This window comes from Blautia segnis, from assembly GCF_014287535.1.
Taxonomy (GTDB): Bacteria; Bacillota; Clostridia; order Lachnospirales; family Lachnospiraceae; genus Blautia_A; species Blautia_A acetigignens.
Genome location: NZ_JACOOT010000033.1, coordinates 1 through 115,343, shown reverse-complemented (window position 1 = coordinate 115,343; position 115,343 = coordinate 1). Strand labels below are relative to the sequence as shown.

Sequence of the window (115,343 nt, the reverse complement as noted above, 5' to 3'; positions counted from 1 at the left end):
ATTTCCTGACATGGCAAGCTCGATCAGCTCGTCCGCCTTATTGATTCCATCGGAAACCTGGCGCTGAATCACCTTCTTGCCGTCAAAACGATCCATGGGAACCTGGGCGTCTGCGGCCACAATGATGCAGTCTGCATCCTGAATCTCCTGGGCAGTAAGCACGTTCTTGGCACCGCCGGATCCTCTTGTCTCAATCTTCACGAAGCATTTCTTCGCCTTGGCAGCCTTCTCAATTCCCTCTGCTGCCATGTAAGTGTGGGCGATTCCGGTAGGGCAGGAAGTAACAGCCAGGATCTTAAACTGATCCTCAGAAGCCTCTCCCATGTCTTCCAGACGTTCATCCACACTCTTCTTCTCTTCATCTGCCTGATCAATGATCTGAAGAAATTCCTCCGGTGTCTTCGCAGCGCGAAGGTTGGCAGTAAACTCCTCATCCATCAGCATCATGGAAAGCTTGCTGAGCACATCCAGATGTACATTGTCCTCTGTATTAGGCGCAGCGATCAAAAACAACAGTGTAACAGGCTCTCCGTCCAGGGAATCAAAATCAACTCCACCCGGAATGACCATGGCTGCAAGCCCCGGCTTATCTACTGCATCACATTTGCCATGAGGAATGGCAATTCCCTCACCGATTCCTGTAGTACTCTCTTCCTCTCTTGCATAAACCTGCTTCCGGTAAGCTGCCTCATCATTAATCTTACCGCTTCTGGTCATAAGTGCCACCGCAGCATCCAGGGTCTGGGATTTGTCTGCGGGAGCAGCATCCAGTGAAATACTTCTCACATCCAGTAAGTCTGTAATTCTCATTTCTACCTTTCCTCCTGATTCTATCCGATGATCTGCTGATAGACAGCCTCAATCTCTTCTCTGGTGGCAAGATTCTCAGAAAATGCGCTGGCACTTCCGGCTGCAATTCCCATGTGGAATGCATACTGATAATCCTGCTTCTCCATGTAGCCTGCCATAAATCCGGCTACCATAGAATCACCGGCTCCGACACCATTGATCAGCTTGCCCTTAGGTGCAGGTTCCTCATAAACCCTTCCATTCTCATCAATCAGAACAGCACCCTCTCCTGCCATGGAAATCAGCACATTCACAGCACCCATCTCCTGAAGCTTCTTCCCGTAAGGAATCACGGACTGGCGGGTATCCAGCTTCACGCCAAAGATTTCTCCAAGCTCATGGTTATTAGGTTTAATAAGAAATGGGTGGTAGGGAAGAACCTTCATGAGAAGATCCCTGGTGGCATCCACCACGATCCGAACTCCTCTGCCGTCCAGCATGGCCATAATCTTCTGGTATGCATCGTCCGGCATGGAGGATGGAATGCTGCCGGAAAGGAAAAGCACATCGCCCTCTCCAAGCTTTCCTAACTGCTTCATCAGCATGTCCACCTTGTCTGTGCCGATTCTTGGTCCCTGACCATTGATCTCAGTACCATCAATGCTCTTCAGCTTCAGGTTAATTCTGGATAACCCTTCTCCAACCTGGATAAAACCATTCTTCACGCCCATGTCCTCAAGTCTGCGTGTGATCTCATCTCCGGTAAATCCTGCGGTAAAACCAAGGGCTGTACTCTCAATTCCCAGATTCATAAGAACTGTAGATACGTTAATTCCCTTGCCTCCCGGCAGAAGCATCTCCGAACTGGTACGATTGGTAAGTCCAAGCCGGAAGTCCTCTACCGACACAATATAATCCAGTGACGGATTAAAAGTCACAGTGTAAATCATCTCTGCCTCCTGCTTACTTTTGCCTGTTTTTGATTTGTTGTGCTTATTATACTTTCCGATACGGTCAAAGTCAATCAATCTTTTTCACAAGATTTGACCGTTTGATTTATCACATTTGCACAATTATGAATTATTTTGACTGAATTTGATTTTTCTATGGAATATCATCCAAACGTGAGCAGATACATTTTCCCTGTTCTTTATAGTAGTATCCACAAATCTTTCTTTTTACTCTCAAGTCAGCAAAATCTTTCCCCGGCCAAACACAGGATTGCCCAGAATTTCGGGCGCAAAAAAAACACAGGAACCAGAATTTTTTCTGATTTCTGCGCTTTTTTATAAAAACTGTCATCTCTGTTTTTTAATCTGTTCGAAGCGCTGTCACCGGATCGCTCTTCGCCGCTTTTCGTGACGGAATCAGACCGCCCAGCAAAGTAAGCACCACGCTTAATCCCACAAGCACCAGCGCTGCCACAGGCGGAAGGGATGCCTTCACGTTCACACCGTCCGCCAAGGAACGGATTAGGCTGTTGGCTGGAATAAGAAGCAGCAGGGTGATTCCGATTCCCATTGCCCCTGCGCAAAAGCCGATAATAAAGGTTTCCGCATTGAACACCTGAGACACATTGTGTTTGGAGGCACCAATTGCTCTTAGAATACCGATCTCTTTTTTCCGCTCCAGAACACTGATGTAGGTGATAACACCGATCATAATGGAGGAAACCACAAGGGAAATAGCCACAAAAGCAACCAGCACGTAGCTGATAATATTCACAATATCCGTCACAGAGGACATCAAGGTTCCCACAAGGTCCGTATAGGTGATCACCTTCTCATCCTCTCCTGCTGCCTCCATATCTGCATTATACTGATCCAAGATGTTCACGATCTGGGATTTGCACTCGAAATCTTTTGGATAAATATTGATTCCACCTGGAACATTCAGGTCTGCGTATCCAAGCTTTTTCAGATTTCCGTCATAGGAAGCATTTTCATGTGACATCAAAGACATCATCAGCTCGGAAAGGTCATCCTCATTCATATTCATCTGGATGGCATTTGCAAAAGCCTCTGGATCAATGGCAAAGGCATTTTCCATACTGCTTCCCATCTGTCCCATTGCCTGGCTCATGGCTGTGGTAATGCTGGAGGTCACGCTTGTCATCACAGACTGAAGCGCACCCTGCATACTGTCGCTGATGGAGCCCATCATCTGCTCCATGGCAGTCTGGATTCCCTGTGTGAGCTGTGTTTCCACCTGGCTCATCACATCCGTGAATTTCGACTCAATGGCTTTGGTGATGGCATCGGAAAAAGCAGTCATCATATTTGTCATGTAGGTTTCCATTGCAGAGGAAAACTGCTTCTCCGCCTCACTGGTGTCGATCATGGAGGTCAGCCCCTTCATCAGACGGTTCTGTCCATCCTCAGACTGCATATATTCCACAAAATAGGTTCCAAGATTGGCCGGGTCCGGAAGCTGGTTAGCTTTGGCATATTCCGGATAGGCCTGGATCACATCTTTCATAAGAAGCTCTTTGATCTGGTCTGCTGTGATCGTCACCGTCACGCTTCCCTGAATCAGCTCATTGGCCTCCTGCCGGATCTGCTGCTGGATGTCGCTCTGGCTAAGAAATCCCAGAATGCTGGCAGCATCTGCTTTTTCTATTCCATTGGCCCTGGCATATTCCTGGTACTGATTCATCAGCTTCACTGCAGCGGCGATCATTTTTTCTGTGGAAACGTCCACCTTGATATTGTCATTCACCAGCTGCTCAATGTCTGCAGACAGCCTGTCATTTACTTCACTGGAACTAAGAAACTGCTGAATGGCCGACTGCATTTTTGACAGATCCGCCTCCGGCTTATCCTGAATGCTCTCCTGGTATCCTTCCAGAACATCCTTCAGAAGCGCAGTGGCTTTTTCCTCTGTAAAATCAAACTTCACAGACTTCAATGCCTCACTCATATCCGGAACCTGATCTGCTGAAAGTTCCTTCAAAATCTCTTCCGGGTCAATGGCATCGGATAGATCCAGATTCAAGTCTCCAAAGCTGATCAAACTGGAAAAATCAGGCATGCTGCTTTCGGACAAATCCGGCATATCCATGCTCATTCCCGAGAGAGCCATGCTGGAAAGATCCATATTAAAAGCACTTTCATCGATCTGAAAGGCCTCCTTCAGGGCATCCTCATTGATGCCAAAAAGAGATTCCATATTAAATTTGCTTTCCTCCTGGTCTTCCTTCCCAAACGCCTCCCCTGTAAAAACATTGATTTTTTCATTTTCCAGCTGCTGCTTTACAATGTCACTGGACGCTGCCTTTTGGATCACATGTCTGGTAAGTGCCGGCGTATAGCCAATTCCTGCTGTGAGCATAGATGCTGTGGCACCTTCTGCAGGCTGTACGATTCCTACAATAGTAAGGTCCTCCCCATCTGCCACCAGTTTTTTCATGTAAGCACTGTTGTCAGATTTGTCCTTCCAGACCTTGTATTCTGAATCATATTCGTAATAATCCGTACTGTTTACAAGCTTGAAGCTGGTTCCGAGAATCTGATCATAGGAATAGGCTTCTCCATTCTCTGGCATCTCAACTGCTTCCTCTGCCATAAATTTCTGCACCATATCATCCAGCTCTTTACTGTCCCGAAGACCCAGTGTGTACTGGAGAAAATCGCTGATATCTCCATGAGAGGTAAGCACCAGCACACATTCCTGGTAATTTTCCGGCCATCTGCCGGCTTTCACATCATACTGATTTTTGTACAATTCTTCATTCTCCGGCATTTCGTAGAACACATCTGTACTCATGGTAGAAGACATAATGCTGTTGGAGGAACCGGAGCCAAGACCCATGGAGGAAAAGGATTTGTCCGGATTTACCTGGCGGATGCCGTTTTTTTCCTGACGGAAAATCTGCGGGGAAACTAAATAGCTGTATTCCACAGAATTGGCATACTGGTCCACCTGACTTTCATCACTGTCCAGAAAAGTTTTCAGAGATTCCAAATCATTGGAATTCATCTTGGAAAACATATTGGTGACCATCTGCGCCACCCCTACCTCTCCTTCCTTTTTCTCACTCTGGGCAGACGCTGCGCCCATCATCATGGAAGTCAGGTCCACCCCTGTGCTCTGAATCTGCAGAGGATACTCGGAAAGGGTCTCCTCCTCCATGTCTGTGATGTATTTGTCTACGCCATTAGATATGGAAAGAATCAGGGCAATTCCGATGATGCCGATAGAACCGGCAAAGGAAGTGAGAAGGGTTCTTGCCTTTTTTGTCTTCAGGTTCTGAAAGCTAAGAGACAATGCAGTGAAAAAAGACATGGAGGATTTTCCCATGTTCTTGTGAACAGGTGCTGCCATCTGCTTTGTATCCACCTCAAAGGGATCTGTGTCTGACAGGATTTTTCCATCCTTCACAGTCACGATTCTGGTTGCGTAAAGCTGGGCAAGCTCCGGATTGTGTGTTACCATTACCACAAGGCGCTCCTTTGCAACCTCTTTCAGAAGCTCCATAACCTGAACGCTGGTATCAGAGTCCAGGGCCCCGGTTGGTTCATCCGCGAGAAGAATCTCCGGGTCATTGACCAGGGCACGGGCAATGGCTACTCGCTGCATCTGTCCGCCGGACATCTGACTGGGACGCTTGTGAAGCTGGGCGCCAAGCCCCACTTTCTCAAGAGCTTCTTTGGCCCTGCGCCGTCTCTCGTTTTTGGAAACACCGGAAATGGTCAGAGCAAGCTCCACATTGGCCAGCACAGTCTGATGGGGAATCAGGTTATAGCTTTGAAAAACAAAGCCAATGGTGTGATTTCTGTAGGAATCCCAATCCCTGTCCTTATATTTCCTGGTGGAAATTCCATTGATGATCAGGTCTCCGCTGTCGTAACGGTCCAGGCCACCGATAATATTCAAAAGGGTGGTCTTGCCAGAACCGCTTGGACCTAAAATTGCCACAAATTCATTGTCCCGAAGGCTAAGACTCACTCCGTCCAGGGCTCTTTGCACCAGATTTCCGGTTCTGTATTCTTTATGTATGTCTTTAATTTGAAGCACTTGCAAATTCCTTTCTGCTATTTATATAATGAAGTTAGGGGCAAAAGGTTTTTTGCCCCTAACTTGATATCTACGAATTGCTTCGCAGCAAAGCTGCTCCCGCAATTCTCGAACATTCGGAATCCGCTGATTTACTGCGTAAATCGCTACTTCCTCATGTTCGGCGGGTCCCAAGTTCAAAAGCCTTATCGTGCAAGCACGAACGGCTTTTTGACCTTTTGACCCTGATATCATTTAATTTTTCTATTATATCCTGTAAATGTGAATATACTGTGTCTTGAAATTAAACCACTCCTATCGTATAATAAAGAAATATATTAACGCTTTAGCGAGATGAAAGGATGAAAGAACATGAAGGTTTTACTTTTAAACGGCAGCCCGCGTAAGGAAGGCTGTACCTTCACTGCACTTAGTGAGGTTGCAAAAACTCTGAATCAGAACGGAATTGATACCGAGATTTTCCAGGCAGGAGATCCTGATAAAGATAACGTAAAAGCGGCGGCGGCGAAATTAAAGGAGGCAGATGCTCTGGTTGTAGGTTCCCCGGTATACTGGGCTTCCCCCACAGGACAGATTATTGAGTTCATGGATAAGCTCTGCTCCATGGCAGGCAAGGACATGCTTCACAAACCGGCTGCAGCAGTTGCTTCTGCAAGAAGAGCCGGAACTACTGCTACCCTGGATGTGCTTCAGAAATATTTCAGCTATCACGAGATGCCGGTTGTATCTGCAAACTACTGGAACATGGTACACGGCAATACTCCGGCAGAGGTACAGCAGGATGAAGAGGGATTACAGATCATGCGCACCCTGGGAAGCAATATGGCATGGCTTCTGAAATGTATCGAAGCAGGTAAAGCGGCGGGAATTACCACTCCACAGGCGGAGGATAAGATCAAAACAAACTTTATCCGATAAAAAACTTAAGAGAGGTATTCTATGCTGCAGATTATCGAAACCATTAATACAGCTGTCAATAATTTTATCTGGGGAGTTCCTGCAATGGTCTGTATTTTCGGCGTCGGACTTTACCTTAGCATCCGCACCGGTTTTCTTCAGATCCGCAAATTCCCCTATGCGATCCGCACTACTCTTGGACGTATTTTCCGCAAGCGCAGCGCTTCCGACGGCGCTATCACTCCTTTCCAGGCTGTGTGTACGGCTCTTGCCGCCACAGTAGGTACCGGAAATATTGCCGGCGTGGCAGGTGCCATTGCCATCGGCGGACCCGGTGCTATTTTCTGGATGTGGGTCTCCGCACTTTTCGGAATGTGTACCAAATTCGCAGAGGTTACCCTTGCTGTTCATTTCCGTGAAATCAATGCAAACGGAGAACTGGTAGGAGGACCGATGTACTACATCAAAAACGGTCTTGGCAAAAAATGGAACTGGCTGGCTTATCTGTTCGCGGCCTTCGGTGTTCTCACCGTATTCGGAACAGGCAATGCCACACAGGTAAATACCATTACCACAGCTATTAACTCCGCACTTTTAAATTATAACATTATTAGCAAAAGCGCAGTTTCCACATCTAATCTGATCATTGGTATTGTGATTGCCATCCTGATTGCCATGATCCTTCTTGGTGGAATCAAGCGTATCGGCCAGGTAACAGAAAAGCTTGTTCCGTTTATGGCGCTGCTTTACATTCTCCTTGGACTTGGAGTAATTCTTCTGAACATCCAGAATATTCCGTCCGTATTTGTTTCTATTTTTAAGGGAGCTTTCCAGCCCTCCGCTGTAACCGGCGGTATTATCGGAAGCATGTTCCTTAGTATAAAAAAGGGTGTTTCCCGTGGTATCTTTTCCAATGAAGCCGGTCTTGGTACCGGATCCATTGCACATGCATGTGCAGATACCAAGAAGCCGGTAAAGCAAGGTATGTTCGGAATTTTTGAAGTATTTACAGATACCATCGTCATCTGTACTCTGACCGCACTTGTTATTCTGTGCAGCGGCGTTCCCATCACTTACGGAGAAGCCGCAGGTGCTGAGCTGACCATCCTTGGATTTACTTCTACATATGGAAACTGGGTATCCATTTTCACTGCAGTTGCAATGTGCTGCTTCGCTTTTTCCACAGCACTTGGATGGGGCCTTTACGGTGCACGCTGTATCGAATTCCTGTTTTCCGAAAAAGTAATCAAACCATTTATGGTTGTCTATGCTCTGGTTGCTATCCTTGGTGCCACTGCAAATCTTGGACTGATGTGGAATATTGCCGAAACCTTTAACGGTCTTATGGCAATCCCCAACCTGATTGCATTATTCCTGCTCTCCGGAACAGTTGTAAGACTGACAAAGGAATACTTTGCAGGAGAGGGAAAAGAAAATTAAAACAGATATATAAAAAGACAGGCTTCCCGGAATCAATATCATTTAACAGAAATGATATTGCCCGGGGCCTGTCTTTTTATAAGAAATATTGTAAGGGTTTACTTGTTAGCTGTGAAAATCAGTTTTTGGAATCCTCTGCTTCTTTTGCTTCAGCATCTGCTGTCTCGCTGTCATCCTCACCGATCACTACTGCGTTTTTCTCTTCCTCAGTCTGCTCTTTTGCATCTTTTACGCTGACCTTATGATCATACCATTTACCCTTTTTGCCAAGGATGGCAAGGTCAAACTCTTCGTCCAGCTTCTCAACCGGAACATTGAAGCCGTAAACCTCCTCTGACATTCCGTCACTGTAGGTAACAGTATCTGTAGTAGGCTGGATCAGTTCAGCTCCATCCTTCTGTGCGTCCTCAGCTGTTCCAAGGAAAAGATTTACGATATTCTTGGAGACAAGTGTAATATGAACGGTCATTTTGCCATCCTTCACTGTAAGAACTGCTCTTCCATTGCATGCCTCATTTACATGGAACATGCCGCTGTCTGTGTCAAACTCCACACCGTATACGCCGTCTTCAAGCTCAGCTTCTGCGGCGTCCTCTGCTTTGGCAGCTTCTGTCTGTGCCGCTTCAGCCCAAACAGGCGCAACGCTTCCTGCTGTCATGGTGGAAATACTTACTGCTGATAATAAAATGACTAATGAACGTTTCATAATAACTTTTCTCCTTACTTTTTGATGAATTAAAGATAAAACATCAACAGATTATTTTGCAATAGAATCAATTGCTGCCTGAATATGCTCTACATAAAGCTGCTCAACTGCATCAATTCTTCCAAGTCCTTCGATCTGGCAATCGATCTCATCGAAATCTCCGGAAGCCTCGAACATGCTCTTCCAGGAATCCTCATCATCACCAGCCATATCGTTGTTTGCATGGTCACCTGCAACAACCATAAGCGGACGAAGAACAACCTTCTTGAAGCCTGCATCTTTTACTTTGTCGATTACAACATCGCAAGCGGTATCTTCCGGCTCACCCTCTACAGTACCGATGAATGCGTTTGTAAATCCAAGCTTCTCCATCTGTGTCTGCATCTGGTTGTATGTAACATTTGCTGTGTGAGAGGTTCCGTGTCCCATGAATACGAATGCGGTTCCATCCTCAGCAGCAGCTTCCATGCTGTCATATCCTGCGCTCTTTACAGCTGCATCTGTAACTGCCTGTGCAACAGCAGCCTTGTCTTCGTTGATAGCAGTAGCGTCTGATCCAACCTCACCAAGCATTGGCTCAGCGATTGCTACAGACTCAAATTTATCTTTGTACTCATCGATCGCTTCTACCATCTCATCGTACTCTGCACCGTGCATAAGGTGTGTAGGCTGAACAACCAGATTCTTAACACCGTTTGCTACTGCACGGTCAAGTGCCTGCTGCATGTTGTCGATGTGCTCATCATCTCTTGCCTGTACATGGTTGATGATAATCTGAGCGGTAAATGCTCTTCTTACAGCCCAGTCCGGGAAAGCTTCTGCAAGAGCATCCTCGATTCCCTTGATATCCTCAACACGGCTGTCGTTGAAGGAAGTACCAAAGCTTACCACAAGAAGCTCGTTCTCACCGATCTCATCCTGGTTACGAGGATCATCCTTGGAAGCATCTCCTGTATCGCGTCCGAAATATTCCGGGCTTGCTTCTTCTCCCTCTACCAGCTCTTTCTGAGCGTCTGTCAGAGCATCCCATGCTTCCTTAGCTTCCTTGCACTGTGCATCTGTGTCGTCTGTTCTCTCCTGAACATAGATTGCATCGATAAGTGCTGCAACTTTATCAGCTGCCTCCTGATCTGCGTCAGATGCCTCTGCATCGTCTGCTGCCTCAGTGTCATCTGCTGCCTCAGCGTCATCTGCTGCTTCTGCATCGTCTGCGTCATCTGCTGCTTCGTCAGTTGTCTCCTCTGTTGCTTCCTCTGCAAATGCAACAGTTCCTGTTGCTGCAGTCATGCTTGCTGCCATGGATGCTGCAAGAAGCAGTGCTAATAAAGATTTTCTTTTCATTTCTTTTTCCTCTTTTTTCCTGTATTTCCGGATTGAATTATGTATAAGGACACGGCCCGGCAGGGCTTTTTCTACGGCAGGAAGCTTCTGTGATTCCTGCTTTGTAAAAAAGCAGCTGCAAACTCTGCAGCTGCACTTTCCTCATAAACACATTTCCTCCAAACAGGATTACAATGATATGAGTATCAAAATATCTTTTGACACTGGTATCATTCCTATATATTGCTATGAGAATAAGGTTCTGTGTACCGCAGATCCACAATTCTACGCCAAGGCAGTTCTCCTGACTTCGTTCAACACTGCTTCCCCTTCCCGGTTACCCAGTGGGCTCTGAAGCAGCTCCCTTACACAGTGACGGCATCGTTCCGGATTCTCACCGGATTCTCTTTTATGCATCATGTTCATGATGCGACCTTTGCGTTATATCATTATACATATTCGACTCGGATATCTAATAGATACCATAATTTTATGTATTTTTTATGAATGTATTATGGATATTTTATGAATATACAATCTATATCAATGGACTTTCAGACAGATATATTTTAACCTGCTGTAACTCCACAATGAAACAAAAAAAGCCCTTGACAAATACCCTCAGGGGGTATATATTAAGTGCATAAGCAAGATACCCCCAAAGGGTATTTGAAAGTTAAAACGCCGGTTCGCAGTTTCCGGCCAATCATTTGTTTAATAAGAAAGGAGCCTGCCTATGACAGCTGATCATAAATCCGAAACCTGCTGCAGCCACACTGCAGCCGATACTGAACCCCTTTCCAGCCAGGAACCTGCACAGAAGGTCTGTTCCTGCTGCGCCAAGCACACCTTGCGTTCCGAAGCGGAGCGAAGAAAGCTGGTCAACCGTCTGAAGCGTATTGAAGGCCAGATCCGGGGCATTATAGGAATGCTGGAGAACGATGCCTACTGCAATGACATCCTGATCCAGTCCGCCGCTGTAAATGCCGCTGTGAATGCTTTTAATAAAGAGCTTCTTGCCAACCATATCCGAACCTGCGTGGCAAGAGATATCCGGGAGGGTAAGGATGAGACCATTGATGAGCTTGTTGCAACACTACAGAAGCTTATGAAATAAATGCGGATATCAGGGTCCCAAGTTCAAAAGCCGTTCATGCTTGCATGATAAGGCTTTTGAACTTGGGACCCGCCGAACATGAGGAAGTAGCGATTTACGCAGTAAATCAGCGAATTCCGAATGTTCGAGAATTGCGGGAACAGCTTTGCTGCGGAGCAATTCGCAGATATCAAGTTAGAGTCAAAAGGTCAAACAGCCGTTCATGCTTGCATGATAAGGCGCATCCCGTATAAGGAGGAATTTTATTATGGAACAATACAATGTCACCGGCATGAGCTGTGCAGCCTGCAGTGCCCGTGTGGAAAAAGCAGTCAGCAAGGTTCCGGGAGTTACAGCCTGCTCAGTGAGCCTGCTTACCAATTCCATGGGCGTTAAAGGCACCGCCACAGCCTCAGCCATTATTTCAGCTGTAGAGCAAGCCGGGTACGGCTGCTCTTCTAAGAGTCAATCCAGTCAGAAGGAATCTCTTTCCGATGCGGAGAAGGCCCTGGAGGATCACGAAACCCCAATCCTGAAGAAGCGTCTCATCGCATCTGTAGGATTTCTTCTGGTCTTGATGTACTTCTCCATGGGACACATGATGTGGGGCTGGCCGCTGCCTGCATGGTTTGACGGCAACCACGTAGCCATGGGACTTGTTCAGCTGCTTCTGGCCGGAATCATCATGGTAATCAATCAGAAGTTTTTCATCAGCGGCTTTAAGAGCCTGTGGCACCGCTCTCCCAACATGGACACCCTGGTAGCACTTGGCTCCATGGCATCCTTTGTGTGGAGCGTCTATGCACTGTTTGCCATGACTCGTGCACAGGTAGACGGTAATTCTGAGCTTGTAATGCACTACATGATGGAGTTTTACTTTGAATCCGCTGCCATGATCCTGACCCTGATCACAGTGGGAAAAATGCTGGAAGCTCGCTCCAAGGGCAAGACAACCGACGCCCTGAAGGGTCTAATGAACCTTGCTCCCAAGACTGCCGTTGTCATCCGAAATGGCCAGGAAATCACCGTTCCCATTGACCAGGTGGTAAAAGGCGATGTGTTTGTTGTACGTCCCGGCGAAAGCATTCCCGTTGACGGCGTGATCCTGGAAGGCTCCAGTGCAGTAAACGAGGCCGCCCTTACAGGAGAAAGCATCCCGGTAGATAAAGCAGCAGGAGACCGGATTTCTGCTGCCACTGTAAACCAGTCCGGTTTCATCAAATGTAAGGCAACCCGCGTAGGGGAAGATACTACCCTCTCCCAGATCATCAAAATGGTCAGCGACGCAGCGGCCACCAAGGCTCCTATTGCCAAAATCGCAGACCGGGTTTCCGGTGTTTTCGTACCTGCTGTTATCACCATTTCCATTATCACCACCATGATCTGGCTGCTTACCGGACATGAATTTGGCTACGCTCTTGCAAGAGGAATCTCCGTGCTTGTGATCAGCTGCCCCTGTGCCCTTGGCCTTGCCACCCCGGTTGCCATTATGGTTGGAAACGGAATGGGTGCCAAAAACGGCATTCTTTTCAAAACTGCTGTTTCTCTTGAGGAGGCTGGAAAGATCCAGATTGTTGCCCTTGACAAAACCGGAACCATCACAAGCGGACAGCCTGAGGTGACGGACATTCTCCCAGCAGAAGGCATCACCGAAAAGGAGCTTCTCACCCTTGCCTATGCTCTTGAGAAAAAAAGCGAGCATCCTCTTGCAAAGGCCGTTCTTGAAAAAGCCTTTGCACTTGGCCTTACTGCCCCGGAGGTTACAGATTTCCAGGCCCTTACCGGAAACGGACTTTCTGCCGCACTTGGTTCTGATAAGCTGATTGGCGGAAGCATGAAATACATCAGCACACTGGTTCCAGTCTCCAAAGCTCTTATGTCTCAGGCAGAAAAGCTTGCTGAGGCGGGCAAAACTCCCCTGCTTTTTGCCCGTAATAACCAGCTTCTTGGAATCATTGCTGTAGCAGACGTAATCAAGCCAGACAGCCCACAGTCTGTAAAAGAGCTTCAGAGCATGGGCATTCATGTGGTTATGCTTACCGGAGACAATGAGCGCACTGCCAGGGCGATCGGTGCACAGGCAGGGGTAGATCAGGTAATCGCAGGGGTTCTTCCTGATGGAAAAGAAAGCGTGATCCGCTCCCTGAAGGAAAAAGGCAAGGTTGCCATGGTTGGGGACGGAATCAATGACGCTCCGGCACTTACCCGTGCTGACATTGGTATTGCCATCGGTGCAGGTACCGATGTGGCTATTGATGCAGCGGATGTGGTTCTTATGAAGAGCCAGCTTTCCGATGTGCCAGCAGCCATCCGTCTTAGCCGTGCCACCCTTCGGAATATCCATGAAAACCTTTTCTGGGCATTCTTCTACAACGTAATCGGCATTCCACTGGCAGCCGGCGTATGGATCCCCATCTTCGGCTGGACCCTGAACCCAATGTTCGGTGCCGCTGCCATGAGCCTTTCCAGCTTCTGCGTGGTAACCAATGCCCTGCGACTGAATCTGTTTAAGGTTCATAATGTAAGCAGCAATATTAATAATCATACTGTAAGCAACAATATTAATAATACAAGCAAAAAGGAGAACACTACTATGATCAAAGTAACAGTTAACGTAACAGGAATGATGTGCGGACATTGCGAGGCACACGTAAACAAAGCCGTTGAGGCTGCATTTGGCGTACAAAATGTTGTTTCCTCCCATGAGGCAGGAACCACAGTCTTCACAGCTCCGGAAAAAGTAGATGAAGCTAAGCTTCGCCAGGTAATCACAGATGCAGGATATGAAGTAACCGGAATTACACAGGAGTAAGCTTCCTATTTCTTATTTAAACTGCAGCACTCTCCCGGGAAATGATTGTTTCCCGGGAGAGCTTTTATTTGCCGGTACATCTTACAGAAAGCCTTTTTCAAACACGCTTTAATGTTCTTTTTTTCATATTTCTCATCAATTTTCCCGGAACAATGTTATTTTTTCACGAATCTTAAACCATGGATTGAAATTCCTGTTTTTTTTCAGTATAATAAAGCCGATATGGGTTTCGCCATGAGACTCTGACGAGACAACGTTGTCTCAACCATTTAAAGGAGGAATTATATTATGGCAACATGGAAAAATCTTGACACACTGGCTTCTTTTGACAAGCTTTGCAGTCTTAAGAATCATGTGGACATTGCAGCTGCTCTGTCCGGTGAAGAGGGTGGCAAGCGTGTAGCTGATTATAGTACACCAATGGCAGCTGGGCTGAATTACAACTATGCAGCCAAGGAAGTAGACGAGACTGTTTTATCCGCTCTTGCACAGCTTGCTGACGAGGCACAGCTGATTGACAAATTTGAGGAATTATATAATGGAGCTGTGATTAATACAGGTGAGAACCGTATGGTCCTTCATCACCTGGCACGCAGACAGCTGGGCAATCCGGTTGTTGTAGATGGTGTAGACAAGCGTGAATTCTACGTTGCACAGCAGAAGAAGGCTGCTGATTTTGCAAACAAGGTTCATGCCGGTGAGATCACAAACGAGGCTAGGGAGAAGTTCACCACTGTTGTTCAGATCGGTATCGGCGGAAGTGACCTTGGTCCTCGTGCTCTTTACATTGCACTTGAGAACTGGGCTAAGGCAAACAACACATTCAAGATGGAAGCCAGATTCATCAGCAACGTAGATCCTGATGATGCAGCTGCTGTTCTTGCTTCTGTTGACCTTGCACATTCCTTATTTATCGTTGTATCCAAATCCGGTACAACTCTTGAGACTCTGACTAACGAAGCATTTGTTAAGGATGCCCTGACTAAGGCAGGTCTGAATCCTTCCAAGCATATGCTTGCAGTTACAAGCGAGACCTCTCCTCTTGCAAAGAGTGAGGATTACCTTACCGCAATCTTTATGGATGATTACATCGGCGGACGTTACTCTTCTGTTTCAGCCGTAGGCGGTGCAATCCTTTCCCTTGCATTCGGACCGGAGGTATTTGCACAGCTTCTGGACGGTGCTGCAGCTGAGGATCAGCTTGCAACTAACCGTGACCTTATGAAGAACCCGGATATGCTGGACGCTCTGATCGGCATCTACGAGAGAAATGTTCAGGGATATCCTTCCACAGCTGTTCTTCCATATTCACAGGCATTAAGCCGTTTCCCTGCACATCTTCAGCAGTGTGATATGGAGTCCAATGGTAAAACCGTAAACCGCTTCAGTGAGCCGGTAAACTATGTAACCGGCCCAGTTATCTTCGGTGAGCCAGGAACCAACGGACAGCATTCCTTCTATCAGCTGCTCCACCAGGGCTCTGATATCATTCCGCTTCAGTTCATCGGCTTTAAGAAGAGCCAGCTTGGAGTAGATGTTGACATTGAGAACAGCACCAGCCAGCAGAAGCTTTGCGCCAATGTTGCTGCTCAGATCATTGCATTTGCCTGCGGCAAAGAAGATGAGAACCTGAATAAGAACTTCAAGGGCAAACGTCCATCCAGCATTATCATCGGTGATGAGCTTACACCTGCCTCCCTTGGTGCTCTTCTTGCTCACTTTGAGAATAAGATCATGTTCCAGGGCTTTGTATGGAACCTGAACAGCTTTGACCAGGAGGGTGTTCAGCTTGGTAAGGTTCTCGCTAAGCGTGTCCTTGCGCATAATACAGATGGTGCCCTTAAGGTATTCAGTGATCTGTTGAATATTTAATAGTCATAGAGTTAGAGTTTTTGGAAATGACAAGAAAAGGATTGATCAGTTTTTTGACTGACCAATCCTTTTTTACAATAGCCTGCTGCTCCTTTATATTTTGTTGTCTTTTTTCGGAGATAGCTTAGGCAGCTCACAGCAATAGGCAATTCCAAGAGGCGTAACAAGAAGTGGATGCACCGGCTGATAAACGGGAAGCTTCAGATGCTTCTCAAATACGGATGTAAATTCCCGGAACATGGAAGAGCCGCCTACAACGTAAATAGCCGGAACCTCATATCCTTTGAGGAATTTTTCTGTGATCAGAGCCATCTTCTCCACCGTAGCTTTAATTACAGGGAAAATTTCATCCTGCTTATCCGGCTGTCTTTTTAGCAGCTCCGCTTCTTCATAGGAAATACGATAATGTCCTGCAACCGTCATCGTCATATGGGTTCCACCAGTGGCCTCATCATCTGTATAAATGACTTTCCCATCCTTCAGAATGCTGATTCCTGTTGTACCGCCGCCAACATCCACAACCGCTCCGTCACGAATCTTAAGTACAGCCGCTGCGGCAGTTGGTTCATCTACAATATTAGTCACCTCAAAGCCGGCGCCCTCCAGCACATAGCCTATGCTCTTAACGCTCCCCTCTGATACACCGGGAGGAATTGCGGCAGCTGCATAAGTAAGCTCTGTGCCAAGCCGCTCCTCCAGTGTCTCCTTCAGCCTGGTTACCAGCTGTACACATTCATAATAGTTTACGATCACTCCGTCCTGAATGGCATGGGAGGGTGCAGAAATTCCAGCTATCGGGCGGTTTGAAGTATCTACAACAGCCAGAACTGTATTGGCAGTTCCAAGGTCCACACCAACCTTTAATCTTCCTTTGAAATTTTTACACTCACCTGTTTCCACAAGCTCTGCAAAATTTGAAAGTGTTCTGTTTTTTAAATCCATTTTCCAGCTCCGTTTTCCTTTTTCCTTATTTATTCTACTTATGATTGTAAAAGAATACAGGGGAAAATGCAATAAAAACATATCCGTTTGTTTATTTTACTATCACCTTATGCAATCTGTACGCCCCATCTTTTTTCCGGGGAAGCTGCTCTTCCGGCTTTCTCCGGAGCATAGATCCGGCCGCATCTCCAGCTTCCGGCACCATTGTCCATGTAGCTGATTTCTGCTCCGCCGGCAACCTTGCGTACCTGAATCTTCATTTCCAGCGGAAGTACCCGGCCAAACTGCAGGCTTATTTTTATCATGTCATCCAGCTCTTCTTCCAGCTGTTTCCGGTCAATCTGGACGTATATTTTCTCATCTGTAACCTTCGCTTCAAGCCACTCCTGACCAACGGTGAAGTATTTCTGTCTTGCTTTTACAAACTCATCTATATAAGTATTGATCTCTGTTTTCTGTATTTTTGCCAATGCCTTTTTCATAACAAAAGCCTCCTTAACTAACATCCACATTTCTCTTTGTTCTTGTAAATAATTATAGAAGCTTATGTTAAATTTTATGTATTACCAATGTTAAACATCGTTAAAACTTTTGTTAGTAAAGCGGACATTCGCAATCCGATTCGCTACTTGCTCATGAACGCAGTCTGATTTTAATCCCATTCCTAGTGTGCCGACAAGTTGATTTCTAGAACAATCTTGCGTCTAAATTTCTTATTTCTGCGTTGTCGTCGGTCGCCGTAGCCACCGCTACGCCTCCTTCCTCCGCCTTGAAATAAAAAATTTATCCTGCAAGATTGTTACAAGAATCAACTTGTCGACACACTAGTCATGGAACGGACTGGTTGGAATTTCATCTACTTCTGAAACAAATCCGTAATCCACCATGTCTTCTTTCTCCAAGGTGGTTCCATCGAAGAAGGCTGCAGGTGTCTCTCTAAAATCTGATGGCTGAATTACATCGGTGCTCTGCAGCATATCTGCATTCTGCGCAGTGTCGGCGTCCTGCACTATGTCAGCATTCTGCGCAGTGTCGGCAGCCTGCACTATGTCGGCGTTCTGCACTGTGTCCGTAGTGCTGTCATTTCCTATTTTAGCTGAATGTATGATATCAATCCGGGATTCCTGGTACTGGTATTTTGCGCAAACAGTTTGAAGCTTGCAGGTAAAAAATATGCCAGCTCCCATTGCCAGAAGAAAAGCTGCGCATGGTACCTGCCGTTTTACAAAGTAAAATTTTTTCACGGGTTTTACCTTACTGTTTCTCAATCCTTCTGCTCCATATTCACATTGATCCTGATAAAGTCCTCCGTGTCCATAGGTTCCCACTGGCAGGCATCCTCCCACGAAACCATCAATCGGTATTCATGCTCTGTGGGGCAGCCTTCTGGAAGCAGCATTTTATCTGTCTGAAAAATGTGGGTTTTCTCCTGGGGGCTTTCCTGAAATGATGCTATTTCCTTCCAGCTTCCTTCCCATTCACTTTCTTCCAAAAGAGTGCAGCACAGAGGGAGCGTCCCTGCGGTAACAACCTCTATACTATAAGTCTGGCTGGTCTGGCTGATGCCATTGGTGCTTTGATTGGATACCAGAATGGAATATATGGCCTGGCTGCCAGGTGCCCATGTCTCTGGAAGCTCTCCTTCCGGGCAGATGGACACCTTATGCTCAAATCCTGCCACCTTCATGTTGGAATCCTCAACAGCCAGCAAAATGTATTTGGCGTAAATATCTGTGGGAAGCGCCACCAGCAAAAGCATAATAGACAGAAGCGCCATAAGTGGCAGCGTCAGTGACGGAAGCCGTATTATACGTGGCAGTGACAATGTCAGCCGCAAAAAGCCAGCTATATCCAGACGCAGTTTTCTTTTTTTGTGATTATTGTTATTGTTTTCTATCATAGCTGCGCCTCTTTCGAAACCATATAAGGATTATGCACATGGTGATAACAGGTGCGGTAAATACTAATGCTGTAAGCCAGCTTCCAGGTGACATGTGATCTGCTGTTTTCACAGAATTCCTGTGTTCGGTTTGTTCACTGTTCTCGCTGCTTTTCTTTTCAGGCTCCCCTTCTCCTGTATTGCCGGAAATGCTCTGGGCGGCTTCTGTATGGATTACAATGGTATGAAGGGTGTCCTCTGCTTTGTTTCCAAAGAAGGTGTCCTCTTCATCTTTCCCGCGCTCGTAAGCCCATCGCCAGTAAAGGATGTATTTCTTCTTTTCTCCGGAAAGAAGAGAGCCTTCCTGAAGAACTCTGTCCATCTGCTCCGGACTGCTCCACCCATCCTGACTTCCCAAAAGCCATCCCCTTTCCCCAGACAGCCTTAGTTCAAGGGGACTTTTAAGTGCTTCCATGTCCCAACCGGCTTTCAGCCAAACCTTATAATCCATTTTTGTTTTTCCCGTGTTTTGAAGAAAAAAGGTGTAGGCTCCGCTGGTTCCGGGGGCAATTACCTTGTCCTGGCTTTCGCTTTGCACGGTAAGCTCCCCTGCCTGGTTTTTGTCTTCAGTCTGAAAGATCCGAACAGCAGTATCTGTTGTCCAGATCTGCCGTTCATCCCAGGTCTGAAGCCCTTCTGCAGCCTTTGCACTCCCATCTTCCTTTACCGTCTCACTGTTTTCAAGAATGCCCTCCCTGACTGCAGATTTGCTCCTTGCATTTATGTTTTTTCCTTCTGTAAGGCAGATAACATTCCCATGACGCATATTTTCTCTGGGATTTTTATTCCACCAGGGAAGCAGAAGAAGCATGCACAACAGGAGCAGGAATTTTCGTTTAGTCAATCTGAGTTACCGTTGTTTTCATGCTCAGTTCCACTGTGGAGGCTTTGTTCGCTGCTGCCTGATTGCCGAGATATGTATCCTTCTCATCGCTGTTTCCGTTGTATGCCCACTCCCAGGAGACATTCACATAATCTGGGGCAACCAACGCCAAATCTGTGTTTGCAGCATAATTTTTAGAATATGCCCTGATTGCATTTTCCACAGCAGTTTTAAGGGCTTCCACATTAGCACTTCCATTTGTAATCTTAGCCCCCGTTGAATCCTTCATTCCTGTAATGCCGTATTTTTTATCCCCAACCTTGAAAATAATTGGAAAATATTCCGACGATGCACTCCCCTCATCTGTATACTCCCACCCATTTAAAGTCAGTGTGGGCTCATAGGATACCTTCACCGCAACCTCCGGCTTTCCGGTAATCGTGGCATTCAGCAGTTCCCCTTTGGTCCCCGGTGCAACTACGTGGTCATCCTCTCCGCCACTACTTATAACTGATTTCGCAATAGTTCCAACTGCCTCATCATCAGTTGCATACTCACTTGCAAACATCGTCCCGTTTGCAGTGACAGTCACTCCGAATTTCGCCGCTCTGGCACTATCTGTGCCGGTTCCGCTTGTAATATACTTGGCAAACGATCCTGAAATCACGCTCATGGTCAATAAAGTGGTCACACCGGCTCCTGCTGCAATCCGCATTGCTTTGTTTTTCATCATAATTTGCATTCTCCCTTCAATCCTGACTTTTCTTCTCGTTCTGCCCGCAGGACATCCAGTTCTGCCAGCAATGCTTCTGTACTTTTTTCCTTCTCTTTTTTCTGTCTCAAATCACAGCTTTTGTCATAAGCTGCCATCAAAAGCAAAGGACAAACCACACATAACAGTATTCCCTTTGTTCTCTGCATAAACATTGCCGTATTTCCAAGTCCGGGAAGCCGCCAGCAGTAAATCCCTGCCAGATTTTCGCTTCTTACCGGCTTTTCATCTTCTGTATTGTTGGCGTCGCCTTTTGTTTTCCAGGCAAGGGCGCCTGTCTCATCTGTAATGATTTCTGTCACTCTGTGTGTAACGGTAGCCGTCCCGTTTCCCTCAGGGTCATAGAAACAGATTACATCCCCTGTCTTTATATTTTTGGCATTTACTTTGCGGCAGATCACCAGATCTCCGGAAGCCAGCTGGGGATTCATACTATCTGTCAGGATAACCATGGGAAATATTCCGCCAATATCCGGCACCTCATTTTTGTTTGTAATGCTTTTGATAATAAGGGTACAGTTGATAAGCAGAAGTGGAATCAGAATGAAACAGAAGAGGGATCCGACCAGAGTGCAGATCCGATGAACAACAGAAGTTCTCTTTTTTCTCATTTTTCCCTCCAGATTTGTGACAAGCTTTATTATAACAGGACAAAGCCAAAATAGGACGGATTTGCACATTCCTCAGCTTTTTAATCACAAAGCGCATTTTGGGCAAAAAAAGCCCCGGATATTCGGGGACTTCCATGCTTTTTCGACATTTCGTCCTCCCATCCGGGGATGTTTAAAGCGGACATTCCAGGTCCGCTTCGCTACTTGCTCATAAACGCAGTCGCTTCGCGATCTGTCAGTGGGAGCTTTCGCTTCTATATCAGCTAAATTTTTTAATCTTATTTAGCAAGCTCTTTTTACCTGTAGCCAAAAGAAGCTGTAAATAAATCTGAAAAATCTCCTGATCCGGCGCATAAAGCTCACCGGCTTCCAGATATTTCTTCATTATTTTGTCATAGTCCTTCAATTCCTCTGACAGCCTGGGGTAATCCCTGTTTTCCATAAGGTTGAGAAGATATTCCTTTTTTCGCGTGTAAACCTCTGCCAGATTCACCCCTTCGCCCTTCAGCTTCACATAATTCCAGGACCAGTCCAGATATTCACGGGATTTTCGCCCTTTTCTATCCTTGTTGTATTGATCCCTTCTTTCCTTTACAAGGGTCTTAACCTGCCCGGAATACTTGGCAAGAAACTCCTGGCAGGGAATATTGGTGCTTGTGATAACTGTCATAGAGGGAATATAGGGCTCCGTCAGCTTATTCATGTAGCCCTTTCCAAACCAGATTTTCAGATAGGGATCCACTGCATCAGGCACATTTAAGGATACTCCCTCCAGCTCTACTCTTCTGGTTTTTTCAAATATTTTTTTCGGGTAATACAAGGTAGCGCCCTTGAGACGGACTACGTAGTCTTTTCCCTTACATTCCTTCTGGTTTTCATAAAGCTTTTGGTACAGATATTTGGAAAGCCTGTCTCTTCCGCCAACCATAAGAATTGCCACAGGAAGCTTGCACAGCTTCTCCTTCCAGGTAAATTTCTGGGAACGCCCGTCGCAGAACTGGATCCAGCCCATTTCCAGGCAGCGCAGCCACAAATGGAGCTTCCTGGAGCTTTCCTTTCCTCTAAGGGGATAAATGTCGATCCCGATTCCCGGATATTCGTAATTTCGTCCCTCGTCCATTCGAAAGCACAGGGAATTTTTGTCCTCATACCGAAGGAAAAATCCGGGAAAGCGCTTATTCTCATACATGGATTCCAGGGCTCTGTCCTTCCTTTCTTCCTTAAGGTATGCAAGGCGAAACCGCTCCATATCAGACAGCTTCATCAAAATTCCTCCTGCCAGAGGGCTTTTTGGCATCTCGTCCCCATACACTGCGTGTACCGCCAGACGTGGTGCCAGATAGTATTCAATTTTATTTTTCGTGCAAAGCCTGTCCACTTCTTCAAGAAGAGAAAGCAGCACCTGCTGTTCTTTGTTCAATGTACCTGTTTTCCTTTCCTCAGACAATCGCCTTTAACAGTTCTTTAATTTCCTCCAGGCTTTCGTATTTGCCAAGCCATGCATCCAGAAATTCCGTGAGGTCCTGCTTTCTTCCAAAGGAGCGGATATAGCTGCTTCCGTCCTTCAAATCCTTCAGTACCCTGTCTGCTCCTTCTATGCGGACATATTCAGGGGCGTCTTTTTTCAGTGCCTTTCTGTAATAAGAAAAGGCCTCACAGGTTTTTCCCTGTTTGTAAAGAATATCTCCTGCTATAAGAAAAGCTGCAGGCTTACATTCCTCTTTACTTGCCTGCTCCAGGGCTTGAGAAAGAAGCTCTTCCAGCTTCTGCATATCCTCTGTATAAAGCAGTTCTGTACCAAGCTTAGCCAGTTTTCTGGAAAATCCAAGCTTTTCTGCTCCGTATGCGCATATATCCAGGTAAACCATATTTTCGATTTTAAGCTTTCCTGTTTTTTCTGATTTTCCCTGCAAAAGCTTTTCTTTTATATCTTTCAGGAATTCCCGGATTTCCTCCGGTCTGTTCAGGCCTTCCAGCTTCATCAGGCAGAAATATCCGTCAATGCTCTCATCCTCCGGCAAAAGCTGCTTCCACAATGCGGCAAGCTCCACTGCTTCTTGTACGTTTCCCTTTTCTACCAGGCTTTTGCAGGTTCCCATAGCAGACATTTTATGTTCTTTCAGGAATTTATCCAGCTCCAGCTGAGTCATTCCGTTGGTGGTTTTGCTTCTCACAGCCACATACACATCAAGTGCCTCACGGCATTTTCCCTGCAGCCACAGCAGGTCTCCCTTGTATTTCAGGAAATATCCATCCTCAGGAAACAGCTCCAGACAATGGGAAAGAAATTCTTCCGCTTCTTCTGAAGGCTTCTCTTTCTTTGCCCTTTCCATCAGAAAGCGGATCTTAAACTTCAGAAAGGAAGGATTGTCCGGATATTTTTCCAGAAGCTGATCCATTTCCCACTCTGCTGGTCTGTTTTCACCAAATTCGTAATGGCAGGCCGCACTTCTGAAGGTAAGAATATCCTGTAAAAGTGCCTCCATGGCAGGAGAAAGCCCCTGCAGCTTTTCCCGGACTCTGAGCATTCTGTATGCTTTGGACACCTTCTCGGAATAAAGAAGGGTCAGCATAGCTGCCATAAAAACCTCTTCCTTTATATCAATCAGAACCGGATGATAGAAATTATAAATATGCACAAATTCTTCTCTTCCGATAAAATCTGCGCTAAGCTGCACCCGGAAGTAATCTCCGAAAATCTGGTTCAGAGTATGGAAATCTCTTTTTTCCAGAAGAGCTTCCAGAGAAACCTTCTTTTGCTCCAGCCTGTTCATCAGATCCTGGGCAGTAGCCTCCCCTAACAGCTCCTGTCTTTTGCGTATGAGCCTGTGGGAGCGTTTTGCAGTGGCCATGTAGTAAAGCTTGCGGAACACCGCATCTTTTCGCAGACGGAAGGTATCCAGCTTAGGCATATATTCTTTTCGGAATTCCTCATAATTCATATGGTGACATTCCACTGCGTCATGAGATTCTCTTTCCCCGTGAGGGGGAATGTAGGACCATTCATCCCCGTAATGCCAGATCAGGTAATCACTGACTTTATTGGGGATCATTACATCTACGCCCTCAAATCTGCCGTATTTAACAGGGAACATCATGTCCTTATCAAACAGGAAGGGGCAGCCGCCCCAGCGCATTGCATAGCGGCTGCATTCCTCTTCTTTGTACGAAAACATGATTTTCTCCAGCTTTTTCAAGGTTCTCTCTTTTCCAAGGAAGAGATAGGAAAAAAGATATTTCAGATACAGATGAACCGGTACCTCGTAACGGTTTCCGTACACCACTGCTATGTTGATCAGATCTGAATAGATCATCAGGTGTGTTCTGTATTTTTCGTATTCCCTGTCGTCATCCGGAATAGGGTCCAGAGTCAGTACGTCAATGATCTCTCCTGCCTTGTCCTTTCCGATAATCTGGTGTCTGTGAATGGCACAGGTGTCTGTAGAGGCATACCTTGGGAACGTGTTGGTATAGTTTCTGTCCACGTCCACACACTGGAACGCACGGTTTGGAGGAAGCACCTGGTCGGATAGCTCCACCAGCTTGTCCCAGTCATCTCTTGGCATATAGATATCCACATCGTCATCCCAGGGGATAAAGCCTTCGTTTCGCGCCACACCGATGAGACTGCCTCCGGCCATTACATATCTCAGGTTATGCTTTTTACACATTTCGTCAATCTCCCGAAACAATTTCAGAAGATATTGCTGTTTTTCAGTCATTTACTTTCCTCTCATAATAAAGTTTGAAAATCATTCTGCAGAAGGGTTTCAAACAGCTCCAGGGATTTTCGGTTGTTTTCCCTGCAATCAATCTTTGGTGCCTTGCATTCTCCCCTTTCAAAGGCCTCCATACCTTTCAAAACACCCAAGACAGAGGGCTCTGTCAGCATTCCGCCATAGTCCTCACAAAAGCAGCGTGCTCCCGGGACATTTGTTGCCACAAAGGGAACCCCCAGTACTGCTGCCTCAAACAGGACTACAGGAAGGCCTTCATAATCTGAGGATAAAACCAGCAGATCACTTGCCTTCAATATGGGCATAGGATTTCGTATACTTCGAATCAGAATAATATGGCTGCCGGCAGCGCTGTTTTTCGCCAGCTGGCAGGTCTGTTCATAGAGATTTCCCGCTCCGCCGATTATAATCAGCCATGTATTTTTGTTTTTCTTCCAGAAAAGCTCAAAGGCCTGGATCAGACGGCTGTGCTGCTTTTCCTGGGAAAAGCGTCCGATATTGATAAATTTTTGGTCGCTGCCATTTAGCACCTCCTGAAGCTTCTTAAGGGAAACGGTACATTTGGTTTCCTGGTCAAAGCAGATGGCTTCCCCGGACCGCCTTTTGATTCCTTCGTAATCCTGGCAGTTGGGAATGACGGTAATGTTATCCCTTCGCCCGCCAATGGCTTCCACAGCCTTTGTAAGATCACGGCTTACTGCTGCCACATGATCATAGGAGGCATAAGCGTCATGAAGTACATATTTATTTGGGTTTTTCTTTCTCTCTATTTCTTTTTCCATGTCATTGTGCACCCAGATGGTTCTGGAAAAGGGTGCCTGCTCAAACATGGAAATTATATAATTTTCGTAACCATTAAAGTGAAGAACTGCCTGAAACCTGGAATTGCCGAAATGCTTTTTCCATTCTCTTGCATAGGCATGTGTAAGTCTTTTTGTGCGGATTCCCAGCTTCATGTAAAGTCCCTGACAGATAGCAGTAATCACATCCATATTCATTTCGCTTCCAAGAGGATACACATTAGCCTGATGAGGCAGGCAATCTAGCCGCCAGGGTGCTTCCTTAAGGGAATTCATGCGGTAGGAAACAAAATAGTTGTATTTTTCCTGATCAAGCTCCTTCATCAAATTTAAAAAGGAGGTGGTGATTCCATTCTGTTGGAAATCTCCTGCATAGATCAGTACGTTTTTCTTTTGATTTCCACTGGCAGAGGCAGTGTGGCAGAGGTTTTCTCCAAGGATCACATGATGGCAGAGGTTTCGGATTCCGCTTCCCTGTTCATAGGTTCCGTACTTCTTCCGGAAGGCTTCATCAAGCTCTTTGACAGGTGTTTTTAACAGGTCTGCCACCTCTTTTGGCGTGCGCACCAAAGGAAAAGGATAGGTCCTGATGTCCTCGTACATGCCCCTGCTTCCTGCATAATCCTCAATATCATAAGCAAACAGGATAATCTTTTTACCGGAGTTGGCAAAGTCATACATAACACTGGAATAATCGGTGATCAGCACATCACACATATTCAGAACCTCATAGGTATCATAGCCCTCCGGAAATTTCTGAATGTGCTGATAACCGGACAGGTTCAGCCCATTTCCCACAAAGGGGTGAAGCTTAACAAGAAGCAGCTGATCTTCATCCAGACACCGGTCAAGAACATCCAGATAGCCCTGCATTTCCTTTACAGAATCCTTACTATCAACTGCATCTGCCTTTCCCCGGAAGGTGGGCATGTAGACAGATACCTGCAGGTTCCCGAAGCCGAATTTCTTTTTCAGGGCTTCTCCCTTATCCGGATGGAAAAAGATCTCATTTCTTGGGTAGCATTCATGAATAAACTGCCCCTGATACAGATTATCCAGCATGTAGGCTCCCCGCATTTTTTCCTCCATAAACACATTGGAAAAAAGCAGGTAATCGGACATCAGAAGATTTCGCATAACATTTCCCATGCTGTAGCGCTCCTCCAGGTTGTCTCTTCCCATGCATTTCAGAGGAGTTCCGTGCCACACATTCAGATAGATCTGTCCATCCTTTTTAATAAAGCGTCCCGGAAACGTAGAGTCATTGATGAGAAATCTGGCTTTGGAAAGCATTCGATAATAAAAAATGCTTCCAAACTTCACCAGATGATCTACCCTTAATCCATAGTGCTGCAGCTTTTTTTCCACAGAATCTCTGTAGTCGCTGCGGCAGGCCAAAGCAATGGTATAGTTCTTATATTCTTCCCGGTTCAGCTCCCGCAGAATTGCAAAAATATTGCTTTCCATGCCTCTGCCGCTTCTCGATTCCAGCAAAATCAGGTGTGGATCGATCCTGGTTTTCTCATAAAAGGTATTGTAAAAGGGATACCAGGTGCCGCTTTTTAGTTTTTTCTTTATTTTAGTCCATGCCGACATGCTTTTTTACCTCATCACAGATATTTTTCATACAGGGCTGTTGGATCTCATTGAAAAACAGATTGCATTTTTGCCGCTCCTGCTGATAGCGGTCTCTTCCATGACAGATCTCTGCTATGGCATCTATAAATTTTTGCTGGCTGTCCGGCTTTGCGCCAGGTGTCACCTTATCGTACTCAAAGTTCATTCCACGGCCCTTTAAATACTGCTCCTTGTCATAGGGAAGGAAAATCAGCGGCCTGTCAAGAAGCAGATAGTCAATGTAAATGCTGGAATAATCGGTAATCAGAATATCAAACATATCGGCTATATCCATAATGTCTTCAGCCTGTTCATTGCCCAGATATCTTACCCGGTCAGATAGATAGGGGCCTGCATTTCCCTGCTCGCTGATGTGAGTGCGAAGGAAAATAACGGCGTCCTCCTTTTCCAAAAATGCATCCAGTGCTTTTTTGTCATAATCTTTGAAAGGAAACAGGCTTGTCACACCGTAGTCCCGGAAAGTTGGAGCATAGAGGATAGCCTTTTTGCAGGATGGAAGATCAGGATATATGCTTCCCAATACCTTCTCTTTATCTGTCTTTGTAAAGAGCACATCATTTCTTGGCTGTCCCCAGACCTTTATCTTGTCCGGTGAAATCTGAAAGCTTTCTGCCATCACAGGAATCAGCCGGCTTGAGCAGGTCAGCACAAAGGTATAATTTTCTGTAAAAATTTTCTTAAAATAGATTCTGGCAAGGCGGGAAAGATTAGGGTCCATCAATGCGATTTTTTTCAGAGGGATCCCGTGCCACAGGTTTACAATTGTCCTGTTTTTCCCAAGGCCTGTGCCGTAAACAGGAAGTCCTGCTGAGGTAAACCATACGCCTGCTGACAGAGCCTTTTTCATACCCTCAATGGAGCAAGTCTCTATAAAATATTGTTTGCCGTACTTATCACCAAGCTTTTTTCTTAGCTTCTCATCATTGATCACAAAATAGGGTGTAATCTCCGGAAGGTTATCCTTTACATATTCAAACAGATAGCGGGAATTGTAATTGTAATGTGCGTTGTCTGTAGATGAAAAAATCCAGATTCCCGGGTCTGGCTTTTTCGTAACCCTATGACTGACCAGCTCTGCCTTCAAAAGGCTTTTCAGTTTCCCCATGTATGCTTCCTCTTTTAGTTTTTTTCTTAAATTTCCCTGTAAGCCATGGAAAATATTGATTGATAATGGAAACTACACCGCATTCTATGAGCATCAGCTCTGCCAGAATGCCGGTACATTCCAGATAATATCTTGGTCCTGCAGTCTCTGACAGGGTGTAGATTGCCTTCCATCCTTTGATCACAAGGACTTTGAAGCCCAGGGTTCCATGGGTTGCCATAATGATCAGGGAATTTTTTCCCGCAAATTCCAGATAAGTCATCTTCCACCATTTCTCCAGATATTCCAGAACCAGAATGGTTCCCATGGAGCCAAGAATTCCGTTTATGTAAAACATCAGATGACTGTCTCCGATTCGAAGCAGGTTGATGTCTACATGAAGGTTTCTCTGCGACAGGAAAATAGTGGCCACGAACATCACCGCACCGATGACAAATCGCAGATTTCTCTCTTTGATTTTGCTAAAAAGCATAAAGCAGAGATACCCTGCCCCGATAAACCAGAATCCCAGAATTCCCTTACTCACTGCCAGGATGGGAAATGACACGATTTTGTACTGTCTTTCGGTGAGCATGGCCTTCAGCATTGGAAGCAGAGTGTCTGAAGTGTACACCGTGATAACCACAGACAGGATTCCGCTGGCGATCCGCACAAGATTGCTCTTTGCTTTCATTACCAGGATAAAGATCACCTGCGCAAAAAACAAAGCCGGCAGGAACCACAGAGCACTGATTCCTCTCAGGCTCAGTGTGGTGTAGGCCTGGTACACAAATTTCGAATACATCTGTGCGCGTCCGGTGCCTTTCATAAGGCAAACCAGCATATTATACAGCATTACAATGGCACTGTATCCAAAATATGGAATCATAAGACTTTTGAAATGCTTCCATATATACTGGCTGGCACTCATCTTGCGAAATGACTGGCGCATGCAGAGCAGGTAGCCGGAAACAATGAAAAATATGGGGATTTTGTATGCTGCAAACCATAGGTCTATGGGATTTCCCAGAGAAGTAATATGCCCAAACACCACCATTGTGATTCCCCAGCCTTTTGCTGCATCCAGATATTTCTTTCGCTCTTTTGAGCTGTTTGGTAATTCGCTCATTTCTTTTCCTTTCCCTCAGCAGCCTCTGGACTTCAGAAATTCCAGAGTACGCCTGCTGTTGTTATGATCTGTGTATGCAAAATGCTCCTTTCGCATCTGTGCATACCTTTCTTTTTCCTTAAAATTATTTTCTATATATTCTTTTATATTCTTTACGAGGCATTCCTGATCCAGACATCTGTCTCCGAATAAGTCCCTGGTCATATCAATATAGCTTCCATTTGCCTGCTGATACAGGTCATAGTCAAACTGATAGAACAGAACCGGCTTAGCCAGATAGTGGACGTCCCAGCTCACACTGGAATAGTCGGTGATCAGCATGGAGCATTTCATGATCAGCTCGTTTAAGGGCTGGCTGCCCTGGACGATCAGCTTTACCTGGTCATTTTCTGTTTGAAATGCTTCCAGGAATTCCTTCATTTTGGGATGAATGTGGAAAATGATCTTCACATTGTTTTCCCGCAGGAATGCTCCCAATTCTGGATTTTCCAGCAGCTGTCGGTACCGTCTGCAGTACTCACTTTCCCGGAATACTTCATCGGACTGCTCTTCCAGCCAGGGGCGCCAGGTGGGCATGATCAGGATGTTTTTCTCATCTGGTCTGGCTTTATTTTCCAGGACATCCCATCTAGTAAAGCCAAGAATAGGCACGTTTTCTTTGGCATATCCGAAGTTCTCTGTGACGATCTTCTGCTCAAACTCTGAGGTGACGGCAAAATAGGTCATAGGGGCGGAACCGTTTTTTCCGAATAGTTTGTCTACCCGTTTCAGGGCAGTTACGCCGTGCTGCAAAAACAGCATTTTCTTCTGACTAATCTGCCTGGTAATAATATTAGGCTTAGGCTTCCACGCAAATCCATGATTTCTGGCATCTGAAGCCACATAAATCCGGGCTGCCAACATGTACAACATATGTCTTGCACTCATAAAAGGAACCAGATTCCGGCCATATTTTTTCATCTGCGGCCACTGGAGTGACTTCTTGTCCAGAATGAAATAAATATGCTTTTTTTCTTTTTCCGGAAGATTTTCCATACAGTATTTGAAAAAATAGGAACCGTTATCCTGGGCTTCTGTACAGTATTTCTCATAAATCACCCATATTTTTTTCCTGTTCCACACTGGCTTTGTGAGCATGTAAAACAGATAGATGACATTCTCTTTCACTGCCGTAGCGGTACTGTCGTATGAGGCCCGAAGCCGATCATGGAGCGTAAGCATATGATTCGTACTTGCCATTGGAAATAAAATATGATTCCCCTTTGGAATCTCGTAATTTCCAAAGAGAAGCTTCAGCCGTGTGACCCCATCCAGAATTACAGGCAAAATTTCTCCCTCTTCGGTGTAAAGATACACATCCCAGTCACCCTCCCATAAAGTCATATTCCCTGTGCTGCCCCAGATCCGGATCTGAAACGGCTGCCTGCCAGAGGCCTGCTGCTCTTCTGAAAACTGATGCCTTCCTGAAAAATGCCTTTCTTTTCCTTTCGGAAGCAACTCATATTCCAGCGGATATTCTGCCGGTCGGACAATATTTCGGGATTTCAGCACTGCTTTCTCAATTTTCAAAGCTTTGCCCGCCTGCGCATATACCGTAAAATCAGAGCCTTTTAATTTCAGCCTTGTCACAGTAATAATTCGATTCCCACTACATTCGCTGTTGCTTTGCATTCTTCTGCCGTTACCAGCTTCGCTGGTTTTCCTAATCCTTCTGCTGCTCCCTGTCCCGCCGTTATTCCTGCTCATCTGCTTTCTCTTCTTCCTTCTTTTTGCCCCATTTTTCCACAATGGCATCGCAGATTCGCCTGCTGTTCTGATCGTCAAAATATTTGTAGAAGTTAGTGCGCATAGCATCGTACTGGGGTTTGATCACGAAATGACCGGCTGCGCATTCTTCCATATAAGTAAGAAGCCCGTCCACATTGTCCGCACACTCTCCGAATAATTCCTTACTCATATCCAAATAGCTTCCGTGTGCTTCCTCGTATTTTTCCCGGTCAAACTGGAAGAATACAACAGGTTTATCCAGGTAAAATACATCCCAGCACACACTGGAATAGTCGGTTACCAGCATTTTGCAGCGCATCATCAGCTCATTGGCAGGCTCTTCCCCAAATGCGATCAGGCGGATTCTCTTGGATTCCACGGAAAAGTCCTGCATAAATTCACGGAACTTGGAGTGAAGATAAAAATTAGCGCACAGGTCGTTCCTTTCCAGGAAATCGTGGAAACGCCTGGAATTCAGAAGCTCCATGTAGTTCCGGAAATAATCGCTTTTTTTGAATTCCTCTGCCGTTGCATTTTCCAGCCAGGATCTCCAGGTAGGCATGATCAGGATTTCCCGAAGGCCTTCTGATTTATCCTCCAGCACATCCCATCTGGCAAAACCGCTGTTTACGATCTCGTCCTCTGCGTATCCGAAATATTTCTCTATGATTCCTTTCTCGAAATCAGAGGTTACCACGAAAAGATTGCAGGAACCTGCTTTTCCCTTGCCATAGAAGAAATCCACTTTCTTCAGGGCGGTTACGCCGTGCTGGAGAAATACAAGATCCTTTCTTCTCAGGTAGCGCTTCAGGATACTGCCTCTCTGACGCATAGCGTACAAATGATTTCGGGTGTCTGTGCTCACCAGAAGCTTCGCTGCCTGCATGTAGATCATATGGCGGATGCTCATGAAATCCACCACCCGATTTTTGTACGGACGCAGCTTCTCACGGTCCGGTGCATTCTTATCGATCACATAATAAATGTGATTTTTCTGCCTCTTTTCTTCCCCGTTTTCCATGCAGTATTTGAAGAAATAGTAGCCGTTGTCCTGGGCCATCATGCAGAATTTCTCATATACCAGCTGAATCTGCTGGCTGTCCCAGTAAGGCTTTAACAGGCGGTAAAGGAAAAATGCGACCATTTCCTTCATACGGAAGTCCCATCTGTCATATTCGCCTTCCTCGCGATACTGGAATGCAAGATTCTTGGATGACGTATTGTAGGGATACAGGAAAAATCCGTTTTCTTTTTTATATTTTCCGCTGTATAAAAACGCGGTGAATAGGCGGTAATTTCTGGTCATGGATACAGAAGCTTCATATCTGTCCCCGGTTTTCGGATTCAAAAATACCACCAGCACATCCCAGTACAGGCTTTTCCACTCCACCTGGTCCAGATCCAGCTCTGCCTCAAAGCGGCGCAGATTATTTCTCAGTCTGTTTTTTCTGATCGTAAAGCTGTACGCTTCCCGTTCTGCCTCCAGCTTGCTTCTGAATCGAAACAGGACCTTGTCAGGGAAATAGCCATATTTATCTGCATCTGTAACCAGTCTGAGCTTCAGAAGGTTCTTATTGATGGTAAGATAGCGCAGATGGCACATCTGTGTCATTTTGTGGATTCGCCAGTTGGCGCAAAGTCCGAACAGCCATCTTCCTTTTTGATCCATGTAGACGCACAGGGTGTATGCAATGTCTTTGGCGCCCTCCTGGGTTAACAGGAGCTTTTCAGAGCAGGCCTGCTCACAGATCCAGGCTTTTTTCCCTTTCTGCAGATCCTTGTCCTGCTTTGCCCGGCCTTTATCAGCCAGACGATATCGGAAATATTGTCCATCTGCTATGGTCTCCAGAAGGATTCGCACGCTTTTATTTCTTCCATATTCCATGGCAGGAAGAAGGATACTGGTATCAATGGTAAATTCACAGTCGCTCTGTACATCCGTTACAGGCAGAATATAAATTTCCTGATTTTTTACCCCGGCAAGAAGCACCCTTACCTGCTCAAAATCAGAGAGCTTCTTTTCCTTAAGCGTTACCTTTACCTTCCCGCTTCTATCCCCGCACACATCTGCCAGAATATCGTCTGTTCCATTCAGATTAAATGCAGGTGTTTCTTCATATACAATCTGTCCATCCTCATTCTGGTTCCAGCAGCAATATTGCATGGTTTCCTTATTTAGATAGCAGTCTTCCAGATTGATCTTTGTTTCCATATTTATTTCCTCACGTAGATGTCCCCAAATTTTATCATATCATTACTATATTATAAAGAAATCTTTACGAAAGTCAATGTTTGCGGCAGGAAACTGCACTTTCCAGCACAAAAAAGACTGCCGCCAGGGATAGTATTTCCCATTTGCGGCAGTTTCATTTTGTTTTCTTATCTGTTATCGTTTTCTTTCTTCATATTCAGATCATTTTTGATCTGTGTAGAGGAGATTTCCGGGGTGCGTGGAAGGTAGATCACTTCGCAGCCTTCCTCCTTGAGGAAATCGAATTTCCCCTTCCAGTCATCTCCCATCACAAAGGTGTCCACATGATATTCCTTCACATCTGTCCGTTTCTGCTCCCAGTTTTCCTCCGGGATCACAAGATCCACATACCGGATGGCTTCCAGCAGCTGTTTTCTTTTTTCATAGGAAAAATAGCATTTCTTCTGCTTCTCATTCCAGTTGAATTCGTCTGTGGAAAGTCCCACGATCAGATAGTCTCCATACTCCTTGGCTCTGCGAAGCAGGTTAATGTGCCCATAGTGAAGCAAATCAAAGGTTCCATAGGTAATTACTCTTTTCATTTTATCAGAAAATCTCCTCAATTGCATTATTCCGTTAATTTAGTCTTAGTTTTCTCCAAGATAATATCTGCCATATGCATCTGCTGCTTTCATTGCTGCAAATACCGTTTCCGGTGTTACTTCAAATGGCATGTTGTGAAGGGTATCGTTCTCAGAGCATGCGGTTTTAGCTACTTCCATGAGCTGTTCATCTGTGACGTTTTCTGCGCCAAGCTCTTTTAAGGTGACTGGAAGGCCTACTTCGATGCACCATAAAATGATGTCCTCTAATTCTTCCTGTGGAACATTCTCCAGAACCAGCTGGGTGAGAGTTCCAAAAGCAACCTTTTCTCCGTGATACATGTGGTGGCACTCTTCCAGAACAGTGAATCCGTTGTGGATTGCATGTGCGCCTGCAAGTCCGGCACTTTCAAAACCGATTCCGGATAACAGGGTGTTTGCCTCAATAACCTTCTCTACAGCAGGTGTGCATACCCCGGCTTCCAGTGCGATTTTGGCTTTTATACCTTCTTCCATCAGGGTATCAAAGCAAAGCTTTGCAAGGGCCATGGCGGCTTCTGTGGTCTTACCCCCTGCACAGGATGCTGCACCGCTTTGTTTGCATGCTCTTGCTTCGAAATAAGTTGCAAGGGCATCTCCCATTCCTGCTACTGTGAGGCGAACAGGTGATTTCGCAATAATGTCTGTGTCCATAAGCACCAGATTTGGATTTGCAGGAAGGAACAGGTATTTTTCAAAAACGCCTTCCTCTGTGTATACAACGGATAATGCACTGCATGGTGCATCTGTGGAAGCAATAGTCGGGCAGATAAACACCGGTGTTTTTGCATAGTATGCCACTGCCTTGGCTGTATCAAAAATCTTGCCTCCGCCAATACCGATGGTAAGGTCACAGCCGCTTTCTTTCACAATTTCTACCAGACGGTTGATCTCGCTATTGCAGCACTCTCCGTTAAAATAATCAAAAACCACATCGCAGTCGCTTGCCGCAAAGCTGTCCTCGATCATTTTTCCAATTCTCTTATAACCGCCTTTACTGATCAGAACCAGGGCTTTCTTTCCGCAGTTCGCTGCATAGGTTCCGATGTTTTTCATTTCTCCTGCGCCCTGTAAATATTTGGAAGGGCTGATCAATACTTTTGCCATTTTTTATTCGCTCCTTTTTTTGTATTTTATGGAAGCCAACCTCCGCCTCTGGCTCGCGCCGGATTTTACTTGTTAAAAAATCCATTTTCATTATAACATCGCCAGGGGAATTTACAAGCCCCCTCAAGCTTACGATCAACCTCTTTTCAGCTAAACTCCAGCACCATCTGCCCGTCGAGGAGGCGGGATCGTGGAAGGCATAATTTTGTTTTACGGTTCTGGAATTGTAATTGGCATAGCAGTATCTGCACATATGGAGACAGGTATTATACGCTCCAATGTCATTTCCCATAAAGCAGGCGCACGCCTTTCGAAGAGGCTGTTTCTTCGGGATCGCAAGTGTGGTATGAAGTGCTTTCTCGTAGGTTCGCTTTGTCATGCAGCCGCTGCAGTCGGCGCCGTAAGCAGCCAGTTCCTGTCCTTCCCCGCATGGGTAAACCGTCATTCCATGGGCAGCCGCAATCTGGATCATATTTTTCCCAAGATATAAACGGTCCGCCTTAGAGCGTGTTTGAAAAATCATAACGCAATATACAAAACGCCAAGCGTACCCAGACCGCAATGGCTGGAAACCACACCGCCTCTACTGTTTCCCGGTCACAGCCGGAATGGGTGATAAACACACGTTCCGGTCTCGCATTTTTTAAGTCATTTTCCATATTTTTTACGTAGGACATGATCACAGAAGCAATTTTCCCCCGATATTTTTTGAAAGCATTCATAGCACCATTTCCCACCACGATCTTCGGATGCAGCTTTAAAACACCGCCTGCCATGGCCGCTACCGCATTGCAGCGTCCACCGCGGTATAAATAGGATTGTCAATAGGTATTGGTATTCCTGAAGCCCGCATTTTTATCTAACTTTACGTATTTTTTACTTGCTTTTTTCAGCAATCTGCTATATACTGTCCCTTGTAAAGTAATGCAGAGTAAGTTCATGAGCGTAAAGTGCCTTCCGGATGGAGAGTTGCCGGAGGACGAAAAGAGAAATCTTGCGGTTCGTGGATTGCTTCTCGCTGCAACAGAAGATAAATATGAATCCATAGATTATCTCCTATTGTGAGCGAAAAAGAAAAGGAGGTAATTTTTTTATGGAGAAAACAAAGAACATGTTTCTCACTTCAGCCAAAGAGCTGAAAACCACTTCTACCCTGGCAGTCTGTGCAATGCTCGCTGCCCTGGCACTGATCTTAAATTCAGTCGCTTCTATCAACATCGGTCCCTATGTAAAAATTGGATTTTCCGGTATTCCAAATCAGATTGCGGATTATCTGTTTGGACCTGTTACAGGATGCCTGTTCGCCGGTGTGCTGGATATTGTGAAATTCTTTATCCGCCCGGATGGACCATTTTTCTTTGGCTTCACCTTTAATGCAATGCTCGCGGCATTTATTTACGGATGTTTTTACTACAAGCATAAACTCACCTTCCGCCGTGTACTGATTGCAAAACTGGTAGTGGTTCTGATCGTAAATGTCCTGTTAAACACCTTATGGCTGGACATGCTCTACGGAAAGGGCTTCCTGGCAATCCTTCCAATGCGTACGGTAAAGAACCTGATCATGTGGCCAATTGATTCCTTTATCTTCTTTACTATCACAAGATTGATTGAGCAGACAGGGATTTTTAATCTTTTTAGAAAACCGGCTGTAAACTGATTTTATTTGTAAAGTAAGCGCTTAATTTTCTATGGTACTCGAAAGTTAAGCGCTTACTGTATTTCCTGCCTCATATCTTTCCTTAATCCAACAACGGATATATAATTCTTGGTCTGACGGACGCTCCTGCAAAATAATTCAATTGTATTGCTGCCCATTCTATGCTAAACTATGGATAGATACTTCTGAACAACATACACTATTTATAAACCGTATGATTGGAGTGATTTCATGGAATTAACAAAAAAAGTCCCTACAACCGATAAAAACCAGGAAAACAATCATCTTCTCCGCATGTTAGACCGGGGAATTGATGATATGGAAGCTGGTCGTGAATTGCCGCTGGAAGATGCTTTTCGCAAAATCACAGAATTAAGGGATGCACGAAGAAATGCAAGAATATAAAATTATTTTAACCTGGGAAGCAATTTACGATGTCACAGACATTGCAGATTATATTGAAGAAGAATTCGGCCAGCAACGTGCTGACCGTTTTCAATCTGATCTGAAAGAACAAATGCAGAATTTAGGCCAGTTCAGTACTGCCTTTCCCCGAACTCAAATTCTGTACAGAGGATATTCCATACATAAAAGATCTTTTCCGCCATCTATTATTTTTTATATTATAATGGAAGAAACAAAAGAGATTCATATTCTCCGAGTGTTGCGCCATGAACGAGATTGGGAAAATATCCTGTTGCAAAGATCAACTTATACATATCCAGAATGAATACCTGGGAGCCGATCAGAGATTTTTCTGAAAGGCTTCCTTTTTAATTACTTCCCACTGTCAAGTCAAGCGGATATTCGCAATCCGCTTCGCTACTTGCTCATAACCGAATGCTGCTTCGCAGCTTATCAGGAGTGGCTAGCACCACTCCTGATACAAGCAAGTCCCAAACTACTGCTTATTGTTTTGCGAAATTGAAGCAGGGGACTTGCTTGATTCGGTTAAATCATAACTCATATCCAGGAAATCCAGCGTCTTGGCTTCACTGACAGATTCATCCAGAAGAATCGTAATCCAGTGCCGCTTATTCATATGATACCCCGGTAAAAATCCATACGTTTGAATTAACATCCCAACCAGATCAGGGGCACATTTTACATCCAGGATATTAATTTTTCCATCTTCTTCTAATCCCAGTGTTTTCTTTTCCACTGCCATAATTATAGCATACCATTTTCCATTTTTATGTCGAAGCACCGCAGAATCAGGATCTTTTTTCCATAAATATTCCGGTTCCGTTCCATATTGCTCTTTCACATATTGAAAAATTTCCTCACGTTTCAAATTTATCCCTCACTTACGATTTCTTGCTCTGATTATACGCTATCAGGATTATATTCTCAACCACTTCTCACAACTCCATTTATGTTTTATAGCTTTTGCATAGCCTGCTTTGCAGGCTACACCCCAAAAGAAGCAAGCACTGCCAGTGTCATGACAACTGGCTCATTTTGTCAAATTCCCTTTCCGGTTCATTCTACCAAAATGTATCAGGGAGTATCCCTGGCCCTCTCATATTTTATAATTTCTTAATTTGACGCTTTCACCCAGTCCTGTTAAAATAACTTACAGATACATCTGTCCAAACCAACAAAAAACCAAGTACCATAACTGTCATAGCCGAACTGGTTAGACAGTTTTTTTGTACTCTTTTTTATAGAAAAAAACGAATTGGAGGATTTCAATGAGCAAACGTACCAGAATTCATCCCGTACAATTTTATTTGAATGATGACGAACAATACATTTTAGAAGAGAAATATCGTCTTTCCAGAATGAAAAGCAAATCTGCCTTTCTACGGAAAATGATCTTATATGGATTTGTATATGAAGTAGACTACTCTCATATCCGAAAAATGAATACCCTGCTGGGCAATATCAGCAGCAATTTGAATCAGATCACCCATCGTATAAACAGTACCAATACAATTTACCAAAAGGATCTGGACGATATAAAGGAGTTAATAGAAAAAATATGGCAGTTACAAAAATCCATGGTATCAAAACAACCGTTGATAAAGCAATAGAATACATCTGTAATCCAGATAAAACAGACCAGAATCTATATATTTCTTCCTTTGCCTGCTCTCCCGAAACAGCCGCTCTTGATTTTAAATACACTTTGGATCATACACATGATTGCAGAGATCCGCACAATACAAATAAGGCATTTCATCTGATTCAGGCATTTTCCCCTGATGAAGTTTCCTATGAGGAAGCCCATCAAATAGGCAAAGAACTTGCGGATCGCTTACTGGATGGAAAATACTCCTATGTCCTGACAACACATATTGATAAAGGTCATGTACATAACCATTTAATTTTCTGTTCTGCAGATAATATCACTTTTTCTCATTATCATGACTGTAAAAAGAATTACTGGAAAATACGAAATCTCAGCGACACTTTATGCCAGGAACATAACCTGTCCACAATTATGCCAGATGGTAAAAAAGGAATGAAATACAATGAATGGGCTGCAAATAAATCTGAATCCAGTAAAAAAGCGCAGCTGCGAAAAGATATCAACCAGACAATCCGAATCGTTTCCACTTACTCAGAATTTCTTGCATTTATGGAAGCTAAAGGATATGAAATAAAAAACGCAGAATTTGGCGAAAACAGCAGAAAATACATTACCTTTCGTTCTCCCGATATGTCCCGTCCAGTGCGTGGAAGTGCTAAATCTTTAGGAAAAAATTTTACTAAGGAACGTATCAAAGAACGTATTGAGAATAAACTCCAGAGAACTGCCATTTCTTCTGTTCGCAAGAAGTTAATAGACACCAACGCTCCCAATATAACAGGAAACATCGGCCTTCAGAAATGGGCAAATAAGGAAAATTTAAAGATTGTTTCTACTACATATAGCCAGATGCTTACACATAATCTACATAATTTTTCAGAACTTGAAAGCCGCATAACCTTGTTACATATGCAACAAAAAGAGGTAAATACCACTGTCGTCTCTCTTGAATCACAGATCCGACATCTTCGAGAACTGCTAAAATACGCTGAACAATATCAGAAAAATAAAATTTATAACGACCATTATAAAAGCTCAAAAGATCCGGATCGTTATTTCCGTAAATATGAATCTCAAATTATCCTTTTCGCTGGTGCCGAGCATATTTTACAGGAAAATGGTATAGACCTGAAACAGCTCAATACCAATAAGTTACAGGCTCAAATTTCAGAGCTTATTTCCAGAAAGAAGTCAATAAATACTCAATATGTTTCCTTTCGGAAAGAAATGAAAGAGTTGGAATTGATACATCAAAACTTGTCCAAGTATCTAAAACCGGATGATCCTGAAATAGAAAAATCTTCCCATAATAAACTTCCTTCTTTGTAAAACCATAATAATAGGCAGCGATTTCACTCGCTGCCTAAATTCCCGTTAAACCGATATCCTACACCTCGTACTGTTTGTATATATAATGGTTGTCCAGGATCATCTTCTATTTTTTCTCTGATATTGCAGATATGTCGCATAACCACATTATAATCACCGGAATAAGGTTCATTCCATACCAGATCATAAACCATTTCTTTTCCAAATATTCTACCTGGACTTTTCGCTAAAAGAAGTAAAATATCATATTCATATTTTGAAAGATGAACATCACTATCATTCTTTTTAACAATTCGTTCCTGTAGATATATTTTTAATTCTCCAAACCTTATAATTTCCGGTATGAATTGGTTTTTATGTTCCCAGCTAGTCAATATGTTTTCACTTATGCTTCCATTAGCATCTGTGATTCTCTCAATAATTTCTATCTTTTTCACCTTTATTGCCTCTACATTATTAATTTTATATTCTATATATCATCTGCCATTTGACTTTTTTCTTCTACAAGTAATATAATATATTTATTACATATGTAGGATTTAGCAGGAGGATTTTATTATGTCACTACCCCAAATTTCAGAAGCCGAATTTGAAGTTATGAAAATTGTATGGAAATATGCTCCCATCAATACAAATGAAATTACAGAAAAACTTACTCTAACTACCAGCTGGAGTCCAAAAACAATTCAAACTCTTATCAAGAGACTTGTTTCCAAAAAAGCTCTTTCCTACGAAAAACAAAGCCGGGTATTTGTCTATACTCCATTAGTCCAAGAAGATGAATATATACGCCAGGAAAGCAATTCTTTTTTAAAGCAATATTATAATGGAAATCTTTCTTCTATGCTGGCTTCTTACCTTGAAGACGATAAGCTCTCTTCAACAGAAATTGATAACTTACGCCATTTATTATCAAAACATCAGAAATAGGAGGTTTTGAATGAGCAACTGGATCATCCACTTTTTAATCAGTAATATCTTCATATGTATTTTTACACTTGTAATAATCGGAACAAAAAAACTTCTGAAAAAATATTTATCTGCGGCTACACAGTACCATCTCTGTTTTCTTTTATTTTTACTACTTGCCGTGCCATTTTTTCCTGTACAGATTCATGGCTCACAACTTTTTTCATGGTTACATTTTTTTCAAACTGACTCAGGACTTAACTCTGGTACCGACACGCTATCCGAACTTACCAGTAATACACAAAATATTTTGTTAAACCAGGTGAATGATTTTTCAGTTTCCATCAGTAGTCAATTTTCTGGAGGCTTGAATACCATACTCTTTCTAATATGGATAACGGGTGTTATGATTATGTCAGTCCTCACCCTTCATTCATTAAACTATGTACGTTCCATAAAAAGATCTGCTCTCCCGCTTCAAAATCAGCAGGTAAAAACTATTTATTACAATTGTTTAAAGGAACTTAAAATCTCTCACCCAGTATCAGTCTACAGTACTGCATTTTTAAAATCACCAGTTTTAATCGGAATAATACATCCCAGAATTTACATTCCCATCCATTTAATTTCCGAACTGAATCCTGATGATATGCGTTTTATGCTGCTACACGAATTACAGCATTACCGTCACAAAGATACATTTATTGGCTTCCTCATGGTCATAAGTAATATACTCTACTGGTTTAACCCTTTTGTTTGGTACACTTTAAAAGAAATTCTCTGTGACCGTGAAATAGCCTGTGATTCTGCTGTATTGCAGATGATTTCTGCTGATGAATACCAAGCTTATGGAACTACACTGATTAATTTTGCAGAAAAAATATCCTCTTTTTCCTCTCCACTGGCAGTTGGAATGTCCGGAAATTTCAGGCAGATGAAACGACGTATTCTCAACATCGCCGTTTTTAGGAAAGAAACTCTTTATCAAAAAATGAGAGCATTGATAATTTATCTGGTCATTAGTGCTGTTTTTATTGGATGTACACCCATTTTATCCATTGATGCCTCTACTCAAAGCGTATATCATTTTAGTGATACAGACAAAAATATCTCCCTGTTAGATATATCCGAAACATTTGGAACATATGATGGATCATTTGTTTTGTATGACAATAATTTGGATTCCTGGAAAATATACGATCTTGAAGAAGCCACCAAACGTATTCCGCCAGAGTCTACCTACAAAATATACGATGCATTATTAGGGTTGGAATCCGGAATCATCACACCAGAACACTCTTCCATGACATGGAATGGTGATGCCTTTCCTTTTCCATCCTGGGAAGCTGATCAGGATTTAAACTCTGCTATGCAAAATTCCGTTAACTGGTATTTCCAGGCAATTGATTCGCAGCTCGGAATTAACAGAGTCCAGGAATTTTTGAATAAAATAGAATATGGAAACCAGACAACCAGTTCAAATCTGGATTTATACTGGTCCGATTTTTCATTAAAAATCTCGCCTTTAGAGCAAGTAACATTATTGAAAAAATTTAACACAAATGAATTCCATCTAAATTCCCAAAATGTATTTTCTGTTAAAAATGCTATAAAAATTGCCAGTACACCTAATGGTAATTTCTACGGAAAAACTGGAACCGGTCGTGTCAACGGACAGGATATCAACGGCTGGTTTATCGGATATGTAGAAACTTCCGATAACAGCTATTATTTTGCAACCAATATCCAAAGTGATTCTAATGCAACTGGCAAAAAGGCATTTGAAATCACTTCTGATATCTTAAAAAAATTACATATATGGAATTAACAAATATGAAAGGGCTGATAGTTGTTATCAGTTCTTTCTTTTTATTCTATATTGATATTTGGGAACTTCTTTCGTACCATTATTCAGAATTTTATTCCCCATATATTTAAAACTCTTATCATCGTTGAACTTAACAGTCAGCTCACTTGTAATAACGGCATCATTACATATAAATGTATCACATACAGCATCAACAACCAGCACATTGTTTCCCTCTCCGCTATCTCTTATTTCAACGACCTCCGGTAAAGATGTTCCAAAATAAGTAGGGCTATAATTTAAACAACCTAATCGTTCCCAGTCATAAGTTTGATGTTCCGAATCAAATACTGCCCATTTTTTAATTTGCTCCGCTGTTATCGGCAAAAACTCCATTATCAGATTTTCAAACTCTTCTGCCGGAATTCCACTTGAGTTACCTGAAAACTCATATCTCTCCCCGTATTTCATTCGATATAAATATTCATATAAACCATTATAATCTAACCCTTCCATATCAGATCTATCCCAATCAGAACATAAAAGATTATTCCCCTGATATCCAAGCAAATACACACACCTCTTTGAAACTTCCCTGCATTCATCACTTAAAGGTTTAATTCTTATCATAGAACTGCCATCAACCGCTTCTGATACTTCCGGATATTTTGGAACACATAGCGTATAACCAAACCAGCCTTTTTCTGTATATTTCCATTCTTCTATCCTTGTATACGAAACATATACAATAGATGGATTGTCGTTCATACCCCAAACAACTTTCACAGCCAACAAATACATATCTGTCCCATCATAATTGAATTTGAGTCTTTCTATCCCACCATCCCTGTTAATCCTATATAAGACGATATCTCCTGGCAGATCCTGTTCTGCCTTGAAAAGAAATTCTTCCATTTTAGAATAATTAGCCATATTTGAATACGGCGCTGATGTAATAACAGGGACATTTTTTTCCTTTAATACTTCCTGCATTTCTTCCATTACTGTCTCAGAAACTACTACATTCGATGAAGTTCCTTTATCCGCCTTTTGATAAATGGCTTTCATCTGATTCATAACATTCTTACAATCTTCAATAGCTTCTTCTTTCACGACTTCATCTACTGGCAAATCATATCCTCTTTCTTGTACAGCATAATTCGCAGTTTCCTGTGAAATATATTCTAAATCAGCCCCTTTACATTTTGTATTTCCTATGAAAAAGCATCCCAAAATAAATAAAACACTCACCATCTTTTTCAGTTTTCTTTTTGTACTCATATCAATTATCTCCATAACATTCCTCCCACTTTTCGTCTGATAATCTTTCCGTATACCAGGTAACCTCTATTTCTGACCTTGATACATAATTGGATACATATTGAAATCTATCTTTATCTAACAGCCGAATGGTTACGCTATGACAAAACGCCTGATCTAATTCTTTTTGTGGCCATACCGCATTTACTTCCAGTGTTATTGTTCCATCTTGATTTTCTATGTAGGAAACAACTTCCGGATATGGAATATATGGTGTGGGAGCAAAATCATATACGATTCCTCTGGTTCGATACCGATATGTCTGTGTTTCCGTGTGAAATACCGTTCCTGTCTGCAGTATCTCTGCGCTTATATTAAAATATTTTTGAAATATCGCTTCAAATGATTCTTTTGGGATTTCATAAGTCTTTCCTTCCTTAAATTCATCAGTTTTTTCTTCCATTGAAAGTAAACGGTCAAAAACATCATAAAAATTTATTCCATCATAATTTTTTTCACTCCAATTAGAAGTAAACAATTTATTAAGTGTATATCCAAAAGGAAGTATATATTTTCGATTCAGCTCCCTGCATTTTTTATTTAACGGCACTACCCGAAAGGCCCGATATCCAGACGGTCCATCATATCCAGCCGGATGATATTCTTCCATAAAGAAATACCCGTTTTCTGTATATTTCCATGAATTAGCTCTAAACTCATGATAATATGTTTCCTGCCAAGTATCCTCTTTCCATTTAAAAGAGCTTACTTCAACGTCTATTTTCCCCTGTTTGGTTTTCAGATCATACCGAATAAAATGATCTCCTGCTATAACTTGAAATATAGTAGTTTTTCCATTTTTCTCTTTTTCTGCTTTTTTCAAAAAATCATCTACTTTAATACTTTGAACCATATCCAGCTGATTGTAGGAATCAATTACTGCATATCCATATTTTCCAAAATAATCCATACTTTTTTGTATTGTACTCAGCTCATATAGTGCATTTTCTTTCGCAGCATTCTTATATATGCTCTGATAGTCTTCTGCCAGCATTTCACACTCTCTGTAAATTTTTTCTTTCGTATCTTCAATTGTCTTTTTCTGCTCTTTCTTTATGCCACATCCACTACAGACAGCAAGAAAAATAACTCCCCAAAATATTTTCCAAATTTTTTTCATATCATTTTCCTCTTACATTTGTAATATTTAAAGGTAAAAATTATTCATTACCGAGATATTCATCCAGTATCGCCTTATCCTTTTCCACCACATAACCGCTTCCTCCAATATCTTTCACATTCTCTACCATACTGATGAGCAAAATAGGATTCTCTGTATCTCTATCTGTAGTAAAAACTGTAAACCAGCCAATTTCTGTTCCAGATGTATCTTCTTTTGTAGCTTTCAGTTCCGCTGTTCCGGTTTTTCCTGCTAATCTAATGTCTTCCCGGCATGCTCCATAACCAGTTCCTTCCGGGTTATTCACTACACCCTCTAGCCCCTCCATAACCTCCAAAACAATCTGTGGTGAAAAAGCATCTTTTATCCAGATTTCACTGGAAGTGCTTCCATCCGCGTGAAGATATGGCTTTATCATATTTCCATCATTTAGAAAAGCCGTATAAATGCTTGCAAGATGCAAAGGATTTACCAGAATCTGTCCCTGTCCATACCCACTGTCAGCAAGCTGGATTTCTGTTTCTATCTTGTCCGTATTAGAATACTGAGACTCTGACATTTTAATATCAAATGGAAGTTCCTGATTAAATCCTATTTGATTTAGAGATTGCATCAGTTGATCCGCACCGATTTTTAATGCTGCTTTTGCAAAATAAATATTATCTGAATAAATAAGCGCATTTTTCAAGATCACAGGTGCATAATCATGAAGTGTAGTCACTGTATAATCTCCCCACGAAGAATCTTTCTGCCATGCCAGACCCTCATTTCCAAAATCGTCATTTGCAGTAAATGCCCCCACTTTTAATCCAATTGCAGCAATTACAGGTTTAAAAGTTGAGCCTGGACACCATGTCTGGCGAAAGCGGTTGTATAAAGGCCTGTCTTCATTTTCATTTAATGCACTCCACTGGCTATTGTCCATTCCACGTACAAAATCATTATTATCATAAGATGGCGTACTTACCAACGCCAGTACTTCCCCTGTATAAGGATTCAAGGCTACAGAACATCCTCTGTCTTCTTTAAATTGTTCATAAAGAGTACTTTGAAGATCGCCATCAATCGTAGTATGGATATCTTCTCCATCTTTTTTAGGCTCATATGCAATGACACTTTTTTTATTTCCATTTGCATCTACAATACAGATCTCACACCCATCTGTCCCTTTTAGTTCTTTTTCATAAAGCGTTTCCAGTCCCGTCTTTCCAATCACACTGTTTGTACGATACCCTTCCCCTTTATGTTCCTGCAAATCCTCGGCTGTAACCGCCTGTACATACCCTACCAGATGAGAGGCAGCTTCTTTTAGATAATAAGTTCGTACTTTTACATCAGATAACATAATACCTGGAATCTTCAATAATGTGTCCTGCTTTTCTTTTTCTTCCAGAACAGTTTCATCCAGATTCACTGTCAGAAGATCGACCTCTTGTATTTTAGGAATTGTTGCTACTGGTACAAAAGAATCTGCTTTTACCCAATCGGCTTTTAACTTATCCTCAATTTCGTCTGCTCCAATTCCAAGATACTCTGCCAGTTTTTTTATTGTATCTTCCCTGTTCTCCATTCTGCCCGGAACAATTCCTACCGAAGATGCAGTTCCCTCTCCAGCCAGCTGGCGACCATTTCTGTCTAAAATATTTCCTCTTTTTGCCTCTTCTAACGTTACCTGAACTTTATCCGTTGCAGATAACTCTGGAAAAATCAACTGATCCTGCCAGATTAAATGATATCCTGTCCAGTTATGTGAAAATACCGCATTGTTGGTAAATTCTACATTTCCTGCAGCAGTCTGCATATTTGTTGTATAGGAAACTGCCGCATTTCCGTTTTCTTTTCTTTTTGCTGTAATATCGGTTATGGACAGATCAGACATCTCAATGCCTTCATATATTTTAGAATTTCGTTCTATAAATTCTTCCTTACTGTTCATGCTGCTTTTTTTCTGATCCAGCATGGCATACATTTGCTCATATTCCCCTTTTTCGATATATTTCATATATTCCATTAGTCTTTTTTCAGGAACATTACGATTCATTATTGTTACAATACCGATTCCACCACCAATCAATATACCGCTAAATAAAACTATTTTTGTGATAGTCTTCGTGTGTTTTTTTCTTTTCGTTTTTCTCATATAGTTTTATTTCTCCTTTTTTCGTATTTTCTTAAATATTACACTTGTAATATTTAAACGTCAAGTTTTTTCTTAGGTTTATATATGTAAACAAGAGGAAAGATTTGGATAAAAAAAGAAAGGGCATCTCAAAGCCCTCTTTGATAAAGAACTTTACCGACACCCTGAGGTAATGGTTTCTCCGGATGTTTCCCAAACGCTATAATCACTCTCCAGAAGAACCAAAAACGATTTTTAATTTTCTCTCAGAAAAAAAGAACTACTCTAAATCCGCTGATCTTTGAAATAACCCTGCTCGTTTCTTATAATCACAAACATATTCAGGCAACACATTCTTTGCTGGCAGATTATTATAGCGGAAAACGCAACAAATCCCTTTATTAACTTTTGTTCCATATATTTCCTGTACCAATCCTATTGTTTCATCATCTGAACAAAAGCTCTTCGGAATCTCCCTACAATCCCTGATAATAACGCAAATCTGTTTACTATGTCCTCTCTGTCAATATACAAGCCAGCTAATCTCTTTATTATAGTATCTAAATACTTCTTCCCAATTCCACTACTCAAAATTTCTTCAGTCACTGTTTCTGCAGATGTGTTTTTATATCAGCCAGAGTTTCCCTGGCTGAATTCTTCCAATATATACCTGTTAACACTTCTCAATGCTGACACTTTTTCCTTCGCTTCTCATCTTTCACCTGCTATACTGCACTCTGGCTTGAATTCATTCCCCCTCTTCCAGTTCCGATTTATAATCTTCCAAGTCCATAAGAAAAGTCTCATAGCCTTCATCACTCATGCAGAACAGCTTTCTTAGGGTATTGCAGACAAGTCCGATCATATCCGCATCCCCTTTCAGAAATGGAATGATATGATCAATAGCTTCCATTGTGTCATTTCTGTTTCCTTTATCAAACATTGCCGTTACTAAACATTCATCTGTATCAAAGTTCATTGCCAGATCCATCATAATTCTACATCCCCCTTCTTATGTGCTTTGGGTTTTTCTGCTTCTTTATTTTTCTGTTCCTGTGCTTTTGCCCTTGCCTGAAACTCTTTCAACGACTGCAGCACAGATTTTTTCAGTTCCCCTTTTTCGCCCTTTATAGGCTCTTTCTTTTGCGTCTGGTTCGGTTCTACTGATACGGATTCTTTCTTGACTGGTGTTTCTGGAACTTCCTGTTTCACTTCCACAGTCTGTTTTGTTTCCTGCACCTTTTCATGTTTCTCGTTCAGATATTTTTCCATATCGTTGATTGCTTTCTGTACCAATGGACTTTCTTTATAATGTGGAATCATATCAATCAGATGGATTTGTATATGAAGTAGACTACTCTCATATCCGAAAAATGAATACCCTGCTGGGAAATATCAGCAGTAATTTAAATCAGATCACCCGTCGTATAAACAGCACCAATGCAGTTTACCAAAAGGATCTGGACGATATAAAGGAGTTAATGGAAAAAATATGGCAGTTACAAAAATCCATGGTATCAAAACAACCGTTGATAAAGCAATAGAATACATCTGCAATCCAGATAAAACAGACCAGAAACTATATATTTCTTCCTTTTCCTACTCTCCTGAAACAGCAGTTCTTGACTTTAAATACACTTTGGATCACACACATGACTGCCGAGATGCACATAATGCAAATAAGGCATTTCATCTGATTCAGGCATTTTCCCCTGGTGAAGTTTCCTATGAAGAAGCCCATCAAATTGGCAAAGAACTTGCGGATCGCTTACTGGAGGGAAAATACTCCTATGTTCTGACAACACACACTGATAAAGGTCATGTACATAACCATTTAATTTTCTGTTCTGCAGATAACATCACTTTTTCTCATTACCATGACTGTAAAAAGAATTACTGGAAAATACGAAATCTCAGCGACACTTTATGCCAGGAACATAACCTGTCCACAATTATGCCAGATGGTAAAAAAGGAATGAAATACAATGAATGGGCTGCAAATAAATCTGAATCCAGTAAAAAAGCGCAGCTGCGAAAAGATATCAACCAGACAATCCGAATCTTTTCCACTTACTCAGAATTTCTTGCATTTATGGAAGCTAAAGGATATGAAATAAAAAACGCAGAATTTGGGGAAAACAGCAGAAAATACATTACCTTTCGTTCTCCCGATATGTCCCGTCCAGTGCGTGGAAGTGCTAAATCTTTAGGAAAAAATTTTACTAAAGAACGTATCAAAGAACGCATTGAAAATAAACGTCAGAAAGCTATTTTTCCTTCTGTTCATAACAAATTAATAGATACCAATGCTCCCAATATAGCAGGAAACATTGGGCTTCAGAAATGGGCAAATAAGGAAAATTTAAAAATTGTCTCTGCTGAATATAACAAGATGCTCACACATAATCTACATAATTTTTCAGAACTTGAAGACCGCATAGCCTTGTTACATATGCAGCAAAAAGAGGTAAATACCTCTGTTGTTTCTCTCGAGTCTCAGATACGTCATCTTCGAGAAATGCTAAAATATGCCAAACAATATCAGAAAAATAAAATTTACGATGACCATTATAAAAGTTCCAAAGATCCGGATCGTTATTTCCGTAAATATGAATCTCAAATTATTCTTTTCGCTGGTGCTGAACATATTTTACAGGAAAATGGTATAGACCTGAAACATCTTAATTCCAATAAGTTACAAGAGCAAATTGCAGATCTTATTTCCAGAAAGGAATCACTAAATACTCAATACGTTTCTTTTAAGCAAGAAATAAAAGAGTTGGAATTGATACATCAAAACCTGTCCAAATATCTCAAACAGGATGCTCCTAAAATACAAAGATCTTCTCATAACAAACTTCCTTCTTTGTAAAACCATAATAATAGGCAGCGATTTCACTCGCTGCCTAAATTTCCGTTAAACCGATATCCTACACCGCGCACCGTTTGTATATATACCGGATGTCCAGGATCATCTTCTATCTTTTCTCTAATGTTGCAGATATGTCGCATAACAACATTGTAATCACCCGAATAGGGTTCATTCCAGATTATATCATATATTTGTTCTTTACTAAACACTCTTCCAGGACTTCGCATTAATAAATGCAAAATTTCAAACTCTGTAAAAGACAAATCTATTTTTTTCTGCTTTCGGAATAATTCTCTTGTGGCTAATAAAATAACAATATCTCCATAATGTATTTTCAATGGATTTATATTTTTTTCATCACAATATATATTTCGTCCGGTTTTCAAAGCAGCAAGAACAGACTCTATCATTTCTTCTTCACTATCTTTAAACGATAATAATAATATTTTTCCTATGTTTTCACTCCCTCTAACAGATGTTTCTTCATCTAATTATAAACTTCTTTTCTGCGATATATAAAATAAATAACTGGAACAATCAATAATAGCAGAATGGAGTACGATATTATTAAAATAGGAACTGCGCAAAACACTTTTCCTCCGATTTCATACAAGTTAAAAAATTTAACTACCTGATTCATTTGAAGCATTTGATCTGGAAGAAGTCCCAAAATTTTATTTAATAATGGTAGACTTGTTCCTGATAAAAATGATGGAAGAAAAATCAAAATAAAAGGCACGATTACCGCTATTACTGATGAGTTTGTCTTCGCAGAAACCAACATAGTTAGAGATTGCATAAATAAACATCCCAGATATCCACCAAGAACTATCAAAATATATTCCTGAGCATTCGTGATATTATAAATACTCTTCCACCCACTCATACTAGACTGTATGGGACAATTTGCTCCGTCTACACCAAGAATTCCCAAAACAAGCATAGTGTATAACAACATAACCGCCCAGTAAATAGCCGTTATTATGATTGCTCCTGCTTTCACTTTTGCCCATACAGCCTTATTTCTGCCATAATAAGAAGAATAAAAAACTGCATTCGCTTTCAGCTGAAATTCACCTGAAAAAATACCTGCACAAAGGAAACCTAATACCAATGTCAAAATCATAATTATTGAGGGTGAATATTGAAATAAGTTTTTCCATCCCGCTTGATAATCATAATATAAAGGGGTTTTCATTTTTTCATACGCTCTTATTAAATAACTTTTTTCCTTTTCAGAAAACTGATCCTTTCCATCAGTTTCTAACCAATTTTTCAAATTTTTGATACGATTAGAATAAAAATCTACTGCTTCATCAGGAGAAAGAGAATCTGCCAGATAATAATTATAATCGTTAAACTCTCCATAATCACAATTTAGTAAATCCCTTATATCCATGAAACCCTGTCTTTGACTATATGCTATATCATTCTGTCTAAAATCATTCGACTTAGCTTCCGGTGTCTGTGAAATCCTGACATTTTCTTCAATAATTTTTCTAAGCACATCCTCTGTCAGTTCTCCTGACCATTCTTTTTTCAACTCACGAACCTTTAACATAGCCGATATTCCACTTTCCGCATCACCATTACGATTCACATATTTATTATCCCCGATGATAAAAGACAAGACTACTGAAATTACAATAAAAATAAATATCAGCGCAACCTTACTTCCTTTTTTTGAAAAAACTTTTTTTATTTCATAATACGTCATAATCATCACCTGTTTTCTCTCCGAAATAATATAAGAATATGTCCTCCAAAGCCATCGTTTCCTCTTTCGCATTATAGTGTGGAGATTTTTCAGACAAAATGCGTAATTCTATTCCATCCGAAAGTGTTTTCATATTTGAGACTTTAAACTGTTTTTGCCACATTTCAACTTCATTATTTGCAACTACACAACTCCATACTTTTACTGGTACTGACTGAATAATCTCTTCTTGTGTTCCTGAATGGCTAATCTTTCCATCTTTCATCAATAACACCTGGTTGGCAATGTATTCAATATCCGACACAATATGTGTTGATAATAGCACGAGACGATCCTGTGACAATTCACTGATCAGATTTCGAAAACGTATCCTTTCATTCGGATCCAGACCTGCAGTAGGCTCATCGAGGATCAAAATCTTTGGGTTATTTAGCATAGCTTGGGCAATCCCTGCACGGCGTTTCATTCCTCCAGACAATTTTTTCATTTTTCTATTCTGCATTTTAGCCAACCCAACCTGCCGCAGAAGTTCTGTTACACGCTTTCGTGCAATACTTATTCGCATTCCTTTAATTGACGCAATATACATTAAATAATCATGAACCGAAAACTCCGGATAAAATCCAAATTCTTGAGGTAAATAACCAAGAATTCTCCTATATTCGCCATCCAATGCAAAAATATCTTTTCCATCACATAATATGCTTCCCGAAGTAGGTTTAATAAGTGTGCAGAGCATTCTCATCAGCGTTGTTTTTCCAGCACCGTTGACACCAAGAAGCCCATAAACTCCATTACTCATCGTCAGCGTGATATCATCAACTGCTTTAAATCCCTGAAATTCTTTTGTTAATTTTTTCAATTCTAATTCCATAATCAAATTCCTCACATTTCTCTGATTACGACCGTTGTGTGATTTCTCGTAATTGACACCATAATAGTCTTATACACTTGCCCCATTACTCTCGTAATATCTTTCACTGCATTTCCATACTCGCCAAATACTGTAACACAAATATAAAACAGATAATATCATCATTCCACACCATATTGATGTAGATATATGCTCATAAATACTATCTTTGAGAACTACAAGCGTCCAAACAGCGATCCAAATCAGACAGGAAAATAATGTGGAAGATACATAATCATCTCCTTTACTGCAAAGTAATCGAAAACATATGCAGCATGTCACATTCATTGGCAAAATAAATTGTATTAAGATATCCATAAATGCAATCTGTAACACAAAAGTGCTGGTTATCAAAAACACACTCAATAGGCAAACATCTACCATGCCGAAGAGTAGCATTCGTGCGGCATATATATTCTTTATGGAAAAAAATGTTGCACCTTCTACTTCCATAGCCCCATTGCTTCTATTTTTCCAGAGTTCCGGAAGTATCAATATTACAAAACTCGGTGCCAAAATCCCCATGCAGCGCCTTGTATAAATACTACTGTCTGATAAGAACATTGTCATCCAAAGGATTAGTAATACTGCCCCTTGAGCAAACCACCAGTGCTTCTGTATATACGAAGCTTGCTGATATAAAAATTCTAACCATGACATATTTCTTTCGATTTCTCCATCCCAATATGCTTCTTTCGATTTTATAATGGTCTGTTGTAATTTTTTCTCATCTATATTTCTATCCTTCTGATTTTTTGCATACGCATGCAATTTTTCATCAACTGTCATCATCATTTCTTATCCCCCAGATAAACACTCAACAATTCTTTTGCTTTTCCTATCCTATATTTTACAAGAGGAAGTCCTATGCCAATAATATCTGCTACTTCTTTTAATTTCAAATCCTGAAAATAATGTAGAATAACTACTTCCTGCAAATCTTCTGGAAGTTTTTTTATTGATTCTTCTATATCTATTTTATTCTCAATTACAGCAATTGGATTTTCCCCCTTATCTGGTAACGCTTCCATCACAATATCTCTTTTTTTCTTATAACTATCCCGACATAAATTTCGAGCAATCACATACAAATAATTAGCAGTCTTTCCCAAATGATGATACGATCTAAATGATCGAAAAAAGTGTTCAAATGTTGCTTGAGTAATATCTTCTGCATCACAGTCTGTGTATGTATGTAATCGACAATAATTCCGTATAGTTGAATAGTATTTTTTTACGAATACCTCTATAGCTTCTTCATCACCATTTTTCATTTTGTGAATCAAAAGAAAATCTGCATCCACTTCTTTCCTCCTTTTTCTACTGAAAGCACTTTCTATTATATATAACGAATAAATTGTACAAAAAGATAGTCAAAAATATTTTTCTTACTTTTTATTATATCATTAATTACACTGCTCTTTTACATACTCGCTTTATTTTACTATGATGCATTGTGAAATTTAAAAGTCAATAATAAAATTTATCATATTAATAATATGTGCCAGTTTCTCAATCGGATTGGCTACTTTCTCCAATTTAAATAAATTCTATCTAACACTAATTCACACAAAATATTCTCTATTTTTTATAATTATCTTCCAAATCCACTTTATAATCTTCCAGATCCATAAGAAAAATCTCATAGCCTTCATCACTCATGCAGAACAGCTTTCTTATGGTATTGCAGACCAGCCCGATCATATCCGCATCCCCTTTCAGAAATGGAATGATATTGTCGATAGCTTCCATCGTATCATTTCGGTTGCCTTTATCAAACATTGCGGTCACTAAGCATTCATCTGTATCAAAGTTCATTGCCAGATTCATCATAATTCTACATTCCCCTTCTTATGTGCTTTGGATTTTTCAGTTGCCATTTCTTTCTGCTCCTGTGCTTTTGCTCTTGCCTGGAACTCTTTTAACGACTGCAGCACGGATTTTTTCAGTTCCCCTTTTCCACCCTTTGCAGGCTCTTTGTTTTGTTCCCGGTTCGATTCTACTGATACGGATTCTTTCTTGAATGGTGTTTCTGAAACTTCCTGTTTCACTTCCACAGTCTGTTCTGTTTCCTGCACTTTTCCATGTTTCTCATTCAGATACTTTTCCATGTCATTGATTGCTTTCTGTACTAATGGACTCTCCTTATAATGTGGAATCATATCAATCAGATCTCTGTCTATCCTGTCTCCACTCATGAGTCCGTATTCCCCGGAATAATCCTCATCCCCGTCCTGCAGATCAAAACCAATCCCTTTGATTCCATGCAGGCGTTCTGCCGGAATACTTTCATAGATTTTGATTGCTTCTTCCAGAGTAAGATTATTATGGTACTCACCCATGACCGGGAACTCCATGCACTCTGCTACATAGAAACTAATCGTAGCTTCTGGCTGTTCCTGTTCTGATTGTCTGGTAAAGATAGAAAAGGTTTCTGCATTTTCTAAACGGGAGAGCAGTGACCGGGCAGTTATCACATCACTGTCTATATCAGATTCTTCCGATACTTCAACCAACCAGTCCTTTAAACACCCTGTTTTCTTATTCAGAATGTCCTCTGTGATTTTCTTCACCTGTTCTTCCCTGTTCTCAACGATATCTTTATATTCGTAAGTGTCATATTCATAGCTGAAATTATCTAAATCCACCGCCAGCTTTTCGATTTCCTTCTGATCAAGATAGGCTTCTGACTCTTTCATATATTCTGCCAGAGTGATTCTTTCTTCTGCGATAGGATTGATGTCCACCTTAATACCTGCCATTGCTATACCATGAGCATTTAATTCATTGAAGAAACTGTCCTCCCGGATATTGCCACGATAAGAAAGCACCACATCAAGGTCAGAATCATCTCTGTAAAGTTCCTCTCTGCTTCTGGAACCATGCACCCTTGCTGCAAGCAGCTCTACTTCATTTTCTAATCCCATATCTTCCAGAATACCCTGTGCGTGATACAAGACACCCCGTTCCACTTCTGCCCTGCTAAGACCATTTAATGCTGCTTCATCTCTTCCAATCTCAGAAGTCGCACGAAGTTCCCCCTCCTGCAATAAATCCTTAGAGTGCTGGATCGTCATTTCTTCAAACTCTTTATAATCCACTTTGACACATTCCAGGTCATCCATTCTTTCACTTTTAAGGATTTCATAAGCAGCTTCCTGAATGGATGCGTCTGGATTATCGTAATCACCACTCTGGATTTCATGCAGATCAGAGTCATAAAAAATAAACGAATATCCTTCTTCTGTTGCCTGTATGGTCAGATACCCTTTACTCCTGATAAACTGCATTGCGATTCCTTCATAGGTTTGCATTGCTTCTTCCCTGCGAAATCCTTCAAAAATACTTGCTGGGCAGTTTTTTTCTAATTGTATCCGCTGCATCTGTTCTTCCTGAACTTCTTCCACATCTGCCATCAGTTCTTCATAATCCACTACTTTTGCGTCTTCCAATGAGTACCCTTTATCTTCCAAAATATCACTGGCAGCTTCATCTACATAAATTGTCGGATTGTCATAGATTCCTCCATCATCCTCCTGATAATCTTCATTGTAAAATGTATAATCATAGCCATCTTCAGCAGTCTGGATTGTAAAGTATTGTTTTCCAATCTGATATGCAATCTGTACCTCATTCCAGTCCAGCATATTTTCCATTTTATTTACCGCTTCATATATTTCCGGATTCAGCCACCCTCCGATCTGTTCATATGCATGGGTCAGCTGATCTATTCCGTTTTCACATCGGATAAAATCCATGCTTTCCTGCATTGTTTCCGTATTCTGGATACCAAGCACTTTTTCCTGATGATTTGGCAGGCGTAAATATTCCTGCATCGCTTCATCCAGTGATTCATACCGGTTTACTTTTACTACACCCTCTGCATTTACATCTTCCATCACATAAAAATTATCAACGTAATGAATCTCTGGCATTTTCAACTTTATGCCTTCTGGCAGCTGCACCTCACTGACTGCATGGAAATTAAACCGGACATCCGTTCCAGATTCATTTTTTCCTGCCATCGTTTCTTCCCAGGTATCTTTCTGTACTGCCTGTATTTCTTCGATTGTAAGTGTCTGTCCACTCCGCAGGGTTACAACAGAATCTTTCGGGAATTCCGTCAAGTCATAAAGTGTTGTTCCATTTTCCTGCAAATATTCTGATACAGCTTCTAACGCTCCTGCATCAAACCCATTCCATAAATCCTCCGCTACAAGCTGTCCATTTTCTGCTACGATAATCCCTGCCACATCGGAGCCAAATTCATCATGTTCCATTAAGAAGAACTTCTCCCCCGCATATTCCTTTTCATCAACCGTATGCCATGTCCCGTTATGTCCTTCTGCTTCATATCCTCTTGTCTCTGCCGTGATTGTCACTTCGTTTTCTCCTATCGCCTGTTCTATCCTCTGCATCCGGATCTCAGCTCTTGCCATGTCGATAAACCCATCTAAAACTGCCGGGTGGCTTTCGATCACATAATCCAGGTTCAGATTTCTACCCCGGCTGACATTTTCCGGGACTTCGATATGCTCCGCCCAGTCTTTGTTCTGTCTGGAAAATCTTCCATCATGGGAAAGTTCACGGATGGTATTTGCCATAACAAAATTCATACGTTCTTCCCCGAAGCGTTCCACGACTTCTTTTGCCGCATCCTGCTTTAAGTGCAGCCCGTCAAAATTCTCCCGGATGGCTTCTTCGATTGCTTTCTTACAGTCCAGGTTTAACTTTCTGGAATCCAGATAAGCATCCACATCCCGTTCTCCCATTGCCTGTTCCAATGTTCCTTTATAAACTGGCGGATATGCCCTGACGGAATTATGTTCCAGTATGTTCATTCTCTGCTGGACAAACTCCGGAAGTTTCTGAAATCCAAAAGAATCTACATAATAGGCTGTGATCTCTGCACCCCTGTTTATCACGATCACATCACTTACCGATAAGGAATGACCACGGAAATCTTCCGGTCGGTCAATGTTAAAGCGTTCAAATATATTGTCTAACGTGATCGTTGGCATCCACGGTGCTGCATAAACCATTCGGTAATCCTTTCCGTCAATGGTATAGCCCAGACTCTTTGCGGATTCTATTCCCATAAACTGATAAGTATGCTCATCTCCACTATCCATCTGATAAATAGCAAACCTTCTGCTTTCTCCATGCAGAAGAAGTGTCTCATCAATCTTTTCTGCACTGTCCTGTTCCAGTTTTTCCTGTCTGGCGGCAGCTGCTTCTCTTTCTTTATGTACTTCCCATTCTGCTTCCGTGATACCAAAAATACCGTCATGTCCCAGGATTGCATTTTCTGTTTCTGCAAGAATCTGTCCTGCCTGCTCTGGATTGTCTGGATTTCCATGTAAGAGAAAAACTTCCGCACCCTCACGATACAATTCTACTGCCCTGTTTTTTTCAAGAGGATACATGTGTTCCAGTCGGATTCCTGCTTCGTGCATTTCTGTAAAACCGATCATGCCATCTGGGAAATTGTCAATCTGTGCCTGTGTTTCATTCATAAGGCTTCTCGTATATTCACTTCCCGGTCTGCGGATTGCAGTCATCATACGGTTCACCAGTCCAAGCACTTCGTCTTTGTCGTCCATCTTATATGCAAAATTCACAATAAGATTTCTCTGACTATCCGTAAAATTTCCCCTACTTGCATCCTCTGCCGCTTCGATCAGCCGGTGGGCATACTGCATAGCTGTTTCTTCTATATTTTCAAGACTTGCATCTTCGATTGGTCTTTCCATTTCCAGCTCGTGTATCTGTGTTTCGATATTCCCAATGACTTCCGCAGACGTTTTCCGGATAGTATCCATAGATGCTCGAAGTGCTTTCATATCCTTGCTCTCACACCAGCTGGCGATATAGGTAAACGAATATTCTGAAGTATCCAGACCAAAATGGTTGCAGACAATATAAGCAATACTTTCTGCTTCCACTTCCTTTGTTGTCTGGTCTTTTAAGACTCCTTCCGCATCCATTACCTCCCGGTCATGCAGCAATGCGTGGCTCACCTCATGGACTCCGGTTTTCATGGTCTGGAGATTGCTCATATCTTCCTGAATTGCGATATACTTTTCTGTCTGATGGTAATACCCCTTTGCTTCCCCTTCTATCTGCATCATGCGGATTGGCACAGGGGAAATGTTCTGCAATGCTTCCATGAACGTGTCATAAAACTGTACGCTCCCGGTAAGTTCCGGTACTTCCAGTTCTGCAATCGGCTCTCCCTCTGTCTGGCTGACATCAAATACTGTTGTCACACGAAACCTTGGAATGACCATCTCCACAATCTCTGTTTCCGGCTGACCATCATCCCCGATCACTGGCTCTTTTGTTACAGGGTCAATCTTTTCAATCTCCTGTTTCTCACGGATGGGTGCCGGTGCGATGATCTGGATTCCTTTTTCCCCTCTCTTTACATGGCGGTTAAACTTCTTCTGCCACGCCTGATACCCTGCCACCAGAGTAGCCTCCGGTTTCTGCATGGTAATCAGAAGGGTGTTATTAAAACTGTAATTATGAAACTTGGACATGGTATTCAGATATTCTGTATATCTCTCCGAAGTAAAGATTTCTTTTACTCCCTGCTCCAGCCGTTCCGATATTTCTTTTAACTGTTTTTCTATATTATTTGCCATAAACAAACCCTCCATTTTATGTCCCCGCCAGAGAAAACTCTGACGGGAAATCTTTTATAACTCCTGTTCGTGTTTTTTCTTTGCAGTTTTCTGTACAGGTGGCTGTTCCGCCGTATTCTGCTGTGCCTTCTCCTGCTTTAAGCGTTCCAGAATAGATGGCTTATGGATTCTGTCTGCTGTTTCCGGAAGTTCTTTTTCTTCTACAGCATCCCTGCTATCTGTGCTGCTTCCTTCTCTGCCAATATCCTCATCTGCCATAATCGTCTCATTGCCCTTTTCATCCAGGTTCAGCAACGCATTTAACTCGGATAACCGTTCCATCTTTTCATTCAGCTCTGCTTCTTTCGGGAATGGTTTCTTTACCTCTTCCTGTGCAGTCGCAAGCTGCTGTTGTACGGTTTCCAGTTTCTGTTCGCTTTCCGTCAGCTTCCTGTCAATGGAAGAAAGGGTGTTATGGATACGCTGCATATTTCCTACCGGGTCTTTTCCGATCTCCAGTTTATAAGAGCATTTTCCTTTGACCGTCAGCTCAAACGCATTGGAGAACATATTGTAGGAAGCAGATAACGTAAACCCATGATATTCCCCGACCTTTCCGCCGGTGCTAACGGTTTTTAGTCCTGCACAGGCAGCAATCAATGCCTCGCCTGCTTCTTTCTTATCTTCATAAAGGACATTTCCTACTGTCATGGCAAATGTGTCATTATCCTGTAAATCCACGCTTTTTACTACCTGCGAATCCACCTGCATCCCGGCAATCCGCTCTTTCAATGCACTGATCTGTACCGGGAAATTCTTTGCAATATCGGATTCCAGACGGTAAATCTGACTGGTATGGTTTGCCTTTAAGAGTTTCAGCTTACTTACCTGCACATCCAGATCCATTTTTTCCTTAATATACGGATTGCCTGTAGCAAGTGCCTTGATCTCTGCATAGGACAGTGCCGTATCATCCACATCTTCACAAGCCCTGACCGGGGATTTACTGGTCATGATCTGACTGATGAACTTCTGCTTATTCTCCAAAATCTGCCACATATACGCATCAAAAGTGTTCTCCGTCACATACCGGAATATCTTTACTTTGTCATTCTGGTTTCCCTGTCTTAAAATACGTCCCTCCTGCTGTTCCAGATCAGTCGGTCATTTTTTGCGGACAGTTCAATACATGCCTGTCTGTTTCGCTCCCTGCTCCTGCGTTTGCTCTCGTTTGATTTCTCCCTCTGTATCTTCTTGGCACAAGCAGGACAATACTTCGATATGCCAGAGCGGGGAACATATTCAACACCGCACACCGTACAATTCTTAGGCTTTAACGCAGTCCACCGCTTTGTCGGTGTGATATGTAATTCACCGACAAAGCCGATGAATTTATAATAAATCTTGATTTCCTGCCGCACCATTCCGTCTGTAAGTTTCTCACGTTCCGAAACAAGTATCTTGTCTATAAGTGCGTTTATGATGGTTGCGTCCAGTTCCTTAATGCCTTGATAGTTGCGGATTAGGGAGAGGAAATCACGGACACCCTGCGTCTTCTCATAGCTGTCGCTGAGCGTTTCCGTTACCTCTTTCAGCCTTGCTTCAATTTCAAGCTGTTCTTTCTGGTATTTTCCCGACATCATCTCAAAATTCCGCTCGGTAATACGCTCCATCACCTTATCTTCATAGAGTGAGGAAAACAGCCTGTCCAGTTCTGCAAGGCGTTTGTTCAGTTTTCTTTGCTCCTTTTCCAGTGCCTTTGCCTTGCTCTGGTCTGTTTCCGTGAGCCGCTTTTCAATCGCCCTCACTGCCTTTTCATCATTGACTGCCATATCCGCAAATCGGTTGATGTCGGTGAGGACAGCGTTGAACAAGTCCCTCGCTTCAATGCTGTGTGCGGTACACATGATATTACCGTATCTGCCATAATTATTGCAGGAATATTGTACGCAGTCGATGATGTCGGGGCGTTTCCTCCTGTTGGCACTCATAGCCCGCATCGCATAGCCGCAGTCCGCACACTTAATAACGCCTGCAAAGATGTTCTCAAAGCCGCCCTTGTTTTCTGGTAATCTGCGGCTTGTAATAAGCTGCTGTACGGTATCAAATTCCTCCTGCGTGACTATCCCCTCATGGGTGTCTGGTATCACTTCCCATTCTTCGGGCAGCTTAGAGGGGCGTTTCTTGCTTTTCATGTTGGCGGCAATCCGCTTGTAGCCTGCAAGGTTTCCCGCATATATCGGGCTTCTTAAAATGCCCCTTACGCTGTTCTCGCTCCAAATATAACGGTTCTCCTCATTCTCCTCAAAATACCTCTCATAGCCTGTTGCCCCCTGCTCCGCCGCATAAGCGGCGGGGCGTAAGATATGCTGTTTGTTGATGTGCTTGCGGATTTTGGCGATTCCGTTGCCCGCTAACGCAAGGTCAAATATTTCCCTTACCACATGGGCAACTTTGTCATCTATCAGCAGATGGTTGTGGTCGGCGGGGTCTTTGACGTAACCGTATGGTGCTGTCGTCCCCATGAATTTCCCCTGCTGAAACCTCGCTCGGTACGCCGATTTTATCTTGACCGACACATCGGCGGAATACATTTCGTTTAGGATGTTGCGGAAAGGCGTGATGTCCATAGCGGATTTATTGAGCGTGTCCACGCCGTCATTGACCGCTATATACCTCACATTATGCTCTGGGAAAAACACTTCCAGATACGGTCCGCAATCAAGATAGTTCCTCCCCAGACGAGATAAATCTTTCGTGATAACGCAGTTTATCAGACCGCTTTCAATGTCCTTAATCATGTTCTGGAAACTTGGTCTTTGGAAATTTGTACCAGAGTAACCGTCGTCCACATACGTTTTTGCTAAGTGCCATCCCTGCTTTTTCACATAATCCGTGAGGATGGATTTCTGTGTCGCAATGCTCGCACTCTCGTTATCCGTGCCATCGTCTTTTGACAAGCGGCAGTACATGCCGACTTCATAAATCTTGTTCTCCATTCTTATTCCTGCCATACTGTAAAACCTCCATATCTGTCCTATCTGTTTTCATGTTCCATTGCGTACATTCTAAGCGGACAGCCCCTCATTGTCGAAGGTGTCGCCCTCGGCAATCTTCTTCCGAATATCCTCGGAAATAATCGGGATAAACGCTTCTGTGACTGTCTGCGTGCCGACATATTCACGGCTGATTATCATCTGAACTGGTGCTTTCGGCACGATACGCTTTCTCTTTTTATCTGCTTTCTTATCCTCGCCCATACTTAAATCTTCCTTTCCAGACAGGGCAGGAGAACGTCTGGAAACGCCCCGCCCTGTCAATCAGATACCATCAATCCCCGCTGTTTACTTCTTTCTGTAATGCTTCAAGGAGTGCTGCTGCTTCATCAGCGTTCAACGTGATACCCTTTCCGCACTTCTCACGGTTCGGGGAAAAGCTGCGGATGTCATATTTCGGCTCTCTTCCGTTCCATGAGATAAGATTGATTTCTTTTGTGTAGCCGCTGTCGCCCTTAGACAATACGGCGATTTCCTTTACAATCTCATACTGGATTTCTTTCATTCTTCATACCTCAATTTTCTGCATTTACCTCCCGAAAAGAGAAGATTAGCGGCTGTCCCTGCCCCGTTTCCTCTGCAATTCACGCTCCAAAAGTTTAATGATGGTTTCCTCCATCTGCTTCGGCGTTGTGTTCTTCGGAAAATACTTTTTCAGCTTGCTTGTGTTGATTTTCAAGGTTTCTTTCTGGTTTCCCTTTTCCTCCGTCATAATTGCAAATATCGTATCCATGTCAAGCCGCCCGCTCTGGCTTAGGCTTTTCATCCGCTGTGCCTGTGAGAGTGAGGGCGTTGCTTCTTCGCTCTCCATCGTGGCAAAGAGGTTTTCCTGCTCGTCTTTCTTCAAAAAGGACAGTTCCACCGCAGGCGTGAGGGCGATTTTCCCCTCGTCCACCATCCGCAAAATCGGCGGTATCAGTTCCGTCAAACGGATAAATCTTTGTACGGTCATCCTGCCTACGCCGAAGCCCTGTGCCACCTTGTCGTCCGTCCGCAACTTCGTCACAACTTGTGACGAGGTTAAGTCTGTGCGGAAACCCTGCCGCTTCATGGCTTCGGATTTCATCTTGTAGGCAAACGCCCGCTCTGATGGCAGGATATTCTCACGCTGTAAATTACTGTCTACAAGGGTGATGATGGCTCGGTCACGGTCTAAGGGCAGGACAAACGCAGGCACGGTATTTATCCCTGCAAGTTCAGACGCACGGACACGCCGCTGCCCTGCAATCACTTCATAGCCGTTCCCGTCCTCTTTCGGGCGTGTGATTATCGGCGTGACAATGCCAAATTCCTTGATGCTTTCCGCTAATTCTGACAGCGTTTCATCCTCTGCCACATGAAACGGATTGTCGGGAAACGGGTACAAGTCTTTGGTCTTTAACACCTTAAAATCCTGTTTCTTCATTCACATATCTACCTTTCTTTCGCTCTGCTTTTATGGTTTTTCTGCAATTCTTCCAACACTTCGGGCGGTATCTTTGAGAGCAGCCGCCCCATCTGCTCGTTGGTTCTCTGCAACTCAAATATCTTCTGGTTCGCTTTCTGCACCTTTAGTTCCTGCTCATACTTTTCATCACGCATACGCCCCGCATAGTCTGATTCCTGCCCGATTTGCTCCTTTAGGCTATTGATATAGGCACTCTGCTTACTGATTTCCTTTGAGAATTTCTCCACGTCTGGGAGCCATGCCGCAATCAGTTCCAGAGCCTTGTCACGCTTCTTCCCTGCATTAAAGGCGTTGATGTCGGACAGTGCAGACACAATTTCCTCATACTGTTTATCAAGCCTGCCGCCCAACTTATAGAGCCATGTGGGGACATGTTTCCGCTTCGTTTCCATTGAGGACTGACCTCTTTCAAGCTGATTCCACCGTGAGGACATCCGCTCATGGTAGGCGGTCTGCCATTCGGACAGGCTCTTTTGATTGCCTAAAATTGTTTTGGCAGACAGCTTATTGTCTGGTGTAATCGGCACAAAACAGAGGTGCATATGCGGCGTTCTCTCGTCCATGTGGACGACTGCGGAGAGGATATTTTTCTCCCCGACACGCTCTGAAATGAAATCCAGAGCCATCGTAAAATACGCTTTCTGTTCTTTGGGCGGCAGGCTGTTCATAAATTCTGGCGAAGCCGTGATAAGCGTTTCCACCATCATCACGCTATCTTTCCTCGTCCTGCACCCTGCTTCGGCTACCATGCGGTTAATCTCTTTCTTGTAGGTGTACCTCGGCGGATTCACAAGATGGTAGTTATCTTTCGAGCGTTCCATATCTATATCTGGATTGCTTTTATAGGCTTCTTTTTTACGCTCGTTGTGGCGTTCGCAAGCCGCAACGCCGCCCGCTTTGCGTTTCTGGAAACGCAGGATTGCATAGGGCATAATTCATCATCTTCCTTTCTTCGGCGGGTAAACTGCCCTTTGGGTGACAGCGGTGACGGCGGTGACAGCAGTTTTGGGATACCCCCTACCGACTGCCTCAACTGTCACCCTTATTCCCTGCATGACGGTCATGTCGATGATGACGGTGTTTTTGGAATACCCCCTCGCAAGAGCCGTCACCGTCATGCTGCCATTCTTTTATCCGAAGCGTGGAGCGTAGGATAAGCAGGGCGTAAGACCTGCCATAAGGGAGTCCAGAGGGAACGTCTGGCACACGACTTTGCAGGGCAAAGTGTAGTGTGTTACACCCTGTAAACGCAGTCGGAAAAATCGGAAGGATTTTTCTGACCGCAGGGGTGGTTTTACACGCCGAAAAGGGCGGGTAAATCCTACGCCTGCACTTTGCGTTTACGGGGTGTTCTCCCGCAGGGATGACAGCGGCAGGGTATCCTAAAATCACTGTCACCGCCGTCACCGCTGTCACCCGCAGGGCAGAGTCGCCAGCTTTACACGGCTTTAAGCGTCAATGACAGTAACAGGGGGTATCCCAATATCGCTGTCACCACCGTCACCGCTGTCACCCGCCCGCTTTGCAAGCGAAATCTGCCTGCCGTGTTTTTTGCGGCTGTACTGATAAACGATATGGTTCTCATTTAAAAATGTGGTGCGGTATTCATTGAGCCATTTCGTAATCACCGTGGGTATGGTTTCCGTTTCCCTCATAGCGGCTAACAGCTCCGTTGCCGTGCCTGCCCATTCTTCCTTATCCCTCATAAAATCCACCAACCGAAAAAGGACGTCTGGTATCGTTTCTTTCGCAAGCTGCTCCTGCGTTTTTCTCTCCACAAGTTCCCAACTGCAATCACGGAAACGCAGCGTGTATTCCTGATAGGGCGTGTCCCTGCCCGTCACATACAGCTTGGCGGTGTCGGATGCCCGTTTCTCCTTTTCCAGAACAAAGGTAGCGTCCGCACTCCCCGTTAAGCCTGTCGTCCCAGACACCTTGTTGAACACATCGCTGTCATTCTGCTTTCGGATGTGGTGTACGACAATGACCGCCAATGAATGCCTGTCGGCAAAGTCTTTGATTAGTGAGATGTCCCCATAGTCGCTTGCGTAGGCATTGTCTTTTGAAGCTGTACGGACTTTCTGCAAAGTGTCAATGACAATAAGCCTGCTGTTTGGGTAATCTTTCAGATAATCTTCAAGCTGCACGATAAGACCGTCTGACAGCTTGCAGCTTGCCACGGCAAAGTGAAGCCGCCTGCTCGCTTCGTTCGTCAATCGGAACAGCCTGTCCTGTATACGGCAGAACGTGTCCTCAAGGCAGAGGTAAAGCACGTCGCCCTCCATTGTCGGCATATCCCACAAGGGAAGTCCCTGCGACACGCATAAACATAGCTTCAGCATGAGCCAGCTCTTTCCTATCTTCTGTGAGCCGCAGAACAGCGACAAGCCTGTGGGGATAAGGCTGTCCACCACAAAGGACGGCTTCTCAAGCGGTTCATAAAGGAGCGTTTCGGCGTTGACTGTCTGTAACTTCTGCATGGCTTTCCTCCTTTCGGGCGGTGTTTTTGTTTTCGTTGCACATAGGCGTTGACCTCCTTAAAAATAGATTTACTCCCACGAAGAAAAAGTGAGAGTATGTAATGCCGCCAATCCCACACAAATAAAAAACAGATTTCTTTTTCGGGCGGTGTCGGTCACGGTTGGAGATACTTCCTCATTTCCGCCTTTACTTTCTCCTTTGCAATCGCAACAGATTTCTGTATTGCCGAAGCGGTGCAATGCTCCATAGCGGCGATTTGGTAAAAATTGAACTCATACTCGTAGTAGAGCAGGAAACGCCGCCTTTGTATCTCTGGCAGTCCGTCAACCGCCTTACAGAGCAGTTCTGCCCGTTCTGCCTCAATCATTTGTTCCTCTATGCTCTTAGGCAGCTTCAACGCCCGCCTGTTCAGCGTTTCGTCCCATACTTCCGAAAACTCCCTGTGCCGCTCGTCCCATTGGAGGAGATTCCTGTTCCTGCGTTCCATCTGCCGAAACTCCATAAAGAACTGTTCCGACACTTCCAACTCGTGGGATTTGCCCTGCCCGTCCTTAAAGCTGATAAAATACCTTGTGCCGCTTTCCGTGGATTCCTCCCGAAGCGTGTACGCCTTAACTCTGTATGCCATCCCGCTTGCCTCCTGCAAAAAATAAGTGAGGGGATTTCCATCCCTCACCCAGTAGCCCGCAGGACGGCAGGCTGTTTTAGACGCTATAAAATTTTCGTAGCTTCTTCCGCAGATGGTCTAACCTCGCATAGATGGCACCAGTCGTCAAATGCACGAGCGGGGCAATCTCCTTTGTGGAATACCCCTGCATTTTCAGCAGGACGATTTTCAAGGTACGCCCGTCCACCGCGACTAATACTTGATAGAGATTTTCGCTCTCAATCTCGTCCAGTAACTCCGCAACCGTACCCACTTCCGTCTGCCGCTCCCTGTCTGCCATGTCCTCAAGGTATTCCGCAATGTCATTCGTCCATCGGTAAAACCGCCTGTTGGAATTGAAGTCTGCCCTGTCCGCAATGCGTATCTGCTCAATGGTCGCTTCATCAACGCCGCACTCACGCAGCAGCTTTTCCTCCGCTTCTTTCCAGATACGCCATTTCCTGTCCTCCCGTCCGTGGTTATATGCCATGCTTCTTTTCCTCCAATCAGAATTGATTGAGAGGGCAGAGAAAAACCCCCTCATTTTCCCAAAGGAAAAAACAAGGGGGCTGAACGCCTTAAATTTTAATTTTCTATTATCTTTCTTAGTTTTCTTAGGATTCTGGCTTTGCGTTTGTTCACAACGCTCTGGGTTATGCCGAACCTCGCCCCGACTTCACGCTCAGAAAGTCCGTCAAAAAAGATTGCCTGTATCAATTCCTGTTCACTATCCGACAGCAAAGGCAGGGCGGCTTTCAGCCTGTCCACCATAACCGCATTGACAACGGTTTCCGCAATGTCTGCCGCTTCATCAGCGATAAAGTCTAAAGGCTTCCCCTCGCTGTCCGTAAATCCATCCAGAGAAAGCAGGCTGTTCTTCGTATCTAATTTTTTCAGATAACGCCACCGTTCCTTATCTCGGTAGAAGTCCGTGTATTGCTCCCTCACGACTTCAAGCAGACAGCCTTGAATGGGGATAAACAGCTTGTCCATATAGGTCTGGTCGGATTCCCTGCGGCGGCAGAAATCCGTATAGGACAGTTCCACATATCTGCCGCTTTCCTTGATATATACCTTTCTCGGTGCGTATTTCACTGTAAGTACCTCCCATCTGAATTTTTGAAATGTTCAAAATCCAGATGGAGAGGTGGCGAACGACACCTAACACCACTAATAGCCCTATGGCACTTTCCAACAAAAATCGACAAAAGAAAAACCGCAAAGGCTCTATGACCTTTACGGTTATGGGAAATATTAATTCTGTTGTATGGAGATTGTACTTCTACATTCAAGGCAGGAAGTGCCGTTGCATAGGCAGAAATTTTTTTAACTGGTTTCCTGCCGTTCTCTGATATGCTATGTATTGATAAATTTTGCTTCGTATGAGCAGATAGATAACTGCCCGAAAAAAGGACATAAAAAAATCCCTCCAAATTTAAAAACAAATTCAGAGGGTAATTTAGGGTATAACAAAATAACCCACCCGAATATCGTTTTTTTTATTTGGTGAGTTTGTTCTTTCAAATACGAAACAAAAAGAGCCGATGATTCGTGAATTGTTCCACAATTTCATCGGCTCTGCGTCTTAAGCGTCTGGCTCTTTGATGACAGTTATCTTCAAGTTGTCAACTTTAATCAATCTTTCTTGTCTGCATTTTGGACAATAAAGGGGATAATTCTCCAAAACAGTGTCCTTCCTAATTTTATTACGGGTTTTGTTCCCACAAACAGGACACAATATCCATTCGCATTTCATCATAATTAGTCTCTAATCCTTTCAAATCTCATTTTATATGACTTTTGCAAGCTGTTAAGCTAACTTGTGGAACATATGCCGAACCTTATCTATACGGCTATTCGGGCGGCGGGGTTGGCAAATAAATTTACCAATAGCTGGCTGGTATCCTTTTAACTCTGTCAAGCAGACTCCCTGCCCATTTGTGAAATAAGTTAAATCGTTCCTGTATTCTTGAATACATCTAGCAGGGATTTCTCCTTTCAGAATGACCTCGTCATTCTTTATCTGAGTACTTACAATATCTGCACAATACCTTGGAGCATCATGATACGCCCGTGAGAGATATTCCTGCGGTGCATAAATTTCAAAGTGGAGATATGGCTCTAATAGTTCTGTCCCTGCTTTTTTTAAAGCCTGCTCCAATACGATAGGGGAAAGCAGCCGAAAGTCTGCGGGGGTACTTACAGGACTATAATACAATCCATATTCAAAACAGATTTTACAGTCTGTCACTTTCCATCCATACAGCCCCTGCTCGCAGCCATAAAGAACCCCCTCCATAACCGCATTTTGGAACGATTGATTTAAATATCCAAGTGAAACTCTGCTTTCATACTGCACTCCGCTTCCAATAGGGAGCGGCTCTATGGACAACCCGACAGAAGCCCAGAAAGGATTTGGCGGGACTTCTATGTGGATGGTATATTCTGCTTTTCTAAGCGGTCTTTCCATATATATAACAGTAGGCTCTTTTATTTCTGCCTCCACATGATATTTTTCCTCAAGGATGGCACAAATGACTTCCATCTGCACTTTCCCCAAAAAAGAAAGTATAATCTCATGCGTTGTAGTATCCACATAATATTTTAAAAGAGGGTCGCCATCTGAAATTTCTGTAAGTGCCCCAAGCAATATTTCCCGCTGTTCAGATTTCTTTACTGCAATCGTTGTTTGGAGCATAGGGAGAGGATTTTCAATAAATTTTCTCTGCGGCAACAGTATTCCGTTCCCCAAAATACTGTTTAGCTGCAAAACATCATTTGGTAAAATTACAATATCACCAGAGCAGGCTGTATCGGATGAATATAATTCACCGTTTGTCGGAACACACATCTCTGTGATTTTTATTTTCTCTTTTTCAGATATTCTAATAACATCCCTCAAATGCAATGTTCCGCTATATATACGCACATAAACAAAACGCCGCCTTTTCTCTGAATATTCAATCTTAAAAACCTGCCCGCATAGTTCAGATTGACCTTCAGGCGTTGATGAATAAAATTTACTGGCAATCACTTCTATAAGCTGCCGAATCCCCAGATTGTTTTTAGCGCTTCCGTGATAAACGGGAAATAACGTTCCGTTTTGGAATCTCCTGTTTTCTTCCTGTTCCAGTTCTGACATTTTAAACGGTTTCCCTGACATATATTTCTCTAATAGTTCATCGTTTCCCATAATTACCGCATCCCACTGTTCCATATCGTCATTGTCCGTTACATTTATATGGGGATGCTGCCCAACCTTTTGCTTCACTATAATTTCCGAAGAAAGCTTTGCTTTCATTTCTCGATATACCATTGGCAAATCAATCCCCTCTTGGTCAATTTTATTGATGAAAAAAATTGTCGGAATCTTCATTGTCTGTAGTGCATGAAACAGTATACGGGTCTGTGCCTGTATGCCATCCTTTGCAGAAACTAATAATACTGCTCCGTCTAATACGGATAAAGAACGGTATACTTCCGCCAAAAAATCCATATGGCCTGGCGTATCTATAATGTTGACTTTTACATCCTCCCACTGAAAAGATGTCACTGCTGTCTGGATAGTGATTCCCCTTTGACGCTCCAAATTCATTGTATCTGTCCTTGTTGTGCCTTCATCTACGCTCCCTAGTTCTGCAATTGCACCACTGGTATACAATAAACTTTCCGTTAATGTTGTCTTTCCTGCGTCAACGTGAGCCAGAATGCCTAAGTTAATTATTTTCATGTGATTTTCCTCCTATCAACACCCAAAAAAGGGCATAAAAATACCCAGTGATAAATACTCCTATCACTGGGTAAATAACTCCAATAGCCCCAAAACACTTATATGTTTTCGGGCATATAAAATTACATGATAAAAGTATTCTTAAACTGGGTACAAAAAACTAAGCCCCATATTAAAAGTGAAACGAGACTGCTACTTTTTGTTCCCACTATCAAATTGACAGTTTATTTAAGAATACCTTGCCGCATATTTATTAACTCCTTGTATAATACTGAATCTAATTATATTCCTTAACCCTTTATTTGTCAAGCTGACAAACTAAAGCAGAAAAAGCGGCAGGATTTCCCCCTGCCACTAATCATCTGTTTATGCAAAAATAATTTCCTTTTCCACAATCTCCCTCGCACAAGCCCTTATGTTATTGAGGCATCCTGTCCATTCTAAGGCGTTTTCTGCCTTTAGCTGTTCCGTTATGCCCTGTGCCTGTTTCATACCCTCTATGAGCCTTTCAAAGCGTTCCTGTGCCTGTCTGTTGATGTCGGCAAGGTAGGCGTTTAGCCTGCCGCTTGTAAGAAGATTGGTGTATGTAACTTTACGGTACTGTTTTAGATAATCTAAATGCCGTTGCCCCCAGATGCCTATTGCCTGTTCTTCTTCGGCGGGTACAGTTAAGCACGGTATCAAATAATCCCCTTGCCTTTCGTATTTGCCGCCCAGTTCCTCAAATAATGATTTTGCCATTGTCTGTTACCTCCACATTCTTTTTTATTTTGAATGTCCGCAAAATCCGTCCTACATCAGACGGCTTCCATGGACAGTCAAGGTGATGCAGCGCAATGAGCCTGTCTTGCACGTTGGTACCAGCACCGAGTTTCGGTGTAGAACCCATGAGGATTCTCACCTGTCCGGCCCGCACCTTTGCAAACAGTTCCGCTTTCTTTGCCTCCGTGTTATATTCATGGATAAAAGCAATCTCTTCTTTCGGGATTCCTCTGGCAACCAGTTTGTTCCGGACATCATCATATACGTTGAAAGTCCCATCCCCTTTTGGAGTAGACAAATCACAAAAGATCAGCTGGGTTGTCCGGTCTGTCTTTCCCTCATCCCATACCTGGAAAGCATTTTCCACACAGGTATTAACCTTGCTTTTTTCGGCATCCGGGAGAAGTTCGTTCAAAAGCCTTTGGTCTAACGCACACTTCCTTCCATCATTGGTGATCTTGAGCATATTATCTTCTGTCGGATTCACAAGACCGCCTCTTACACTTTCGGCACGTTCTGAAAAAGCACTGACCATTTCCTGCTGTTCTTCACTTGGCTTCAAGACTTCATTGATAAACTCTGCTTCCGGTACGGGAAGGTTCAGCATATCCGAAGTCTGAATATCTGCAGCTTCCTTAAAAATGGAGATCAGCTCCGGAAGATTAAAAAAACGAGCAAACCGTGTTTTTGCACGATAGCCCGTTCCTTCCGGTGATAATTCAATGGCTCTTGAATTATAGGTACATTATGGAAATTTAATTGATTTCTCCAACGAACTTGTAGAAAATCCTGATATTCTGGACTTTCTCTCCGTCGATGGTCTGAGGTTCAGATACCTCAATCTTTTCGATAAGACGATTTACTATGGCTGTGGTCAGCTCTTTGATCTCTGCACATTCCACCATTTCATTGGCAAGCTGTTCCGCTTTGCAGGTGCTGTCCTTCAGATTGTCAGCCGTAGTTTTCAGTTTTTCAATTTCTTCGGTTGTTTCTTTCTTTTCCTGTTCAAAATGAGTGGACAACATCCGGAACTGCTGTTCTGACACAAGCTGCTTTGTAAAATCCTCATACAGCTTGATGAACTGTCTGTCCGATTCGAGGAGCTTTTTCTCCAGTTTCTCCAGCTTTTTCTGGATATTTTCCCGGTTATTCGCCGCTGTCGTATCCATCTGCCCCAATACCTTCCGCATGAATTTCTCCCTGTTTTTTATGACCCTTTTTGCATGGGTCTGGATGTCCGCAAGTACAAGTTCCTCCAGATCGTCCGCATTGATGCGGTGCTGGCTGCAGAACCCGGTTCCCCTCACACGGTAAATGCGGCACTGGTAAAAAGTCCGTTCAATGACTGGCTTCTCCTTATTCCTGCCATCGGTATGCACCATCAGGGTACTTCCGCAGTCGGCACATTTTAAAATGCCCCGGAACTTATTCTCATACCCGGAAGTACAGGGCTTGACTTTCGTATGACGGTCAAGGATTTCCTGCACCGTATCCCATGTGTGTTCATCAACAAGTGCATCATGGTCACTGGGAATAATGGTACGCTCACTCATGGGGATATACCCCCTTGTTTCCTGCTTGAAATGCTTCTTATCATATTTCTGCACCCAGAAATAGCCTTTGTAAAGCGGGTTTCGTAAAATCCGGATGATGGTCTCCTGTTTCCAGTTATAGGCATCATCTTCTTTTACCAGAAACTTTCCGAAGTATTCCGGCTTATAATATGCCGGCTTTGGGATTTTCTGTTCATAAAGGATTTTCCCGATTTTATTGTTTCCCATTCCCTGAAGTGCAAGCTGGAAAATATAACGGACGGTTGGTGCGGTTTCCTCATCGGCAATCAGGTGGTTTTTGTCCTCCGGGTCTTTCTGATACCCGAATGGTGCGTGTGTTCCCATGAATTTTCCCTGGCTTGCCCGGATGTATTTACCTGACTTCACCTTTTTGGAAACATCCCTTGAATAAAACTCATTAAGAATGTTCTTAAACGGGGTAATATCCATCTCCCCGCTGTTTGCAGAATCCACACCGTCATTGACGGCGATATACCGTACCTGATGTTTTGGGAAAAATACCTCGATATAAGCGCCACTCTCCAGATAGTTCCTACCTAGCCTTGAAAGATCTTTCGTGATCACACAGGTAACTTTTCCTGCTTCAATGTCCGCTATCATCTGCTGAAAGGACGGACGGTTGAAAGCTGACGTTAGATAACGATACTTTTGAAAACACTGGAAAATCAAGGTTTTTCGAGCGACGGACAAGCAGGGTATTGTACTAAAAACTGAATACGACGCAGAAGCGGCGTTTCTTTCTCTCTACATGGGAGAACAGGAACGCCGCTTTTTTCATGCCCTTTGTTACGCAGTAGGGGCAGAAAAAGCCTTGCTACAAGCGGTTTTCCGGGCGCGTATCTGGCGCGGAAAGGGATTTATACCTTATCCCCCGAAACCGCGCTTCTACTGCGTAACAAATCCAAAGCAAAGGAGCTATGAACTATGGCAGTTTTCAGAGTGGAACGGAACAAGGGCTACACCGTAATGAGCAACCACCACCTACGCAACAAGGAGCTATCCCTAAAAGCAAAAGGGCTGTTGTCGCAAATGCTGTCACTCCCCGAAGATTGGGACTACACCTTGAAAGGCTTATCCCTTATCAACCGGGAGAAGATAGACGCTATCCGCGAAGCCATTAAGGAGCTTGAACGCGCCGGGTATATCGTCCGGTCAAGGGAGCGCGACGAGAAAGGACGCTTGCGGGGCGCGGACTATGTGATATTCGAGCAGCCGCAGCCGCCTACGCCGGATTTACCTACATTGGAAAATCCAACATTGGATAATCCAACGCAGGAAAAACCAACATTGGAAAAACCTACGTTGGAAAAACCTACGTTGGAAAATCCAACGCAATTAAATAAAGATATACAAAGAACTGATTTACCAAAAAAAGAAAAAATAATTACTGATGAACAAAGTACCCATTCCATTCCTATCCTTTCCCCTAACCCCTCTCCTTGCAGAGAAGCGGCTACGCCGCCGGAACGGAAAGGAACGGAAGCGGCAGCACAGAGCGCAGTTGATATATACCGGGAAATCATCAAGGACAATATCGACTACCACATTCTCAAACAGGACATGAAGTTTGACAGTGACAGGCTTGACGAGATTGTAGACCTCATGCTTGAAACCGTATGCACCGCCAGAAAGCGGGTGCGGATTGCGGGGGACGACTACCCGGCAGAGCTTGTGAAGTCAAAGTTTATGAAACTGAACGGCGAACATATCCGCTTTGTGCTTGACTGTATGCGGGAGAACACAACCAAAATCCGCAACATCAAGCAATATCTGAAAGCCGCCCTTTTCAATGCCCCGTCCACTATCGGCAATTATTACACTTCCCTTGTCGCCCATGACATGGCAAGCGGCGCACTGTCACCGAAAAAGCCGCAGTACGGCGACCCGGACTATTATTCATGCAACGAGGGCGAAAGCCTGTAACCACCCACAACCACAAAAGGAGGATTTTATTATGGCACAGAAAATGACAGGAGCATTGGTATTTGACGAGCGCACCGACCGTTACGACATCCGCTTTGACTTAAACAGCTACTATGGCGGGCTGCATTGTGGAGAATGTTTTGACGTATTCGTGCGGGGCAAGTGGAAGCCGACCCGGATTGAGTACGGCGACAACTGGTATCTTGTGGGTATCAGAGCCGAGGACTTGAACGGGCTGCGGGTGCGTATCTGACCGCCGCCCCATAAAGAAACGCGAAAGGAGGACGCGACAAATTGCAGGACGAAGTAAACGAAAAGACCATAGCCCTTTACATCAAGACCGGGAAGCTGACCGCCCAGACGCTCCAAAAGGCAATGAAAGCCATACTGTCAAAGGGCAAAAAGCAGCTTGCAAAACCGCCACAGGGCAAGCAGAGCTTAAAGCAGCTTATGAAGCAGAACGCGGGCGTTTCCAACATTGAGATTACCGAGGGCAATATCAAAGCCTTTGAGAGTACGGCGAAAAAGTACGGTATCGACTTTGCGCTGAAAAAGGACGCGACGGAAAGCCCGCCCCGCTATCTGGTTTTCTTCAAGGGGCGGGACGCGGACGTGCTGACCGCAGCCTTTAAGGAATTTTCCGCAAAAAAGCTGACACAGGAGAAAAAGCCCTCAATCCGAAAGCTGCTCTCTACCCTCAAAGAAGCTGCACAGGGCAAGAACGCGGAACGGGCAAAGGTCAAGAACAAAGACAGGGAGGTATCGCTATGAAGCCGGAAATCAAGAAGCTGCTTATCTTAAATCTCCCGTATCTGCTCTTTGTCTGGCTCTTTGATAAAGCGGGCGCGGCTGTCCGGCTCTCCCCCGGTGCGGACGCAAGCGCAAAGCTGCTACATCTTGGGGACGGTTTTACAGCCGCCTTTTCCAGTATCGCGCCGAGCTTCCACCCGGCAGACTTACTTATCGGCATTGCGGGGGCGGTCATTGTCCGGCTGATTATCTATACCAAAGGCAAGAACGCGAAGAAATACCGCCGCGGGACAGAATACGGTTCGGCGCGTTGGGGCGGGGCTGACGACATAAAGCCGTACACAGACCCGGTATTTGAGAATAATATCCCCTTAACGCAGACGGAACGGCTTACCATGAACAGCCGCCCGAAGCAGCCGAAATACGCAAGAAACAAAAATATCCTTGTAATCGGCGGTTCCGGCAGCGGCAAGACCCGGTTCTTTGTGAAACCGTCGCTCATGCAATGTACGTCAAAGGATTTTCCAACGTCGTATATCGTCACTGACCCGAAAGGAACACTGATTTTGGAAACCGGGAAAATGTTGCAGCGGTACAAATACCGTATCAAAGTGCTAAATACGATTAACTTCAAAAAATCCATGAAATACAATCCCTTTGCCTATCTGCGGAGCGAAAAGGACATTTTGAAATTAGTCAATACCATTATCGCCAACACCAAAGGCGACGGGGAAAAATCCGGCGAGGATTTCTGGGTGAAAGCGGAAAAGCTCTACTACACCGCGCTAATCGGCTACATCTGGTATGAAGCCCCGGAGGACGAGAAGAACTTCACGACGCTGCTTGAGATGATAAATGCGTCGGAAGCCCGCGAGGACGACGAGGATTTCCAGAACCCGGTTGACCTCATGTTTGAACGTCTGGAAGAAAAAGACCCGGAACATTTTGCAGTCAAGCAGTACAAAAAATACAAACTTGCGGCGGGCAAGACCGCAAAAAGCATACTTATCTCATGCGGCGCGAGGTTAGCCCCATTCGACATTAAGGAGCTGCGGGAGCTTATGGAAACCGACGAAATGGAGCTTGACACCATAGGCGACAGAAAGACCGCCCTTTTCGTGATTATCAGCGACACCGACGACACCTTTAACTTTGTCGTGAGTATTCTCTACACACAGCTATTCAACCTCTTGTGCGACAAGGCAGATGATGAATACGGCGGGCGGCTTCCCGTCCATGTACGGTGCTTGCTTGATGAATTTGCGAATATCGGACAGATACCGAAGTTTGAAAAGCTAATCGCAACCATACGGAGCCGGGAAATCTCCGCGTCAATCATCTTGCAGAGCCAGTCACAGCTAAAAGCCATTTACAAAGACAACGCCGATACCATAGTCGGCAACTGCGACACCACGCTTTTCTTGGGCGGCAAGGAGAAAACCACCCTTAAAGAAATATCGGAAATTTTAGGAAAAGAAACGATAGACAGCTTTAACACGTCCGAAACAAGGGGGCGGGAGCTTTCGCATGGGCTGAACTATCAGAAATTGGGAAAGCAGCTTATGACGGAAGATGAAATTGCAGTCATGGACGGAGGGAAATGTATCTTGCAGCTACGCGGGGTGCGCCCGTTCTTTTCGGACAAATTCGACATAACGAAGCACCCGAAATACAAGTACCTGTCCGACGCAGACCCGAAGAACGCCTTTGACATGGAAAAGCACCTAAGACGCCGCCCCGCCATTGTCAAACCCGACGAGGTTTTTGACTATTACGAGATTGACGCGGCAGACTTACAGGAGGACGCAGACCATGAGGAAACGTAGCGCAGAGGAAAAACAAAAGCAGCTTGAACGGTTTTTAATGAATGTTGCGGAAGCCGCCGACGCTGCATTATGGGAGTATTGGCGGGAAAAAGAAGCGGAACACCGCCGTTTTGCAACGGAGTATGTCACGCGCCGGGGGCTTATCCCGCAACAGTGATAGCATGGCAGACCGCCGGGGGACAGGGGAAGCTACACTTCCCCTACGCTGCCTTGCGGCAGCTACCCCTTTGTGAACTTGCGGGAAGCGAACACCTTGCTATGCAAGCTATTCACTTCCCGCAAGTCTGAATAATACCCGTCCGGCAGCACAGCGGGACACCGAAAGGAGGAATGGAAGCAATCACATATATCAATATCGGCTACATGATACGCGCCCCTACTTTCCGGCGCAGTACACAGCGGCAGGAGCCGCACCCCTTACAACTGAATACCGCCGCGCCGCAGAACTTACGCAGCGCGGGGACAGCCGCCTTTACCAGAGGGCGGTTTTTTTGTGCGGCGGCATACGCTGACCGCCTTTTGTCCGCTTGCCGGACAGCCGCAGACGCGGCAGAAAGGATATATTTATGGCATTTTTCAATAGCGCAGTAGACGTTTTGCAGACCCTTGTTGTAGCACTTGGAGCCGGGCTTGGTATCTGGGGCGTGATTAACCTCATGGAAGGCTACGGCAACGACAATCCGGGCGCGAATGCTCATGTGCGGTAAAGTAATAAAAAGATTTAGGTAGCCGCCTTAACTATTCCTAAATAAGATAATATGCACAGTATTTTCTCGTAAATAGAAAATAAATTATTGCATTTTACCAATTATTATGTTAAAATGACAATGTAACAAAGAGCTATGTATTTTTAAGGAAAGGGAGGAACTTATGAATTTAAGAAAATCTATTTTAGCACTTTCAGTAGTAGCTGGAATTGTAGCTGCTCCAATGACTGTATTTGCCGCTCATACTCATAGTTGGGGTTCTCCCCAGTACTATGGATATGAAGATGAAATGCCTGGTATATATGATGACTGGGATAAATGTGCGACACGTCATGTATATAATTACAAACTTATAATCAAAAAATAGAAAGCATTGAGAATATTTCAAAATTTCTTGAAAGTACTCTCAGTGCTTTCTTTGATAATATGAAAGGAGAAATAAATGCAAAAAAAACAACTTTCTGTATTAGTACTAATTATTTTATGCTTTTTATTAGGATGTAACAGAGAAACACCAAAAGATGAATCTCAACAAAATTATGAAGATGAATCTAATATTTCTAAAACAAATGGAGAAGAACTTGTAAATATAAACAGTGAATTGTTAGGTTCGACTCCTTTTGATATCCAAATCGATAAAACAGCATTGCAGACTAGAAAAGAAACAGAAACAGAAGTTACAATAAAGACAAATTTAACAGACTGGGGTTATACTGTTTCTTCTGAAAAAGGGAAAATATCTGATATAAATAAAAATTCATTCATATATATAGCACCTAAAGATGAGAGGGATGATACTATAAAAATACAATTATCGGACTATGAAAATGGCATATCATATGAATATACAATTCCACTTATTTTTGCGGGAAACAATGAACATTCTTTAGATAAATTCAAGGAAAATCTTTCAAGATTACCTAATAGTTAGTAAAGAGTCGATAGACTAAAGTACCACCATCCTCTTTTATTTCAACTGAATATCCATCCCGCCGCACCGCAGCGGCACATGAAGCAGTAAATCCGAAAAAGATTTGCTGCTTTTTTTGCGTCCATTTTTGGCAAATTTCCAAAAGTTCCGTATTAGACAGTGAAACCAAAAAAGGCTGCCATTTTTTTCAGACAGCGGGCAAAACGCAGCTTCCGAAACGCCTTATTGTCGGGAAAGACCGAGCCGCCGGAAAAGTTCTTGCCGGAAAGTCCGTCCATTCTGCTCTTTTGTGGTTTGTAGGGAGTAAGGGAAAAACGCCAGCCCGCAGCCTTTTATAAAAAAAGCTGGTTATAGATTTTCTGAAAAAGTGGCAGTAGCAAGTGAACGGCAGGCCGGCAGTTTCTTAGAGCAAGATTCTACCGAGGTGCCAAAATTCGCTTATCGCTCATTTTGCCCCTGCGGGAATCTTGTTGGGGAGTGCCTTCCCCAAACCCTGCTTATGCGGCTTGCGCCGCTGAAAAACCCCTCAAAATATTTTTCGGATTTTTCAAAAACAGTTCCGCTTCACACCCTGTTTTTCTCCTATTAGTGAGAGGACACCACGCACAGAAAGGAGGTCAACCACCTATGAAACGATACAACACGCCGCACCGCAGCCGGGTAGTCAAAACACGCATGACCGAGGAAGAATACGCCGAGTTTGCCCAGCGGCTTTCTGCTTACCACATGAGCCAAGCCGAGTTTATCCGGCAAGCCATAACCGGGGCAGCCATACGCCCCATCATAACCGTTTCCCCCATCAATGACGAGCTGCTTGCCGCTGTCGGGAAGCTGACCGCCGAATACGGGAGGATCGGCGGCAACTTAAACCAGATAGCCCGGACGCTGAACGAGTGGCACAGTCCCTATCCGCAGCTTGCCGGGGAGGTACGGGCGGCGGTTTCCGACCTTGCTGCCCTAAAGTTTGAAGTCTTGCAGAAAGTGGGTGACGCTGTTGGCAACATTCAAACATATCAGCTCTAAAAACGCCGACTATGGCGCAGCGGAAGCCTATCTCACATTTGAGCATGACGAGTTTACCATGAAAGCCACCCTTGATGAAAACGGGCGGCTGATACCGAGGGAGGATTACCGCATTTCTTCCCTCAACTGCGGGGGCGAGGATTTCGCTGTTGCCTGTATGCGAGCCAATCTCCGCTATGAGAAAAACCAAAAACGGGAAGATGTGAAAAGCCACCACTATATCATCAGCTTTGACCCACGGGACGGGACAGACAACGGCTTGACCGTAGACCGGGCGCAGGAGCTGGGCGAGCAGTTCTGCAAGGAGCATTTCCCCGGACACCAAGCCCTAATCTGCACCCACCCGGACGGGCATAACCACAGCGGGAATATCCATGTGCATATCGTCATCAACTCCCTGCGGATTTACGAAGTCCCGCTTCTGCCCTACATGGACAGACCAGCCGACACGCTGGAGGGCTGCAAGCACCGCTGCACCAACGCCGCTATGGAATATTTCAAGAGCGAAGTCATGGAAATGTGCCACCGGGAGGGGCTTTACCAAATCGACCTCTTGAACGGCAGCAAGGAACGGATAACCGAACGGGAATACTGGGCGGCAAAGAAAGGGCAGCTTGCCCTTGACAAAGAGAACGCCGCCAGAGAAGCCGCCGGACAGCCGACCAAGCCCACCAAGTTTGAAACGGACAAGGCGAAGCTGCGCCGGACGATACGGCAGGCACTTTCCCAAGCTGGCAGCTTTGACGAGTTTTCTTCCCTTTTGCTGCGGGAGGGTGTGACCGTCAAGGAGAGCCGGGGGCGGCTTTCCTACCTCACGCCGGACAGGACAAAGCCTATCACAGCCCGAAAGCTGGGGGACGATTTTGACAAGGCTGCTGTCCTTGCCCTGCTCACGCAGAACGCCCACAGAGCTGCCGAACAGACCAAAGCCATACCCGAATACCCTGCCGCAGTTAAAAAGCCGTTACAAGGGGAAAAAGCTGCAAAAACCACCCCGGCAGACAACACCTTGCAGCGCATGGTTGACCGGGAAGCCAAGCGAGCCGAGGGCAAGGGCGTGGGCTATGACCGCTGGGCGGCAAAGCACAACCTAAAGCAAATGGCAGCTACCGTTACCGCCTATCAGCAGTACGGCTTTTCCTCCCCGGAGGAACTGGACGAAGCCTGTTCTGCCGCCTATGCCGCCATGCAGGAAAGCCTTGCGTGGTTGAAGCAGGTGGAAAAGACGCTGAACGGGAAAAAGGAGCTGCAACGGCAGGTGCTTGCCTATTCCAAGACCCGCCCTGTCCGGGACGGGCTGAAACAGCAGAAAAACGCCAAAGCAAAAGCAGCCTACCGTCAGAAGCATGAAAGTGACTTTATCATAGCAGACGCAGCCGCCCGCTATTTCAGGGAGAACGGCATTTCCAAGCTGCCGAGCTATAAATCCCTGCAAGCAGAGATTGAAAGCCTTATCAAAGAGAAAAACAGCGGCTACAACGATTACCGGGCAAAACGGGAGGAGTACCGCCGCTTGCAGACTGTCAAGGGCAATATCGACCAGATTTTACGCCGGAGCGAGCCGCAGCGCAGAAAGGAGCAGAGCCATGAACGGTAATATCCCCCGCATGGACTACCGCCAGTACCGGGCAGCCCGCCGCCTTGTGCATGAGTGCTGCAACTATGACAGCGGGAACTGCCTGCTGTTGGAGGACGGCGAGCCTTGCGTGTGTGTACAGAGTATCAGCTATTCGCTGCTCTGCCGCTGGTTTACCGCCGCTGTCCTGCCCCTTGATGAAGCACTGGAAGCCGCCCTCTTGCGCCGGGGAAGCCGGAAACGCTGCGCTGTCTGCGGGGCGTTCTTCTTCCCAAAATCCAACCGGGGGAAATACTGCCCGGACTGCGCCGGACGCATGAAGCGGATAAACGCCGCCAAACGGAAGCGGAAACAAAGGGAGAAATGTCACGCTTTAGGGCATTTCAAACCCGCATAAATCAAGGCTTTTTTGGAGGGTGTCAAAGGGTGCGTGATACATTTATCCTTTTCCCTTAAAAACGCCCCCTAAAAGCGTAACAGAACCCACAGACAGACACCACAAGGAGGTGAACCCTATCGCTGATTATATGACCGCAGGAACGGAGCTGCCCGCTTACCTGCCTTACCCCCGTTTCCTGCTGGAAACAGACCTATCCCACACCGCAAGAGAGTTATATGCGCTGCTGTTAGACCGTTCCACCCTTTCGCAGAAGAACGGCTGGCAGGACAGCGAGGGACGGACATACATTGTCTACCCCATAGCAGAGATAGCGGAAATGCTGGATAAAGGCTGCACCACCATAAAGGGCGCACTGAACGAACTGGACGCTGCCGGGCTGCTGGAACGCAGACGGACGGGCTTTTCTGCCGCCAACCGTCTGTATGTGAAAGTGCCGCCTATCCCAGTGGTACAGTTTTCCGACCAACTGACGGACGGAAAACCGCCCCTCATAAGGGCGGGAAACCGACCAACTGACAGCCGGAAAACTGACCTTATGACGGTCGGAAAACCGTCCCCTAACCAAACTAATATAAACAACCTAATAGAGAGCCAAACAAAAGGAGCGAGTGAGGGGCAGCCCCCCGCCGCTTATGGCAGATATAAAAATGTATTTCTTTCTGACACAGAACTTTTGGAGCTGGAACAGGACTTCCCCGGCAAGTGGGAGTATTACCTTGACCGCCTTTCCTGCCACATCGCTTCCACCGGGAAGCAGTACCAGAGCCATGCAGCCACCATTTACAAGTGGGCGCAGGAGGACGCTGCCAAAGAGAAGCCAAAGAAAGGCATACCGGACTATTCATTCAAGGAGGGAGAAAGCCTATGACCGATACAATCCACAACACCATACTGCCTATGACCGACACCACAGCCGAGCCGGAGGATTACACCGGGGAGGACGGGCTTTTATACTGCGGCAAATGCCGGAAACCCAAAGAAGCCTATTTCCCGGAGGGCAAGACCTTTTTCGGGCGTGACCGCCACCCGTCAGAGTGCGACTGCCAGCGGGCAGCCCGTAAGGAACGGGAAGCCGCCGAGAAGCGGCGCAGCCACCTTGAAACGGTGGAACGGCTGAAACGGCAGGGCTTTACAGACAAGACCATGCAGGACTGGACATTTGCCAACGATAACGGCAGCTGCCCGCAGATGAAGAACGCCGCCGGATATGTGGCACGCTGGGAACAGATAAAGGACGGGAACTACGGGCTGCTCTTGTGGGGCAGGGTAGGCACTGGGAAAAGCTATTTTGCCGGGTGTATTGCAAACGCCCTCATGGAGCAGGAAGTCCCGGTGTGCATGACAAACTTTGCAGCAATATTAAACGACCTTGCCGCCAGCTTTGCGGGCAGGAACGAATATATTTCCCGCCTTTGCAGCTTCCCCCTGCTCATCATTGACGATTTTGGAATGGAGCGTGGCACAGAATACGGTCTGGAACAGGTCTACAATGTGATTGACAGCCGCTACCGGAGCAGGAAGCCGCTGATTGTGACGACCAACCTCACGCTGGAGGAATTGCAGCACCCGGAGGACACCGCCCACGCCCGGATTTATGACCGCCTGCTTGAAATGTGTTCCCCTCTCTGCTTTACCGGGGAGAATTTGAGGAAAGCCGCCGCACAGGGAAAAATGGAACAGCTGAAACGGCTGCTTGCCGGAAAGGAGATTTGCCTATGACCGACACCCAGAGAAACAAACGCCCTGCCCGCCGCCCGGACTGCGTGACCGAAACGAGGATAGGCAACACAATCCTTGTGGTGTCTGGCTTTTTCAAGGAGGGGGCGACCGACACCGCCGCTGACAAGATGATGAAAGTGCTGGAAGCAGAAGCCGCCGCCGGATATTTGACCTGTGATAAGCCTGATTGAAAAACCGTCATTTTTACCGACCGTAAAGAAGCAGATTTGACGCTTTTGCCGCTATACAGACAGCCGCCCCATGTGGTACAATCAAGGTACGGAATAGTGGGGCTGGCTGTCGGAAACGGAGGAATTTATGTTAAGACAGACCACCCAGCAACTCATTACCGCCCTTTACCCAAGACTGTCCCATGAGGACGAGCTGCAAGGCGAGAGCAATTCCATTTCCAACCAAAAGAGGATTTTGGAAACCTATGCCAAACAGAATGGATTTTCTAATCTGCGCTGGTACACCGACGACGGTTATTCCGGTGCGAACTTTCAAAGACCCGGATTTCAAGCCATGCTTGCAGACATTGAAGCAGGGAAAGTCGGGACAGTTATCGTCAAGGATATGTCGAGGTTAGGGCGAAACTACTTACAGGTGGGAATGTACACAGAAATGATTTTCCCACAGAAAGGTGTCCGCTTCATCGCTATCAATGACGGAGTGGACAGCGCACAGGGGGAAAATGATTTTGCCCCGCTGCGGAACATTTTTAACGAATGGCTGGTGAGAGATACGAGCAAGAAAATCAAGGCAGTAAAACGCTCTAAGGGCATGAGCGGAAAGCCCATCACAAGCAAGCCCGTCTATGGCTACCTCATGGACGAGGACGAAAACTTTATCATTGACGAGGAAGCCGCCCCGGTGGTACGGCAGATTTACAGCCTTTGCCTTGCCGGGAACGGTCCGACCAAGATAGCCCGTATGCTGACCGAGCAGCAAATCCCCACGCCGGGGACGCTGGAATACCGCAGGACGGGCAGCACCCGCCGCTACCACCCCGGCTATGAGTGCAAGTGGGCGACCAATACCGTGGTTCATCTGCTGGAAAACCGGGAATATACGGGCTGTCTGGTAAACTTTAAGACCGAGAAGCCGTCCTACAAGCTGAAACACAGCATAGAAAATCCCCCGGAAAAGCAGGCGGTTTTTGAGAACCACCATGAGCCTATCATTGACCGGGAAACGTGGGAACGGGTGCAGGAGTTACGCAAGCAGCGCAAACGCCCCAACCGTTATGACGAAGTGGGCTTGTTCTCCGGCATACTCTTTTGTGCCGACTGCGGCAGCGTCATGTACCAGCAGCGATACCAGACGGACAAGCGCAAGCAGGACTGTTATATCTGCGGAAGCTACAAGAAACGCACCGCCGACTGCACAGCGCACTTTATCCGCACTGACCTCTTGACCGCTGGCGTACTCTCCAATCTGCGGAAAGTTACCAGCTATGCGGCAAAGCATGAAGCCCGGTTTATGAAGCTTTTAATCGAGCAGAATGAGGACGGGGACAGACGCAGGAACGCCGCCAAGAAAAAGGAGCTGGAAGCCGCCGAGAAACGCATAGCCGAGTTATCTGCTATCTTCAAGCGGCTGTATGAGGACAGCGTAACCGGGCGCATATCGGACGAGCGTTTCACAGAGCTGTCGGCAGACTATGAAGCCGAGCAGAAAGAACTGAAAGAACGTGCCGCCAGACTGCGGGAAGAACTTTCCAAAGCGCAGGAAGCCACCGCAAACGCTGAAAAGTTTATGAATGTGGTACGCAGGCACACTACCATTGAAGAACTTACCCCTACTCTGCTGCGGGAGTTTGTGGAGAAAATCGTTGTCCATGAAAGCGTTGCCCTTGACGGGAAACGCCGGGGCAAGTTACGCAGACAGGAAATCGAAATCTATTATTCTTTTGTCGGCAAGGTAGAACTGCCCGACACCTAACCGCCCGACCTATCCGACATACCTCATGTGCCGGATAGGAACGGCAAAATTTTTTACACTTCTATTACTTCTTTATCACACATAAGCAAAGAGCCAGGGCATGAAGCAGCTTATGGCGGGCGGCGGCGTTGCCCTTATCGGCATGACCCTTGTACCGCTGCTTTCCGGGCTGTTCGGTTAAGAAGCGCGGGTAAAGGCTTATGCAGAGCATACTTGACGCGATTAACGAATGGATAAAGGAAATCCTCATAGGAGCCATAAACGGTAATCTGTCAACTATGTTCGGGGACGTAAACGAAAAAGTCGGCACTATCGCCGCAGAGGTAGGGCAGACCCCGCAAGGGTGGAACGCAAATATATTCTCCATGATACAGACCCTTAGTGAGAATGTAATCGTACCCATTGCGGGGCTTGTCATTACCTACGTCCTATGCTATGAGCTTATCAGCATGGTAACGGAAAAGAACAATATGCACGACGTTGACACTTCCATGTTCTTCAAGTGGGTGTTCAAGGCGTTTGTGGCAGTCTACCTTGTGACGCACACCTTTGACATCACTATGGCGGTGTTCGATATGGCGCAGCACGTTGTTTCCGGCGCGGCGGGGGTAATCGGCGGCAGCACAGAGATTGATGTTGCCGCCGCCCTTGCTTCCATGCAGGACGGGCTTGACGCTATGGAAATCCCCGAACTGCTCTTACTTGTCATGGAAACAAGCCTTGTGAGCTTGTGCATGAAAATCATGTCCGTACTGATAACCGTTATCCTCTACGGGCGTATGATAGAAATTTACCTTTACTGTTCGGTATCGCCTATCCCGTTTGCAACTATGACTAACCGGGAATGGGGGCAGATAGGAAACAACTACCTAAAATCCCTGTTCGCTATCGGTTTTCAAGGCTTCCTCATTATGATATGCGTCGGCATTTACGCCGTACTGGTGAACAACATGATAATAGCGGACAATCTGCACAGCGCGATATTCTCCCTTGCAGCCTACACCGTTATCCTCTGTTTCTCCCTGTTCAAATCCGGCGCACTGGCGAAGTCGATATTCTCCGCGCATTAGCGGCGTGTCAAGGGTAGGGTGGAGATTTTCAGAGCGAAGCGGCGAAAATACGACCCGACCTTGACGCGGGAAAACCCCATAGAATAGGGACGGGCAAAGGGCAGAAATTGACCTTTGCCTTGATTACCCTTATGGGAACTTACAGCAGCACAAAACCCAGAGAAAGGAGGTTTTTACTTGGCGTATGTACCCGTACCCAAAGACTTATCCAAAGTCAAGACAAAAGTAGCTTTCAACCTTACCAAACGGCAGATTGTATGTTTTGCGGCGGCTCTTCTGTTCGGCTTGCCGCTTTTCTTTCTGCTCAAAGACAGCACAGGCACAAGCCTTGCGTCTATGGCTATGATTGCCGTCATGCTGCCCTGTTTCCTCTTTGCCATGTATGAGAAGCATGGACAGCCCCTTGAAGTGGTGGTGAAGAACATCATTCAGACGAAATTCATAGCCCCCAAAGAACGACCATACAGGACAGACAACTTTTATTCCGTCTTAGAACGGCAGAGAAAACTTGAAAAGGAGGTATCAGCGATTGCAAAAGGAAACACGAAGAAACAGCGCGGCGGGAAGCGCAAAGCCTAACCCGCCCCGCAAGCTCACCCGCGCCGAGAAAAAGCAGATTGCAGAAATCATCAGACAGGCAAAGGGCGACGGGAAAGCGCATACCGCACAGCAGACAATCCCCTATATCCAGATGTACCCGGACGGTATCTGCAAGGTTACGGAGCGCAAATACTCAAAGACCGTCGCCTTTGAAGATATTAACTATCAGCTTGCACAGGCAGACGACAAGACCGCCATTTTTGAGAACTGGTGCGACTTCCTCAACTACTTTGACGCTTCCGTTTCGGTGCAGCTCTCTTTCATCAATCAGGGGACGCAGCGGGGCGAAGCGGAAAAAGCGGTCAATATCCCGGCACAGGAGGACGCTTTCAATTCTATCCGCACAGAATACCGGGATATGCTGAAAAACCAGCTTGCAAAGGGCAACAACGGGCTTGTCAAAGCAAAATATATCACCTTTGCCATTGAAGCCGACAGTCTGGGCGCGGCGAAATCCCGCCTTGCCCGTATCGAAACGGACGTGCTGAACAACTTTAAGCTCTTAGGCGTGTCTGCCCGCCCCATGACAGGCTATGAACGCCTTAAAATGCTGCATGGCATTTTCCACCCGGAGGGCGGGCAGTTTTCCTTTGATTTTTCTTGGCTTGCCCCGTCCGGGCTTTCCACAAAGGACTTTATCGCCCCGTCCTCTTTCCGTTTTGGCGAGGGGCGGTATTTCCGCATGGGGCGCAAAATCGGCGCGGTTTCATTCCTTGAAATCCTTGCGCCGGAATTAAACGACCGTATCTTATCGGATATTCTGGACTTGGAAACGGGCGTTATCGTCAATCTGCATATCCACAGTATCGACCAGACCGAAGCCATAAAGACAATCAAGCGGAAAATCACCGACCTTGACAAAATGAAAATCGAGGAACAGAAAAAAGCGGTACGCAGCGGCTACGACATGGATATAATCCCGTCCGACCTTGCCACGTTCGGCAGCGAAGCAAAAAATCTCTTACAGGACTTGCAGAGCCGGAATGAAAGAATGTTCCTCTTGACGTTCCTTGTGGTGAACATGGCAGACACAAAAAGGAAACTGGAAAATGACGTGTTTGCGGCGGCGGGCATTGCACAGAAGAACAACTGCGCCTTGACCCGCCTTGACTACCAACAGGAAGCGGGGCTTATGTCCTCTGTACCGCTTGGGGAGAACCTTATCCCCATTCAAAGAGGGCTTACCACGTCAAGCACCGCTATCTTTATCCCCTTTATCACACAGGAGCTTTTCCAGACGGGCGCGGCTTTGTACTACGGCTTGAACGCCCTGTCTAACAACATGATACTCTGCGACCGCAAGCAGCTAAAGAACCCCAACGGCTTAATCTTGGGTACGCCGGGAAGCGGGAAATCCTTTGCAGCCAAACGGGAAATGACAAACGCTTTCCTCATTACCGACGACGACATTATTATCTGCGACCCGGAAGCAGAGTATTTTTCCCTTGTGCAGCGGCTTGACGGGCAAGTGATACGGTTATCCCCTACGGGCAAGGGCATTGACGGGAAACCCCAGTATGTGAACCCTATGGATATTAACCTCAACTATTCCGAGGACGACAGCCCCCTTGCGCTGAAATCCGACTTTATCCTCTCCCTCTGCGAGCTTGTCATAGGCGGCAAGGAGGGCTTGCAGCCCGTCGATAAGACCGTCATTGACCGCGCCGTTCGGAACGTGTACCGCCCTTTCCTTGCAGACCCCGCCCCGGAAAAAATGCCTATCTTGGGCGACCTCTACGACGAGCTTTTGAAGCAGCCGGAGCCGGAAGCGGCGCGTATTGCGGCGGCGTTGGAGCTGTATGTTTCCGGGAGCCTTAACGTGTTTAACCACCGTACCAACGTGGAGCTGAACAACCGCCTTGTCTGCTTTGACATCAAGCAGCTTGGGAAGCAGCTCAAAAAGTTAGGTATGCTCATTGTGCAGGACCAGGTATGGAACCGCGTCACCGTCAACCGGGCAGAAAGGAAATCCACCCGGTATTTTATGGACGAATTTCATCTTCTCTTGAAAGAGGAACAGACCGCCGCCTATTCCGTTGAAATCTGGAAGCGTTTCAGAAAATGGGGCGGCATACCCACAGCCATTACGCAGAACGTCAAGGATTTGCTTGCTTCCCGCGAAGTGGAGAATATCTTTGAAAACTCTGATTTTGTCCTCATGCTCAATCAGGCGGCGGGCGACCGGGCTATCCTTGCAAAGCAGCTCAACATCTCCCCGCAGCAGATGAAATATGTCACCCACACCGAAGCGGGCGAGGGGCTTATCTTCTACGGGAACGTGGTGCTGCCCTTTGTAGACCGCTTCCCAAAAGACACCGAGCTTTACCGGGTAATGACGACGAAGCCAGAGGAAGTGGGCGAAGCATGAACGGGCTGAAAACTGACACCATCATCAACCGGGACGCGCTCTATGCCTTGCGGGAGCTTCCAGAGGAAAGCGTACACTGTTGCGTCACAAGCCCGCCCTACTATGCGCTTAGAGATTATGGGCTTGATATGCAGATTGGACGGGAGGACACGCCGGAGCAGTACATTGACAGGCTGACCGAGGTTTTCCGCGAGCTGCGCCGGGTACTGCGTTCTGACGGTACGCTCTGGCTGAATATCGCGGACACTTACTGCGGCACAGGAAATAAAGGCTACCATGCAGACCCGAAGAACCCGAAAGGCAGAAACGGACAGCAGATTGCAAGAAACAACCGCGTTTCCGGCTGCAAACAAAAGGACTTAATCGGTATTCCTTGGCTTTTAGCCTTTGCCCTACGCGCTGACGGGTGGTATTTACGGAGCGACATTATCTGGCAGAAAGAAAACCCCATGCCGGAGAGCGTGAAAGACCGCCCTACCCGCTGCTATGAACATATCTTTCTGCTTACGAAGTCAAAGAAGTATTTTTATGACGCAGCCGCCATAGCCGAGCCGTTAGCCCCCACAACGGCGGCGCGGTACCGCACCGGGCGCAGCGCGGGACAGAAATATGCGGACGAAGTACCCGGACAGGGGAACGTACAGGGGCTTAACCGGGCGCGAAGCGGCAGCTACTACGACGAAGCCCTCATGCCGACCATGCGGAACAGGCGGGACGTGTGGCTTATCAATACCGTTCCCTACAAGGGCGGGCATTTCGCCGCGTTCCCGCCAAAACTTGCCGAAACCTGTATCAAGGCGGGCTGTCCGAAAGGCGGCGTTGTGCTTGACCCCTTTTTCGGCAGCGGCACGACGGGGGCAGCCGCAAGGCAGCTTGACAGGCATTATATAGGCATTGAGATAAACGCCGAGTATTGCGCCCTTGCAAGGGCGCGGATTGGAGGGACAGAAAAATAAAACAGTATCGAGCGCGTGAGAAAGTCACGCAGAAAATGACCCGCGAGGGGGCTGTCGAGGTAAACGCCGCCACCGGGAAAAAGAAACGTATCAGCAAGCGGATAAGGGACGCGGACTTTGCAAAGACCGAAGCCCCGCCGCAGCCGGAACAGGCAGCGCAGCCCCTACCGGGCGGCACAGCTCCCGCGCCCACAGCCGACGCGCCGACGCTTCCCCATGCGCCGGGGGCAGAACGGGAACAGGACACCGCAGCAGCCGAGCGCGTCTTGGAACGTATCGACGGGGCGCGTACCAGAAAGGCGAGCAAAAAGGCGGCGAGGAAAGCACAGGCAGAAGCCACAGCAAAAGAAAAATCTTCCCGCTTGCAGTTTACCGACGAGGAACGGGCAACGCCGGAGCTTGAAAAATATATCCGAAAATCGGACAAAGCAGCCGACCGTCTGGACGCGGCAAAGGCGGCTATCCCCAAAGAAAAGAAACTTGTACGGGAGCGCACCTTTGATGAAGCCACCGGGAAAGGCAAGACCCGCCTACGCTTTGAGGAACGGGAAAAGCCCATAGGAAAAAATAAGCCCCACAATAACCCGCTATCCCGCCCCGCACAGGAAGCGGGTATTTTCGTTCACAACAAGATACATTCCGTTGAAAAGGACAATTCCGGCGTTGAGGGGGCGCACAAATCCGAAGAACTGGCAGAGCGCGGCGCAAAGTACGGGGCGCGGAAAGTCAAGGAGGGCTACCGCAGCCACAAGCTGAAACCTTACCGGGCGGCGGCAAAGGCAGAGAAAACGGCGTTCAAGGCGAATGTGGATTTCCAGTACCATAAATCCCTACATGACAATCCGCAGATTGCGGGCAATCCCCTTTCCCGCTTCATGCAGAAGCAGCAAATCAAGCGGCAGTATGCAAAGTCGGCAAGGAAAGGCGGCGCAAAAACGGCGCAGAAAGCCGCAGAGAACACCCGCAAGGCGGCAAAAAAGACCGCCGAGGAAACAAAAAAGGCAATCGCTTTTGTAGGGCGGCACCCGGCGGGCGTATGTATCGCCGTTGCCGCGCTGCTCTTATTCATCATGGTATCGGCGGGGCTTTCCTCTTGCGGCTCCATGTTCTCCGGCTTGATGAACGGCATACTTGGGACTTCCTACACGTCGGAGGACAGCGACCTTGTGGCGACGGAAAATAATTATGCCGCAAAGGAAAACGAGCTTCAGCAGCAGATTGACAATATCGAAAGCACCCACCCCGGCTATGACGAATACCGCTATGACCTTGACAGTATCGGGCATAACCCCCATGAGTTAGCGTCCTACCTCACCGCCCTTTTACAGACCTACACCCCGCAGAGCGCACAGGCAGAGCTAAACCGCGTCTTTGCCATGCAGTACACTTTGACGCTGACGGAAGAAACGGAAATCCGCTACCGCACAGAAACAAGCACAGACCCGGAAACCGGGGAAACGACCACCGAGGAAGTACCCTACGAGTACCATATCCTCAACGTGAAGCTGACGAGCAAGCCCATTTCCGAGATTGCGGAGGAACTTCTAACGCCACAGCAGCTTGAAATGTACCGCGTCTATCTGGAAACAAGCGGCAACAAGCCGCTGATTTTCGGCGGCGGCTCCCCCGATATGGGCGCGTCCGAGGATTTAAGCGGCGTACAGCTTGTAAACGGCACACGCCCCGGCAACACCGCCGTTGTAGACCTTGCGAAGCGGCAAGTCGGCAACGTGGGCGGGCGACCCTATTGGAGCTGGTACGGATTTAACAGCCGCGTGGAATGGTGCGCCTGTTTCGTTTCATGGTGCTACAATCAAGCCGGAAAGAGCGAGCCGCGCTTTGCCGGGTGCCAGTCACAGGGCGTACCCTGGTTCCAGTCACGCGGGCAATGGGGCGCGAGGGGCTATGAGAATATCGCCCCCGGCGACGCTATCTTTTTCGACTGGGACGGGGACGGGAGCGCAGACCATGTAGGGCTTGTTATCGGAACGGACGGGGAGCGCGTCTATACCGTCGAGGGCAATTCCGGCGACGCCTGCAAGATAAAGAGCTACCCCGTCAATTACTCCTGTATCAAAGGCTATGGGCTGATGAACTGGAATTAACATATTTTTGAGCAAAGAAAGGAGAAATTTATTTATGGCTATGAACAAGATTGAACGTATCGACAAAGAGATTGCAAAGACCCGCGAGAAAATCACCGAGTACCAGAACAAATTAAGGGGGCTTGAAGCGCAGAAAACCGAAGCGGAAAACCTGCAAATCGTACAGCTTGTGCGCTCCATGCGCCTTTCCCCGCATGAGCTTTCCGCTATGCTTTCCGGGGGCGGTATTCCGGGCATGGAAGCCGCGCCGGGCTACCCCGCAGAACCCGCAGACCACAACACCGAAGAAATGGAGGACACCGAGAATGAATAAGAAAATCCTTAGAACCTTGACCGCACTTTGCGCCGCCCTTGTACTTATGGGCGGCTTTTCCGTCACCGCCTTTGCACAGACCCCGGAGGGCGAGGACGCTACCAACGACAGCGGCGTTGTCTACGAGGAACCCCAAAAGGAAGAACCCCTTACCCCGGACGGGAACGCGACCCTTGTAGACGATTTCGGCGGCAACAAGCAGCTTATCACCGTAACGACCAAAAACGGCAATTATTTTTATATCCTCATTGACCGGGACGACGAGGGCGAGGACACAGTACATTTCCTTAATCAAGTGGACGAAGCCGACCTCTTAGCACTTATGGAGGACGGAAGCACCGAAGCAGCCCCGCCCGCCGTTTGCAGTTGCACCGAGAAATGCGAAGCCGGGAAAGTAAATGTGAGCTGCCCCGTCTGCAAGGACAACATGACCGCTTGCAGCGGCAAGGAAGCGGAGCCGGAAACCGAGAAACCAACAGAGCAGCCCAAAGAGAAAGGCAATACAGGCGGGCTTGTGCTTTTCCTTGTCGTGGCACTTCTTGGCGGCGGGGGCGCGTTCTATTATTTTAAGTTTATGAAGCCAAAGCAGAACGTCAAGGGCGACACCGACCTTGAAGATTTCGATTTTGACGATTACGACGAGGACGAGGGGGACGGGCTTTCTGATGAAGAACAGGAGGACGAGGAAGCATGACGCTTTTCACCGAAAACCCTTTAGAAAAAATGATGGTACAAAGACCCACCGGGCGGCGTGACAGTGCGCCGCCCGTTCCAAAATCCCCGGCGTGTATGCGTTGCCCTTATAAGGCGCAATCCCCCTGTATCGGCTATTGTCTGAAACAGGCACAGGAGAAGAAGCACACCGCGCCGGAACGCTGAAAGGAGGATTTTTCATGGCATTTAGACTTGTGATTGCAGAAAAGCCGAGCGTGGCGCAGACTATCGCCGCCGCGCTTGGCATTAAGGGGAAACAGGACGGGTATATCGAGGGCGGCGGCTACCTCATTTCATGGTGCGTCGGGCATTTGGTACAGCTTGCGGAAGCTGCCGCCTACGGGGAGCAATATAAAAAATGGAGTTTTGAGAGCTTACCCATTCTGCCGGAGGAATGGCAGTACGCCGTTGACCCGGACAAGGGGAAGCAATTCAAAACCCTAAAAGAGCTTATGCACCGCGCCGACGTTTCCGAAGTGGTAAATGCGTGTGACGCGGGGCGCGAGGGTGAATTGATTTTCCGCTTTGTCTACGAAGCGGCGGGCTGCAAGAAGCCCATGCGCCGCTTGTGGATTTCCTCAATGGAGGACGGGGCGATTAAGGCGGGCTTTGCTTCCCTCAAAGACGGGCGGGAATACGACGCGCTCTTTGCGTCTGCCCTCTGCCGCGCAAAGGCTGACTGGCTTATCGGCATTAACGCCACCCGGCTTTTCTCCTGCCTGTATGGAAAGACCTTGAACGTGGGGCGCGTCCAGACCCCGACCTTAAAAATGCTCACCGACCGGGACGCGGCTATCTCCCATTTCCAGAAAGAAAAATATTATCATGTGCGCCTTGATTTATCCGGCGCGGAAGCGGCAAGCGAAAGGATTTCAGACAAGGCAGAAGCCGCCGCGCTGAAAGGGGCTTGCGAAACAGAAACGGCGGTATGCGTTTCCCTTACCAGAGAGAAGAAAACCGCAGCCCCGCCGAAGCTCTTTGACCTTACCTCTTTGCAGCGGGAAGCGAACCGCATTTTCGGCTACACCGCGAAACAGACCCTTGACCTTGCACAATCCCTTTATGAAAAGCGGCTCCTTACTTATCCGAGGACGGACAGCAGCTTTCTTACTGACGACATGGGCGGCACCGTAGCGGGCATTATCGCGCTGCTCTGCGAAAAGCTCCCCTTTATGGCGGGCGCGGACTTCACGCCGGAGGTTGCAAAGGTATTAGACAGCAAGAAAGTATCAGACCACCACGCAATCATTCCCACTATGGAGCTTGCAAAGGCTGACCCGGACGCGCTGCCGGAAAGCGAGAAAAATATCCTTACCCTTGCGGGGGCGCGTCTGCTCTCTGCCACCGCCGAGCCGCATATCTTTGAAGCGGTTACGGCGGTTTTCTCATGCGCTGATACGGAGTTTACGGCGCGGGGAAAGACGGTGCTTTCTGACGGGTGGAAAGAGATTGAACACAGATACCGGGCGACGCTGAAAGATAAACCCGACCCGGAGGACGGGGAAAATGAGGGTGTGACGCTGCCGGAGCTTTCCGAGGGACAGGGCTTTCCTAACCCCGCCGCAAAAGTAACGGAGCATACCACAACGCCGCCGAAGCCCCACAGCGAAGCGTCGCTTCTCTCTGCTATGGAGCGAGCCGGGAACGGGGACACCGACCCGGACGCGGAACGCCGGGGGCTTGGCACTCCCGCCACCCGCGCCGCCGTCATTGAAAAACTGGTAAAGGGCGGCTTTGCGGAGCGCAAGGGGAAGCAGCTTATCCCCACGCAAAACGGAGCCGCCCTTATATCAGTCTTGCCGGATATGCTCACTTCCCCGCAGCTTACCGCAGAATGGGAAAACAATCTGACGCAGATAGCAAAGGGAGCCGCAGACCCCGGCAAATTTCTGTCCGGCATTGAAGCTATGACGCGGGAGCTTGTGCAGACACACGCCGCCGTACAGGAGGATAAAAAGGGCTTGTTCAGAGAGGAAAAGCCCTCTATCGGCAAATGCCCCCGGTGCGGTTCCCCCGTCCATGAGGGGAAGAAAAACTATTATTGCAGCAACAAAGAATGTGCCTTTGTCATGTGGAAGAATGACCGCTTTTTCGAGGAACGCAAGACCGCTTTTTCCCCGAAGATTGCCGCCGCGCTCCTTAAATCCGGCAAAGTGAACGTGAAAAAGCTGTATTCCCCGAAAACAGGCAAGACCTACGACGGAATTATCGTTTTGGCTGACACTGGCGGGAAATACGTCAACTACCGTATCGAAGTGCAGAAGAACTAAAAACTTGAATAGCAAGCATAGGAAGCGGGTACCCACTTCCGTAAATCCCCGTTGCGACGCTGACGCGCCGGACGGGGATTTTGCTTGTTGGGAAGTTTCCCAAACCCTCTTTTGCGGAGGGCTTCACCCTCTAAAAATTTTCAAAAATATTTGGCAGAAATGCGGGCGTACCCGTAGTAGACCATGCAGCCAAAAAATGCAGCTTATGACGCTGCCGCAGAGAAAGGAGGTTTTTCACTATGGCAAGTTTACGGGACACCGTAAAGGACTATCAAGACGAGCTTAGGGACGGTATCGCATGGGTGGCGTTCTGGAAACAGGGGCGTTCATGGAACGCGGAATATTTTCATCTTGATATGGACGATACGCTCTACCCGGAGGACAGGAGCCGGTTAGAGGAAATAAAAAGCATTGACCCCGCCGCCGTTATCTTAAACGGCTACTATTGCGGGCATTTAGGCGAGGACATGAGCCTTGACGAGCTGACCGCCGGAGTGCGTTACCACTACGAAAACAGCATGAACGACATTGACGGTTTTATCGGAGCGCATGACGACAGGCTTCCCCCGGAGGTTATCGAGGAAGCGAGGGCAGCCGCCCATGAAGCGGGGCTTCCCTTTTCCGAAAAGCCCTACCGGGACGGGGAGGATTTTAACCCCTATGTATTTGACGGGAGCATGAGCATTGAGGATTTTGAGCTTATGCACCGCATGATTGAAAAAGAAAGGAGCGAACAAATGGCAGAACCGATTTTAAGCGGCTATCTTTCCAATCTTGGGAAGTACACCGAGGGCAGACCCGCGGGCGAATGGGTGACATTCCCCACGACTGCCGAACATCTGAAAGAAGTCTTTGACCGTATCGGGATTGACTTCAAGCACTATGAGGAATGGCATTTCACAGAATTTCAATCCACTATCCCCGGCTTGACGGAGCATTTAAGCGAGTATTCCCACCCCGACGAGCTGAACTATTTAGGGAAGCTCTTGGAAATGCAGTTTGACGACGACCGGGAGAAATTCATTGCAGCCATTGAATACGGCGACCATGCCGACAGCTTACAGGACATTATCAACCTTGCACAGAACCTTGACTGCTACTGGATTTATCCGTCCGTCCACAATGAAGAAGAATACGGGCGTTATCTGGTTGATGAACTGGAAGAACCGGAACTTCCCGAAGAAGCGAAAAAGTATTTCATGTATGAGGAATACGGGCGGGACGCTTCCATTAACGACGACGGTATGTTTACCGAAAAGGGCTATATCTACAACAACCGCAACACCTTTACAGAATGGTACGACGGGCGCGACGTGCCGGAGGAATACCGGGTAACGCCGCAGCCCCCGCAGCCGGAAAGACCCGACCCGTCAAAGGTAGAAATGGACGCAGCCGCGCCGGGGCAGAGAACGGCGCAGACCGCAGAGCAGCCACAGGAGCCGCGCCCGGTTATCCCTATCGTGCTGACGAGCGAGAAGCCCGCCGAAAAGCTCAAAGAGATTACCGACCGTCTGGAACAGGGTATTGCGGAACTCTTTGACAGCGAGCGTTACCGGGAATATCTGAAAGTCATGTCAAAATTCCATAATTACAGCTTCCGAAACACCGTCCTTATCGCCATGCAGAAGCCGGACGCTTCCCTTGTGGCGGGCTTTTCCGCTTGGAAGAACAACTTTGAACGAAACGTGATGAAAGGGCAAAAGGGAATTAAAATCATTGCTCCGTCACCCTATAAAATCAAACAGGAAATGCAGAAAATCGACCCGCACACGCAGAAGCCCGTTATCGGCAAGGACGGGAAGCCCGTCACCGAGGAAAAGGAAGTCACCATACCCGCCTACAAGGTGGTATCCGTCTTTGACGTTTCCCAGACCGAGGGAAAGGAGCTGCCGGACATTGCGGTTGACGAGCTGACAGGCGACGTTGACCGCTACAAGGATTTTTTCGCAGCCCTTGAAAAGACTTCCCCCGTTCCTATCGCCTTTGAGAATATCGAGGGCGGCTCTCATGGCTACTACCACTTGGAGGACAAGCGCATTGCTATCAACGAGGGCATGAGCGAATTACAGACCTTAAAGACCGCTATTCACGAAATCGCCCATGCGAAGCTGCACGACATTGACCTCAACGCGCCAAAGGACGAGCAGCAGCCCCACGTTGACCGCCGCACCCGCGAAGTCGAAGCGGAAAGCGTCGCCTATACTGTCTGCCAACATTACGGGCTTGACACGTCGGACTACTCTTTCGGCTATGTCGCCGGGTGGAGCAGCGGGCGGGAGCTGTCCGAGCTGAAAAGCTCCCTTGAAACGATACGCAGCGCAGCCGCCGAGATTATCAATTCCATAGACGAGAACTTAGCGGAGCTGCAAAAGGCACAGGACAAGGAGCAGACCGCCGGACAGGAGCAGCCCACCAGAGAGGGACAGGAAGCCGCGCCGGAGAAGCCGGATCCGGAAGCAGCCGCACCGGGAAAATACGGCGCACAGGAAAAAGCGGGCGCAGCCCCGAAAGAAGCCTTTACCCCGGAAACGATTTACAGAGTGCGCCGGAACCCTTACAGCGACAGCCGGGAAAACAGCTACCTCTTGCAAGCCTATGTGACACAGGAGAACGGGCGGGCGAAAATGGGCGACGTGCTTTATACGGGAACGCCGGAGAAATGCCGCGAGCTTATGGGGCAGCTCAAAAGCGGCGAGCTGACCGAGGGCGACGTGAAGCAGCTTTACGCAAAGGCACAGGAAACGGCGCAGACCGCCGGACAGGACAAAGACACCTTTTCCATTTACCAGATAAAGGGCGGGGACGAAACAAGGGATTTCCGCTTTGAGCCATACGACCGCCTGCAGGCGGCGGGAAATGTGGTTGACAGGGCGAACTATGAGCTTGTCTATTCCGCGCCCCTTGCGCCGGAAACTTCCCTTGAAGATATTTACACCTGTTTCAATATCGACCACCCCAAAGATTTTAAGGGACACAGCCTTTCCGTTTCCGACGTGGTAGTGCTTCATCAGGACGGACAGGACGCGGCGCATTTCGTTGACAGTGTAGGTTTTCGGGAAGTGCCGGAGTTTTTACAGGAGCAAAAGCAGCTTACCCCGGACGACTTGGAAACGGGCGAAACTGTCAAGACACCGAGGGGGACTTTCCATGTGACCGCCATGAGCCGGGAGCAGATAGAAGCCGCCGGATATGGCTTTCACCACCAGTCGGACGACGGAAAGTATCTGATTATGGGGAATGGGACGCGGGCGTTTGCCGTTGCCGCAGAACAGGCGCAGCGGGACAATCCCTTGAAAACCGCCGAGCAGACCACAGAGCAGAACGGGAACATGATTGACGGTATCATCAACAACACCCCCACCGTTGACGAACTGGAAGCAAAGGTAAAGGCGGGCGAGCAGATTTCCCTTGTTGACCTGGCTAACGCTGTCAAAGCCGACAAGGAGCGCGGCAAGGGAGCGAAGCCGGAAAAGAAACCCTCTATCCGGGCGCAGCTTAGAGCCGACAAGGAAAAGGCACAGAAGAAAAACGCAAAGCAGAAGTCACAGGACTTGGAAAGGAGCTGACCCATGCCGGAACAGAGCAAATTTGAAAACATGGATTTGTTTGCTTCCCTTGAAGCGATTATGAAGCAGAACACAGGCTTTTACCAGAGCGACTTAGACATTGACAAAGAGATTATCGCAAAGGCGGCGGCAAGCCCCCACAGGGAGGACAAAACACTTTTGTGGTTCTGCCGCCCGTCCGGGACGCACTGTTTCCGGGAGCGCGACGTTTTCCTCAAAGACACCGCGCCCCACAACACATGGCGTTTCTACATGGAGCAGACAAGCGACCGCGTTCTTGCCTATGCAATCGAGCTGACGGGAAAGGAGCGCGGGAAAATCAAGGGCAATCTGTACGAACTGGACTACTCTAAACATTATGAGCGCGTCAAGGAAAAGGAGCTGCCCGCCGATACGGTGAAGCTGATTTATGAGCATGGGGAAAGGGTACAGGAAGCCGGGAGATATTTTGACGGAACCCCAGACCCGCAGCTTGGGAAATTTGAACGCTTTGAAGCCGTACCCAACGACCCGGACGCGCTGCAATCGCTCTTACAGGAAGAACGGCGCAGCCGGGAGCAGCTTTCGCCGGGGGATTTCAAGGCGCATATTGCCGCTTTGCGGGACGGGCTGATTGAAACGGAAGCGCGGCGCATTGTGCGGGAAATGAAGCGGCATTACGAGCCGAACAGCCCGAACAAGACCCATTTCATGGCAGAGCTTTCCCCGGCGTTCATGCGGCTTGCAGCCACAAAGGACACTGACCGCCTTTTCTCCATGCTGCCCTACAAGACCCTTTCCTTTTCCAAAATCGAGGGCAGACATGGGACGTATGCGCTGATTGACAAGGGGGAGAACCGGGACAGGGAGATAAGGAAGCCCCGCCCCTCTATCCGGGCGCAGCTTAAAGCAGACAAGGCAAAGACCGCCCCGAAAAAGGCGGCGGCAAAAACAAAAAATCACGATATGGAGGTATGAGCATGATTAGACTGACTGTTGAAGAAACAAACCTTTTGAGCATTTACAACGAGGGCGGCAAGCGGGCTTTGATTGAGAATGTCAACGCCGCGCTGCCCTACATGGACGCGGATATGCGGGAGCTTGCAAAGCGCACCCTTTCCAAAGTGGACGCTTTGACCGAAGCGGAATTTGCAGAGCTTCCCATTTACGCCGCTGATGAAGTATGAACGGGGTTAAGCGGCTGACGCCGCCCCAGAGCCGGAAAGTCAACGCCCTTGTGCGCCGGACGTGCTGCAATTATGATAACGGGAACTGTATCTTACTGGACGACGGGGACGAGTGCGTATGTCCGCAGCTCATTTCCTATTCGCTTCTCTGCAAGTGGTTCCGGGTTGCGGTGCTTCCCGCCGACAGGCTGCTTTATGCGGAGCTTTACCAGACAGGGGATAAGAAGAAATGTACCGAGTGCGGCGCGTTCTTTGCGTCAACCTCTAACAGTGTCAAATACTGCCCCGTCTGCCGGAAACGTATCACCCGCAGACAAGCCGCCGAGCGCATGAGGAAAAGACGCGCCCCTGTTACGCAGTAGGCGCGGAAAATCCCTTGATTTACAGGGCTTTCCGGGCGTGAAAATCGGATAGGCGATACTTTATACCTTTACCCCCAAAAATGGCGTTCTACTGCGTAACATTCACGAAAACAGCACCCATAAAAAGACAGGGCGCGGAAGTCATATACTGGCTTCCGCGCCCTGTTCTTTTTTTGCCTATCTGACATTTCCCTTTTCCATTTCTTCAAGCGGGAACTGCGGGAGGGCTTCTATCAGCTTCTTTGTGATGGACTGGCGCATATCTTCGTTGATTTCCTGTTTCGTGCTTCCGTCCGGCTGTCTGACCGCTACCGTCGATAGCCTGTCGATTTCGTCCTTGTAGCACTCCACGACTTTCTCCACCGCCCATTTTTCCCCGGCAACGGCGGCGCGTATGGTTTCATATTCCGGCATTTTCTGGTTTTCCATGCTCAACGCTCCTCTGCTTTTTGATAGCCCTATCATAGCACAGCGGCGGGGATTTTGCTATCCTTATCCGCGCTCTGTTCCCTTTTCCCGTTCCGGCTGCCTGTCTGCCTGTAAAATGCTGTCAATGTTCTGCTTGATAATATCGTATTCCCGGACTTTCTTTTTCAGCTTCCCATAGTCGGCATAAAGGGCTTCTTTCTGCGCTTGGAGGGCTTCATATTCCGATTGCAGCGCGGCAAGGTTCGGGAGCTTTGCAATGCCCGCCGCTTTCAGCGACCTTGCGGCGGCTTCATGTAGGATAATCGCCTGTTCCTGTCCGGCGCGGTACTTCTCCCTGTTCCTTGCCTTGCGGTATGCGTCATAGACGGGCTTTGTCTTTTGGTAGGTGGAAACATTCTTGATAAGCACCGCCATGTCCGCAAGCCGCTTTTCCGCGTCCTTCAATGCGTCTGCCGCCTGTCCGCTTTCCGCTGCCATTTCTTCAATCCGGCTGACTAAATCCGCGTACTGTTCAATCTTATGTTCCGTCAAGAAATTCATGGTCTTTGCTGCCTGTTTCAGATTGTGGATTTTCGCCCACTGTTCATAGCCCTTACTCTGCGCCGCCTTGATACTGTTCTCAATGTCGATAAGCAGCGAAACGCCGCGCTGCTCTCTGGGGGCTTTCGCCGCCTTTGCCCGTCTGCCCGCTATCCGTTCCCTTATGGCTTCCTCTGTATAATCCGCGCCGAGGGTTTTAAGACGGGTGAAGCGTTCCTGTCCGGGGGCGCGGCATGACACATATTTCCCCGGCTTTATCTCATAGCCCGCCGCCTGTAACCGCTGCAACAATTCCTCAAAACTGGAAACTTGGGGGATAAGCGCGTCAACGGCAATCTTTAGCTTGCCTTTCCAACTTGTACCCGTCTTTTCTGCCTGGTACTCCGCATAGCTCTTTCCCTTGCTGCCCTTGCCGGGAACGACGACGGACAAGCCATTTTCCCGACACAGCTTGTCGCTCATGTTCCGTATGCCGTAATAGCTCCTTTTGTTGGAATTATATTTGCGGTGGTCTACGAAATTTACGGCGCAGAAAATAATGTGATTGTGGACGTGTCCTTTGTCAATGTGCGTCGTGAGTACATATTCATGCTGCCCCTTTGTTACCGCGTCGGCAAGCTGCTTTCCGATTTCATGGGCTTTCTGATAATCGACTTCCCCCGGCTCAAAGGACTGTATCAGATGAAAGGCTAAATTGTTCCCCTTTTGGAGTGCTTGGGACAAGGTATATTCAAATTCAATATCTGCCGTTTCATAGGAGCAGCCGAAAGAGGACACAAGCATTTTTCCGTCCGTCTTGTCCGGGTTTTCGATATAGTCAAGGGCTTTGCTTAGAGTGCTTTTAATAGGCTTAATCTTTGTAACCGCCATATCTCCGCAAGCACCCCCTTTATTTCCTCTATGTCCTCTTGGTATGCGTTCCCCGTCGCGTTTACGCGGCGTGCTATCTGGTTGACGTTGACACCGATTTTCTGTATCTCTGCGGTCATTGCCTTTATATCGGCATGGTCTATCTGAATGATATACCCGTCAATGGCAATCTTCCGCAGATATGCCGCCATGTTCCGGGTGGGTACGAGCTTCATTTTTTCCAGTATTAAATCCCGTTCCGCTTCCGTCACTCTGAATTTGATTTGCACCGTTCTTTTGCGTCCGTTCATGTATTCGCTCCTTTCCTTTCCGTTCCGAGGGTTTGGGACACTTCCCAACAAGCAATTTTCAACCGACGCGCCGCAGCGCGGGAGGGGAAAATACGGAAGTGGGTACCCGCTTCCTATGCTTGCTACGAATGTTTTTATCCCTTATGCCTTACTACGGAGCTATGCCCGGTTTTGCCAAACTTCCGCAAAAGAAAAACGCTGCAATCCTCAAAAAAAGATTACAACGCTCTCTAAACCTTATTCAATTCTGACGGACACTTCTTATCTGCCCTCTGTTTCGACTTCCGCTATCTCCTTTGCCGTTGCGCTCACAATCCGTATGCCTGTATCGCTCATACCGTCAAGAAGCGCGTCAAGCTGCCGCCGCTGCGTGTTCTTCTCTGGCGGCGTTTCCAAAAGAAACTGGTCTACGGATATATTGTAGCGGAGCATAAGCTCAAAGAAAATCTGTAAACTTGGGTGCTGCCCCTTGTTCTCAATGTTCGCAAGGTAGCGCGGCGAGATAAACATTTCGTCGCTCACTTTCTTGCGGCTCTCCTTGCGCCCTGTCCGCGCCGCCTTTATCGCTGCCCCAAAAGCCTTGAAATCGTATTTCGGTACTGGTCTTTTTGCCATAGTTATTCACCCTGTTACATTTTACTGTTCCCCTTTCTTCTTGGATATGTCTACACAATTCAATCAGTTAGCCAAAATAATTCATATGTATATGTTGACAATTAGCCGCTTTTTTTGTATAGTATTATTAAAAGGGGGAAATGTTTATGTTACATAGCATGCGTATTCGATAAGCATTGAAATCAAAAAAGATTTTTCCCATTTTCAATATGGGCTTTTTTGTCATGCTTATTTTGCATATGCTATACAACAAAACTAACGATGTATAGACATAGTATAAAAACTATGCCTTAATTTTGTTGTAGTGTTATATGTATAAATGCAGGTCAATGCTCATGTTGAGAATTGACCTGTATTTTTTTGCACAAAAGGAGAAATATTATGCTTGAAAAATATTGGATAAAATGTCCAATTTGTAACGGAAAGACGAGGGTTCAAGTATTTTATAATACGGTATTAAGAAATTTTCCTCTTTTCTGCCCTAAATAATTAACACATATCATTGATGTTGAAAAATTAGAAATCATAATCAAAAACTCTGAAAAACAAAAGGAAGGATATTAAATGAAACACTTACCTAAAAGTACACTTACGGAAATATTGAATGACCCATACGGATTTACTTACAAAGAAATGTCGGAAGTAATTGGAGAGGATAAAGCAAGAGCCTTATATGCGGAATTGTATAAACAGCCATTTCACAAAAAAAATCTATCAATATCAACAAAAAAAGTCTATAAAAGTAGCGATACTGAAAAGTATGTTTATGAATTGAAAGACAACAGGTATATCGAAACGGTTTTTATTAAACGGCGAGATGGTGGGACTGTTTGCGTAAGTACGCAAGTTGGTTGTTCTGTTGGCTGTATTTTTTGTGAGTCCGGACGCAATGGTTTCGTTCGTAATCTAACACCATCTGAAATTGTGCAACAGGTCATATTGATACGTCAAAAAGTAAATCGTATCGTTTTTATGGGAATGGGAGAACCTTTATTCAATTACGACAACTTGATTGCAGCAATCCATATTCTTCGAGATAGAAATGGACTTAACTTTCCAACCGACGGCATTACCGTATCAACAGTTGGTCCAGTTAATCAATTAAAAAAATTGCGCGAAGAACATCTAAAAATTCAGTTGACAATATCTTTACATGCAGCAACACAGGCTGCGAGAAACTGCATCATTCCTCATATGCACATGTACGCTATTGAAGATGTTGTTAAGCAAGCATTGTCCTATTCACAAAGGCATAATCGAAAAGTGGTATTTGCGTATTTGCTTTTACCAGGTATAAATGACCGTTCCTCAGATATAAGGCAACTTGCAAAATGGTTTAAGGGCAAAAATGTTATGATTAACGTGCTGCAATACAACCCGACGAGTAATTCAAAAATTAGAGCACCACAAAAACAAGAAATGGTTGCGTTCAAACATCAATTAGAGCAAACAGGACTTGAAGTTACCATGAGAGTTTCTCATGGTAGAGAGATTAAAGCAGCTTGTGGACAGTTAGCTAATACATATAATAAAGCCAAAAAACAACAAAAATAATTTAATTAAAAGAGCCAGACGCACAGACGCAGAGCCGATAATATGCAGTTTGAAATACTGCTGTTATCGGCTCTTTTTTGATTTAATTTGTGCCCCCAATAACCATATTGGAGCAAAATCAGAACTGTTGCTTGTCGTTCTTTGATTTCCGCAGCAGCTTTGAAAAACCAAAGCCGCCGTTTCTTTTTATCTTCTAATGAAATGACGCGGTATCACTGTTAAAAGCGGCGGCTAAAAGGAGGTAGCCGCCATGAAGCACATACCATATCGACAAAATCCGACGGTCATTGACACATCAAAAAAAGCCCGACCACCGCCGGGGAAAACTACGTCTATCAATATGAACTGTCTAATCATCTGAATACCGCTTACAATACCTATACGTCTGTCCGGGCTTTTCGGACAGGCGTATTTTGCTGCTCAAAAAATTTTTTGAAAAAAATCCGAAAATCTTCGGCGTTTTTTTCAAAAGGCAGTATTGCCCCGCGAAAAGGGGGAAGCACCACCAACTTTCCAACGAGAAAGGGGGTGAGAATGTGGAACCTAATCGCAGGGAGTTTATAAAACAGTGCGCTTTCCAGAAGTTTTGTAATACGGTACTGCACAATGAAGCGTGTGACGCTCACAAAGAGCTGCACAGGCATAAGGCAAGGGAGATTACCTTTTCCGACTTGACCTTAGAAGAAGCGCGGCAGCTTCATACCTTTGATGAATATTTCAAAGGGGAAATCGCCTTTGAAAGAGCCGGGAAGAAAATCACGCCGAAGCTGCTTCTTGAAGCAATCCGTACTTTGCCGGAAGAAAAGCGCAAAGCCGTACTCCTGTACTATTTCGAGGGAATGAACGACACCGAGATTGCGGAGCTGTTCGATACGTCGAGAAGCACGATACAGTACAGGCGGACAAGCTCTTTTGAGCTGCTAAAAAAATATCTGGAGGAAAATGCTGATGAATGGGACGAATGGTAACGAACCCGGCTACCCGGAAAAAGCCCTTGTTCCCTATCCTGTCATTTTGGCAGCGACAAAGGGCGACCCGGACGCTATGAAGATTGTCTTGCAGCATTTCAGCGGCTACATAGCCCGCCTCTCCATGCGGAAGCTGTACGACGAGCGCGGGAACGTCTATTTTGGCGTAGACCACGACATTCGGGAACGGCTGCAAGCAAAACTGATGATGGCTGTCCTCACCTTTAAGGCAGAGGAATAAACCGCAGCGGCGGGACGCTTTCTCTCTCCCCCTTTTCCGTTCCGCTGCTGACGCGGCAGCAAAGCCATTCTGAACCTTGACAAAGAAAGCGGCGCAAGATAACGGCGGCGCAGCATAGGGCAAATCGGATACGTTCCTTTTGCGCCGAGCCATACGGTGGGTGCGCCATGACGCTATCCGGGTGAGGTTATCCCCGCCCGGACAGCCGAGCGACCAACACCGCGCCGGAAAGCAAGTGTAGCGGCTTGCGGGCGACGACACGCAAAATATACAATGATACTTCCTTACAGCCACAGTCCGAGCGTTAAGAGCGTCGCAGGCAATGGGTAGGGCTGCATGAGAACCATGCCGGGGTGAAATTCCCATGAGGTTATGCTAATAACCGTCCGATTAAAGCCTTTGTTTTCTTGAATAGTGGACTTGCTGCTATTCATAGACTGTATTATATGTTTGCGAAAGAAAGGGGGATTTTCTTTGACGCAAAACCAGACGCCCGTTACCACAACGGAGCATAAAATCGGAAAAGTTACTTACCTTGTATGTTCGTCCGCAAGTGAACGCGCAACGGACACACTGGATAAAAAGATAAAGAAGCTCATTCGCAAGGACATGGAGCTGAACCCCGCAAACGCCCGGAAATAGGGCGTTTCTTCACATTTTATACATGACACAGGCAGCGGTATGTGGTATAATATAGACAGTACAAATACCATGCTTGTCTGTCGTCGGAAAGGAGGACAAAATGTTACAGACAGACAAGATTACCGCTTTATATTGCAGATTGAGCCAGGAAGATATGCAAGCCGGGGAAAGCGAAAGCATACAGAACCAAAAACTGATTTTACAAAAGTATGCTGACGAACACCACTTTTTCAACACACGCTTTTTTGTAGACGACGGATTTTCCGGCGTGAGCTTTGAGCGTGAGGGGCTTCAAGCCATGCTGCATGAGGTTGAAGCCGGGAACGTGGCGACCGTCATAACAAAAGACCTTTCCCGTCTGGGACGTAATTATCTGAAAACCGGCGAACTGATAGAGATTGTTTTCCCCGAATACGAAGTGCGCTACATTGCCATTAACGACGGTGTAGACACAGCGAGGGAAGATAACGAGTTTACCCCTCTGCGGAACTGGTTCAACGAGTTTTACGCCCGCGACACCTCAAAGAAAATCCGGGCTGTCAAACAGGCAAAGGCACAGAAAGGCGAGCGCGTCAACGGCGAAGCTCCTTACGGCTACCTTATCGACCCGGATAACCGCAATCATCTGATACCCGACCCGGAAACGGCACACGTCGTAAAACAGATTTTTGCAATGTATGTACGGGGCGACCGTATGTGTGAAATCCAGAACTGGCTGCGGGACAATGAGATATTGACCGTCGGGGAACTGCGCTACCGCAGGACAGGGAGCAAACGCCACCCCCGCCCACAGCTCAACGCATGGTACAACTGGCCGGATAAGACACTGTACGACATTCTGACAAGGAAAGAGTATTTAGGGCATACCATAACCGGGAAAACCTACAAGGTATCTTATAAGTCGAAAAAGACGAAAAAGAACCCGGAGGAAAAAAGGTATTTCTTCCCCAACACTCACGAACCTTTGATTGATGAAGAAACCTTTGAACTTGCACAGAAGCGGATTGCCACCCGGCAACGCCCGACAAAGGTTGATGAAATTGACCTGTTTTCCGGGCTGCTCTTTTGTGGGGACTGCGGCTACAAAATGTATGCAGTACGCGGAGCCGGGACGCTTGAACGGAAACACGCCTACACTTGCGGCAACTACCGCAACCGGGCAAGAAATGATATGCTCTGCACTACGCATTATATCCGCAAAAGCGTATTGAAAGAACTTGTCCTTGCAGACTTGCAGCGAGTAACGTCTTATGTGAAAGAGCATGAACAGGAGTTTATCGAAACCGCCAACGAGTGCAGCGCAAAGGCAGTACAAAAGACGCTGACACAGCAGCGGAAAGAACTTGACAAGGCGCAGAACCGTATTAACGAGCTGAACATCTTATTCCGCAAGCTCTACGAGGACAACGCTTTAGGGAAACTTTCAGATGAACAATTTGCTTTTCTGACTTCCGGCTATGATGAAGAAAAAAAGACGCTGACCCGGAGGATTGCGGAGCTGTCACAGGAAATCGACAACGCCACCGAGCGCAGCGCGGACGTAAAAAGGTTTGTCGCACTGGTACGCAGATACACAGCGATTGAAGAACTGACCTACGAAAACGTCCATGAATTTATTGACCGTATTCTTATTCACGAACTGGATAAGGAAACGAACACCCGCAAAATCGAAATCTTTTATAGCTTTGTCGGCAGAGTTGATACAGGCGACAAGCCTACTGAAAGTATCTCCTATTTCAGACAGATAGGAGCCGACGTAAAGAGTTATGCTATCTAACATACATCAAAAAGAGGTAAGATAACACCCTCTGCAAAAAAGGTATCGTTATCTTACCTCAACAAAATTCGTACCGGAATAACCATCGTCTACATAAAACTGATAATTATAAATCCCCAGTTCCTCTGCTTTTCTTGTCAGGATCGCTTTCTGGCTCTGGATGCTCATGCTCTCGCCCACGTTGCCGTCATCCAATGATAATCTTGCATAAAGTGCTGTCCATGTTTCTCTGATTTCTGTTGTCTGCATATTGACCTCCTGTGGTTTCTTCAATATCCAGTGACAGAAATACGCTGTCTTTATTATAGCGATTCCTGCCACCTCCTGCAACTGCTGATTTTATTTTTCCGGTGAAATCTGCATCTTTTCTCATCCCACCTTTTTCTGATTTTCCAGCTTCTCCTTTACATTCTGTTTCGCCGCTTCTTCACTAACGGCAGTCAGTACCTTTTCCATGCTCTCCTTGCCGGAATAAACATGTTCCACCACATAGCGGATCGGTTCTCTCCGGCGGTTCCCTGCTTTTCTCTGCATAAAATCCCTCCATAAATACCAATGCTGGCAGAGGATTATCCCTGCCAGCACACCAAATGTCAAACTATTGTTTCTGTTTTTCGTAGTCCTGCAATCTTTACTCATTGCAATCTCCTTTCTGCCTGCCGGGGGACATCCCGGCAGATTTTCCTTAACGATGTATAAATCTAAAGTCCCATTTCCTGACGTTTCTTCTTTTGCTCCTGCCCCCTGTCCATCTTTTCATGCTGTCGGCTCTGGGACTGGTCTTTGTTCTTCTGCTCCCGCTCATCTATCTTCCGGTTATGACGAAGCAACTCCACATAGGCAAGATTGACGGTACTCCTGCCGTAACGTCTGGACTGTTTCTCGTATTCCTGTGTCAGCTCTTTGATCTGTGCTTCCCACTTTTTCGGTGTGAATTTTTCTCCTTCCCGAAGAAGTTCATAGACCGGAATACGGAGTTCTTTCGCCGTTTCCAGTTCTTTCTTATGCTGGCTGTGATAAACTGCCTGTGCGATTCCTTTCTTCTGCAGATATTCATTACGGATGGGAATGTATGGAGCATAGGTGGCATAAGCCTCTGACAGTTCCTTTAACCGCCGGATTTCCCTTCCATCTCTGTTGCAGATTTCCTCTGCTTCTTTCTTGGAAGCTTCTTGCTGTACTGCAAAGGTTTCCAGTGCTTCAAAGCTGTCAATGCCTTTTTCTTCCACGAACCTCCGCACGTTTTCAATATCCATCAGTGCTGCACGATTACTTACCTTTTTTAAATTCGGTGCCTGTATCAGCGGCAGATGAAGCCTTCCAAATGCTGCAAGAATACATTCCAGCATTTCCAGAACCTCATTTTTCATCGCTGCAAATACGCTGACTTCCTTTGTACCGGAAGTTTCTTTCTGTATCGAACCAACTGCCGTCTGTTCTGCTTCACCTTCCTGTGCCGCAGGGATGTCTCCTGCCATTTTTCCTGCTTTCTTTTCTGCGGCATTCTTTGCAGCTTCCGCAGCTTTTTCCTGTTCCCATTTCTCCAAATTTTTCACACTGTTCCATGCAATATCATAGAACATCCTTGCCCTTTGCAGCGTCTGGTTATGCTCCATGATTGCCCGGTTCGCATCCCCTTTTTCGGTACGGATGCCTTTCCTCTCCAATGCACTGGCAATCGGACCTAAGTGCCTGGTCGGCTCCTGCTCCAGTCCCAGCTCTTTAAAAGAACGGTGTTCCCAGTACTCCGGCAGTCCGATCCGGTCATTCACCACATTGATGGTGTCCGTCAAATCCTTTCTCCATTTCCGGGAATTACCTTTTTCATTCCAGTCATTCACATCTACCGCCCTGCTCTTAAATCCCCGTCCGGACTTATTGCGGATTTTATTGCCGTCTTTATCAAGGATATATTCCTTTCTCTGCTTGGCTCCCCACTTCCCGTTTTCTTCCACCGGGCGCAGGGTGAGCATAAGATGGAAATGCAGGTTATGGATGCCATTTTGATTAACAGAATCATGGATTGCCCAGTCCGCACACATCCCTTTGGAAACAAAATTCCGCTGCACATAATCCCGCACCGTTTCTTCTGCCAGCTCATAGCTCCAGTCATTTGGAAGTGCTGCTTTCAGTGTCCGGCAAAGCTGGGCATTTTTCTGTTTCTCATTCAGCTCCACAGAGTTCCACAGCACTGCCCTGTCCAGCCATTCCTCCGGTGCATATTCCGGGAGATTGATTTCACAATGCACCAAATCTTCATGGTATTTCGGGCGATACGTTTTCCCGTCATACTCGCTGACAAGAACACTCCTGCTGATGTAAGAAGCTGCATCTACCGCCGACTGCCCTTTGCTCCGCTTTACAATGCTGAACCTTGTGCTGGCATATTTCGTGCGCATACTCACAAAGTTCCTCCCTTACCGTAAAATAGAGGGCTGCAAGAAAAGCCTTTGCAGATGGACGAAAGCCGGGTGTGTTTTCCGGGTTACGGGCAGATGCAAAGGATACAAGGGGGTAGGAAGCGCAGCGGACGGAGGGGAAAGGTTATTTCCCCTCTTGACTGGTGCAAGGCAGGCAACGCCCACCGCAGGTGCCCTCGGAGAGCGCACAAGACCATACGGAGTGTGGTCTATCTGTGCGCACCCCATAACTGGGGTGAACCCATACTCCCGGAGATACTGCTTACACTCCCTGCGAAAAACTGCCACCCGCAAAATCTTTTGAATTGGCGTATCCGCCGCTGTTTTCTTTTGTCTTCGTTTCATCGGCGTGACCGCCGTTTCTGTCTTTTTCATCTTCCATCTCATCCGCATTTTTCTCCATCCTTTTTACGTTTTCCACCGCCTGCCTGCACTCTGCCGAAGCAAGAGCCGCTGACAAGATCACATTCAGTTCTTTTTCTTCATACTGATAACATTCCGGGAAATACTTTGCAACAATGCCGCCCATCAGATATTTATGATGGTTCTGTGCTTTCCTGCGTTTCTCATTCTCCTTTTTGCGCTCTGCCTCATATCTTGCCTTTGCCTGTTCCAGATTTTTCAGTGCCTTATCCATTGCAGCACTGGTTTCATTCCTGTTTTTTATCATGTGTTTATACTCCTTTTCTCATTTTTCTGTTTGATTTTTTATTTTATGGCATAAAAAAACAGCCTGAACCTTTTCCATGTCCATAGCCGCTCTCCTGCCATTTGGTTTTCTATTTTTCTTAATTTCCGTATTTTCACGGACAGCTTTCTTCCTGACACAGAGCTGTCACCTCTGTGTGCGGTTCTTTCATAAATTTCCCGCATTTTTATGGCGGTTCATTTCCTGCATCCTCTGCCTTGCCCATTGGCTGTGCTCCTCGTTTACCTTTCTCGGTTTCCGAAGATTGATGAGGTGTTTTTCACAGGAATAGGTTTTACTCACTTCGGTCTGCTCTACCACCTGGTAATGCTCCGGATAAGCTGCAGCCAGTGCATCCAGTTTTCGCATCATCTGCGGGCTGGCTGTATAAATACTGGCTTCCTGTTCATCATTATTAAAATTGATAATCGTTTCCTGCTCATACTTTGTCAGTTTCATCTGCTTTTTTCTCCTTTCCGGCTCCCGCCTGTTTTGCTTTATTTGTATGCTGTTCCATCCACAAAGCCAGCTTCTGCTTTGTGACAAGTTTCCGCCCTCCCACCTGCAAGGTTGGAAAATCCGGACGGTTTAATAGCTGATACGCTCCTGCCTTTGAAATAGAAAGGGCCGATGCCAGCAGTTTTGCATCCAGCACGTCCGGCAGCGTTTCAAATAATTCTTTCCCCACAAAAATCACCCCCTGTCCGGAAATGGGTAAAAGAAAGCAGCTATCGTAAGGATAGCCGCCGATGGGATGGATGGATTAGAATGTTTCCAGATATTTTTGATATTCTTCCGAGATAAAATCCTCATAACAGTCTGCAATATGGCGGATTCTTTTCAGCACCGCACCGTGTGTCTTATAGCCTACAGCTTCCGCAATCTCCTGTAACCTATGCCCCTTCATTTTCATTTCCAGAATCTTTTTATCACGTTCGGAAAGCCCTGCAGCAAACTCCGCAATCTGAAGCTCTGACAACACCGAATTTTCAAACGCACTCCTTGTATCCGGAATATCAAAGTCTATGCTATTTTCTTCTGCATCCTCTGCAAGCTGCTCTATGGATACCGCCTTTTTCCTGGAACGGCTGTGTTCCCACGAACGCATGAAGTCCAGTTTTACCTGACTTCCCCTTTTATCGAAGTCCTCAATGGTTCGGTTGTTCCAGATTTCATCGATCATAGGCTGCCAGTTCTGTTCCTGTATAATTTCCGGCACGAGGGTACCGATCAGGTTGCCAAACTGCTGATAAGTAAGCCACGGAAGTTCCGTTCCCTCCGGCACGTTGTAAAGCTGCTGGAAAGAAAATCCGCTGACCTCAAATTTGTCACGCAGGAGCGGAAGCATAGAGTAAGAGAGCCGCCACAACGGAAAGTCCCCGGAATACTGCGCCGCACTGCCGGGTATCTCCCGGTAGCCGCCTTTTTGATATGGAACTTCAAAATACTGCCATGCGCTCCATGCCACACAATCCCATACCAGTTCCAGAAATGTATCATTGTTTATCATACTGTCATATTTATCCGTCCGCAGCACCTCATAAGGGCAGCGTGGGAAGTTCAGATAAACAGGACGTTTGCTGACAAACTCCTGCGGCAGACTATAAAATAATGTCAGCCATGCTTTGCCGCTGTTCTTTGGAATTTTTATCACCTGTCCCTGCTTCATTTCAATGATTTCTCCATTGTCATTCTGCTTCTGTTCTTTTACATCTTTCATCCAAAATCACCCCCCTACTGATACATGGCAGAAGTCCCATTAAAATGTTCCAATATTTTTGAATATTTTTGAAAAAGTTTTTTCTCTTTTAAATTTCACAATCTGTCCGTTATTTTCTAATATTTTTCTTCTGCTGTCCATCTGTTTTCAGCGGACATAAAAACAGGCGGTACCCAATCTGTTTGAATACTGCCTGTCACTATAATCTTTTTGTATATCCTATGCGTTTTCCCGCAGCCACCGATTGATGATATACTGCCAGTCCATTCCATCCTGCATGACACGCAGAACTGTAACTGTTTTCACTGCTTCATCCACAGTATAAAACAGCAGATAGGATTCACACGGTTTCATGTAAATATCATAACCACGATACCGGAAGCCTGTTGTATTATACCCGGTCGGAAGTGTATCAAGTGCAAGAACCGCTTTTTTAATCTTTTTGGAAAAGTTTTCTGCATATTCCCGGTACTTAAATTGCTGAAGGATATATTTCTTTTTTTCTTTCACATCCAGCTTGCCGCTCTGGGCAATGACAACTTTGTATTTTTTGTTTTCCATCCGTACCCCTTATACTGCATCAATTTCTGCCCATGCTTCTTCCACTGTCTGCACTCTGCCATTTTCCATATCGTCAATGGCTTCATCCAGCTTTGACAGAAGGACATCCATTGCATCGTTGATCGTATAAGTTGTTTCACGGGATTTCGTTGCCTGTGCCAATGCCATAACCATCACCCTTTCTTAAAATAGCACTCATGTTTCTGTCTTTATCATACCACGAACCATCAGAAATATCTATCATTTTTTGACAGTCACACAACACTGGATCTGATTTAATTATTCACACATTTTTTCATTAAACTTATAACCAACTCCCCACACAGTCTGAATATAGACCGGATGACTCGGATCATCCTCTATTTTTTCCACAGTTTTGCAGCATCACATGTTTGCTTGTAGCTTGAAAGCCTTTTATTTAGCGGCTGACAGGCTTTTTTTATTTTTAAAATTAATCATATTTCACTAGCGTTTTATGACGTTTTGT

Annotated in this window: 113 protein-coding genes, 3 pseudogenes and 2 riboswitches (1 of these 118 running past the window's edge); of the genes and pseudogenes, 49 read left to right on the top strand and 67 right to left on the bottom strand. The window is 45.7% G+C overall.

Annotation, left to right across the window (positions count from 1 at the left end; all coding sequences use genetic code 11):
- The 3 genes from H8S54_RS14270 to H8S54_RS14260 form a co-directional block, all read right to left on the bottom strand.
- Nucleotides 1-810: the 5' end (the start) of a PTS fructose transporter subunit IIABC gene (locus tag H8S54_RS14270; protein WP_186901706.1), read on the bottom strand. 1,104 nt of this gene lie to the left of the window's left edge; the window shows 810 of its 1,914 coding nt (coding positions 1-810); its start codon is at nt 808-810; the stop codon falls past the left edge of the window.
- 20 nt (nt 811-830) lie between these two features.
- On the bottom strand, nt 831-1,739 hold the full coding sequence (gene pfkB / locus H8S54_RS14265) for a 1-phosphofructokinase (RefSeq protein WP_186901705.1): 909 nt from the start codon (nt 1,737-1,739) through the stop codon (nt 831-833).
- A 361-nt stretch (nt 1,740-2,100) separates the two neighbouring features.
- Nucleotides 2,101-5,805, bottom strand: a complete 3,705-nt coding sequence (locus H8S54_RS14260) for an ATP-binding cassette domain-containing protein (RefSeq protein ID WP_186901704.1) — start codon at nt 5,803-5,805, stop codon at nt 2,101-2,103.
- Between the two features lie 351 nt (nt 5,806-6,156).
- On the opposite strand from H8S54_RS14260, the gene H8S54_RS14255 reads away from it, so the two are divergent.
- Together H8S54_RS14255 and H8S54_RS14250 are read left to right on the top strand one after the other, a co-directional pair.
- On the top strand, nt 6,157-6,723 hold the full coding sequence (locus tag H8S54_RS14255; RefSeq protein ID WP_021925463.1) for a flavodoxin family protein: 567 nt from the start codon (nt 6,157-6,159) through the stop codon (nt 6,721-6,723).
- A 21-nt stretch (nt 6,724-6,744) separates the two neighbouring features.
- Nucleotides 6,745-8,142 carry an alanine/glycine:cation symporter family protein gene (locus tag H8S54_RS14250; protein WP_186901703.1) on the top strand — a complete coding sequence of 466 codons (1,398 nt, stop codon included), beginning with the start codon at nt 6,745-6,747 and terminating at the stop codon, nt 8,140-8,142.
- A gap of 118 nt (nt 8,143-8,260) precedes the next feature.
- Here the strand turns inward: H8S54_RS14250 and H8S54_RS14245 are convergent, their stop codons facing one another.
- Together H8S54_RS14245 and H8S54_RS14240 are read right to left on the bottom strand one after the other, a co-directional pair.
- A complete protein-coding gene (locus H8S54_RS14245) occupies nt 8,261-8,848 on the bottom strand; it encodes a hypothetical protein (RefSeq protein ID WP_243176834.1) in 588 nt (195 codons plus the stop codon).
- Between the two features lie 51 nt (nt 8,849-8,899).
- The gene (locus tag H8S54_RS14240) at nt 8,900-10,189 is read right to left on the bottom strand and encodes a sirohydrochlorin cobaltochelatase (RefSeq protein ID WP_186901702.1); all 1,290 of its coding nucleotides are present in this window, start codon (nt 10,187-10,189) and stop codon (nt 8,900-8,902) included.
- 256 nt (nt 10,190-10,445) lie between these two features.
- Nucleotides 10,446-10,621: riboswitch (cobalamin riboswitch) on the bottom strand.
- Between the two features lie 283 nt (nt 10,622-10,904).
- On the opposite strand from H8S54_RS14240, the gene H8S54_RS14235 reads away from it, so the two are divergent.
- From H8S54_RS14235 to H8S54_RS14225, 3 genes are all read left to right on the top strand, one after another.
- Nucleotides 10,905-11,285, top strand: a complete 381-nt coding sequence (locus H8S54_RS14235; RefSeq protein ID WP_243000309.1) for a metal-sensing transcriptional repressor — start codon at nt 10,905-10,907, stop codon at nt 11,283-11,285.
- Nucleotides 11,286-11,532: 247 nt separating this feature from the next.
- The gene (locus tag H8S54_RS14230; RefSeq protein ID WP_186901701.1) at nt 11,533-14,076 is read left to right on the top strand and encodes a heavy metal translocating P-type ATPase; all 2,544 of its coding nucleotides are present in this window, start codon (nt 11,533-11,535) and stop codon (nt 14,074-14,076) included.
- Between the two features lie 288 nt (nt 14,077-14,364).
- Nucleotides 14,365-15,948, top strand: coding sequence for a glucose-6-phosphate isomerase (locus H8S54_RS14225; protein WP_186901700.1), 1,584 nt, complete (start codon nt 14,365-14,367; stop codon nt 15,946-15,948).
- A 93-nt stretch (nt 15,949-16,041) separates the two neighbouring features.
- Here H8S54_RS14225 and eutJ read toward each other — a convergent pair whose 3' ends face one another.
- From eutJ to H8S54_RS14135, 18 genes are all read right to left on the bottom strand, one after another.
- A complete protein-coding gene (eutJ, locus tag H8S54_RS14220; protein WP_186901699.1) occupies nt 16,042-16,890 on the bottom strand; it encodes an ethanolamine utilization protein EutJ in 849 nt (282 codons plus the stop codon).
- A gap of 107 nt (nt 16,891-16,997) precedes the next feature.
- Nucleotides 16,998-17,372 carry a hypothetical protein gene (locus tag H8S54_RS14215; RefSeq protein WP_186901698.1) on the bottom strand — a complete coding sequence of 125 codons (375 nt, stop codon included), beginning with the start codon at nt 17,370-17,372 and terminating at the stop codon, nt 16,998-17,000.
- A 342-nt stretch (nt 17,373-17,714) separates the two neighbouring features.
- On the bottom strand, nt 17,715-18,158 hold the full coding sequence (locus tag H8S54_RS14210; protein ID WP_186901697.1) for a hypothetical protein: 444 nt from the start codon (nt 18,156-18,158) through the stop codon (nt 17,715-17,717).
- Nucleotides 18,155-18,790 (bottom strand): hypothetical protein, encoded by a 636-nt coding sequence (locus H8S54_RS14205; RefSeq protein ID WP_186901696.1) that lies wholly within the window; start codon nt 18,788-18,790, stop codon nt 18,155-18,157. The genes H8S54_RS14210 and H8S54_RS14205 overlap by 4 nt, the downstream gene beginning before the upstream one ends.
- Nucleotides 18,774-19,595 (bottom strand): hypothetical protein, encoded by an 822-nt coding sequence (locus H8S54_RS14200; RefSeq protein ID WP_186901695.1) that lies wholly within the window; start codon nt 19,593-19,595, stop codon nt 18,774-18,776. Before H8S54_RS14200 ends, H8S54_RS14205 begins: the two co-directional genes overlap by 17 nt.
- A 70-nt stretch (nt 19,596-19,665) precedes the next feature.
- Nucleotides 19,666-20,385, bottom strand: coding sequence for a hypothetical protein (locus H8S54_RS14195; protein WP_186901694.1), 720 nt, complete (start codon nt 20,383-20,385; stop codon nt 19,666-19,668).
- Nucleotides 20,382-21,035, bottom strand: a complete 654-nt coding sequence (locus H8S54_RS14190) for a signal peptidase I (protein WP_186901693.1) — start codon at nt 21,033-21,035, stop codon at nt 20,382-20,384. The genes H8S54_RS14195 and H8S54_RS14190 overlap by 4 nt, the downstream gene beginning before the upstream one ends.
- A gap of 259 nt (nt 21,036-21,294) precedes the next feature.
- Complete coding sequence (locus tag H8S54_RS14185) at nt 21,295-22,455, bottom strand: LicD family protein (protein WP_186901692.1); 1,161 nt, start codon at nt 22,453-22,455, stop codon at nt 21,295-21,297.
- Between the two features lie 19 nt (nt 22,456-22,474).
- Nucleotides 22,475-24,757 (bottom strand): LicD family protein, encoded by a 2,283-nt coding sequence (locus tag H8S54_RS14180; protein ID WP_186901691.1) that lies wholly within the window; start codon nt 24,755-24,757, stop codon nt 22,475-22,477.
- 11 nt (nt 24,758-24,768) lie between these two features.
- Nucleotides 24,769-27,168 carry a glycosyltransferase gene (locus H8S54_RS14175; RefSeq protein WP_186901690.1) on the bottom strand — a complete coding sequence of 800 codons (2,400 nt, stop codon included), beginning with the start codon at nt 27,166-27,168 and terminating at the stop codon, nt 24,769-24,771.
- Nucleotides 27,152-28,315 (bottom strand): CDP-glycerol glycerophosphotransferase family protein, encoded by a 1,164-nt coding sequence (locus tag H8S54_RS14170; protein WP_186901689.1) that lies wholly within the window; start codon nt 28,313-28,315, stop codon nt 27,152-27,154. The genes H8S54_RS14175 and H8S54_RS14170 overlap by 17 nt, the downstream gene beginning before the upstream one ends.
- The gene (locus H8S54_RS14165; protein WP_186901688.1) at nt 28,269-29,423 is read right to left on the bottom strand and encodes an acyltransferase family protein; all 1,155 of its coding nucleotides are present in this window, start codon (nt 29,421-29,423) and stop codon (nt 28,269-28,271) included. Before H8S54_RS14165 ends, H8S54_RS14170 begins: the two co-directional genes overlap by 47 nt.
- Nucleotides 29,424-29,438: 15 nt before the next feature.
- Entirely contained in the window at nt 29,439-31,169 is a 1,731-nt protein-coding gene (locus tag H8S54_RS14160; RefSeq protein WP_178105355.1) for a CDP-glycerol glycerophosphotransferase family protein, read from the bottom strand.
- Nucleotides 31,156-33,402 (bottom strand): CDP-glycerol glycerophosphotransferase family protein, encoded by a 2,247-nt coding sequence (locus H8S54_RS14155; protein WP_117854167.1) that lies wholly within the window; start codon nt 33,400-33,402, stop codon nt 31,156-31,158. Before H8S54_RS14155 ends, H8S54_RS14160 begins: the two co-directional genes overlap by 14 nt.
- Before the next feature lie 167 nt (nt 33,403-33,569).
- Nucleotides 33,570-33,983, bottom strand: coding sequence for a glycerol-3-phosphate cytidylyltransferase (gene tagD / locus H8S54_RS14150; protein WP_021925443.1), 414 nt, complete (start codon nt 33,981-33,983; stop codon nt 33,570-33,572).
- Between the two features lie 45 nt (nt 33,984-34,028).
- A complete protein-coding gene (locus H8S54_RS14145) occupies nt 34,029-35,129 on the bottom strand; it encodes a glycerol dehydrogenase (RefSeq protein ID WP_173765493.1) in 1,101 nt (366 codons plus the stop codon).
- Nucleotides 35,017-35,601 (bottom strand): DUF1848 family protein, encoded by a 585-nt coding sequence (locus H8S54_RS19100; protein ID WP_243176832.1) that lies wholly within the window; start codon nt 35,599-35,601, stop codon nt 35,017-35,019. The genes H8S54_RS14145 and H8S54_RS19100 overlap by 113 nt, the downstream gene beginning before the upstream one ends.
- A 28-nt stretch (nt 35,602-35,629) precedes the next feature.
- Nucleotides 35,630-35,905: a hypothetical protein gene (locus H8S54_RS14135; RefSeq protein WP_334292270.1), complete on the bottom strand. Its 276-nt coding sequence runs from the start codon at nt 35,903-35,905 to the stop codon at nt 35,630-35,632.
- A gap of 149 nt (nt 35,906-36,054) precedes the next feature.
- Nucleotides 36,055-36,152: riboswitch (THF riboswitch) on the top strand.
- Nucleotides 36,153-36,222: 70 nt separating this feature from the next.
- Between H8S54_RS14135 and H8S54_RS14130 the strand changes: the two genes are divergently transcribed.
- The 3 genes from H8S54_RS14130 to H8S54_RS14120 all read left to right on the top strand — a co-directional run bounded on the left by H8S54_RS14130 (nt 36,223) and on the right by H8S54_RS14120 (nt 37,519).
- On the top strand, nt 36,223-36,789 hold the full coding sequence (locus H8S54_RS14130; RefSeq protein ID WP_117854164.1) for a folate family ECF transporter S component: 567 nt from the start codon (nt 36,223-36,225) through the stop codon (nt 36,787-36,789).
- A gap of 231 nt (nt 36,790-37,020) precedes the next feature.
- Nucleotides 37,021-37,194, top strand: coding sequence for a hypothetical protein (locus H8S54_RS14125; RefSeq protein WP_005426514.1), 174 nt, complete (start codon nt 37,021-37,023; stop codon nt 37,192-37,194).
- On the top strand, nt 37,181-37,519 hold the full coding sequence (locus H8S54_RS14120) for a type II toxin-antitoxin system RelE/ParE family toxin (protein ID WP_019162149.1): 339 nt from the start codon (nt 37,181-37,183) through the stop codon (nt 37,517-37,519). Before H8S54_RS14125 ends, H8S54_RS14120 begins: the two co-directional genes overlap by 14 nt.
- Before the next feature lie 171 nt (nt 37,520-37,690).
- Here H8S54_RS14120 and H8S54_RS14115 read toward each other — a convergent pair whose 3' ends face one another.
- Nucleotides 37,691-38,083, bottom strand: a complete 393-nt coding sequence (locus tag H8S54_RS14115; protein WP_186901686.1) for an MmcQ/YjbR family DNA-binding protein — start codon at nt 38,081-38,083, stop codon at nt 37,691-37,693.
- Nucleotides 38,084-38,483: 400 nt separating this feature from the next.
- On the opposite strand from H8S54_RS14115, the gene H8S54_RS14110 reads away from it, so the two are divergent.
- Entirely contained in the window at nt 38,484-38,825 is a 342-nt protein-coding gene (locus tag H8S54_RS14110) for a plasmid mobilization protein (protein ID WP_173765497.1), read from the top strand.
- Nucleotides 38,774-40,153, top strand: a complete 1,380-nt coding sequence (locus tag H8S54_RS14105) for a relaxase/mobilization nuclease domain-containing protein (protein WP_186901685.1) — start codon at nt 38,774-38,776, stop codon at nt 40,151-40,153. Before H8S54_RS14110 ends, H8S54_RS14105 begins: the two co-directional genes overlap by 52 nt.
- A 23-nt stretch (nt 40,154-40,176) precedes the next feature.
- Here the strand turns inward: H8S54_RS14105 and H8S54_RS14100 are convergent, their stop codons facing one another.
- Nucleotides 40,177-40,590 (bottom strand): winged helix-turn-helix domain-containing protein, encoded by a 414-nt coding sequence (locus tag H8S54_RS14100; RefSeq protein WP_005426519.1) that lies wholly within the window; start codon nt 40,588-40,590, stop codon nt 40,177-40,179.
- Nucleotides 40,591-40,708: 118 nt separating this feature from the next.
- Between H8S54_RS14100 and H8S54_RS14095 the strand changes: the two genes are divergently transcribed.
- Together H8S54_RS14095 and H8S54_RS14090 are read left to right on the top strand one after the other, a co-directional pair.
- Entirely contained in the window at nt 40,709-41,083 is a 375-nt protein-coding gene (locus H8S54_RS14095) for a BlaI/MecI/CopY family transcriptional regulator (protein ID WP_186901733.1), read from the top strand.
- Nucleotides 41,084-41,093: 10 nt separating this feature from the next.
- Nucleotides 41,094-42,890 (top strand): BlaR1 family beta-lactam sensor/signal transducer, encoded by a 1,797-nt coding sequence (locus H8S54_RS14090; RefSeq protein WP_021650354.1) that lies wholly within the window; start codon nt 41,094-41,096, stop codon nt 42,888-42,890.
- A gap of 27 nt (nt 42,891-42,917) precedes the next feature.
- Here H8S54_RS14090 and H8S54_RS14085 read toward each other — a convergent pair whose 3' ends face one another.
- The 5 genes from H8S54_RS14085 to H8S54_RS14065 all read right to left on the bottom strand — a co-directional run bounded on the left by H8S54_RS14085 (nt 42,918) and on the right by H8S54_RS14065 (nt 48,724).
- Nucleotides 42,918-44,165: a DUF6070 family protein gene (locus tag H8S54_RS14085; protein ID WP_117628249.1), complete on the bottom strand. Its 1,248-nt coding sequence runs from the start codon at nt 44,163-44,165 to the stop codon at nt 42,918-42,920.
- Nucleotides 44,152-45,309 carry a DUF6070 family protein gene (locus tag H8S54_RS14080; protein ID WP_186901684.1) on the bottom strand — a complete coding sequence of 386 codons (1,158 nt, stop codon included), beginning with the start codon at nt 45,307-45,309 and terminating at the stop codon, nt 44,152-44,154. The genes H8S54_RS14085 and H8S54_RS14080 overlap by 14 nt, the downstream gene beginning before the upstream one ends.
- 40 nt (nt 45,310-45,349) lie before the next feature.
- On the bottom strand, nt 45,350-47,449 hold the full coding sequence (locus tag H8S54_RS14075) for a penicillin-binding transpeptidase domain-containing protein (protein WP_186901683.1): 2,100 nt from the start codon (nt 47,447-47,449) through the stop codon (nt 45,350-45,352).
- A gap of 727 nt (nt 47,450-48,176) precedes the next feature.
- Nucleotides 48,177-48,422 (bottom strand): transposon-transfer assisting family protein, encoded by a 246-nt coding sequence (locus tag H8S54_RS14070; RefSeq protein ID WP_118511767.1) that lies wholly within the window; start codon nt 48,420-48,422, stop codon nt 48,177-48,179.
- Complete coding sequence (locus H8S54_RS14065) at nt 48,419-48,724, bottom strand: hypothetical protein (protein WP_186901682.1); 306 nt, start codon at nt 48,722-48,724, stop codon at nt 48,419-48,421. The genes H8S54_RS14070 and H8S54_RS14065 overlap by 4 nt, the downstream gene beginning before the upstream one ends.
- On the opposite strand from H8S54_RS14065, the gene mobC reads away from it, so the two are divergent.
- Both mobC and H8S54_RS14055 read left to right on the top strand, forming a co-directional pair.
- Nucleotides 48,724-48,972 carry a plasmid mobilization relaxosome protein MobC gene (mobC, locus tag H8S54_RS14060; protein ID WP_330422422.1) on the top strand — a complete coding sequence of 83 codons (249 nt, stop codon included), beginning with the start codon at nt 48,724-48,726 and terminating at the stop codon, nt 48,970-48,972. The two genes, H8S54_RS14065 and mobC, sit on opposite strands and share 1 nt — an antisense overlap.
- Nucleotides 48,921-50,300: a relaxase/mobilization nuclease domain-containing protein gene (locus H8S54_RS14055; RefSeq protein ID WP_186901681.1), complete on the top strand. Its 1,380-nt coding sequence runs from the start codon at nt 48,921-48,923 to the stop codon at nt 50,298-50,300. Before mobC ends, H8S54_RS14055 begins: the two co-directional genes overlap by 52 nt.
- A gap of 23 nt (nt 50,301-50,323) precedes the next feature.
- Here H8S54_RS14055 and H8S54_RS14050 read toward each other — a convergent pair whose 3' ends face one another.
- The 23 genes and pseudogenes from H8S54_RS14050 to H8S54_RS13940 all read right to left on the bottom strand — a co-directional run bounded on the left by H8S54_RS14050 (nt 50,324) and on the right by H8S54_RS13940 (nt 73,921).
- Nucleotides 50,324-50,710, bottom strand: coding sequence for a winged helix-turn-helix domain-containing protein (locus H8S54_RS14050; RefSeq protein ID WP_005426528.1), 387 nt, complete (start codon nt 50,708-50,710; stop codon nt 50,324-50,326).
- Nucleotides 50,711-50,787: 77 nt separating this feature from the next.
- Nucleotides 50,788-52,017: an ABC transporter permease subunit gene (locus H8S54_RS14045; RefSeq protein ID WP_044926005.1), complete on the bottom strand. Its 1,230-nt coding sequence runs from the start codon at nt 52,015-52,017 to the stop codon at nt 50,788-50,790.
- Complete coding sequence (locus H8S54_RS14040) at nt 52,004-52,891, bottom strand: ABC transporter ATP-binding protein (RefSeq protein ID WP_117592910.1); 888 nt, start codon at nt 52,889-52,891, stop codon at nt 52,004-52,006. Before H8S54_RS14040 ends, H8S54_RS14045 begins: the two co-directional genes overlap by 14 nt.
- Before the next feature lie 69 nt (nt 52,892-52,960).
- The gene (locus tag H8S54_RS14035; protein WP_005426531.1) at nt 52,961-53,725 is read right to left on the bottom strand and encodes a hypothetical protein; all 765 of its coding nucleotides are present in this window, start codon (nt 53,723-53,725) and stop codon (nt 52,961-52,963) included.
- Nucleotides 53,722-54,234, bottom strand: coding sequence for an RNA polymerase sigma factor (locus H8S54_RS14030; RefSeq protein WP_021650349.1), 513 nt, complete (start codon nt 54,232-54,234; stop codon nt 53,722-53,724). The genes H8S54_RS14035 and H8S54_RS14030 overlap by 4 nt, the downstream gene beginning before the upstream one ends.
- 277 nt (nt 54,235-54,511) lie before the next feature.
- On the bottom strand, nt 54,512-54,763 hold the full coding sequence (locus H8S54_RS14025; protein WP_117739739.1) for a transposon-transfer assisting family protein: 252 nt from the start codon (nt 54,761-54,763) through the stop codon (nt 54,512-54,514).
- Nucleotides 54,760-59,577 (bottom strand): DUF3849 domain-containing protein, encoded by a 4,818-nt coding sequence (locus H8S54_RS14020; RefSeq protein WP_186901680.1) that lies wholly within the window; start codon nt 59,575-59,577, stop codon nt 54,760-54,762. The genes H8S54_RS14025 and H8S54_RS14020 overlap by 4 nt, the downstream gene beginning before the upstream one ends.
- Nucleotides 59,578-59,631: 54 nt before the next feature.
- A pseudogene (locus H8S54_RS14015) lies at nt 59,632-60,720 on the bottom strand (DNA methylase); the annotation flags it as partial.
- The gene (locus H8S54_RS14010; protein WP_186901679.1) at nt 60,684-62,570 is read right to left on the bottom strand and encodes a recombinase family protein; all 1,887 of its coding nucleotides are present in this window, start codon (nt 62,568-62,570) and stop codon (nt 60,684-60,686) included. The gene H8S54_RS14010 and the pseudogene H8S54_RS14015, both read right to left, overlap by 37 nt.
- Nucleotides 62,571-62,624: 54 nt before the next feature.
- Nucleotides 62,625-62,816 carry a hypothetical protein gene (locus H8S54_RS14005; protein WP_002596259.1) on the bottom strand — a complete coding sequence of 64 codons (192 nt, stop codon included), beginning with the start codon at nt 62,814-62,816 and terminating at the stop codon, nt 62,625-62,627.
- Nucleotides 62,817-62,886: 70 nt separating this feature from the next.
- Nucleotides 62,887-63,117, bottom strand: coding sequence for a YdbC family protein (locus H8S54_RS14000; RefSeq protein ID WP_002596258.1), 231 nt, complete (start codon nt 63,115-63,117; stop codon nt 62,887-62,889).
- Between the two features lie 45 nt (nt 63,118-63,162).
- Nucleotides 63,163-64,017 carry a ParB/RepB/Spo0J family partition protein gene (locus tag H8S54_RS13995; RefSeq protein ID WP_002596257.1) on the bottom strand — a complete coding sequence of 285 codons (855 nt, stop codon included), beginning with the start codon at nt 64,015-64,017 and terminating at the stop codon, nt 63,163-63,165.
- 8 nt (nt 64,018-64,025) lie between these two features.
- On the bottom strand, nt 64,026-64,991 hold the full coding sequence (mobV, locus tag H8S54_RS13990; protein ID WP_002596256.1) for a MobV family relaxase: 966 nt from the start codon (nt 64,989-64,991) through the stop codon (nt 64,026-64,028).
- A gap of 6 nt (nt 64,992-64,997) precedes the next feature.
- Nucleotides 64,998-65,177: a hypothetical protein gene (locus tag H8S54_RS13985; RefSeq protein ID WP_004613323.1), complete on the bottom strand. Its 180-nt coding sequence runs from the start codon at nt 65,175-65,177 to the stop codon at nt 64,998-65,000.
- 330 nt (nt 65,178-65,507) lie between these two features.
- Nucleotides 65,508-66,539: an AAA family ATPase gene (locus H8S54_RS13980; RefSeq protein ID WP_002596255.1), complete on the bottom strand. Its 1,032-nt coding sequence runs from the start codon at nt 66,537-66,539 to the stop codon at nt 65,508-65,510.
- Between the two features lie 155 nt (nt 66,540-66,694).
- On the bottom strand, nt 66,695-67,168 hold the full coding sequence (locus tag H8S54_RS13975; RefSeq protein WP_002596254.1) for an RNA polymerase sigma factor: 474 nt from the start codon (nt 67,166-67,168) through the stop codon (nt 66,695-66,697).
- A 76-nt stretch (nt 67,169-67,244) separates the two neighbouring features.
- A complete protein-coding gene (locus H8S54_RS13970; protein WP_002596253.1) occupies nt 67,245-67,676 on the bottom strand; it encodes an RNA polymerase sigma factor in 432 nt (143 codons plus the stop codon).
- A 95-nt stretch (nt 67,677-67,771) separates the two neighbouring features.
- Nucleotides 67,772-68,281 (bottom strand): sigma-70 family RNA polymerase sigma factor, encoded by a 510-nt coding sequence (locus tag H8S54_RS13965; RefSeq protein WP_002596252.1) that lies wholly within the window; start codon nt 68,279-68,281, stop codon nt 67,772-67,774.
- A gap of 490 nt (nt 68,282-68,771) precedes the next feature.
- Nucleotides 68,772-68,942 (bottom strand): cysteine-rich KTR domain-containing protein, encoded by a 171-nt coding sequence (locus H8S54_RS13960; RefSeq protein ID WP_224783670.1) that lies wholly within the window; start codon nt 68,940-68,942, stop codon nt 68,772-68,774.
- 54 nt (nt 68,943-68,996) lie between these two features.
- Nucleotides 68,997-70,916: a tetracycline resistance ribosomal protection protein Tet(O) gene (tet(O), locus tag H8S54_RS13955; protein WP_002596250.1), complete on the bottom strand. Its 1,920-nt coding sequence runs from the start codon at nt 70,914-70,916 to the stop codon at nt 68,997-68,999.
- Nucleotides 70,917-71,282: 366 nt separating this feature from the next.
- The gene (locus H8S54_RS13950) at nt 71,283-71,657 is read right to left on the bottom strand and encodes a TnpV protein (RefSeq protein ID WP_001129922.1); all 375 of its coding nucleotides are present in this window, start codon (nt 71,655-71,657) and stop codon (nt 71,283-71,285) included.
- Nucleotides 71,638-72,405, bottom strand: a pseudogene (locus H8S54_RS13945) (DNA methylase); the annotation flags it as partial. The gene H8S54_RS13950 and the pseudogene H8S54_RS13945, both read right to left, overlap by 20 nt.
- Before the next feature lie 28 nt (nt 72,406-72,433).
- A complete protein-coding gene (locus H8S54_RS13940) occupies nt 72,434-73,921 on the bottom strand; it encodes a recombinase family protein (RefSeq protein ID WP_279288583.1) in 1,488 nt (495 codons plus the stop codon).
- A 255-nt stretch (nt 73,922-74,176) separates the two neighbouring features.
- On the opposite strand from H8S54_RS13940, the gene H8S54_RS13935 reads away from it, so the two are divergent.
- The 29 genes and pseudogenes from H8S54_RS13935 (at nt 74,177) to H8S54_RS13795 (ending at nt 101,541) form a co-directional block, all read left to right on the top strand.
- Nucleotides 74,177-75,175: a DUF6017 domain-containing protein gene (locus H8S54_RS13935; RefSeq protein ID WP_186901677.1), complete on the top strand. Its 999-nt coding sequence runs from the start codon at nt 74,177-74,179 to the stop codon at nt 75,173-75,175.
- 31 nt (nt 75,176-75,206) lie between these two features.
- A complete protein-coding gene (locus H8S54_RS13930) occupies nt 75,207-75,428 on the top strand; it encodes a DUF5348 domain-containing protein (protein WP_002569164.1) in 222 nt (73 codons plus the stop codon).
- A 41-nt stretch (nt 75,429-75,469) separates the two neighbouring features.
- Complete coding sequence (locus H8S54_RS13925; RefSeq protein WP_002569165.1) at nt 75,470-75,946, top strand: PcfB family protein; 477 nt, start codon at nt 75,470-75,472, stop codon at nt 75,944-75,946.
- Complete coding sequence (locus H8S54_RS13920) at nt 75,943-77,751, top strand: VirD4-like conjugal transfer protein, CD1115 family (RefSeq protein WP_186901676.1); 1,809 nt, start codon at nt 75,943-75,945, stop codon at nt 77,749-77,751. Before H8S54_RS13925 ends, H8S54_RS13920 begins: the two co-directional genes overlap by 4 nt.
- Nucleotides 77,738-77,908 carry a hypothetical protein gene (locus tag H8S54_RS13915; RefSeq protein WP_002569167.1) on the top strand — a complete coding sequence of 57 codons (171 nt, stop codon included), beginning with the start codon at nt 77,738-77,740 and terminating at the stop codon, nt 77,906-77,908. Before H8S54_RS13920 ends, H8S54_RS13915 begins: the two co-directional genes overlap by 14 nt.
- A 409-nt stretch (nt 77,909-78,317) precedes the next feature.
- Complete coding sequence (locus tag H8S54_RS13910) at nt 78,318-78,458, top strand: Maff2 family mobile element protein (protein WP_002586628.1); 141 nt, start codon at nt 78,318-78,320, stop codon at nt 78,456-78,458.
- 163 nt (nt 78,459-78,621) lie between these two features.
- The gene (locus H8S54_RS13905; RefSeq protein WP_243176830.1) at nt 78,622-78,825 is read left to right on the top strand and encodes a hypothetical protein; all 204 of its coding nucleotides are present in this window, start codon (nt 78,622-78,624) and stop codon (nt 78,823-78,825) included.
- A 75-nt stretch (nt 78,826-78,900) separates the two neighbouring features.
- On the top strand, nt 78,901-79,389 hold the full coding sequence (locus H8S54_RS13900; RefSeq protein WP_002569239.1) for a hypothetical protein: 489 nt from the start codon (nt 78,901-78,903) through the stop codon (nt 79,387-79,389).
- A gap of 627 nt (nt 79,390-80,016) precedes the next feature.
- Nucleotides 80,017-80,412 carry a plasmid mobilization protein gene (locus H8S54_RS13895; protein ID WP_002594236.1) on the top strand — a complete coding sequence of 132 codons (396 nt, stop codon included), beginning with the start codon at nt 80,017-80,019 and terminating at the stop codon, nt 80,410-80,412.
- Complete coding sequence (locus H8S54_RS13890) at nt 80,384-82,009, top strand: relaxase/mobilization nuclease domain-containing protein (protein WP_002594235.1); 1,626 nt, start codon at nt 80,384-80,386, stop codon at nt 82,007-82,009. Before H8S54_RS13895 ends, H8S54_RS13890 begins: the two co-directional genes overlap by 29 nt.
- The gene (locus H8S54_RS13885) at nt 81,999-82,385 is read left to right on the top strand and encodes a cysteine-rich VLP domain-containing protein (protein ID WP_002594234.1); all 387 of its coding nucleotides are present in this window, start codon (nt 81,999-82,001) and stop codon (nt 82,383-82,385) included. Before H8S54_RS13890 ends, H8S54_RS13885 begins: the two co-directional genes overlap by 11 nt.
- Nucleotides 82,386-82,515: 130 nt before the next feature.
- Nucleotides 82,516-83,256: a replication initiator protein A gene (locus H8S54_RS13880; RefSeq protein WP_002594233.1), complete on the top strand. Its 741-nt coding sequence runs from the start codon at nt 82,516-82,518 to the stop codon at nt 83,254-83,256.
- Complete coding sequence (locus H8S54_RS13875; protein ID WP_002594232.1) at nt 83,253-84,107, top strand: ATP-binding protein; 855 nt, start codon at nt 83,253-83,255, stop codon at nt 84,105-84,107. The genes H8S54_RS13880 and H8S54_RS13875 overlap by 4 nt, the downstream gene beginning before the upstream one ends.
- Entirely contained in the window at nt 84,104-84,298 is a 195-nt protein-coding gene (locus H8S54_RS13870; RefSeq protein ID WP_002594231.1) for a transposon-encoded TnpW family protein, read from the top strand. The genes H8S54_RS13875 and H8S54_RS13870 overlap by 4 nt, the downstream gene beginning before the upstream one ends.
- A 127-nt stretch (nt 84,299-84,425) precedes the next feature.
- Nucleotides 84,426-86,051: a recombinase family protein gene (locus H8S54_RS13865; RefSeq protein WP_002594230.1), complete on the top strand. Its 1,626-nt coding sequence runs from the start codon at nt 84,426-84,428 to the stop codon at nt 86,049-86,051.
- 85 nt (nt 86,052-86,136) lie between these two features.
- Nucleotides 86,137-86,232 (top strand): annotated as a pseudogene (locus tag H8S54_RS18500) (Maff2 family mobile element protein); the annotation flags it as partial.
- A 19-nt stretch (nt 86,233-86,251) separates the two neighbouring features.
- Entirely contained in the window at nt 86,252-87,121 is an 870-nt protein-coding gene (locus H8S54_RS13855; protein WP_002595174.1) for a VirB6/TrbL-like conjugal transfer protein, CD1112 family, read from the top strand.
- Between the two features lie 177 nt (nt 87,122-87,298).
- Nucleotides 87,299-87,700, top strand: a complete 402-nt coding sequence (locus H8S54_RS13850) for a PrgI family protein (RefSeq protein ID WP_002569171.1) — start codon at nt 87,299-87,301, stop codon at nt 87,698-87,700.
- The gene (locus tag H8S54_RS13845) at nt 87,651-90,089 is read left to right on the top strand and encodes a VirB4-like conjugal transfer ATPase, CD1110 family (protein ID WP_186901675.1); all 2,439 of its coding nucleotides are present in this window, start codon (nt 87,651-87,653) and stop codon (nt 90,087-90,089) included. The genes H8S54_RS13850 and H8S54_RS13845 overlap by 50 nt, the downstream gene beginning before the upstream one ends.
- Complete coding sequence (locus H8S54_RS13840; protein ID WP_186901674.1) at nt 90,086-91,045, top strand: DNA-methyltransferase; 960 nt, start codon at nt 90,086-90,088, stop codon at nt 91,043-91,045. The genes H8S54_RS13845 and H8S54_RS13840 overlap by 4 nt, the downstream gene beginning before the upstream one ends.
- Nucleotides 91,046-91,080: 35 nt before the next feature.
- Complete coding sequence (locus H8S54_RS13835; protein ID WP_186901673.1) at nt 91,081-93,150, top strand: C40 family peptidase; 2,070 nt, start codon at nt 91,081-91,083, stop codon at nt 93,148-93,150.
- A 34-nt stretch (nt 93,151-93,184) separates the two neighbouring features.
- On the top strand, nt 93,185-93,463 hold the full coding sequence (locus H8S54_RS13830) for a DUF4315 family protein (RefSeq protein WP_160569317.1): 279 nt from the start codon (nt 93,185-93,187) through the stop codon (nt 93,461-93,463).
- Nucleotides 93,456-94,157, top strand: coding sequence for a DUF4366 domain-containing protein (locus H8S54_RS13825; protein WP_160569318.1), 702 nt, complete (start codon nt 93,456-93,458; stop codon nt 94,155-94,157). Before H8S54_RS13830 ends, H8S54_RS13825 begins: the two co-directional genes overlap by 8 nt.
- On the top strand, nt 94,154-94,342 hold the full coding sequence (locus H8S54_RS13820; RefSeq protein ID WP_002569177.1) for a hypothetical protein: 189 nt from the start codon (nt 94,154-94,156) through the stop codon (nt 94,340-94,342). The genes H8S54_RS13825 and H8S54_RS13820 overlap by 4 nt, the downstream gene beginning before the upstream one ends.
- A gap of 14 nt (nt 94,343-94,356) precedes the next feature.
- The gene (locus H8S54_RS13815) at nt 94,357-96,447 is read left to right on the top strand and encodes a DNA topoisomerase 3 (protein ID WP_186901672.1); all 2,091 of its coding nucleotides are present in this window, start codon (nt 94,357-94,359) and stop codon (nt 96,445-96,447) included.
- A gap of 239 nt (nt 96,448-96,686) precedes the next feature.
- Nucleotides 96,687-100,013 carry an antirestriction protein ArdA gene (locus H8S54_RS13810; protein ID WP_186901671.1) on the top strand — a complete coding sequence of 1,109 codons (3,327 nt, stop codon included), beginning with the start codon at nt 96,687-96,689 and terminating at the stop codon, nt 100,011-100,013.
- A 3-nt stretch (nt 100,014-100,016) separates the two neighbouring features.
- A complete protein-coding gene (locus tag H8S54_RS13805) occupies nt 100,017-100,970 on the top strand; it encodes a hypothetical protein (protein WP_002585090.1) in 954 nt (317 codons plus the stop codon).
- Nucleotides 100,967-101,179, top strand: a complete 213-nt coding sequence (locus H8S54_RS13800) for a transposon-transfer assisting family protein (RefSeq protein ID WP_004607965.1) — start codon at nt 100,967-100,969, stop codon at nt 101,177-101,179. Before H8S54_RS13805 ends, H8S54_RS13800 begins: the two co-directional genes overlap by 4 nt.
- Nucleotides 101,176-101,541 (top strand): cysteine-rich VLP domain-containing protein, encoded by a 366-nt coding sequence (locus tag H8S54_RS13795; protein WP_002585089.1) that lies wholly within the window; start codon nt 101,176-101,178, stop codon nt 101,539-101,541. The genes H8S54_RS13800 and H8S54_RS13795 overlap by 4 nt, the downstream gene beginning before the upstream one ends.
- Before the next feature lie 177 nt (nt 101,542-101,718).
- On the opposite strand, the gene H8S54_RS13790 is transcribed toward H8S54_RS13795, so the two are convergent.
- The 4 genes from H8S54_RS13790 to H8S54_RS13775 form a co-directional block, all read right to left on the bottom strand.
- On the bottom strand, nt 101,719-101,970 hold the full coding sequence (locus tag H8S54_RS13790) for a helix-turn-helix domain-containing protein (protein WP_002585088.1): 252 nt from the start codon (nt 101,968-101,970) through the stop codon (nt 101,719-101,721).
- 63 nt (nt 101,971-102,033) lie between these two features.
- The gene (locus tag H8S54_RS13785) at nt 102,034-103,380 is read right to left on the bottom strand and encodes a relaxase/mobilization nuclease domain-containing protein (protein WP_002585087.1); all 1,347 of its coding nucleotides are present in this window, start codon (nt 103,378-103,380) and stop codon (nt 102,034-102,036) included.
- Complete coding sequence (locus H8S54_RS13780) at nt 103,341-103,670, bottom strand: plasmid mobilization protein (protein ID WP_002585086.1); 330 nt, start codon at nt 103,668-103,670, stop codon at nt 103,341-103,343. Before H8S54_RS13780 ends, H8S54_RS13785 begins: the two co-directional genes overlap by 40 nt.
- A 261-nt stretch (nt 103,671-103,931) precedes the next feature.
- Nucleotides 103,932-104,285 carry a helix-turn-helix transcriptional regulator gene (locus tag H8S54_RS13775; RefSeq protein WP_004607969.1) on the bottom strand — a complete coding sequence of 118 codons (354 nt, stop codon included), beginning with the start codon at nt 104,283-104,285 and terminating at the stop codon, nt 103,932-103,934.
- A 381-nt stretch (nt 104,286-104,666) separates the two neighbouring features.
- On the opposite strand from H8S54_RS13775, the gene H8S54_RS19580 reads away from it, so the two are divergent.
- From H8S54_RS19580 to H8S54_RS13745, 6 genes are all read left to right on the top strand, one after another.
- Entirely contained in the window at nt 104,667-104,774 is a 108-nt protein-coding gene (locus H8S54_RS19580; protein WP_456298166.1) for a cysteine-rich KTR domain-containing protein, read from the top strand.
- 75 nt (nt 104,775-104,849) lie between these two features.
- Nucleotides 104,850-105,839, top strand: coding sequence for a 23S rRNA (adenine(2503)-C(2))-methyltransferase RlmN (gene rlmN / locus H8S54_RS13765; protein ID WP_004607971.1), 990 nt, complete (start codon nt 104,850-104,852; stop codon nt 105,837-105,839).
- 536 nt (nt 105,840-106,375) lie between these two features.
- Nucleotides 106,376-106,807, top strand: coding sequence for an RNA polymerase sigma factor (locus H8S54_RS13760; RefSeq protein WP_009255547.1), 432 nt, complete (start codon nt 106,376-106,378; stop codon nt 106,805-106,807).
- Nucleotides 106,788-107,048 carry a helix-turn-helix domain-containing protein gene (locus H8S54_RS13755; RefSeq protein ID WP_002590583.1) on the top strand — a complete coding sequence of 87 codons (261 nt, stop codon included), beginning with the start codon at nt 106,788-106,790 and terminating at the stop codon, nt 107,046-107,048. Before H8S54_RS13760 ends, H8S54_RS13755 begins: the two co-directional genes overlap by 20 nt.
- Nucleotides 107,049-107,462: 414 nt before the next feature.
- Nucleotides 107,463-107,690 (top strand): transposon-encoded TnpW family protein, encoded by a 228-nt coding sequence (locus H8S54_RS18485; RefSeq protein WP_004607973.1) that lies wholly within the window; start codon nt 107,463-107,465, stop codon nt 107,688-107,690.
- A 100-nt stretch (nt 107,691-107,790) separates the two neighbouring features.
- Nucleotides 107,791-109,467: a recombinase family protein gene (locus H8S54_RS13745; protein ID WP_002569190.1), complete on the top strand. Its 1,677-nt coding sequence runs from the start codon at nt 107,791-107,793 to the stop codon at nt 109,465-109,467.
- Between the two features lie 48 nt (nt 109,468-109,515).
- On the opposite strand, the gene H8S54_RS13740 is transcribed toward H8S54_RS13745, so the two are convergent.
- The 10 genes from H8S54_RS13740 to H8S54_RS13695 all read right to left on the bottom strand — a co-directional run bounded on the left by H8S54_RS13740 (nt 109,516) and on the right by H8S54_RS13695 (nt 115,228).
- Nucleotides 109,516-109,716 carry a recombinase family protein gene (locus tag H8S54_RS13740; protein ID WP_186901670.1) on the bottom strand — a complete coding sequence of 67 codons (201 nt, stop codon included), beginning with the start codon at nt 109,714-109,716 and terminating at the stop codon, nt 109,516-109,518.
- A 120-nt stretch (nt 109,717-109,836) separates the two neighbouring features.
- A complete protein-coding gene (locus H8S54_RS13735) occupies nt 109,837-110,001 on the bottom strand; it encodes a hypothetical protein (RefSeq protein ID WP_155512691.1) in 165 nt (54 codons plus the stop codon).
- Between the two features lie 167 nt (nt 110,002-110,168).
- A complete protein-coding gene (locus tag H8S54_RS13730; protein WP_207725622.1) occupies nt 110,169-111,866 on the bottom strand; it encodes a MobA/MobL family protein in 1,698 nt (565 codons plus the stop codon).
- A 283-nt stretch (nt 111,867-112,149) separates the two neighbouring features.
- Nucleotides 112,150-112,557 carry a hypothetical protein gene (locus H8S54_RS13725; protein ID WP_070102271.1) on the bottom strand — a complete coding sequence of 136 codons (408 nt, stop codon included), beginning with the start codon at nt 112,555-112,557 and terminating at the stop codon, nt 112,150-112,152.
- A gap of 186 nt (nt 112,558-112,743) precedes the next feature.
- A complete protein-coding gene (locus H8S54_RS13720) occupies nt 112,744-113,034 on the bottom strand; it encodes a hypothetical protein (RefSeq protein ID WP_055056596.1) in 291 nt (96 codons plus the stop codon).
- Complete coding sequence (locus tag H8S54_RS13715) at nt 113,015-113,263, bottom strand: hypothetical protein (RefSeq protein WP_055056595.1); 249 nt, start codon at nt 113,261-113,263, stop codon at nt 113,015-113,017. The genes H8S54_RS13720 and H8S54_RS13715 overlap by 20 nt, the downstream gene beginning before the upstream one ends.
- Before the next feature lie 75 nt (nt 113,264-113,338).
- The gene (locus H8S54_RS13710; protein WP_055056594.1) at nt 113,339-114,295 is read right to left on the bottom strand and encodes a hypothetical protein; all 957 of its coding nucleotides are present in this window, start codon (nt 114,293-114,295) and stop codon (nt 113,339-113,341) included.
- A gap of 219 nt (nt 114,296-114,514) precedes the next feature.
- Nucleotides 114,515-114,856, bottom strand: a complete 342-nt coding sequence (locus H8S54_RS13705; protein WP_055056593.1) for a type II toxin-antitoxin system RelE/ParE family toxin — start codon at nt 114,854-114,856, stop codon at nt 114,515-114,517.
- Nucleotides 114,857-114,865: 9 nt separating this feature from the next.
- Nucleotides 114,866-115,024: a hypothetical protein gene (locus H8S54_RS13700; RefSeq protein ID WP_154108127.1), complete on the bottom strand. Its 159-nt coding sequence runs from the start codon at nt 115,022-115,024 to the stop codon at nt 114,866-114,868.
- Nucleotides 115,025-115,135: 111 nt separating this feature from the next.
- On the bottom strand, nt 115,136-115,228 hold the full coding sequence (locus H8S54_RS13695; protein ID WP_330600192.1) for a winged helix-turn-helix domain-containing protein: 93 nt from the start codon (nt 115,226-115,228) through the stop codon (nt 115,136-115,138).
- Nucleotides 115,229-115,343 lie beyond the last annotated feature (115 nt).

Coding starts and splice junctions, on each gene's coding strand:
- pfkB (WP_186901705.1), bottom strand. CDS start 1,739: ATGATTTACACTGTGACTTTTAATCCGTCACTGGATTATATTGTGTCG.
- H8S54_RS14255 (WP_021925463.1), top strand. CDS start 6,157: ATGAAGGTTTTACTTTTAAACGGCAGCCCGCGTAAGGAAGGCTGTACC.
- H8S54_RS14250 (WP_186901703.1), top strand. CDS start 6,745: ATGCTGCAGATTATCGAAACCATTAATACAGCTGTCAATAATTTTATC.
- H8S54_RS14245 (WP_243176834.1), bottom strand. CDS start 8,848: ATGAAACGTTCATTAGTCATTTTATTATCAGCAGTAAGTATTTCCACC.
- H8S54_RS14240 (WP_186901702.1), bottom strand. CDS start 10,189: ATGAAAAGAAAATCTTTATTAGCACTGCTTCTTGCAGCATCCATGGCA.
- H8S54_RS14235 (WP_243000309.1), top strand. CDS start 10,905: ATGACAGCTGATCATAAATCCGAAACCTGCTGCAGCCACACTGCAGCC.
- H8S54_RS14230 (WP_186901701.1), top strand. CDS start 11,533: ATGGAACAATACAATGTCACCGGCATGAGCTGTGCAGCCTGCAGTGCC.
- H8S54_RS14225 (WP_186901700.1), top strand. CDS start 14,365: ATGGCAACATGGAAAAATCTTGACACACTGGCTTCTTTTGACAAGCTT.
- eutJ (WP_186901699.1), bottom strand. CDS start 16,890: ATGGATTTAAAAAACAGAACACTTTCAAATTTTGCAGAGCTTGTGGAA.
- H8S54_RS14215 (WP_186901698.1), bottom strand. CDS start 17,372: ATGAAAAAGGCATTGGCAAAAATACAGAAAACAGAGATCAATACTTAT.
- H8S54_RS14205 (WP_186901696.1), bottom strand. CDS start 18,790: ATGATAGAAAACAATAACAATAATCACAAAAAAAGAAAACTGCGTCTG.
- H8S54_RS14200 (WP_186901695.1), bottom strand. CDS start 19,595: ATGCGTCATGGGAATGTTATCTGCCTTACAGAAGGAAAAAACATAAAT.
- H8S54_RS14195 (WP_186901694.1), bottom strand. CDS start 20,385: ATGATGAAAAACAAAGCAATGCGGATTGCAGCAGGAGCCGGTGTGACC.
- H8S54_RS14190 (WP_186901693.1), bottom strand. CDS start 21,035: ATGAGAAAAAAGAGAACTTCTGTTGTTCATCGGATCTGCACTCTGGTC.
- H8S54_RS14180 (WP_186901691.1), bottom strand. CDS start 24,757: ATGACTGAAAAACAGCAATATCTTCTGAAATTGTTTCGGGAGATTGAC.
- H8S54_RS14175 (WP_186901690.1), bottom strand. CDS start 27,168: ATGTCGGCATGGACTAAAATAAAGAAAAAACTAAAAAGCGGCACCTGG.
- H8S54_RS14170 (WP_186901689.1), bottom strand. CDS start 28,315: ATGGGGAAACTGAAAAGCCTTTTGAAGGCAGAGCTGGTCAGTCATAGG.
- H8S54_RS14165 (WP_186901688.1), bottom strand. CDS start 29,423: ATGAGCGAATTACCAAACAGCTCAAAAGAGCGAAAGAAATATCTGGAT.
- H8S54_RS14160 (WP_178105355.1), bottom strand. CDS start 31,169: ATGAGCAGGAATAACGGCGGGACAGGGAGCAGCAGAAGGATTAGGAAA.
- H8S54_RS14155 (WP_117854167.1), bottom strand. CDS start 33,402: ATGGAAACAAAGATCAATCTGGAAGACTGCTATCTAAATAAGGAAACC.
- tagD (WP_021925443.1), bottom strand. CDS start 33,983: ATGAAAAGAGTAATTACCTATGGAACCTTTGATTTGCTTCACTATGGG.
- H8S54_RS14145 (WP_173765493.1), bottom strand. CDS start 35,129: ATGGCAAAAGTATTGATCAGCCCTTCCAAATATTTACAGGGCGCAGGA.
- H8S54_RS19100 (WP_243176832.1), bottom strand. CDS start 35,601: ATGATCCAGATTGCGGCTGCCCATGGAATGACGGTTTACCCATGCGGG.
- H8S54_RS14135 (WP_334292270.1), bottom strand. CDS start 35,905: ATGGCAGGCGGTGTTTTAAAGCTGCATCCGAAGATCGTGGTGGGAAAT.
- H8S54_RS14130 (WP_117854164.1), top strand. CDS start 36,223: ATGGAGAAAACAAAGAACATGTTTCTCACTTCAGCCAAAGAGCTGAAA.
- H8S54_RS14125 (WP_005426514.1), top strand. CDS start 37,021: ATGGAATTAACAAAAAAAGTCCCTACAACCGATAAAAACCAGGAAAAC.
- H8S54_RS14120 (WP_019162149.1), top strand. CDS start 37,181: ATGCAAGAATATAAAATTATTTTAACCTGGGAAGCAATTTACGATGTC.
- H8S54_RS14110 (WP_173765497.1), top strand. CDS start 38,484: ATGAGCAAACGTACCAGAATTCATCCCGTACAATTTTATTTGAATGAT.
- H8S54_RS14105 (WP_186901685.1), top strand. CDS start 38,774: ATGGCAGTTACAAAAATCCATGGTATCAAAACAACCGTTGATAAAGCA.
- H8S54_RS14090 (WP_021650354.1), top strand. CDS start 41,094: ATGAGCAACTGGATCATCCACTTTTTAATCAGTAATATCTTCATATGT.
- H8S54_RS14085 (WP_117628249.1), bottom strand. CDS start 44,165: ATGGAGATAATTGATATGAGTACAAAAAGAAAACTGAAAAAGATGGTG.
- H8S54_RS14080 (WP_186901684.1), bottom strand. CDS start 45,309: ATGAAAAAAATTTGGAAAATATTTTGGGGAGTTATTTTTCTTGCTGTC.
- H8S54_RS14075 (WP_186901683.1), bottom strand. CDS start 47,449: ATGAGAAAAACGAAAAGAAAAAAACACACGAAGACTATCACAAAAATA.
- H8S54_RS14070 (WP_118511767.1), bottom strand. CDS start 48,422: ATGATGGATCTGGCAATGAACTTTGATACAGATGAATGTTTAGTAACG.
- mobC (WP_330422422.1), top strand. CDS start 48,724: ATGGACTTTCTTTATAATGTGGAATCATATCAATCAGATGGATTTGTA.
- H8S54_RS14055 (WP_186901681.1), top strand. CDS start 48,921: ATGGCAGTTACAAAAATCCATGGTATCAAAACAACCGTTGATAAAGCA.
- H8S54_RS14050 (WP_005426528.1), bottom strand. CDS start 50,710: ATGATAGAGTCTGTTCTTGCTGCTTTGAAAACCGGACGAAATATATAT.
- H8S54_RS14045 (WP_044926005.1), bottom strand. CDS start 52,017: ATGACGTATTATGAAATAAAAAAAGTTTTTTCAAAAAAAGGAAGTAAG.
- H8S54_RS14040 (WP_117592910.1), bottom strand. CDS start 52,891: ATGGAATTAGAATTGAAAAAATTAACAAAAGAATTTCAGGGATTTAAA.
- H8S54_RS14035 (WP_005426531.1), bottom strand. CDS start 53,725: ATGATGATGACAGTTGATGAAAAATTGCATGCGTATGCAAAAAATCAG.
- H8S54_RS14025 (WP_117739739.1), bottom strand. CDS start 54,763: ATGATGAATCTGGCAATGAACTTTGATACAGATGAATGCTTAGTGACC.
- H8S54_RS14020 (WP_186901680.1), bottom strand. CDS start 59,577: ATGGCAAATAATATAGAAAAACAGTTAAAAGAAATATCGGAACGGCTG.
- H8S54_RS14010 (WP_186901679.1), bottom strand. CDS start 62,570: ATGGCAGGAATAAGAATGGAGAACAAGATTTATGAAGTCGGCATGTAC.
- H8S54_RS14005 (WP_002596259.1), bottom strand. CDS start 62,816: ATGGGCGAGGATAAGAAAGCAGATAAAAAGAGAAAGCGTATCGTGCCG.
- H8S54_RS14000 (WP_002596258.1), bottom strand. CDS start 63,117: ATGAAAGAAATCCAGTATGAGATTGTAAAGGAAATCGCCGTATTGTCT.
- H8S54_RS13995 (WP_002596257.1), bottom strand. CDS start 64,017: ATGAAGAAACAGGATTTTAAGGTGTTAAAGACCAAAGACTTGTACCCG.
- mobV (WP_002596256.1), bottom strand. CDS start 64,991: ATGCCCTATGCAATCCTGCGTTTCCAGAAACGCAAAGCGGGCGGCGTT.
- H8S54_RS13985 (WP_004613323.1), bottom strand. CDS start 65,177: ATGACGGTGACGGCTCTTGCGAGGGGGTATTCCAAAAACACCGTCATC.
- H8S54_RS13980 (WP_002596255.1), bottom strand. CDS start 66,539: ATGCAGAAGTTACAGACAGTCAACGCCGAAACGCTCCTTTATGAACCG.
- H8S54_RS13975 (WP_002596254.1), bottom strand. CDS start 67,168: ATGGCATACAGAGTTAAGGCGTACACGCTTCGGGAGGAATCCACGGAA.
- H8S54_RS13970 (WP_002596253.1), bottom strand. CDS start 67,676: ATGGCATATAACCACGGACGGGAGGACAGGAAATGGCGTATCTGGAAA.
- H8S54_RS13960 (WP_224783670.1), bottom strand. CDS start 68,942: ATGAAATGCGAATGGATATTGTGTCCTGTTTGTGGGAACAAAACCCGT.
- H8S54_RS13950 (WP_001129922.1), bottom strand. CDS start 71,657: ATGGCAAAATCATTATTTGAGGAACTGGGCGGCAAATACGAAAGGCAA.
- H8S54_RS13935 (WP_186901677.1), top strand. CDS start 74,177: ATGGCAGTTTTCAGAGTGGAACGGAACAAGGGCTACACCGTAATGAGC.
- H8S54_RS13930 (WP_002569164.1), top strand. CDS start 75,207: ATGGCACAGAAAATGACAGGAGCATTGGTATTTGACGAGCGCACCGAC.
- H8S54_RS13920 (WP_186901676.1), top strand. CDS start 75,943: ATGAAGCCGGAAATCAAGAAGCTGCTTATCTTAAATCTCCCGTATCTG.
- H8S54_RS13915 (WP_002569167.1), top strand. CDS start 77,738: ATGAGGAAACGTAGCGCAGAGGAAAAACAAAAGCAGCTTGAACGGTTT.
- H8S54_RS13910 (WP_002586628.1), top strand. CDS start 78,318: ATGGCATTTTTCAATAGCGCAGTAGACGTTTTGCAGACCCTTGTTGTA.
- H8S54_RS13905 (WP_243176830.1), top strand. CDS start 78,622: ATGAATTTAAGAAAATCTATTTTAGCACTTTCAGTAGTAGCTGGAATT.
- H8S54_RS13900 (WP_002569239.1), top strand. CDS start 78,901: ATGCAAAAAAAACAACTTTCTGTATTAGTACTAATTATTTTATGCTTT.
- H8S54_RS13895 (WP_002594236.1), top strand. CDS start 80,017: ATGAAACGATACAACACGCCGCACCGCAGCCGGGTAGTCAAAACACGC.
- H8S54_RS13885 (WP_002594234.1), top strand. CDS start 81,999: ATGAACGGTAATATCCCCCGCATGGACTACCGCCAGTACCGGGCAGCC.
- H8S54_RS13880 (WP_002594233.1), top strand. CDS start 82,516: ATGACCGCAGGAACGGAGCTGCCCGCTTACCTGCCTTACCCCCGTTTC.
- H8S54_RS13875 (WP_002594232.1), top strand. CDS start 83,253: ATGACCGATACAATCCACAACACCATACTGCCTATGACCGACACCACA.
- H8S54_RS13870 (WP_002594231.1), top strand. CDS start 84,104: ATGACCGACACCCAGAGAAACAAACGCCCTGCCCGCCGCCCGGACTGC.
- H8S54_RS13865 (WP_002594230.1), top strand. CDS start 84,426: ATGTTAAGACAGACCACCCAGCAACTCATTACCGCCCTTTACCCAAGA.
- H8S54_RS13855 (WP_002595174.1), top strand. CDS start 86,252: ATGCAGAGCATACTTGACGCGATTAACGAATGGATAAAGGAAATCCTC.
- H8S54_RS13840 (WP_186901674.1), top strand. CDS start 90,086: ATGAACGGGCTGAAAACTGACACCATCATCAACCGGGACGCGCTCTAT.
- H8S54_RS13835 (WP_186901673.1), top strand. CDS start 91,081: ATGACCCGCGAGGGGGCTGTCGAGGTAAACGCCGCCACCGGGAAAAAG.
- H8S54_RS13830 (WP_160569317.1), top strand. CDS start 93,185: ATGGCTATGAACAAGATTGAACGTATCGACAAAGAGATTGCAAAGACC.
- H8S54_RS13825 (WP_160569318.1), top strand. CDS start 93,456: ATGAATAAGAAAATCCTTAGAACCTTGACCGCACTTTGCGCCGCCCTT.
- H8S54_RS13820 (WP_002569177.1), top strand. CDS start 94,154: ATGACGCTTTTCACCGAAAACCCTTTAGAAAAAATGATGGTACAAAGA.
- H8S54_RS13815 (WP_186901672.1), top strand. CDS start 94,357: ATGGCATTTAGACTTGTGATTGCAGAAAAGCCGAGCGTGGCGCAGACT.
- H8S54_RS13810 (WP_186901671.1), top strand. CDS start 96,687: ATGGCAAGTTTACGGGACACCGTAAAGGACTATCAAGACGAGCTTAGG.
- H8S54_RS13805 (WP_002585090.1), top strand. CDS start 100,017: ATGCCGGAACAGAGCAAATTTGAAAACATGGATTTGTTTGCTTCCCTT.
- H8S54_RS13800 (WP_004607965.1), top strand. CDS start 100,967: ATGAGCATGATTAGACTGACTGTTGAAGAAACAAACCTTTTGAGCATT.
- H8S54_RS13795 (WP_002585089.1), top strand. CDS start 101,176: ATGAACGGGGTTAAGCGGCTGACGCCGCCCCAGAGCCGGAAAGTCAAC.
- H8S54_RS13790 (WP_002585088.1), bottom strand. CDS start 101,970: ATGGAAAACCAGAAAATGCCGGAATATGAAACCATACGCGCCGCCGTT.
- H8S54_RS13785 (WP_002585087.1), bottom strand. CDS start 103,380: ATGGCGGTTACAAAGATTAAGCCTATTAAAAGCACTCTAAGCAAAGCC.
- H8S54_RS13780 (WP_002585086.1), bottom strand. CDS start 103,670: ATGAACGGACGCAAAAGAACGGTGCAAATCAAATTCAGAGTGACGGAA.
- H8S54_RS13775 (WP_004607969.1), bottom strand. CDS start 104,285: ATGGCAAAAAGACCAGTACCGAAATACGATTTCAAGGCTTTTGGGGCA.
- H8S54_RS19580 (WP_456298166.1), top strand. CDS start 104,667: ATGCTTGAAAAATATTGGATAAAATGTCCAATTTGTAACGGAAAGACG.
- rlmN (WP_004607971.1), top strand. CDS start 104,850: ATGAAACACTTACCTAAAAGTACACTTACGGAAATATTGAATGACCCA.
- H8S54_RS13755 (WP_002590583.1), top strand. CDS start 106,788: ATGAATGGGACGAATGGTAACGAACCCGGCTACCCGGAAAAAGCCCTT.
- H8S54_RS13745 (WP_002569190.1), top strand. CDS start 107,791: ATGTTACAGACAGACAAGATTACCGCTTTATATTGCAGATTGAGCCAG.
- H8S54_RS13740 (WP_186901670.1), bottom strand. CDS start 109,716: ATGCAGACAACAGAAATCAGAGAAACATGGACAGCACTTTATGCAAGA.
- H8S54_RS13735 (WP_155512691.1), bottom strand. CDS start 110,001: ATGCAGAGAAAAGCAGGGAACCGCCGGAGAGAACCGATCCGCTATGTG.
- H8S54_RS13730 (WP_207725622.1), bottom strand. CDS start 111,866: ATGCGCACGAAATATGCCAGCACAAGGTTCAGCATTGTAAAGCGGAGC.
- H8S54_RS13725 (WP_070102271.1), bottom strand. CDS start 112,557: ATGATAAAAAACAGGAATGAAACCAGTGCTGCAATGGATAAGGCACTG.
- H8S54_RS13720 (WP_055056596.1), bottom strand. CDS start 113,034: ATGAAACTGACAAAGTATGAGCAGGAAACGATTATCAATTTTAATAAT.
- H8S54_RS13710 (WP_055056594.1), bottom strand. CDS start 114,295: ATGAAAGATGTAAAAGAACAGAAGCAGAATGACAATGGAGAAATCATT.
- H8S54_RS13705 (WP_055056593.1), bottom strand. CDS start 114,856: ATGGAAAACAAAAAATACAAAGTTGTCATTGCCCAGAGCGGCAAGCTG.
- H8S54_RS13700 (WP_154108127.1), bottom strand. CDS start 115,024: ATGGCATTGGCACAGGCAACGAAATCCCGTGAAACAACTTATACGATC.